Here is a 115,343-nt window from a genome sequence, read left to right on the forward strand (position 1 = left end):
AACAGTTCTTGGGAATATACAGGTAGTAAGTTTGCAAAATATATAAATGAAATGGGAATAAACTAGGACTCGGCCAGTTATGATTCCTTATTTTTCAGGGTTAGAATACCATAAGTGTACTATACGAATTTAGTAGTGACCAATGTTTATTCGCTCAAGAAAATAAACTAGGTATTAAATATAGGAAATGAATACATATAAAATTTCAGTTACAGGTTGTATAGTCCTCTATAAAAACGACGAGAAAGTTCTTTTAGATGCCGTCAATAGCTTTTTGAACTCGTCAATCGATGTAAAGTTATATATCATAGACAATTCACCTACAAACGATTTAGCTGTACTTTTTAGCAGCAGAGAAATAGACTACATACATAATCCTACCAATCCTGGTTTTGGAGCTTCACATAACATTGCGATTAAAAAAGCCATGGCCGATGGGTCTGATTATCATTTGGTACTAAATCCCGATGTATCTTTTGATGGGAATCTTTTAGCGGTAATTAGGGATTATATGAATCAAAATTTGGACGTAGGGAATTTAATGCCAAAGGTTTTATATCCAGATGGTTCATTACAGTATCTCTGCAAATTATTGCCAACTCCGTATGATTGGATCGGTAGAAGATTTAATCCGAGTAGATTTTTGGTAGATAAGAGAAATGAAATCTTTGAACTTAGATTTACAGGTTATAACAAGATTATGGATGTTCCATATTTGTCGGGATGTTTTATGTTTTTAAGACTTTCTTGTCTTAAGGAGATTGGTCTGTTTGATGATAGGATTTTTATGTATGGAGAGGAAACAGATCTATGCAGACGGCTTATTGCTAAACAGTACAGAACTGTGTTTTATCCGGATGTTTCAATCGTACACCATTTCGAAAAGGGCTCTCACAAATCATGGAGTTTAACTTGGATCGGAATTCAATCAGCTATTTATTATTTTAACAAATGGGGTTGGTTCTTTGATAAAGAACGTAAGAAAATAAACCAACAGGTATTACGAAGATTAGGCCATTGAGATGAAGATATTATTAACTGGAGCTTCAGGTTTTTTAGGCTCAATTATGTGCCCATATTTTAGATTGGAAGGGTATTCAGTTACTACGCTTGGTAGAGCAAAGGAGGACCTAAAATACGATTTTTCATCAGGTGATTCTATAGTATTGTCTGATTCTTACGATCTGGTTATCCATTGTGCAGGTAAAGCCCATAGTGTTCCAGTGACACAGATTGAGAAAATGGCCTTTTTTGATATTAATGTTAAGGGAACTCAATATTTACTGGATGGTTTAGAAACGGCTCCAACATTACCAAAGTCTTTTGTATTCATCAGCACAATTGCTGTATATGGCAAGGAAACCGGATCGTTAATTGATGAAGAAAGCCCGTTATTGGCAAAAGATCCATATGGTCTGAGTAAAATACAAGCAGAAAAAATTGTGCAGGAATGGTGTGAAAAACACAGTGTGATTTGTTCTATTTTAAGGTTGCCATTAATTGCAGGACCAAATCCACCCGGAAATCTTAAAGCGATGATTAATGGGGTATTGAAAGGGTTTTATTTTGATATTGCAGGTGGAAAAGCTACAAAAAGTATGGTGCTTGCTGAAGATGTCGCCAAAATTATTCCTAAAGCGGCTAGTATCGGGGGCACCTATAATCTTACTGATATGCTTCATCCCTGCTTTGCTGATCTATCACATTCAATTTCATTGCAATTAGGCAAGGGAAAAGTTAGGAATTTGCCCTTGTGGATTGCTACCTTAATGGCTAAAGTTGGGGACTTACTTGGTAAAAGTGCACCCATTAATTCTGATAAACTTAGTAAAATAACTTCTGACCTTACTTTTGACGATTCGAGAGCACGGAAAGTGTTGGCATGGAAACCCAGGTCAGTGTTGGAGCATTTTAAAATAAAATAACTTATGAGTTTGATCACCCCAATTCTAATCCTTATTATCTTATTTTTTATAGAAAATCTCTATTTCAAAATCGCAGACCGTTACAACATCATCGATAAACCTAACCACAGAAGTTCTCATACAAAAATTACAATTAGAGGAGGGGGTATAATTTTCGCAATCGCCATGCTCCTTTATCCTTTTTTTTTCGGACTGGAATATGTTTATTTCCTCACAGGCGTGCTTATTATTAGTTTCATCAGCTTTTTAGATGACCTAAAGCCCATTAGCAATAAAATTCGCATTTCCTTCCATTTTATTGCGGTAGCTCTTATGTTCTATCAGCTGGAGGTTTTCCAATTCCCCTTCTACATAATTATACCCGCTCTGATAGTCACAATCGGCACCATCAATGCTATTAACTTTATGGATGGCATAAATGGTATTACAGGTGCTTATGCACTTATAACTCTGGTTAGTCTTTGGTACATCAATGAATATAAGGTTGTTTTTACCAGCACCAATCTCATCATCACAGCAGCATTAGCTGTATTTGTCTTCAACTTCTTTAATTTTCGTACAAAAGCTAAATGTTTTGCCGGTGATGTGGGCAGTGTCAGCATAGCTTTTATACTCCTCTTTTTTATTGGTTCGTTAATCATTAGAACAAGCAATATTGTCTATATATTGTTGCTGCTTCTATATGGCATGGATAGCATGACAACCATTATTTTTCGTCTCCTGCGTAAAGAAGATATCTTTGAAGCACACCGAAGTCACTATTATCAATATCTCGCCAATGAAAAAAAAATCCCACATATCTATGTTGCAATAAGCTACGCTGTAGTTCAATGGGTAATTAATATCGTTGCTGTCCTTTTGCTTAAAGATTCATTTATGCTTATTAGTTGCTTTGTTGCATCATGTTTATTAGCCTTCATCGCTTTGAGATTTTGGACAGAGGGATCTGCTAGGTTGCTAAAATAGTTTCTTTATTTTTGACGTCAGTATAGCGATTATTTTAATGATCTGTTTTTGATACATTTAGTATGTTGCTTTGACTCTTTTAAGCCGTTTATATAAATAGCATGAAATTTGCATACATTTGTTAAATATCATAATTTGAAAAATTGTTTACACAGGTTAATATAGTTCCCCGCTGGATCATTTTCTGCTTAGATTTGATCATTTGCATGCTTTCCCTATCAGTAGCATATATGATCAAATATAATTTTGATCTTAATAATCTGGACTATGTGGAATTTAGCAGAAATATTTTAGTGCTCACACTGATTAATAGTTTTGTATTTTTCAATGTAAAAACTTATTCTGGTATAATTAGGTATACTAGTGCTCAGGACAGCATACGAATTCTGTTTTCAGTTTTAATAAGTAATGGGCTGTTTTTCTTCGTGAATATGATTATTGTTGCTTTTACCCAGCATCAATACATAGCTAGCAGTACTTTAGTTGTTAATGGTCTTGCAAGCTTTCTGTTACTCATTACCTACCGGGTTTTGGTGAAATTCTTCTTTTTGTATATTAAAAATTTGAAACTGGACAAGGTTCGAGTCATGATTTATGGTGCTGGAGAAGCGGGTGTTGCGACAAAGCGTACTTTTGACCATGATGCAAAAGTTAATAAAAATATTATCGCGTTCGTGGATGATGATGAACGTAAGGTAGGTAAAACTATTGATGGGGTAAGAATTTTAGACGCTAGGAATTTGGTAAATCTAATAATAGAACATGAGCTAGATGAAATTATTTTTGCCTCCTATACTATACCAATTGAACGAAAGAATCAGATTGTCGATGTTTGTTTAGAGAATGGAATAAAGGTGTTAAATATTCCCCCAGCTGATGTATGGATTAATGGGCAGTTAAATACGGCGCAAATTCAAAATATCAATATTGAGGATCTTTTAAATAGGAAATCAATTAATATTGATATTGATGGGATCGGAAAGCAATTGAAAAATAAAAGAATCTTAATTACTGGAGCCGCAGGATCTATTGGTAGCGAGATCGTTCGACAGTTATTAAAGTTTGAAGTAGGTCTAATTATTTTAAATGATCAATCCGAGACGGCCCTCCACGAGTTGTATCTGGAATTAACAGAAAACCACAAGAATCAAAATTTCTTATCTTATATTGGTGATGTTCGCGATGAGAAGCGCATGGAGAACTTATTTGAATCTTATAAGCCTCACTATGTATATCATGCTGCGGCCTACAAGCATGTCCCTATGATGGAAGATAATCCTTGTGAGGCGATTAAGACAAACGTATTTGGCACAAAAACTATCGCGGATAAAGCTGTTAAGCATGGAGTCAGTAAGTTTGTGATGATTTCTACTGACAAAGCTGTTAATCCAACCAACGTAATGGGTGCCTCTAAGCGGATCGCTGAAATATATGTACAGTCGTTGAATAATTCTTTGAGTGCAGATAACCACATTTTTCAAAATGGACTGAGTTATATCAACGAAATGAATATCAAACCTATTACAAGGTTTATTACAACGCGTTTCGGTAATGTATTGGGCTCTAACGGATCAGTAATTCCTAGATTCAAACAACAGATCGAAAAAGGAGGGCCTTTAACTGTTACACATCCAAATATCACCAGGTATTTCATGACCATCCCAGAAGCTTGTCGCTTAGTGTTGGAAGCAGGTTGTATGGGCAAAGGTGGCGAAATCTATGTCTTCGATATGGGTAAATCAGTTAAAATCATTGATCTTGCCCATAAGATGATTCGTCTCGCCGGTCTAATTCCTAATCAAGATATTAAAATTGAATATTCGGGGCTTCGTCCTGGTGAAAAGCTTTTTGAAGAATTGCTTAATGACAACGAAAACACAATGCCTACGCACCATGAAAAAATCATGATTGGCAAAGTAAGAGAATATGTATTTTCAGAAGTGGAAACTGCAATTTATTCCTTAATCGCTTCGGCAAAAAATAGTGAAGACCGCCAGGTCGTTACAAAAATGAAGTCTTTAGTGCAAGAATACAAAAGTCAGAATTCTAAATTTGAAGAACTGGATGTTGTAGACTCCAAGCTTTAAAATAATAGCCATTAAATGAGAAAATTATTTTTAGCTGCCTGCTTGTTACAATTGATGACTTTCGCTGCAACTGCACAGCACGCCACACCTAACCAAAATATTCCTTATTCCTACCCTTTTTATCAGAAACTAAATAAAAAGGTGTACGACAGAGGCTGCAAATTGCATAGCTCAATAAAAGGTTTTTATGCGGATGACAGTATCTTAAACTCAAGATATTCTCAGTTAATGAAGTTGGGCACTGATAGTTTTAATAGAAGGAGCTGGCTGAGAAGAAAGGTAACTGAGGAACACTTGTTGAATTTTACAGCGCCCGATTACACAGTTTATGCAGACTTCCTGCCAGATTTTCAAATTGGTCGAGAATTCGACGAATCGAAAACTACCTGGAAAAACACCAGGGGTTTCCAAATAGGAGGCACGATAGGTAAGAAGTTCTCTTTTTACACTAATGCCTTTGAGAATCAAGGTGTATTCGCCAATTATCTAACTAGGTATATTGATTCCAATAAAGTCATTCCTAGCGAAGCTGCGGAAGATCTTAAAATCTCTGGTAAAACCAAGGACTATGCTTATGCAACTGCTTTGTTGTCATTTACACCAAGCAAATACATTAATATCGCCTTAGGGTATGATAAGAATTTTATTGGTGATGGTTATCGGTCTATGCTCCTTTCAGATGTGGCCGCCAATTATTCATTCTTGCGTTTAAGAACGAGCTTAGGTAATGTACAATACCAAACTATATTTTCTTACATGCTTGATAACGGTGCAGAACGACTAACTTCAGATAGGCGATTGGGAGCTAGAGCGAAATGGAACGCCATGCACTATATTGACTGGAACGTTAACAATCGCTTATCAATCGGATTTTTTCAGGCCATTACCTGGGCAGATGCGGAGCCTGAAGGGAAAAGAGGGTTTGATTTTAATTATGTTCATCCCTTTGTATTCCTTAGGCCAATTGAAGGCCTTAATGCAGAATCACCTGATAAGATCCGGCTAGGATTAAACACGCACTACGAACTCTTGGAAAAGACCACGATTTATGGGCAATTCATGTTTGATGAATTTACTGCAAAAGAAGTTTTTGCCGGCAAAGGATACTGGGCTAATAAATGGGCTGCGCAATTAGGTTTCCGCGGTTCCGACTTAGCTAATGTAGAAAGCCTAAATTATCTGGTTGAATTTAATACGGCGCGACCATATACTTATGCGCATTATCAAAGAATCAGCAACTATTCAGGAATGAATCAGCCTTTGGCACATCCACTTGGAGCAAACTTTAGGGAACTACTTGGGATAATGAATTATAGTTATAAACGTTTTGATTTTCAGGCACAAGGAACTTACGCAAGATATGGATTAGATCCGGAGGGCTTGAACTATGGTAAGAATATTAACCTCTCCTATGATACGCATGTAAATTACTACGGCAATTACATAGGCCAGGGCATTAAAACTAACCTTTATTTCGCCGAACTGAAAACCTCTTACCTGCTGAACCCAAAGTACAACCTCAGGTTAGAAGTAGGCGGGGTCTACAGACGTGAGAGCAGTGAAGGTTTGACCAGCAAAAACACCCAGCTGATCACGTTCGGTCTTAGAAGTACGTTTAGAAATCTATACCAAGATTTTTAATAGCAGACCTGGTGTCGGGAGGCATCAGGTAATCCGAATCATCACCCCATCGGCAATCCAAAACAAAAAGAAACCACATTCCCGTTAATATCCACCTTCAACTCTCCTCCGTTTTCCTTAATATATTCCCTGCACAAATGCAGCCCCAACCCAACGCCTTTTTCTCCAGCAGTGCCATAACTGCCTGAGAGTAGGTTCGCACTTGAAATAGCCGCTAAATTGAACGCTGAATCGTCACCTACCGTATTGTTCACACAGACCTCTATAGCATTGCCAGATTGCTCCAGTGCCAATCCTAACGAACCTCCTTTAGGGGTAAACTTAATCGCGTTGTCAATCAGGTTTCGCAAGATCAGCTCCACCTGGTTCTCATCCGCATACACCATAAAGTCGCCCTTGAGGTGGTAATGTGCAAGAATGCGCTTTTTCAAAATCAAAGGCTCGTAGACCATCATGAGCGATTCTGTCTTAGCACTCAAGTCAAATAATGTTGGCTGAACGTTGATCTCTTCCATCTGGCTCTTCGCCCAGTACAATAGATTGATCAAGGTATTGTGTATGCTCTCAATATTTCTCCGGTTCTCATTCAGCAGCGTCTTCAACTCCTCGAAATCCAACAAATCCATGTCCTTTAAGGAAAAGATGCTGATCAAGCTGTTGAACGGACTCTTCAAATCATGGGCGATGATGGAAAACAGCTTATTCTTTACCGCATTGGAAGCCTCCAATTCGGCAATCGTACTCCTCAGTTTTACCGTCCTCCCATCTACCAATTTCTTCAACCGCTCTTTCTGGTGCTGGATCAACACAATGTTCTCCTCCCTAACCCTTTTTTCATTGTCAATTAAGGTACGGTAGCGGTCACCCAAAGCAAAGGACAGTAACAACAGCTCTAAGGTAGAACCGATAGGAACCAGTTCCATAGTTAAGTCCGTATAGGTAATAACATCTGCCAAACTCAACACCACGATCACAACGGTGATGGTAATGAATGTCCAGGCCAGTATAAAATACTTAGCGGGTTTATGGCCCTTCAAATAAGCCAGTACTCCCGTAATCCATAAGGTAGTTGAGGCAATCATCGCGGTTACCTGTGCCATGCTGGAGGCAATGCTTTTATAGCCCAATAAACTGGTTACAATCATCAGCAAGCTTGCCGCTAAAATCACATAAATGGGTACGACCAGTCGGGGCAACACTTCCCTTATATTTAAAAACTTCCAGGAAAATAAGATCGAAGCGATGATGGAATAACCCAGGAAACTATGTGGGAACCTATTCACCATCAGTCTGAAGTCATCTCCAAACACAAAGCCATAGCCCCGCATAAAGAACAATACGTAAACCGACAAACAAAGCACATAGATGCTGTAGTACAGGTAGGTATTGTCTTTTAAACTGATGAACAAAAACAGGTTAAACAGCAAAAGTGTCAATAATACCCCGATGTAAATCGTTTCAACACTGTAACGCATAGCTGACCCAGGCAGGAAATTATTGGTAGTGGCCAGTTTAACAGGTACAATCAGGATGTTATTAGTTTTTACCCTTAGCCAGATCGTTGCTGAAGGTGAATTCCCGTACTGATAGGGTAATGTAAAAGTATAGTTATTGGTGGTAATTATCCCTGGCTGCTCGGGCACTGCTGAGCCGGCCGCAGTATGGGTTTTCAGGCCATTGGCCAGTACGGTATAGCAGTCGATGTGTTCAATATTCGGAGAACTGATCACCAAAAAGTCTTGCGCAACACCCTTGCTCTGGTAATTAATTTTTAGCCAAAATGCAGACGTACTGTTGCCAAAGTTGAATATCTCTTGTTTCCCGAGGCTAAACTTCGCATTTTTTTCCAAGGCCATTACTTCATTCAGACCTAACTTTGCTGATTTGTCCTCAAAATAATGGATCTGCTTACCCAAATTTTTGTATTCCAAATGGTTGTCCATCATGATCACCTGGGAGTGAAGCCCCAAAGAAAACAAAAGGAACAAAGTAAGAAGCGATAATATTTGGCGCATATGTTACCAAATTTAGTAAAATTACTAGATTTACAGGATGTCGACAGCACAGAATAAGAAAATCGCGGTTATAGGCTTGGGTTATGTCGGACTGCCGCTTGCCATAGAATTTGCAAAAAAATACCAGGTGCTGGGATTCGATATTAACCAAACCCGGGTAAATGAACTGTTGGCAGATCAGGATACAACCAAGGAAGCTGATATCGATGCATTGCGGGAGGTTTTGGGAGCTAAAGAATCCAGTAGGGGGTTAATGTTGTCGGCCGACAAAGCCTTATTAAAAGACTATAATATTTACATTGTAACGGTTCCAACGCCGGTTGATGCCTTTAAAAATCCTGACCTCAATCCACTCCTTAAGGCTACAGAGATGTTGGCAAGAGTATTAAAGAAAGGCGACATCGTCATCTATGAATCCACTGTCTACCCAGGCTGTACCGAAGAGGATTGCGTGCCTGTCTTGGAAAAATACTCTTCACTAACTTATAATTCAGATTTCTACTGCGGCTATTCCCCAGAGCGGATCAACCCGGGAGATAAAATAAATACCCTCACTAAAATCAAAAAGGTAACTTCTGGTTCTACGCCAGAGGCCGCCATTGTCATCAATAACCTCTATGCGGAGATCATCTCTGCCGGTACGCATCTGGCGCCAAGCATTAAGGTGGCCGAAGCGTCTAAAGCGATAGAAAATGCCCAGCGGGATGTCAACATCTCCTTTGTGAACGAACTGGCCCTGATCTTTGATAAACTGGATATTGATACTGCTGATGTATTGGAAGCGGCCGCCACAAAATGGAATTTTCTAAAATATAAACCAGGCCTGGTAGGTGGGCACTGCATTGGGGTAGATCCATATTACCTGGCATATAAATCAAATGCATTGGGTTACGTACCCCAGGTGATCTTGTCTGGCCGCAAGGTGAATGAAGACATGGGCATCTTCATCGCCAACAAAGTGGTTAAACTGATCCTGGCCAAAGGCGATAAATTGAAAGGAGAAAAGGTACTTATCCTCGGCTTTGCCTTTAAAGAGAATTGTCCGGATATCCGGAATACAAGGGTCATTGACATCTATAAAGAGTTGAGCCAATTCGGGCTCCTTCCCGATGTGTACGATCCATGGGCTAACGCAGATCAGGTAATGGAAGAATACGGAATTACACTTCTGAAGGACCTGGATAAAAGGGAATACAAAGCCGTTATTGTGGCTGTGGCACACAATGAATTTCTAGAAATAGATTATCAAACCTACAAAAAACAAGGTGCAGTGATTTTCGACATCAAGTCATTCATTCCTAGGGAATTTGTAGACGCGCGACTCTAAACCAATAATTTCAAGCAAACTTTAATCTCGGCCTGCAATTTTTCATTGAGTAGGTCCAGCTGTTCATCGTTAGCATTGTCCAGATGCGCCAGCTCATTGGCAATACCGCTCAATAATTTCAGTCCGGAAGTCATGGCCGTTCCATATAGCTTATGGCCAACGGCATTGAGCTCCTTTAAATCTTTTGCCATAAAAAGGCTTGGGATAGATTCAGCTGCGTCCATCAGTTCGGCTCTGGTCAATTGGATTACCTCGGTCATCAGCCGCTCATCATTGCCGATGTTGGCCGTGATCTGCGCTTTGTCGAAATGCAGGTGAGCCGCTTGCTTCACGTCATAAAAATGCAGCCATTTCTCAAAGGCAAGCGCTAAAGTACTTTCTACAATTGGCTTCAAAATAAAGTCGTCCATTCCGGCTTCCAGGCATTTCTCTTTCTCACTTTTCACATTCCCTGCAGTCAGTGCCAATATGGGCACCTGCCTTCCTGCGTCAGTCTCCCTGATCTGCCGGGTTGCTTCGTACCCGTTCATTTCGGGCATTTGCACATCCATTAAAATCAAGTCGGGCTTATTGGTTTCACAATAGGCCAATGCTTCCACACCGTTCGCTGCTTCGTAAATGGTGGCGTTTGGCGCTATGCGTCTGATGATGGTTTTTGCCAGCAACATATTTATGGCATTGTCTTCAGCAATCAGGATATTCACCTTGGCTGCAGTTGTGCTCAACTCAGCCGGTTTAACATCTATATGGTGCTGTTCTTCTTTGTATAATCTGGAAAGTACGTTGTAGATGTCCTCGGTTTTTATGGGTTTCACCATCCGGTGGATGATGTTGAGTTCTTTACAGGCGCTTTGTAGTAGCTCATCGTCAGAAGAACTGTGCAATAAAATGATCTGCTGTTCTTTATCGCCAATCTCAAAATTGGCCCTGATCTTTTTAATGGTTTCCAGGCCATCCATATAGGGCATATGGTAATCCATGATGATGGCATCGTATTCTTCGCCTTTCGCCAGGTACTGTAGTGCTTCGAAACCATTCTTCGCTTCGTCACTGTTAATTTGCTTCAATAAAAGCATCTGTTTCAAGATCATCCTGTTGTTCTCATTGTCGTCCACAATGAGTACGTTCTTGATGTGGTCAATGTCTTTCCATTCTATGGCATCACCTTCTTCCGCAGGCAGGGCAATGTCGAAGTAGAATGTGCTGCCTTTTCCTGCTACACTCGTCAACTCCAGCTTACTGCCCATTAAACCCAAAAGCTTATTCGATATGGTCAAGCCCAGCCCTGTTCCCCCATATTTTTTGGTGGTTGTGCCATCCTCTTGAGAAAAAGCTTCAAATATTTTTTCCTGCTTATCGGCCTTAATCCCGATGCCGGTGTCCCGCACACTAAACCTAAAGATTCTTAGTTCTTCCTGCTCCCCAATGATCTCAATTTTAAGCTCTATTTCCCCTTTCTCCGTAAATTTAGAGGCATTGCTTAGTAAATTGATCAGAATTTGCTTTAACCGAACAGGATCTGTCCAAATAAATCGGGGCAAATCATATGGAATGTTCAGCAGCATCTCCAATCCCTTAGTCTGAATTTGGTAAGTGATGATGTCAGTTGCCTGGGCACTCATTTCATACAAATCACACTTTTCTATAGCAAGTTCCAATTTGCCAGCCTCTATTTTAGAGAAGTCCAGGATGTCGTTGATGATGCCAAGCAGGGCGTTGGCCGACTGGTTTACAATCGACAGGTATTGTTTTTGCGTTTCATTGAGTTTGGTCTTGAGCAGGAGGTCGGTAAACCCGATCACGCCGTTTAGCGGGGTCCGGATCTCATGACTCATATTAGCCAGGAATTCCGACTTAGCGATACTCGCCTCTTCGGCCCTCACTTTGGCAATCTTCAGTTCCTCCCGTTGATTATTTAACGAGGTGATGTCCAACCCAATTCCAAGGTAACCGCTAATTTTATTGGCCTTATTTCTGATCGGGGTGATCGCTACCGAAACTTTACGGAGTTGTCCATCCTTGCGTACATAACTCCATTCGCCTTGTTCAGAACCGTGCCTCACCGCATTTTTGATAAAAATATTCAGCCCGGATACTTCTGTGCCATATTTTGCAGTCAGTTCTTTGCCTTTTTCCATTACTTCCTCCGGCATGTGGATCTGGTAAGGGGTCGCCTTACCAATCATCTCTTCTGCAGTATAACCCAAAAGCTTTTCTGCCCCAGTGTTAAATACAGTGATGATGCCATTCTCATCGGTCGCAATAATACTCACTTCGGATGCCGCGTGCAGCACATCATCTAAAAACTGCTTGGTATGTTCCAGATCCCGCTCCAGTTTATGCCTTTCTGTAATGTCAATCGCATTTCCAATGACATAAGATGGGCCATCAGGTACAATTTCCAGCACATTTTTAAACATCCAGATACGCACAGAACCATCTTTATGATTGGTGAGCATTTGTCCCTCTGCACTTCCTGTTTCCGCTATTTGTTTGAGGTACGCATCAACATAAGGATGTCTTTGCGGAGGCGTGATGTCATACAAACTCCCACTTAAAATTTCTTTAGTGGAATAACCCAATATGGCTGCCCCGGCATAATTTACAGACAAGAAATTGCCTTTCAGGTCGTGCGTACACATCAAGCCCTGAGAGTTTTCAAAAAATGCCCTCAATCTTTTCTCGCTGATCACCAATTGCACTTCCCGAAGGCGCTCTTCGGTCATGTCCCTGCCTATTCCAAATACATTATGTGTATGAGGTTCTTGTGTGGCCACCCACTGCAGGGTTTTATAATCGCCGGCTTTCGTCCTCAATCTGTGTTCTAGTACAATGGTATTTGCGCCCCGGCCTAATTTTAAAATCTCCGTGCGCGAGCGTTTCAGATCTTCCGGATGGACCAGATCATAGAGCGACCGCGTCTTCAAGTCTTTTTTGTCCCAGCCCAGCAGCTGCTCAAACATCGGGTTTACTCTTTTGAAAAAGCCGTCTGTGCCTACAATGCAGATGAGGTCGTTGGAGATTTTGAATAGTTTTTCAAAATTATCCAGTTCCTTTTTCTTCCGATGCTCCACTATTAAAGCAATCGCTTCTTCAGCCAACAGCTCTAATGCCCTCTTTTGCTTATCATTCAGGTGTCCGGGTTGCCTGTCTATAATACACAGCGTACCCAAAGCATATCCGTTAGGATCAATCAGCGGGTAGCCCGCATAGAACCTGATGTTCGGATCACCGGTTACCAAATCGTTATCTACAAACCTGTCATCCTTCTTAGCGTCCGGAACTTCAAAATAATTGTCGCCCATAATGGCATATTGGCAAAACGACAATTCTCTCGGTGTTTCTGCTACATCCAGGCCTACTTGAGATTTAAACCATTGACGTTTTTCATCGATAAGCGATATCAGGGATATAGGTACTTCACAAATAATGGAAGCGAGCTCTGTAATGCGGTCAAATTTGTATTCGTATCCGGAATCTAATATCTCGTAGTCCTGTAGAAACTTTAACCGCTCTTGCTCATTGTCCGGCACTGGAAACTTATTCATTGGCTTATATTTGGGATGGCTCAATAATAAGAAATTTACGAAAAATTTGCCAGCTGACCATATTTTCGGGTTAAATAAATAAGAGGATGCCTGATCAACATCCTCTTATCTTTAATTCCTCAATTGTTTAAACCACTAATCCCTGTAGCCGATGCATACGGTCACATGACCGAAGGCACCCCATTTGCCGTCGTTTGCGGACTTTGATTTCAAGTTAGTACTCACCATAATCTCTTTTAATTTTGGTGGGTCGTCATCTTTGGACTCGTTTGCCGGTTTTTCTACATAAATCGGCAATTGGTTGGCCAGGGCAAAACTACAGGACGCTGCAGTAAGCTTCAACGTTTGTGCGTTCATATTATTCAGGTAGTCAAGCTGGCTAGGTTTAAGCTCAAACCGATCCGAAAGCCATTCCCGGAAATTGGTTTTCAAAGTTTCTGATTCTGCTTTCAGTTCAAACTTCGGCAATTGATAGAGTTCCTGTAATAAGGCATCAACTCCCGATTGTGTAAAGGCATACGTCGCAGTAGCCGTTGTCATGGTAGAATTTTGATTCATAAGATCATTAGTAAATTTTAAAATAATGCATTGCTGCACGGTTAACTGTCGGCAAACCTAAGGGCTGTAAAAGCTCATTTGTGCATGATCTATGACCCCAATCACCGAAGGGGATCAACTACCGGTTAAACGAGTTTGTCCTGCCTTAAAGGGGAAAAATAAAATTGAGCTTGTATATTTTCCCTAAAGCCACAGAGTTTCGCGGCATGATCACAACAACAATTTTTTCATCGCAATACCAGGATTTTGCTTTACTGGCTTCGTTCGTTTATGTCTATTTTAACCTCAACCACGTCAGAAGATTCTACCGGCGCGCTCAAAGAATCATCGTTGCCAATAAGCGCCGGTCTGCAATCACTTCCACCTCACCTGAAGCGCTCTTCGAGATCGCATTGATTACTTATCAAAACGCCTATACCATCGCCTACAATATGGAAAATCAGATTGTCCCTTGGCCTCATGCCTCCATGAAGGCATCCAATTCCGCCCTTCCTTCCGATGCCTATTTTGTGATCAGAAGGGAATTGATCGTCCGTGGCGACCTCATTGAAAGGGTCACTAAAGAAGGGAAAGTATTTTCCGTACAGCTCAAAGCACCATTCAGTTGCAGTTATGTCATCGCCAAAAAACGTATGGCCGCTTTTCGGAACTTTGGGGCCGTTAACAACATGCCTTGGTGGAACAGGCAAAGAAACCGGTTTCGGTAAGGGGCAACAATTCGGACCTAAATCAGAACAATTTAACAACAAGCGCTGTTCCCTAACAGATCAGTACGAAACAAATGATGATGTTCTCAACTAACTTTAAGGCTTAATATGGGTGGATTGGAAATATATCCAGGTAGCCCTTATCCTCTTGGCCCTACATGGGACGGCAAAGGCGTAAATTTTTCCATATACGCCGGACATGCAACTGCGGTGGAGCTTTGCCTGTTTGAAGAAAATTGCGGGGAAAATTATGTAACGGTCAACTTGTTCGAACGCAGCAGTGGAATTTGGCATGTGTATATTCTTGGTATACTCCCCGGGCAATGTTACGGATATCGTGTTTATGGTCCTTTTGATCCCTTAAACGGCCACCGCTACAATCCCAACAAATTGCTGATCGATCCTTATGCTAAAGCCATATCCGGGGCTGTTAACTGGCACGAGTCCCTTTATGGCTACGAAGTGGGAGAAAACGATTTAACTTTCAGCACTTTAGATAGTGCAGCATTTATTCCTAAAGGGGTCGTGGTGGATTCGGCGTACGACTGGGAGGACGTCCCCGCTCCGGCTACAAGTTATCACGAATCCATTATCTACGAAGCGCATGTGAAGGGCTTAACGCAACTGCATCCCGAAATTCCAGACGAGATTCGCGGTACCTATTCTGCCATTGCCCATCCTGTAATTATACAACACTTAAAGTCGCTTGGCATCACCGCTATTGAACTCATGCCGATCCACCAGTTTATTAACGACAATGTTTTAGTAGAAAAAGGGCTCAGCAATTATTGGGGATACAATACCATCGGTTTTTTTAGTCCGGACACCAAATATTCTTCCCGCGGAACACTCGGGGGACAAGTAACGGAATTTAAAGATATGGTCAAAGCGCTCCATAAGGCGGGAATTGAGGTGATCCTTGATGTCGTTTATAACCACACGGCCGAGGGAAACCACCTTGGTCCCACGCTCTCTTTCAAGGGGATCGACAATGCGGAATACTACCGATTAACGGAGGATAAGCGCTATTATATGGACTATACCGGAACCGGGAACACATTGAACGCGCATTTTCCGAGTGTACTCCGACTAATGATGGACAGCCTAAGGTATTGGGTCCAGGAAATGCATGTGGATGGTTTTCGTTTTGACCTTGCCTCAACATTGGCAAGGGGATTAGATGAAGTCAACATGCTTGGTGCCTTTTTTAGTGTCATCCACCAGGATCCGGTCATCTCCCAGGTAAAACTGATCGCAGAACCCTGGGACATCGGCGAAGGGGGATATCAGGTGGGTAATTTTCCTCCTGGCTGGGCAGAGTGGAACGGAAAATACCGGGATTGTATCCGGGATTATTGGAGGGGAGAGCACAGCATGCTCGGTGAATTTGCATCCAGGTTTACAGGTAGTCCCGATCTTTACCGGGATGACAACCGTCGGCCAACCGCCAGCATCAATTTCATCACCGCGCATGATGGCTTTACTTTGCATGATCTTGTATCCTATAACCAAAAACACAATGAGGAAAATGGAGAAGACAATAAAGACGGGGAAGACCACAACCGATCCAGTAACTATGGGGTTGAAGGGGAGACTGACGATGCAGCCGTTAACTTGATTAGAAATAAACAAAAAAGAAACATGCTGGCCACACTCATGCTCTCGCAGGGCGTACCGATGCTGCTGGCTGGCGACGAAATGGGCCGCACACAAAGAGGCAATAACAATGCCTATTGTCAGGACAATGAGCTCAGTTGGATCAACTGGCCTCAAGCTGATCTGGAACTGCTCAGCTATACGCAAAAGCTCATCAGCTTTAGAAGAGCACACCCCGCATTTTGCCGCAGAAGGTGGTTCCAGGGTCGGCCTATAAAGGGTTCCGGGATTGAAGATATCATTTGGTTCCTGCCTGAAGGGTTTGAAATGCAGGACCACAATTGGGAGCAGGATTTCGCAAAATCGCTTGCCGTGTATTTAAATGGCAAAGGCCTTAAAAGCAGGGATGTTCACGGTAAGAAGATTTTCGATGATCATTTTTATGTGATCTTTAACGCGCATGATGAAGGGCTTGATTACAAACTCCCACCTGCGCAGTATGGGTCAGAATGGGAGGTTATCCTGGATACGAACTTTGATGTCATTCCAGAAACGCCAAAATATCAGCCTCAGCAGGAATTGCACGTCGCAGGCCGGTCTATTGTTGTACTGAGTTCAGCTATTAACTAATGCATTTACCAGAAAGAAATATTGGAGTCAACTTCGACAGGGTTGGCCAGGCGCATGTCCTGCTTTGGGCGCCACGCGCGTCTCAGGTAGCTATCTTGTTCGGTAGCCAGCAAATCCTGCTGCAGCCGCAGGAACATGGGTACTGGTACCTGGAAACTGATCTGCTAATAGATGGCGACAAGTACCATTTCCTGGTAGACAATGAAAAATTGCCAGATCCGGCCTCGCTTGCTCAACCCGAAGGAGTTCACGGCCCTTCGCAAGCACTAAACATGCATCTTTTTGATTGGGAGGATTCCGACTGGCGCAATCATCCGCTAAACGAATACATGATCTATGAGCTCCACACTGGTACTTTTTCTCCCGAGGGTGATTTTGATGGGATCATTAACCGATTGGAGCACCTGGTCAACCTGGGCATAACGGCAATAGAACTGATGCCGGTTGCATCCTTTCCAGGTACACGCAACTGGGGCTATGATGGCGTTTTTCCTTTTGCGGTGCAGAATTCCTATGGCGGGGCACTAGGTTTAAGAAACCTGGTCAATGCTTGTCATGCCAAAGGTATCGCCGTGATTTTGGATGTGGTCTACAACCATCTCGGCCCTGAAGGAAACCAACTGGAGAAATTCGGCCCTTATTTTACTGACCAATACCAAACGCCCTGGGGAAACGCTGTAAATTTCGATGATCGGGGTAGTGACGCCGTGCGGAATTTCTTTATAGATAATGCCCTGATGTGGTTCCGGGATTTTCATGTGGATGCTTTGCGATTAGACGCTGTTCATGCCATTAAGGATTTCAGTGCCGTTCATATTTTGCAGGAGATCAGCCGGAAAACAGACATCCTAATGGCGCAAACTGGCCGTGTTCATTACCTGATTGCAGAATCCGATCTCAACGACCCAAAATACATCACCGACCTGGAAAATGGTGGCTATGGTATGGATGCCCAGTGGGTGGATGAGTTTCACCACGCACTGCGCGTTACCGCCGGTCAGGAAAAATCCGGCTACTATTCAGATTTCTCCGGAATTGAACACCTGGCCAAGTCTTTCAAAGACGCCTACGTTTATACTGGCATGTTCTCTACGGAGCGCGACCGTACATTCGGGAAAGCCGCCACAGCTCATCCCGGTAAGCAATTCATTGTCTTTTCTCAAAACCATGACCAAATCGGTAACCGCATGCTCGGCGAGCGGACCAGCGAATTGGTCAGTTTCGAAATGTTAAAAGTAATGGCAGCGGCAGTCTGCGTTTCTCCCTTTTTGCCCATGTTCTTCCAGGGGGAGGAATGGGGTGAAACCAATCCTTTTCAATACTTTGTGAGCCACACAGATGCTGAACTGATCGAAATGGTTAGAAAAGGCCGTCGCGAAGAGTTCGCAGCAATGCATTCAGGGGGAGAAGCTCCTGATCCGCAGGCCTTGTCAACCTTTAACAATTCCATGCTCAACTGGGATTTGTTACAACAGCAAAAGCATGCAAGCCTGTTTCGTTTCTATCAGGATCTGATTGCCCTGCGTAAAAATCAGCTGGCATTGAAAATGTGCGACCGACAGGCCACGCATGTTCATTTACATAAGGCGCAGGAATGCCTGGTGATTGAGCGTGGATTAACCGGTAGTGCCAACCTCATCCTTTGTGTGCTGAATTTTTCTGGAAAGGCCCAGGTTTTGCCGCTTCCCACAAACTTAAAAGATAGGCGCTTGCTACTGGATTCAAACTCCAACAGCTATTCCGGTGTTATTTCAAATTCATTACTTTCATTTACAGAGCATAGTATTCACATTCAGCCCGAATCTTTTATTGCCTATTCCGCTACCTATGTTTAATCCGCAATCCACCTACCGCATACAGTTTCATGCCGACTACACCTTCAAACATTTAAAAGAAGAGGTCGACTATTTAAAGCACCTTGGCATTAGAACCTTGTACGCCTCGCCAATTTTTCAGGCTGCACCAGGCAGCATGCATGGTTATGATGGTACAGATCCAAATCAGGTCAACCCGGAATTGGGTACACTGGATGAATTAAAAAGTTTAAGTGCCGCACTCAAATCGGCCGGCATATCCTGGATTCAGGATATTGTGCCCAACCACATGGCCTTTCATCACCACAATAAATGGCTGATGGACGTGCTTAAGTATGGCGAAACTTCTGCTTATAGAAAGTACTTCGATATTATTTCTGAGGATTTGGGCAAAGAACCAATAATGGCTCCTTTCCTCGGGACGGACGTGGAGACCGCTATGGCGAACGAAGATCTTGTCTTAACAAAAATTAATGGGGAACATTTTTTAAAATATCACGAGAGCCTTTGGCCACTGCGGGAAGATACAGACCTGAACCTTCCCATTCAAGATATGGTTAGTCAGCAGTATTACCGACTGTGTAACTATCAGGAAAGTCATACGGCCATCAACTACCGCCGCTTTTTTACCGTCAATAGCCTGATTTGCCTAAATATCCAGAACGAGAATGTCTTTAATGAATACCATCGCCTGACCAGGGAATTGTTAGTGGATGGAACCATTCAGGGTATTCGTATAGATCATGTAGACGGACTTTATGATCCAACCGCCTATCTTTATCGCCTCCGGGAACTTTGCGGACCAGAAACCTATATTGTAGTGGAGAAGATTCTGGAACCGGGAGAGGTCCTCCCACAAAACTGGCCGGTACAGGGCACCACGGGTTATGACCATCTTGGATTGGTTAACCAACTTTTCACCAACCAAAAAGCAGAAAAGAAATTCAATAAGTTTTATAAAAATCTGGGTCATTTTCGTACGACAGTTCCACAGCAGGTTGAGCGCAAGAAAAGGGAATTCCTCCAAAAATACATGCAGGGCGAACTGGAAAATTTATACCAGTTGTTCTTGTCGTACAACAAACCCCAACCGCCGCTGCCAGACAATACCATTTTCCGTGAGCTCATTGCTGCATTTTTGATCGCTTGTCCGGTTTACCGATTCTACAATGCCCTCCAGCCGCTCGCGGCAGCTGATCGTGAAGCCATTGATGCCATCTTCGACAGGTTAAAAGAAGAGCCCCAGTTTGAACCGGTGCTTCCTTATTTTCGCAAGCGCCTTTTTGCCGGAGAAGGGCAATTTTTCCTCCGGCTGATGCAGTTCACAGGACCGCTCATGGCCAAAGGCGTGGAAGACACACTGATGTATACGTTTAACCGGTTCATCGGCAGCAACGAAGTGGGCGATTCGCCAGAGCGTTTTGGTATTTCAGCCAAAGATTTTCATGAAGAAATATTGGAAAGACAGCACCGCTGGCCGCTCAGCATGAACGCCTCTGCCACACACGATACCAAAAGAGGAGAGGACGCCAGGGCAAGATTAAATGTGCTGACAGATCTCAAGGGCATTTGGCTAAAGGAGGTTGCCGACTGGAAAATCCTGAATGCGGATGAAATTCAACATCAGCAGCCCAATCAGAATGATGAATATTTTATCTACCAAAGTTTAATTGCTGCCTGGCCAGATTTAGAGCAGGAACAGCAAGATTTTGCCGGAAGGTTTTTGGAATATACCGAGAAGGCGCTCAGAGAAGCGAAAGACCAGTCCAATTGGGATGAGCCTGATCAGCAATACGAGGCCGACTGCAAGCGGTTCATTTCCGTTTTATTAGATCAAAAACGTCCTTTTTGGTCGGCATTTCAACAGTTTAACGAAAAGGTTGCTGCGCTCGGTAAAATCAATTCATTAGCCGCGTTGATCATCAAACATGGAACGCCTGGCATTCCTGATACCTACCAGGGCAGCGAATTTTGGGACTTAAGCTTCGTAGATCCCGATAACAGGCGGCCGGTCGACTATGAGCTTCGAAATAAGTTCCTGAAAGAAATCGAAAAGGACGTCATAGAATTGCCGGAATTATGGCGTAATGCTGCTTCAGGGAAAATCAAATTATTTTTCTTAAATCAGTTGCTCCAATTACGAAACCGCCTGCCGGATGTGTTTGAAAAAGGTACATATCAGCCCCTGGAAGTCAGCGGAAAATATTCGGCAAATGTCTTTGCTTTCGCCAGGCGATACCAAAACGATTACCTCATCTTTGCAGTTCCCCTTAATTTTTCAGCGCTTAATGATGAAATCGTGCAGCCAGGTAAGGCAGATTGGGAAGATACCAGCATCGTACTCCCTGATTTTATAGCTGGTGAATGTCACGATTGTCTGAAAGACCTGCAGGTTAAAACAGGAAATTCTTTACGTTTGGGTCAAGTTTTTGATGAACTGCCTTTTGCTGTTTTACATTTCAAAAAACCAGCGCATAAGCGTTCTGCAGGGATACTGTTGCATGTGTCTTCTTTACCTTCTCCATATGGTATCGGCGATTTCGGTCCGTCCGCCAGTAGTTTTCTTTCTTTTTTAGCCGCGGCAGGTCAAAAATATTGGCAATTATTGCCCATGAATCCCCTGGCTGAAGAGCAGTCTTATTCGCCATACAGCGCCACATCTGTCATGGCTGGTAATGTTTTGCTCATTAGTCCCGATTTGCTATTGAAGGATGGTTTACTGGACCAGGCAGATCTGGACAGTCATGCCCGCAAAACCAGGAGAAAAGTCAGCTTTGAATTGGCAGAGCAACTTAAACAGGAGCTGTTGACCAAAGCCTGGCAAAATTTTCGACAAACCGATCAGCAAGATTTTGAGAAGTTTTGCGCAGCACAGGCAGGTTGGCTGGACGACGATGCGCTTTATCAGGTATTGAAAAAATTGCATTCAGGCAGGCCGTGGTTTGATTGGCCAAAGGCCTTCAAACAACGCTCCGCTAATGCGCTGACCGTCATTTCGGAAACCCGGCATGAAATGATCACTGAAATCAAATGGCAACAATACCAGTTCTTCAGGCAATGGGCAAAAATCAGGCAAGAAGCAGCTGTCCTGAATATTCAGCTGATTGGCGACATGCCCTTTTATGCTGCGCTTGATTCTGCGGATGTCTGGGCAAATCCCCAGCTTTTTCAAATAGATAACAATGGGAAAGTTCTTGGGGTCGCAGGTGTGCCGCCAGATTATTTTAATGCAGACGGACAAATGTGGGGGATGCCAGTTTACAACTGGTCGGCCATGGCCAAACAGAAATACCGCTGGTGGATCCAGCGTATAGAAAGAAACATCGCCTTATACGATCTGGTTCGTTTGGATCACTTTAGGGCATTTGTGGATTATTGGGAGATTCCTGCACAAAGCGAATCCGCAAAATCAGGAAGTTGGAAGTCCGGTCCATCAACCCAATTTTTTAACGCCATGGTCAGCCATTTTGGTCAGCTCCCTTTTATTGCGGAAGACCTCGGTGAGATTACCCCTGAAGTGTTTCAACTTCGCGACCAGTTTGCATTACCCGGGATGAAGGTATTGCAGTTTGCCTTCGGCGAAGACCTGCCTGAATCCATTCATGCTCCTCATAACTATAATACCGACAATTGCATCGTCTATACCGGTACGCACGACAATAATACCACACTCGGATGGTACCTGGAGGAAACGGATTTGGATACCAGGACGAGATTATCCCAATATATTCGCAAAAAAGTAAGTAAAAGCAATGTAAACGCAGAGCTGATCGCGATGGCCTATGCCTCGGTAGCCAAAATTGCGATTATCCCCATGCAGGATTTGCTGAACAAAGATGGCAGGGCCCGTATGAACACCCCCGCCTCTGTCAAGGGAAATTGGATGTGGCGATTAAAGCCGGGCGATCTAAACCAGGGAATACAAAAAAAGCTCCACCAACTGGCAGAGCTTTTCGGGAGGTAGATGTATCTTTAATTATTCTGCAGCAGCTTGCTCATTCACAAAGCTTTCTGCAATTTGAGTTAATGCAACATCAGTTGCTTTTTCGTTTTCAAGTGTTTGAGACAATAGATCTACTACATCAGTGTGGCCCATATTTTCAGCAAATACCCTTAAAGTTCCATAAGTTGCAATCTCGTAATGTTCTACTTTTTGAGCAGCTAAGATCAAACCGGCATCACGTACTAGAGTGCCTTGTTCCGTATCCTCAATAATGCTGTCTGCCTCTGCAAGTAACCCTTCCATGGCATCACATTTTTTAGCTGCTGCTTTTTCATCCAGCAATCCGAAAACTTGTTCTAAAGTTGCAATATGGGTTTTGGTCTCTTCCGTGTGTTTTTCAAAAGCTGCTTGCAATTCCGGACTGGTCGCCGCTTTTTTCATTTTAGGCAATGCCTTTGCCAGGTGTTTTTCTGCCCAATAAATGTCTTTTAGTTCATCTACAAAAAATTCATGGAATTCTGAATCTTCCATCTTGCCGGTTTTACCGGTCGGTTTAGCAGATAACTTTACGCTGCCTGCTGCGGCAGCTGTTTTCTTAGTCGTGGTTGCAGCTGTTTTTTTGCTGCCCGTTTTAGTTGCGGTTGCCATAATATATTATTTTTTGTGTTCGATATTTAGCTTAATAACGCACCCAAACTTTATTTGTTTAATTATAATAAAATAAGGTGTTTACTACTGATATGCTGCGATTTATACGTGAAGCGTTGCAAATAAATATAAAGATGAAAGCCCCGGCAATTAGCCAGGGCTTTCATCAAAAAAATATAATTAAAATGAGTTGGTGTATTAATTAGGACGCAATGGCTGCTTTGCCGAAGCTTTTACTGTACATCTTAAAATTGTCCCTAAGTGCTTGTCTGGCTACCTGGATCCTTGACTTCACTGTGCCCACTGGAAGATCCAGCTCTTTGGCAATTTCCGCGTAAGAAAGTCCCTCAAAATACTTAATGAAAGGAATGGAATACGCGGCGTCTAAATCGTTTATCGATGTCTTAAAGTAGTTTCCATGATTGCTGTTGAAAGCCATATGAGTTTATATTAGATTGCATTTTACAAATAACAATTCACGTACCAAGAAAAGTACTTACCTTTCGCTAATCTTAGCACTCACATGATAAAGATATTGTTGGTCGAAGACCATAAAATAGTTCGTAATGGCATCAAGCTTATCCTGGAAGCTGATCCTCAGCTGGAAGTCGTTCAAGAGGCAAAGGATGGTCAGCAGGCCCTGAAATTTCTTGATGAAGGCCTGGAGATTGATATTGTACTTGCCGACATCCAAATGCCTGAAATGGGGGGTATAGACCTGATTGGGGAAATAAAGCTAAGATTTCCGGAAATCAAGATCATTGTACTCTCGATGTTTGAAAATCAAAAGTATGTTTCTCAAGCATTCAGCAAGGGTGCATCTGCCTACTTGATCAAAAATGTGGATGCCGCTGAGTTGATTTTCTGCATAAAGCAAGTCCACGCGGGCCAGCAATACATTTGTGCGGAGATCTCTTTTAAACTCCTAGATCATTTTACACTTCATGGTGCCATCAACTTCGAACCGGGAAATGCTATAGTGCTTTCCTCACGGGAAATCGAGGTATTAAATTGTATTGCAGAAGGTTATACCAATATGGAGATTGCTGATAAGATCTTTCTTAGCAAGCGAACCATAGAAGGCCACCGTCAGTCTTTACTTGAAAAAACCAAATCAAAAAATACAGCTGCACTAATCCGCTATGCCGTAATGAATGGCCTTTTAAGTTAAACACCAGGAGAGTTAGATTTTTTTATGTCATTTCTTAAATTATGACTATGTTTAAATCGATCTTCCTTATATATGTGTTAAATTAAAATCGGCCCCTGATGTGCTCATGAGCGGCCATTAGCTATAAATTGGAACTGATGAAAATCAAACAACACCTTTTCTCCAACCAAACCTGGACTGCAGCAGATTCCCTGTTAAATGAAGTGCAATGCCAGCTCGTCCTGGTATTTGGTTCACCTGCGTTGATCGTTAAACCAGAAATTCAGGATTCATTGAAAGGATGGTATCCAAATGCCTGCATCGTCTGCGCATCAACTGCCGGAGAGATCATGGACGATGTCGTGTACGACAATACAGTCGTCGCAACTGCAATAGAACTGGAGAAAGGCCGCATCAGTTGCGTAAATACCACCATCAAGCAGCATGAGAACAGTTTCGAAGCTGGTAAATTTTTAATGAGCGCGCTTTCTAAAGAAGATTTGAATTGCGTTTTTATCATTTCTGATGGAACGTTTGTAAACGGTAGCGAATTGGTCAGCGGCTTTAACCAAAACAACGAAACTCAGGTGCCCATCACCGGTGGCCTTGCCGGCGATGCGGCCAGATTTGAAAAAACGTTTACGGGACTTAATGAGATTCCTTCGCAAGGAAATGTGATTGCCATTGGATTTTATGGCAAGGATTTGCAAATCGGTCACGGCTCCTTTGGCGGCTGGGATGAGTTTGGTCACGAGCGTATGATCACCAAATCTGATAAAAATGTGTTGTACGAGATCGACGGAAAAAATGCGCTTGACCTCTACAAGCAATATTTAGGGGATTACGTCAACGAACTGCCCGGCTCAGCGTTGTTATTTCCACTTTCTATCCGGATTAATGGTTCCGATAAAAATCTCGTACGTACCATACTTAGTGTAAATGAGGAAGAAAAATCCATGACCTTTGCAGGTAATCTTCCTGAAGGCAGCAAGGTGCGGCTGATGAAAGCCAACTTTGACAAGCTGATCGAGGCTTCATCAACAGCAGCTAAAAATTCCATCAAAAACCAGCAAACGCAATTGGCCATCTTAGTGAGCTGCGTAGGTAGAAAACTTATTTTGCAAGACCGGACAGATGAAGAAGTAGAAGCCGCTAAAGCGATCCTTGGTCCTGCTGCGGCAATTACAGGTTTCTATTCTTACGGTGAAATTTCTCCGTTCACAGAAGGAACGCAGTGCGAGCTGCACAACCAAACCATGACCATCACCACTTTAACTGAATTATAAATGATGGAATACCACAGTACGCTGAACCGTCAAATCAAAAAGCTCCTTCCTGAAAAATACCTGGCCGATCAAACGATCCTGAATTTCCTGGATCAGATCAACAACTCTTTCCAGTCTTTTGAGAAGGCAAAAAAGATTTCGGATCACGCCTTCACCATCAGCGAAAGGGAATACCAGGAAGTCAACAACCACCTGCACAAAGAAAATGAGATCAAGCATCAGTCGATCTCAGAACTAAAGAAAGCGATCAGTTCCCTGGCCCCGGATGCGATGCCAGACTTCGAACATTCTGAATATGACCTGATCCACATCATCCAGTTTTTGCAAGAGCAGATCGATAAGGCAAAAGAACTGGAAACCCAGCTCATCGTTTCTAAAGATATTGCAGAAAAGGCCGCGCTCACCAAGTCGCAATTTCTTTCCACCATGAGTCATGAAATTCGAACACCAATGAATGCGGTCATCGGTTTCACGCACCTGCTGCTGAAGATGGAGCCGAGGCCGGACCAGATGGAGTATCTCCGCCTGCTTAAATTTTCTGCGGAAAATTTACTGGTGCTGATCAATGACATCCTGGATTTCAGCAAAATCGAAGCCGGTAAAGTCGAATTTGAAGAAGCTGATTTTAGCATAAAGGAACTGGTTAGCAACATCAGGCTCGCGTTATTGCAAAAAGCCAATGAAAAGAACATTCAGCTGAAGTTGCTGATCGATCAGGATTTGCCGGATGTGGTTAAAGGAGATCCGGTCAGACTTGGGCAAATCTTGACCAACCTGATTGGTAATGCCGTAAAATTTACCAAAGAAGGAAAGGTAACCATCGTTGCATCTTTCAACAAGCGCACACTTACACATACCATTATAGATTTTGAAGTAACGGATACCGGTATCGGCATTCCGGAAGACAAGCTGCCTTATATTTTCGACAGCTTTACACAGGCTGCCTCTGATACCACGCGTAAATTCGGTGGAACTGGTCTAGGCTTAACCATCACGAAAAAGTTATTGGAACTCATGGGCAGTAAAATAAAAGTGAGGAGTGAATTCGGTAGGGGTTCAGAATTCTGTTTCAGTCTGGAAATGAAAAACAGCGATGTGCAGTTCATCAGCAAAAACAGTGTTCACGAGATAGAGACCAAAAGCTTAAAGGGTGTTAAATTACTGATTGCGGAAGACAATGCCATTAACGTGATCCTGGCCAAACAATACATGATGATTTGGGATGTGGAATGTGATGTGGCAGAAAATGGAGAGATTGCTTTAACACTTGTTCAAACGAATGATTACGATATGGTATTGATGGATCTGCAGATGCCGGAAAAGGATGGATACCAAACTACGATAGAAATCAGGAAACTGGCGGGTGAGAAATACCAGAAACTACCGATTATCGCTTTGACGGCTTCCGCCATGTTGGATATTAAAGATCAAGCTTTTGTGGTGGGGATGAATGATTACATCAGCAAACCTTTTAACCCGGATGAGTTGTACCGCAAAATAGCGCATTATGCCAATAAATAGCCGGTAAAACATTTCCCAATCTTCTGTGTTGTGTATCAACCAAATATAGATATACCCATTTCAGCAACAAGCTATGAAAAACACTTACGAGGAAAGCAAAATGAGCAATAACGAGATCAACGTATTGGAATACTACGAAGTTGAGTACTGGGCAAAGCATTTTAGGGTCCGTCCGGAATCAATAAGGCTGGCAGTTCAACGCGTAGGTAACCTGGTTACAGAAGTAAAGAAATTTTTAGGAAAATAGCATAGAAAAACCCCGGGCCTTCATCCAAAAGCCTCGGGGAAATAAAACTATGGCCTGTTTATTTTTTTATGAGCAGTCTCATAACAACGAGCAGCACCAGGACCATTCCTATACCTGCAATCCAAATGAGGGTATTACTTGGCAAGCTGTCTTTGATAATTACTTCTTTGTTAGCCGTTGCGGACTTTTCTATTTTTGCCGTTGTAAATCCCGATTGATTAACCTGCTCTTTTATGTTTTTGTGGCCCAATAAAGAACCGTCTGTTCTGTAAAAGTATTCATTGGTTTCTTTTGTGGCCTTCGTTAAATCCAGTTGACTGAGCCCGGCAGTGGCTGAAGTAGTTTGCAGTTCATGACTTTGTTCCCTGGTCGTTTTCTTCATCAAACTGCACCGGGTCATCAACATCAGCCAGCAAAGTAGCAGGATTGATTTTTTCATAACCGATAACCTCCTTTCCAGTCTGCATAGGCCTTTATCGATCTTTTATGCCTTAACCTGCGGTATACCCCGTCGCCTTCTCTACCCCCTGATCCATTGGTATTTCCTTCTATGGTTTTTACCCAATCGCCCTGAACCCCGGTTACCAGTCCACAATGCGCAATTCGCTTTAGCGCAGGAAAGTAAATCCCGAAAACATTACCGGGTGCAGCAGCTTTAACCAATCTGGAGTTGGGGAAAAGGTCTGGCGACCAGCCTGTTCTCGGCGCAGCATACCCCGCTTGTTTGAACACCCAGGAGAGGAAAGCTGCACAATAGGGCTGCCCTTGTTTTAAACCCACAGATGCCAAATATTCTTCAACCCTCTTCCCATCATTTCGACCTGTGGCTTCCCTCACCCAAAGTTCAGCTTCGGCAATAGGGATCAGTTTTTTATAAACAACCCTCCGGTTAAACGCCCTGCTCTTGGCGTCAAAATGTTTGCCCATGAGCATGCGGTTCATTTCCCTGGTCTCAGGGTACTCATAGATAGCGGAAGTAAAGATTGGCGACCTGGCAGACATCTCAGCATCAGCTAACAGATGGCGATCAGGCAGCCTACTCCCACCAATGCCAGCAAGGCATAGGATGCATAGAGCAATTTCAATTTTTGCCATGGTGGTAAGGTATTAAATTGTGAAACCATATTTCTCGGGGCTGGCAGTCCAATCAATCGCCACAAGTGTGAAAGCAGTAATGCGGAAATTCCAATTACAACCGGCACACACAGCAACGATAGGAGTATGAGCATCCAGATGGTTGGGTCGATGTACCCTGCAGTAGGATCTAAACCCAAATTGTAATGGGGTAACAACCAACATAAAAAGCAGATATTCATCATGTAAAGTATGATTTTGAATAGCACCCAGTACCTCGACTGGTGTAATCTATCAAGCAGTAATTTCATTTTTTTTGAATTTTTGTTTGTTAAAAAGAGGGGCCATCAAATGATGGACCCCCGGTTAATTAATCTCGCGGACTACAGTACCGCGATCAGGCCTAAGTACTTGCTTTCTGAAACCAGGTCTCTTGTAAAGACCGAGTTGAAGGCTACGTACACATGAACCGATTCTCCGCTCAAGTCTGCAGGCAGACTCAAGGTGTAGCTTCCCACAGAACGGGCCACTACATTTTGAACAGTCACAAACTCATTAGTTGACGGATGGAAAACCATAATCGACAGCTTGTCGTCCGACCTCCTGAATTTATTGTCTGTACCTGCGGGCGACCAGCTGAAATCCAGTTCTCCGGCTGCACCGGCAATCGCCTGCAATTCGGATGGCAGTCTCAATTTGCCCTGGCTGAACATCACTTTCGAATAGTCCAGCATAAAGTTCGGTGAGACGCCGGTGATGGCTTCCTTTAAGTGATAGGAAACGGCCACATTCATTGGCGTCTCTATTTCACTTAAACTTTTGTAGCCTACATCGATCAAGTCGCCGATCCAGCTGCAGAAACCGGTGACCAGTCCGAATTTAATGCGCTGGTCCAGCTGCTTTTGGGTTGGGGCCTTACCACTAATGCGTGGCAAGCCTTTGATGATGTCTAATCTGCGCCAGTAAGATCCGATTACTGAACCTGCTTTGTTTCGGAATCCGCCCAGGATTCCACCTCTAATAATTCCCATTTTTTCTAAGGATTAAAAATTTATAAATCTGTTAATTCGTAATTTTGATCTTCAACAAGTCGGCTTACCTTCCCGGGTGTAATCCATCAATGTCCCGTCAAACATTACGATACAAAGAGAAGGAATTTAAAAATCCTGTGGTAGTGCAGGGTAGTGCATGCACCATACGTGGATAACCGACAAAATCGACTCCGATATTAACACTGAGGCCGAAAATCCCGTGTAAAAAAATAAATGAAATAGCTCCACAGGAACCAATAAAGCCTATTTATAGTGCAGGCCTAATTCGTAATAGTTGTTCTACGCTTTTTGATCAGATTTGCTGTGTATTTTCTGTACCTCATATTAACTGCTGATGATGACTTAGCATCTTATTTTGGATGGTTACTAATTTACCCAGTTATAGGTGCCAATTTTGCAAACTGGATTCGTTTTTTAGTAGTGGGCATCCTGAATAAAAGTGTATAAAGTTATTTTGGCAGGCGACCATACGATTGTTATGGCCGGATTGGAATTAATCATTGACATTTAATGACGGTGATTAGCAAGTAAATAGCGATACACGCAAACAAAAGCCGGCCCCATTATCTAATGGCAGCCGGCTTTTAACTAAAAATAAAACTAATTTTATACACCTTATGCATATTGCATTTTATTCTTTTTACAAGCGCCGTGCCATACGAGAAATGCCTTTGATGAACCGTAGAAGTGATTTTGAATGATGACTTCAAAACGGTTGCCGTAAAGTTCGTAAATCGTTTGGTTTTATTTGATCCGTTTACTTTTGTTCACTTCTTTCGAAAGTACATCCACTTTTTGTGATAACTGGTCATAAAGGCTTTTTTGTTCATTAAGTTTGATTTTCTGGTTCTCCAACTGTTTATCTTTTTCTATCAAATACAAAGTCAGTTCTTCTATCTTTTTAAGTAACAACATATTAAACTCACCAAGTTTCAAGCCATCTTCCTCAACTTGTGCTGCTGAGGGGATTTCAGGTAAATGCTTGTTCTTGATGATGTATTTTTGTACATCAGCTAAGCTTCTTAAGGTGTATTTTTTTTCAAAAACGTAATCAGGAACAGGAATTGATGAATTTACCTGAACTTCCTTCGCATGAACAGATCCGTTGACTGTTAATAAGGCATCAGGAGTGTTTGTCCCAATCCCTACATTACCATTTGAATTTATTCTCATTTTGGCAGTACCACCTAAATTGAAAACAAAAGAGCCGGTCGCAGTGAATTGGAGCAATTCATTACTTCCGCCATTATTCGCGATAGTCGCTGCAGCGTTATTAAATTTTATAGCTGATCCCATACTTCCAGTGCCTTCAAATCTCATTGCACCATTGGCTGCTCCAAGTCCTGCGAAATTTACAGTTCCGTTACCTGCCGCTACATCTAATTTATGAGAAGGATTATTTATTCCAATGCCAACTTTGCCTGATGCGATACGAAGATCAGGCAAAGATGATGCAGCATTGTCAATACTACCGAAACTGATGATATTGCCCTGAATATTTAAGGGAGCGAAACTGCTGGTATTTCTATTGTAGGCTTGAAGGTATCCTCCACTACTAGTGTAAAACACTTCAGTGCCTACGCCACTACTGGCAATGTCAGCGCCAGTAAACCTTCCAGTGCCCAATACTTCTAATTTGTTTCCCGGATTCATTGTCCCGATGCCGATATTGCCAGTATTTGATATAAACATTCGGGAAGTGAGGGACGCAGTAGCCCCTAGGCCACCAGTATTATTGGCAGCAGTTTGCAGATCTATACCGCCATTCCCCTGTCCATTTAATAGAATTCCAGTTCCATAGCCACTGCCAGCATATTTATACCCTAAATTATAATAAAGGTTATGATAGATGGCGGGGCTTCCTGTAAGCGTGATGGCACCGTTAATATGGAGTTTATTAACAGGAGATACAGTACCGATACCTACGTTGTTTAAATTTGTATTGGCAATGTTAGTTGTATCTGTGGCAGTAGTTACCCATTGTGCAGTGGCGCAGATAGAAAACGAAAAGAATAAAATAAAGAGGCTAAATAGATTTTTGTTCATGTTGTTAAGGGCCAGTTATAAGTTATAAACATAGTTTTTTAAATAATATTTGATATTTGAATTAGCCTTTTGAGATTAAATAAATATAAGTATTGTTATTCTAATTTACGATTAGTAAATTACATACAATTTAAAGTCAAAGTATTAGCCTCTCATGAATACCAAAACTCCCATAGCTTATTCTAGCTTGAGCTTTCAGCCTGCGCCATTTTGTTGTGTATTTAAAAAATTTTCTAAAAATTGCAGAGTTGATATTGTTCAGGCAATTTTAGTCATTTTTTTGACCTGCTTGAATATGAAAGTCCATGCTCAAACCAATGCTTTCCCCGCTAGCGGAAATGTTGGTGTCGGGACAACCAATCCAGTGCACAGTCTTCAAATTGGAAACTTTAATGGAGGATCAATCCATCAATTGGTAATCCCCGGTGTTTACAACTTTGAACAAATCCGGTTGGGACAAATTGGTAACGGCAATAGTGCATTAGAATTTGTAAATCATATTAGTACCAACAACTCGTATGGAATAAGATTTTTAGTAGATACTGATCATGGTGCTAAGGGTTTACAACTCCAATATTCTGGATCATCATATTCTTATGGAGGGTAGACCTACCAGACAGGCTTTTATATGAATCCAGAAGGAGGAGTGGGAATAAATACAACTGCTGTTCCGTCAGGCTATAAGCTGGCTGTAGCGGGAAATATGGTCGCGGAATCTGTAAAAGTGAAGCTTCAGGGTGCATGGCCGGATTATGTTTTTGCTAAAGAATACGAACTCCCTTCGCTGCAAGCCACAGAGCAACATATTAAAGATAATGGTCATTTGCCGGGAATTCCATCCGCCGCGGAAGTAAAGGCGAATGGGTTGGATTTGGGAGAAATGAATGCGAAGCTGTTGCAAAAGATTGAGGAACTGACGCTGCATCTGATTGAGCAGACTAAAAGTATTAAAGATTTAGCTGAGCAAAATAGAAATCTTAAGGTGGAGGTTGAAAAGGTGAAAACTAAACTAAGCAATTCAACATCAGGTAAATAAAATTTATAGCAATGAATAAGAAATTAATGTTCTTTTTAATGGTTTTGATAGGGGCCACGGGATACTCGCAGACTCTACAAACAGTCTTGAGTAATGGTAATTCCAGCACACTTCCTATTAGAATTTCTGGACGAACTGATCTAGGAGAATTATATGATCCAGCACAGTATGGTGCTGTTCAAATTGTCAGATCGACAAGCCAGGGTAGTGGCTATCACCTATCTTTTGTCAGAAGTGGAAGCATGATTTATGGTATGGGGTTTCCTAATAACTCAGACAATTTTGCAATACAGCCTGGTGCTAGTAATTTGACCACAGCTGGAATTTTTATGAACATTAGTGGTTACGTTGGGATTGGAACAACTACTCTAACCAATCCGCTTTCGGTACCAATTACAAATAGTGGTCAGGGTATCAGTCTCGGAACTTATGCTTCTTTAAATGCGGGGCAATTTGCTTTTATTGGTTTGACTGGTGCAAACGGGACATTCAATAACGGTAATCTTTCTGCTGGAGATAACGGTTCCACCGGAATGGCAATTGTTCATACTTCAGGAGGTTTGGGTAATAGCGCCGAGATAGCTTTTGTAACACATAACAACGGATCAGATTCGAAAGAACATTTGCGAATTGACAGACTTGGAAATGTGGGAATTGGAACAATTACTCCTTCTGAAAAGCTTTCTGTAAATGGGAAGATCAGAGCACGGGAAGTTAAAGTGGAGACAGCCAATTGGCCTGACTATGTATTCGCTAAAGAATACGAACTCCCATCGCTGCAATCAACAGAACAGCAGATTAAAGAGAAAGGTCATTTGCCGGGAATTCCTTCCGCTGCGGAAGTAAAAGCTAATGGGGTTGATTTGGGAGAGATGAATGCGAAGTTGCTTCAAAAGATTGAGGAACTGACTTTGCATTTAATTGAACAAAGTAAGAGGACCAGGAAATTAGAGGAAATCATCTTAAAAAGTAAATTAAATTAAGCTACAAAAATTAGGATTTGTAATATCAGAAAATTTAAATCTAGTTAAGAAAAAATGCTGGATACTAGATATAAAGGCGTTTATTTGGTAGCTAATAAGTTAATTAACGCTATGTCTAGAAATACAATTTTTACATTATTTTTTTTATGTATCGCTGCCCAAACTGCGGCTGCACAAAATACTTATCCTTGGCCATCCACAGGGAATATTGGAATTAGAACATCTACGCCACTATCACCATTGTTTATTGTTGGTGATGCAAATGGCGCCGTGTTGAAGCTTACTAATAATGCTGATGTTGGATTGGAATTACGTAGCACAGGTAATAACGCCCAATATATTGATTTTGTAAACAATTCGACCGACAATGCCTTTATCGGATCCCCAGATTTTAGCGGCCGTATTCTATATAACTTGGGAGCCGTACCTAATGGGTTTCAGATTATTACTAACGGAGATGGGAATGCCAAAATGGTAATTACGAATTCGGGAAAGATAGGTATTGGTACATTAACTCCTCAAGCAATACTTTCATTAGGTGGTAGCATTGCCCACGATAAGTTGACCATTTATGAAAATGCTAATTACAAATGGGGTTTTGGAATACAATTACATCAATTTGAACAATATTTTGCAAGTGACAATATAGATAACCATTTTTCATGGGGCAGCATGAGTTATGACGGAAACAACACATTTAGTGAAATGATGCGCCTGGATGGATCGGGGAATGTAGCTATAGGGACAGTTGACCCTAAAGGTTATAAACTGGCTGTCGCAGGAAATGTGATTGCCAATTCTATTCGAGTAAAACCAACAGGTGCATGGCCTGACTTTGTTTTTGATAAGGTTTATAAAATGTTATCATTAGGTGAAACAGAGAACTACATAAAAAAATCCAATCACCTACCCGGTATCCCGTCTGCTGCTGAAGTTAAAGCCAATGGTGTTGACTTAGGGGAAATGAACTTGAAATTGCTTCAAAAAATCGAAGAAATTACTTTACACCTTATTGAACAGCAAAAAGCGATTGAGACTATGAGGAAAGAAATTTTATCTTTAAAGAAAGGAAAATAGGGTTTGTTATCTAAGTAAGGTAATTGTTCCTGATTGATTGATTTCCTTGTCGTTTATAGTTTTAACTCTAATCTGGAAAAAATAAACACCCACCGGTAGGTCCTTGTTTTGGTGCTGACCGTTCCAATTGCTTAGGATATTGGTGTTTTCAAATACCTTGATACCCCATCTGTTCAAAATAACAATATGATACGCCCTTAAATTGACCATACTGACTTGGAATTCATCGTTTACTCCATCTCCATTGGGTGTGAATACTGATGGGATAAAAATGTCTGCATTATCAAGCAAAACTAAGCGTCCCTTTGCTACAGTGACTGCACAATTGTTTGCAGAAACGGCCGTCAGCGATATATTGTAGGATCCCGCTGCAGTATAAATGTGTGTGGGATTTTTTAGATTGGAAAAGCCCTGATCTCCGAAATCCCAACTATAAGTATCGGCATTTATTGATTGATTAATAAAGGAGATAGTAGTTGGAATGGCATATTTTGTGTTTAGTGGTGGATTGGTATAAAACTCTGCTATTGGTTTTTTTGATATGGTAGGAATGTTAATTGTAGCGGCATCGCTTTCGCAATCGCCAAATTTGGTCGTCAATTTATAATCTCCGGAATTTTCAGGGCCCGTAATTTTTATTTCTGGATTTTGTTCGGTGGACGAAAAATTATTTGGTCCCGTCCATTTGTAAGTAATATTCGGATTAAAAAAAGTTGTCAGTTTTAATAGATCATCAACGCACAAGTTTAAATTTGATGCAGTAATAATTGGTAGTGCTGGTTTCTCAGTCACCTGGAAATTGTAGTAACTCGTAGTGGTACACCCCGCTGTGGTTTTTGCTTCTAATGTTACAGTTTTTTGTCCATATGATGCATATGTTATTTGGTAGGGACCAGTTGAATTGGCAGTAGCAGAATTGGCGCCCTCGCCGAAATTCCATTTGAAAGAATTAAAATCTCCTTGCTGCACAGCAAAAGAAAAGCTTTGCTGGGTGGTGCATTCGTTATTCTTGGTGGTTTGGATTTCAATTGGAGGGCCGCTAAAAGAGCCATTTCCCCCAAATGCCAATGTGAAGCCATTATTTGCACTTGAAAAATTATCGATCAAAAGTGCATAGGTATGACCTTTAATCATATCAACATATTTCAGAAATCCATCCTGTCCAATTGGACAACCTTTTTGTTCTGACAAATCTGTTGAATTCAAATCTAAACCTGTTTTAAAATAAGAAGGACTGCAACTTATTCCATTCCCTGCCGCACATCTTATTGCATTAGATGCATTTACATTTATGCAGTCGCCAGTTGGTCCAAGATCATACAAAACCCAATCAATATCGTCCGTGTCTGAGGTTGGTGTGATGGTGAATGTGAGCGTACCATCGTCTGCAGCAATCCACTTATACCATGCAGAATTTGACTCTCCATTTAAACAGGTCCCCGCAGATTCTTGATTGTTATTGCCTGCACCAGATAGACTTAATTCAGTGAATGTTTCCTTACTACAAACAAAAGAAGCGGTACTGCAGTCTTGACCTGGTTTTATTGCAGGTGTATAATTGTTAAGACAAAGTTTAAATGTACCTGTAGCATTGTTACTTGCACTGATTCGGATATAATATTCCATACCTATAATCAAACCGCCTTTGTATGCGGTAGTGGTATTGTTTGAGGTGGACATGGACCCAATGTTTTCAGTAAGAACAGTCCCATTAAAGGTATAGAAGGCCACTAGTGGTGTTTGAAGCGTATTGATGCTCATAGCACTAGTTTTTCCAGACACGGTTGCAGAAACGTCGGTTTTTAGTGCAGTGAATTTAAACCATACGTCTTTCCCATCAGAAGGCCATAGAGACGCTTTTTGAAATCCGCTGGCTGTTGCATCAATGTTACTGAATTCAGCATCAAGTGAACAATAACCATTTGAAGACGATAGACTGGTTGCGTTACGAACATCATCATTTATCGGAACGGCACCAAAAAGTTCTAGAAATATGGGATAAAGTAAATATAAGAAGAGGGAAAAGCGCATTCAGATATAGCAATTATATACTTTTTGTGAATATACTACACTTTATTCTTACCACAAATTACGACTCAACATTAAATACAAAAATAGTTTGCCATTTATTTGGATTCTGAATTTCTTAAGAGTAATTTCAATGCAATAATTAATTAAATATAAACGCTTTTCTCAAGTATTGATGTGGGTGAATTGTGCGCAAAAGGGAGTGGTGAAAACTGCGCATTATGAAAACTCTCGTTATTTTAATCTGTCTGCCAGCGTTGATTTTTTGTAAATCATCATTTGCGCAAGTTAAGCCGTCACTTAAGCCTATAAAAATTGATTCCATTAAGATCGATAGTGTCTTTAAAAGCAAACTTCGGGCGGAGTCATCTGCACTTAAAGCAAAATTTAAGGATAAAATTTCTTCGATTAAAGATTCTAGCGGAAAGTTTTTAAATATTGATAAATCATCCAGGGCTTATTTAGCTAACCTAAATAAGAAAAAAAATGATTTAAAAGATTCGTTGCGAAATAACAGATCGATCAAGCTGCAGAATCTCGCTGTCGACAATTCCTTTTTATTAAATAATGGATTGAATAATTTGACTGGTTCCAGTAAATTATATAATGTAAGCGTTTATGCGCAATTAAAAATCTCAAAATTCCCCCTTGCGCTGGATATTTCCAATAACTCGAATTTTTCTAGCGGTTTAAGTTCTATGAAAGATGCATTGTTTAAAGTCAATTTAGATAAATCCCAATTTCAGCAGGTTTATCAGAATGATCTGGACAAGTTTTCAAGGTTTAAAAATATGGAGCTCTCTGGGTTAGATATACCTGGGTACTTAAAAAAGAACATTATTCAAAAAATGAGCTCCAGCGCTTTATCCGATATATCGAAATTTCCTCAACTCAACGCTGCATTAAACGATAGCAAACAAATTACCGCATTGTTGGAGATGGACGAGCAACAACTTAAACGGAAGCTTGATCAACTAATGGAAGTTAAGGAGCAAACCGCTACTAATAAATTAGATAGTCTTTCTTCAGAGAAAATACAGCAATTGAAGTTAGAGGCTGATCAAAAAAAGCAAGAAATAACAAACGTAATACTCTCTTTAAAGCAGAAAATGCAAAGCAGCGGACTGGATCAGCGGAAACTTTTATTAATTCAAAAATTTATTTCAAATAAAGGTGATGTAAAAGACCTCCAGAGTATGCTTGAAAACGAGCTCATGACGCAAGAAGGTCAAAGCCCTGCCGGGCGACTTTACTCCCGTGTCAAGGAATTTCAGGTTGGTAGTTTTGGACAAAAAATTCCGGGGTTATTGAATAGGGAGGCCTTACTAAACGGAACGAATTTTTCATTAAATACAAGCAGGGGACCGGTTAATCTAGGTGTGGGTGTGAATAAGGAATCGGAAATGCCAAAAGATGTTGGATTTAACCGCTCACTGTTTTCAGTGCCTAAACTGGTAACCTATGCCAGCATACCAGCAAGCAATTTTGCTTTTGGAAGTGGGAAATTGTCCTGGGTTGGATCATTCGATAAGCAGTCAAATGGCGGATTAAATTTGCAAAATGCTGTACCCAGGAACGGAAGTGCATTTATTGTAAGTCAGAATGTAAATTTCAACGCCATCGGCAAGTTTACAGTGGAAATGTCAAAATCCTCCACACAGTATAAGAACGTTTCTGTCGCTGAGGCTGATAAGCTGGTTCTGAATAACGACCTCAAAATGGGCAATTATTTTAGGGATGATTTTTTGCAAACCGTGTCTCTTGGTATGAAACATAATGTAGACGTTAAAAAATTGGGGCTGACGGCGAATAGCTTTTTTAGTTATTCAGGTTTAGGTTATCAAAATCCAGGTCAGCAGGGTTATGGTAATATGGGATTGCGCATGGGTGGAAGCTTAAAGAAGTCGTTCATGAGAAATAGGTTAATTCTCAATGCCAGAACTGATCTGAAGAACACGCCACTGAGTGCCGTATCTCATGCACATTGGAAAAACTACAATGTACAGTTTGACAGTAGATACCGAATCTCCAGAAGCTATTCTGTGAATTTAAAATATGGTGAGAATGGAGTTGATAAAGTTGATGGGATGAGCGCTGCTGTCTTTTCCTCTCAAAAGCTTCAAGCTGACTTGAACGCCAATTATAAATTGGGTGATAATTATGGCTTTAGTCATTTATCAGTTGGTAAACAACTTATGCTTAATCCAGGCTTGATTACCAATACCAACTTTGCTACAGTAATCTACTCACAAACAATTGTGCTGAAGGCTTTCTCGCTATCAGGAAATGCATTTTATAACAAAGAGCTCAGCGGCGCGCAAGTTTTGGGAGACATGATGAATGCGGATTTTGGTTGCCAATATACCATATTCAGGAATGTTAATATTTCTTCCGCCGTCACTTATTTGGATAATGAGAATATTGCACGACAGGCCGGTATCCGTCAAACCATTCAGTTATCTGCATTTAAGAATTTTGACATTAGTGCCTTTCTTGATGTGAGAAAAAACCTGATTAATCCGTTATATCCTGATTTGTTCGCAACTGGGAGAGGTGAATTATCTATACGTTACTTTTTAAACAGATAAGATGTTATATAAGAATATCATTATAGCTATACTTACACTGATTTCAGTTTCTGCTTCCGCACAGCTCAGTGTACAATTTATACCAGAAGTATACGGGAGAAGCATTGACGGGTTGGTCAATGCCAGTATTATCAATACTTCGGGTAGCATGAGCGTGAGGTTATCGATAACGGTTACAGAAGATAAGTTGGGCAAGGTAGTGACCCTCCTTACCCGGGCTTTCAGCATTAATAAAGGGAATAACGTTATTCCTGCAAATGCGATCAAGTCCTCCACGATCCAACTCTCCAATAACGCTTCAGCACGTTTTCTTCAAAAAAATGGATATTTTCCGCAAGGTAATTATGAGTACAACTTTCAAGTGATCTCAGCAATTTCTACAGAGGAAATTCTGATTGATCAGATTTTTAATAGTGAAGTGCTTCCGCCCGCTCCGCTTGATTTAATTGAGCCTTATAACGAAGAAAAAATCTGTAATAAAAAGCCCGTCCTCACCTGGCAACCGTCAATACCAACGGCCGTAGGTACTATGTATGAGCTTTTGCTTGTTGAAATTAAAGATCGCCAGACTCCTGTGGAGGCATTAAATTATAACCTTCCGGTAGTAAAGCAAAAAGGAATTAATAACCCAATTCTTTTGTATCCACCCTCTGCAAAGGAGTTGATAACAGGAAAAAGTTATGCATGGCAGGTCACCGCTTATATAGATCAAACCATTATCAACAGGTCCGAGATATGGGAATTCACTGTTAATTGCGAGGAAGAGGAATCACCAGTGGAAGACGACAATGGTTACAGAGATATAGAAGATCTTTTCCGCGGCAATTTTTATGTTGCAAATGGATACGTGAAATTTACTTTGGTCAATTCTTACAACGAGCAACCATTAAATTATTCCATTAGTTGCGTAACCGATCCGGGAATCAGAATCAGACAGTTGCCAAAAGTAAAGCTTAAAAAAGGCAAGAATAGGGTTCAGCTTGATTTTTCAAGAAACTTGTCATTTAGGGATGGGTATTCTTATTTGCTTGATTTAAAACTTCCAAATGGTCCTTCAAAAAAACTACGCTTTATTTATAAGGACTTAAAATGAAAAAATTACTAGCGCTACTTATTCTATTTGTAGTCTTCGGGTGCAAGGACAAAGGCCTGAAAGGTAATGCTATCGATGCTGATATAAAGGTATGGGCGCTGAAGTTGAAAGCAGATAAAGAAGGACTCTCCTATAACATAAGAATCTATCCCGATCAAAAATTTACACAGGGAAACCTGAAGCTTTCCGAACAAATGATGTACCGTGCAGACAGCTGTTTTTACCTTTTAGATGGCCAGAACAAAATTTATCCGCTAAGCACTGAATACGTTGCCGCCGGCAGTTCCAAGTATTTTGAGTACCTGGTTAGTTTCGGTTACATTAAGAATGAAAAGGGTCAAAGCATGCCATTGATTTACCAGGACAAATACATGAATAAGAAGAACTATCAAATAGGGTTTAAATAATATGGGATATAATTTTATAAGAAGGCATGCAAAACCAGTAGCTTATCTATTGTTGTTCAATATTTCGCTAAGTTCAATCTTGCCGCTTTCTGCATACGCACTCACTTCAGGACCTGCACAGCCTGAGTCACAATCTTTCCAGCCTGCAGGGACATCTGATATGGTGGATCTGCTATCTGGAGATTTCAAATATAATATCCCACTTATCGATGTGGACGGGTATCCGCTCAATTTAAACTATCAGTCTGGCGTTGGAATGGATGACGAGGCAAGTTGGGTTGGCTTAGGATGGAATCTCAACGTTGGTTCCATTAATAGACAGGTGCGTGGTGTTCCTGATGATTTTTCCGGAGATTCTCTGACAACTACCCATTATACGAAACCTAAAATCACTGTCGGCGGAAAGGTGACTGCAAAGATTGAGACCAGGGGTAAAGCTAGATTAAATGGCTCATTTACGTTTGGGGTTTTTAGCGACAACTATACAGGTATCGGAGCCGAACTTGGAGTGAATGCCGGCATGTCCTATTCCTTTGCAAACAGTGGACTGTTAACAAGCAGCATGGGAATAGGCGTACTGTCCAATACATCAAGTGGTGTCGACATTTCTCCTAACGTCTCTTTGTCAATTACAGAACAAGCAAAATCAAAATCTACTGTTAACGCAGGACTTAGCTCTTCTTTAGGATACAATAGCCGCTCTGGTTTGAAGAGTCTCACTCTTGGTGCAAGCTTTTCCAGTTATAAAATCTCTACTCCTGCAATTTCCTATAATACAGAGCCAATTTATCCAAAAGTTCAGATTCCATACTTTTCTGATTACGAATCGTTTAGTCTTGATGTAGGCGCAGCAGTTTTTGGCGTGTTTGCCGGTGTTGGGGGAACAGGTTATAAAAGCACACGGAGGGTTGAAAACACGGAAAGTATTAATAAAGAATACGGATTCTTATATGCTGAGCGAGGAAAAGACAATCCTAAAGGTGTACAGGATTTTATAAGAGAAAAGGAAAATCCGATTATTAACGAGCTACCTAACCTTGCCATACCAGTTCATACCCCAGATATTTTTACCTACAATAGTCAGGGTGGGTCAGGACAATTTCGTCTTTACCGCGATGGTACAGGAGTATGTGCTGATAATGAGGTCAGCGATAAAAGCAATGTGAAAACGAGTGGTTTAGACATAGGTTTTGGAGCGTATGGACATGGCGGTGTGACGGAATTTAAGCAAACAACCACCAATACGACCAGAAAGTGGAAGTCGAATAACAATTACTTAAAGAAAGGCGAATTCCAAGATTCGTCTAAAGTTAATCCTCTTTATGAAAATGTATATTTCCGAAAAGTGGACGATAGAGGGATTAGTGAAAATGGGGTGGCCGGCACCAATATTCTAAGTGTGAACTTAAAAGGAAAGACAGCGGATTCTTCATTTGTGACCAATACCAATTATTTTACAAATTCAAATATCTTGATTACTGAGCCGATTATTAAGAAAAAGCGTCAAGAGCGGAGAACAAGCATATCCTTTCTTACAGCCAGTGAAGCAAAAGTTGCCGCTTTGGATAAAACCATAAAAACTTATGCATTCATTGATTCAGCTTCATTCAATACTTTTTTACAAAGTACACCCGTTCCGGATGTTAGCTCAAGGGTTGATGGAGTGAAGAAGTCCCATCATATTTCGGAAATCACTGTTGCTGGCGACAACAATAGCCGGATGGTTTATGGTATTCCTGTTTATAATAAAAAACAGGAAGAATATTCTTTCGCATTGGGCAGAATGAATGTGAGTGCAGATACCAGTATGGTAAATACTAATCTTGCTATTCTAAAAACTGGTGCTGGTGATATTGGATATAAAAAAGGAATCGACGAATACTATCATAAGGAGCTGCAGCCCGGTTATGCCTCCAGTTATTTGCTCACGGCGATGTTGTCGCCTGACTATGCCGATAAAACCGGTGATGGGGTGACCAATGATGATATGGGTACGGCGATAAAGTTTAATTATTCAAAGATCGATACCTATAAATGGCGTACGCCTTACTCGGGGCGTAAACCAGGACAGACCACACTTACACGCACGGCAGTATTAAACAGGGGGCTTCTTGCTGATCCTGATGATGATAAAGGAAGCATAGTATATGGCGAAAAGGAAATTTATTATCCGCATTCTATCGAATCAAAAACCCAGATTGCTTACTTCATTACCGCCGACCGTTTGGATGGTTTAGGGGTAGTAGATTTTAGGGGTGATCGGGATAACAATGCTAAGCAGAGGGTCTTAAAAGAAATAAGGCTATATTCTAAAGCAGATAAAACCAAACCTATTAAAATAGTAAAGTTTGCCTATTCTTACGAATTGTGCAAAATAACGCCCAATTCACGTGGTGGCTTGAATAACGCTGCGGACGATACGGGTGTAGTAAATGGCAAACTGACTTTAAAAAGGGTATGGTTTGAGTATGGTAACTCACCAAAAGGTAAAGAGCATCCTTATTTATTTACCTACAATAACAAAGGTGCTTCGGCAAATGATGTTAACTACACCAGTATGGCAACGGACAGGTGGGGAACTTTTAAGGCAGCTTCCGTTAATCCTGGAAGTCTTACAAATGAAGAATATCCATATAGCTCTCAAAATAAAACGATTGCAGATCAAAATGCTGCACTTTACCACTTAACCAAGATTGAGCTTCCTACAGGTGGTATAATTGATGTAACCTATGAAGCGGATAGTTATGCCTATGTTCAAAATAAAAGAGCTGCTGTGATGACTCCTGTCACAGCAATGATCGCTTCACCAGCTGCCAATCAGCTGGAAAATGCAATTGGTTTGCAAATAGCTCTCGACTCGGTCCCTTCATCGGGTTTTAATAATGCGCAGCAAACGGAGTGGTTTAAGAAAACTTATTTAAGTGGCTCCTCGTACATTTATACTAAGCTATACACCGAGATCGGCACAGATAATAGGTTGAGTTATGGACAAAACTGGGATTTTATTTCCACTTATTGCAGAGTAGATAGCGTAAAAATATCGGCAAATGTCGCCTCCATTTTTTTTGAGCGAATTTCGGAATCTAATGTTACTGAAAATCCCATTCGGTTTTCTGCCTGGCAGAAAATGAAAAATGAATACCCCAGGTATGCTTATCCTGGATTTTTAAACCGTGTGAATAGCAGTACCGGTGGCAGTACTGCAAAGGCTGCAGTGTCGGCAATTGTTGATGCGGCTAAGAATTTAAGCGAGCTAAAGGAAAATTTCTACGTAAAAGCCAAACGAAAGAAATTTGCAAATAATATAGATTTGACAAAGAGCTTTGTACGGATTAGTAAAATATCAGGATACAAAGTTGGTGGCGGCGTTCGGGTTAGGAAGATCCAAATTAGCGATAATTGGCAAAATTTCACGGGCGATGCTCAGGCGACACCGGGAATATACGGGCAGTCATATGACTATACCACTTTAGAGGGAACGCGTAAAATTAGCAGCGGTGTGGCCAGTTATGAACCACCTGTAGGAAATGATGAAAACCCTTTTAAGCAGCCTGTACCTTATGTGCAACGCATCAAAGGTGCAATCAATAATTATTTCGAACTGGAAGAACCATTTGGAGAATCCTTTTTCCCATCACCATCAGTTGTATACAGCAAAGTAACTGTTAGAGACCTTGAAGCAAATGGCGCCGAAGTATCTAATCCTGCTACCGGATCGGTAAGTAATGAGTTCTACACGGCAAAGGATTTTCCTGTGCGGGTACAAGTAATGCCAATCCAAAAATACAATCCAAAACTGGCAAGTAACTATTCATTAGTGAGCACCAACAGTATAGAGGAAATGGTTTTGTCGCAGGGTTATAGCATTGAAACTAACGACATGCATGGGAAACCCAAAGCTGTTCGTATTTTCAATCAGGCCGGATCTGAAATATCATCTACCGTATATCAGTACAGTGTAGAAAATCCTTCAGCCGCGGAATTGCGATTGAACAATACGGTAAATGTAGTGCAACGTGACGGTACAGTAGTCAATAATGTCACACTTGGCCGCGACATTGAGTTCTTTACTGATTTTAGGGAACAGGAATCTAAAAATACAGGGCAGGCCATTAATATCGGTTTTGATTTGATACCCATTTGGGGGTTCCCAATACCAATACCACATTGGCCGGTTAGCGGAAATAATGAATACAAGCTTTTCAGGTCGGCCTGTGCGGTTAAAGTCATACAAAACTATGGCATAGTCAGCAGCGTGATCAAAACTGAGAACGGATCTTCTATCACTACCGAAAACCTCGTTTACGATGGGGTTACCGGGGATGCTGTGGTGACAAAAACCCAGAATGAGTTTAACAAATTTTATTATACCACCAATATCCCTGCCTACTGGATCTATCCCTACATGGGGGGTGCGTACCAGAATGTTGGTTTAATTTTAAAAGATTTAACATTAAATGGCAGTTTTGAAATTAATTCTTCTTGGAATAGTATTGTAAATGAAGGGGATGAACTGATCAGTATAGCCAATGGCACACGGTACTGGGTGAAAGCTAAGAGTACTGCCAGAATTCTCATTAGCGTTAACGGGGAACTGGTGACTACACTTGCTGCAGGGCCTTACAAAATAGTTCGTTCGTCCTTTAAAAATTTGCTTGGTGCCAGTGCGGGCAGTGTGGTAAGTTTAAATAACCCAATTGTAAGCAACAAGCTTCAGGTAACAGCAAATACGGACATTGGCTCCGCGCTAAAGGTTATCAGTGCGGCTGCAACGCTATATGACGATGAATGGGGAGTAAGACCTGATTGCGATTTGCCTGGGCCAACAATGGTGGAGAATACTGCTTATTGTTTTAGCTTTTCAGGAGGGTCTCTAAATTCTTTGTACAGCAGCTTGGGCTCGAGAATTCAAGAATTCCCTACCTCAACTGTAGTGACCAGGATATCAAAATTTTTGGGTGGAGATGCTTGTGTTGACGGATTGTTGCGTACGGCTCCCAGCTTAAAACAAGATACTACATCTCTTAAAGCAAAATCAATTCAAGGTGGAATGACGACCGACGCTATCAATACAAGTGTATGCAGCAGGCCAGATGTTCCAAATGCAATTACCAGCTATAGTTGCTGGCCACTAAACAGGTCGGGTATCTGGCTTTCTATACCCATTGCATCTAATTTAGATGAGTGGATTGGATTTGAAAAATGCGTGGATTTTCCAGAGTCAAAATATTATTATTTTGGTTTTGGGGCGGACAATGGTATGAAAGTATACGTGGATAATTTATCAACAGCACAATGGGAACTCGCTAATAACTCCGCCGACAGTTACAGTTACTGGACCATTAAACCACTTTATTTAACTGCCGGCCGCCACACAATCCGTGTCGAATTCACCAACAAGTTTGTAGCCGGACAAGACAATACAAATAACGCGGGCGCTGCCGGATTAGAGATTTACAACAATACTTACCAGGAGCTGCTCAATCATTTGCCTTATACACAAGATAACGGGTTACTTTTTACTACGAAGGAGTTAAGAGGTGCTTCGGCATTGAGTTTCAGGTCTCTTACGGACCAACCCCCTACCTCTTACACTTATCATTATACCTACCCGGATGGCTCAAAGGTAGAAGATTGTAATATCCCTGGTAAACCTATCAATCCATATTTGCAAGGCTTTAAAGGGAACTGGAGACCTTCTGAAAGTAAAGTATATCAAGGAAGCCGGTCTTACGATGATATTTTTGGCGCAGGCAAGCGTGGTATAGGTGTTGATGATGCAGGCTATTTAAAAGCATTTACGCCATATTGGTATAATCCTGGGAGTTCCGCTCCATGGACGGTCAATACCGCCAATAACTTATGGGTGACTGCGAATACAGTCACATTATATGATAAATACGGGCAGGAGTTGGAGAACCGGGATGCCCTAAACAGGTATAGTGCCGCAAAATTCGAGTTCAATGGGGAATTGCCATCTGCAGTAGCATCTAATGCCATGAACCGGGAGATTTTTGAGAATAGTTTCGAGTTTAGCGGTCAGCCTGTAACCAGTCAGGACAACTGTAATGTTAGGGAGTTTGCACTGAACGGCGCAAGACTAAGCAGCTACGCAAGCACTAATTTTTCACATACCGGTAATTACAGTGCCATCCTCCCCTTGGCAGGAGTTAAACTGACTACCATCAGGCATACTTTTGAACATAAAAAAGGCAGCCCGTATTTAGGGAACTTAAGTGCCAAAAACTATTATTTACTGTCTACACCAGGTTTGGCCCCAAATGGATTTGAGCCTCAGCCAACCGGCAAGTATACTTTTAATGCATGGGTATATGACGGGCACGCGACCGATCGGGTACTTGATTTAAACCTGTTCGTAAAAGGTTCCGGGGGAATGATGGCCCTGGTGCCACTGAGCTGTAAAGCAGTAGTTGAGGGGTGGAAATTGGTAGAAGGTGTGATTGACTGTACTGCGGTTCCGGGAAGCGTATTTGAACTTATTCTGAACCCAAATAACGCTGCGGTATATGTTGATGACATCCGGATCCATCCTGTTGCTGCACATCTGAAAACCTATGCTTACGACAATAAAACGCTGAAACTTATGGCTGAACTTGACGAGAACTGTTTTGCCACGTTTTATGAATATGATGATCAGGGGTCACTAATCAGGGTTAAAAAGGAAACTGAAAGAGGAATTATCACCTTAAAAGAAAGCAGGAGTTCTTATCGTAAAAAACAATAATTATGAGAAAGCGAAATTCAATTAACTACATAAAGTTTTCAATATTCGTCATTGTTCTGGCGTCAATTAGTGCCCTGGCTTTTGGCAATTGGTATAGAACAAAGGCAATTGCTCCAACAAAAAAAGTGGAGGTGGTAACTGAAACAAAAACAGCAATTGTCTATGACACTAAAATACTAGCCAGATTACGTGCTGTATGCGAGCGTCTTGATGCCAGTGGGAAAAGCTTCTTTTTATCAGGGAAGATCAGTTCTGTTAATGGGGCAGATAGTACCGAGAACATCAATAATGCAAACTATTTGCTAAGTAAAAGTGGTCAGAACTTCTATTGTCTTTTTGGAAACACGGAAACAATAAATACCTCTGAAGTATATGTGTTTGCAGATCACGATTTAAAAAGAATATTGGTTTCCACTGCGAAACAGATTTTAAGTCCCGCAGGAATGCCAGACATTAAAATCTTGCTAAAAAATCTGGAAGGTGAAGGTTTTACACTAACAGATGAGGTTGTAGGCGAATCCGAACAGATATCTTTAAAGAACGACTATCACGTAACCTGCAAAGAGTATACGGTCAGCTTTGATGCGAAGGAACTTGAACCCAGACAGATCTTTACCCGCCTGAGTGATCCACAGCATCCCGAAAACAAAGGATATGATAAAACCATCACCATTGACATCAAAAAATCCGGACAATATTCTGACGACGGCAAGTACGACCCTGGCCGTTTTGTGAATAAACTGAATGCTAAATGGGTACTTAGTACAGGATATGAAAAATATGAATTAATAGTTTTGTAAGCATAGAGAAATGACGCCAGGCTCAAAAAATATTGTAAAAATAATCTGCTTATTCCTGTTGTGGAGTTTAAATTCCATGGCAGCGGAAGAGCCGTATGAGAATTTTATCAGAGGTACACTTAAAAAGAATGATTCTTTGTTTGTAAAAGATGAGAAATTCAGAAACCCCGAGTTTACCTGGTCTGATATTACCAATATTTCCGTAAAGAATGCCATTACCTTGAGTATTTTGAATGAGCAGGAGATACAAAAGAGCTTTAAGCTGAAGGTAATCCTGAAGGTGGAATATTTTAGTACCCCTACGCAGGACGTTCCGACCATAATAGATTCCGTAAACCTAAACGTGAATTACGAAAAGGGTGCCGGAAAAGAATACAAGGTGAGCGATGACTATCGCTTTACGGACGGATACTACGTGAAGGTATATGTTATTGATGCCGTAAGTAAGGAGCTTGGCAGCGAACTTCCTGATATCTTTCAATTGAGCAGCAACATTGTAATTGACCGGAAGTATAAGTTTGTGCCATTGATGCCCATTAGTTTAACCGGCACCTTTGTGACCGGGCAAGGGAAAAGTGGTGGAGGCGGCATGCAGCGCTTAAGCAGTGGCGGAACGATAAATAGCAACACACAACTACAGTTGACCTGGAACCCGTTGCCATCTGGTGAGGAATATGACCTGGAGTGGGTAACGCTTGACAAAACTCCTGATAACACAACTGCTTTGGATGCGTTGGTCAATAACACCTATAGCAGTGCTGATACCGAAGTAGCTAAGTTTTTTAAGAATAATGCAACCAGGGTTACGGTAACAGTTCCAAGTTACCTGATATCGCTAATGTACAATGCAGATATAATATTGGTACGGATACGACAAGTTTCTTACACTGTTGATGGGTTAAGGGTTGAGGGGGTATGGTCATATAAGCAGGACAGTCCCGTTAAATATACCGCCTGGGCGCTCAACTGGCACGAATCAAAAATGAACTGGCAATATTCGGCCAGTTTTGCCGAAGAGGGTAAAAAGAAGGAAGTTGTCACCTATTTCGATGGTTCGCTTAGGGGCAGGCAAACTGTTACGTTGAATAACGCGGAGAATGTGGCCGTTGTACAGGAGAATATTTACGACCAGTTTGGACGTGCGGCAGCAAGTATTTTACCCGCGCCGATAAAAGAGGGAGTGACTTTTCAGAACCTCCATTACTTTCAAAAATTTAACCAGAACTCCTTAGGACTTCAGTATAGCTTTTCTAATATCGGTGCTGCATTTTGCGAAACGCTGCCTCAAATTTTGAACGTGGCATCAGGTGCTTCGAGGTATTATTCTGCAAGCAGCGATTTCAAAAATGATGCAACAAGGCCATTTAACAAATATATCCCGGATGCTGGCGGGTACCCTTTGTCGGTAACCCAATACACCGCAGACAATACTGGAAGGATCAAGTTGCAAGGTGGCGTTGGTCCGGCTTTTCAGCCTGGAGTTGCCGATAGCCGCGTAACAAAATACTATTATGGCAAGCCAGAGCAGTGGGAACTCGATAGAGTTTTTGGTAATGATGCCGGTTTCGCAGATCATTACCTTAAAAACATGGTAGCCGATGCGAATAAGCAGATCAGTGTAAGTTACCTTAATGCAGCGGGTAAAACAGTTGCTACTGCCCTTGCAGGTGGCAATCCGGCTAATTTAGATGCGCTTGGATCTATGCCATCAGCACTTTCTGACACCGTTCAGTTGATCAGTCCGGCTAAGTTTGTATACAACAGTACAGCATTAACGTTAAAAGCCAGTACTACTCATCTGGCAGCAGTAACCGGCGCGGTTAAACTTAAATATAACATAGAACAATTGATTAGCAGGTATCCGGGCGGGGCTTTTCAGCCATGTAGTAACTGTTATTATGAATTGAAGATTAGGGTGGTTGATGATTGCCAAACTGAAATTTATACCAATTCCAGTGTGATCAGCATCGGCTCAAAAACAGCTGACCCTGCAAAGACCAGTGGTTATGAGGGATTTGTTGACCTTACATTTGCTAAAATAGGGGAATATCATATTAGCTTTGAGCTATCGCTGAACAGGGATGTCATCAAGTATTTTACCGACGAGTTCGTTGCGCAAGGACAAACTGCCGGAGCGGTAAAGAAGGAATCTGATTTTATCCTCAACGAACTGAACCTGAGTTTAGACAACTTTAAAAACTGCCTTGCCGATTGTAAAACGGCCGTAGAAAAGCTGGGAACACTTGCCGACTTTAAAAGCATGTTTAACACCAAGCTAAGAACAATGGGGGTTGATTCAGTGGCTTATCAAGGCTACATCAGTGGCTTACATGCTACGCTATTGAGTACAGCACAGGCATTGCAAAGCAGCTGCGGATCTTCATTAAGTGTTTGTGATCAATACATGATACCAATGCTGGAGGACGTCTCTCCTGGAGGACAATATGCGTTATTTACTGCTGCCGGTGCTCCGCTTGAAACAGAATTAAATGTGTTGTATGCCAAATTTCGTAATGCTTTTCCTATAAAGCCCGTTACAGATTCTGTTTACAAGGCACACTTGGTGACGTTTGAAAACGGCAGTCGGAATTCAGCAAATGATACCAGTTTTACATTAGCCGATCTGGTAAAATATTGGAGACCAGAATGGGCATCAATGTTTTTAGAATATCATCCTGAATATTGCAAATTACAGTTCTGTTGGGCCAACAGTGCGTCAAACAACTGGGATGAGAAGCTGAGACAAACAACTACAGCGGCAGGAGTGCCAGCGGTAACTACAGGCTCACTAACGTACAGTGATACCAACAGTGCATGGTTACTCGCAGCAGATCCTTTCTTTGCCACCGGAGGAGCAGGAAATAGCTACGCCAGCTCGATGTCGGCCGATCTACTTCAATACAGTTCCCGTATCCTAAAATTAAACGATTATGTTTCTTCAGCAACTGTAAAAGGACTATCGCAATACGTAGATTATCAGTTGTACTGTGCAGACTCTACAGCAACTACAAATCAGAATGGTTCAACTTCTTATTCCGTGAGGTGGAACAGCTGTGCTAAGGTTGCCGCGTGCAGGGTAATTGACAGAGAATGGCAATCGTATAGAGAAAGTTACCTTGAGTTGAAGCAAAAGTATTATGAATTGGCACGCGGTGCAACCACTTGTGGAAGTGCCTGTGAAGTAGGCGTAGCACTGAATATAACCAGTCCCGGAAGCGGATCTCCAGGCTGTTCATTTGGATTGGGGCTTGGGTCTACAGGATCTCAGATAGCCGCTAATAAATTCGTAAAATATGACTACGCTGCAAACTCAAAATATACCTATACGCTGGTTTCGGGGGTTGCAGATGTAAAACCTCCAAATCCAGATGCTTGTGTTTATGCAAACCCGACGTTTTACACCTGTTTAACCGTGACGCTCTCAGACGGCCAAACGAGAAGTTTTTTCAACATATGGTTATTTACCTGCGTTCAAAGAATAAGCACAAGTGGTTGCTATATTTCTGCGGACGTATATGTAAATTCTCATCCTACTAGTAATACTTACCGCGTAAATTATGCCTGTAACCCATATACAATAACTATCATTAGCGGTAGTCAATCAACAACACCAAGCTTTCCTTCTTGTAGTTCCTACAATTCTTCAACTGCTTATTACGACTGCTATTCCGTATACGAAGAAAACGGTGCTGTACATTTTTACAATAGTGTTTGGGTGCAAATCTGCTATGATTATTATGGCAGCAGTACCTGCAGGATGATGAATACTACGCAAGTAGCGGATTCGACAGCAGCCAGGAGCAGTACATCAGGTGAAATTTTAATGTTTGATGCCGGAAATGGAAGTAATTACAGTATTAAGGAGCAAAAACTTTCGAAATCCAATAATGCCCCAGCATCAAAAGAAAACTACGGTAATTACGAGTTTAAGGAATATTTTGTTATACAAACTGTGCCAAACACTTTCGTAACATTGAGAGATGTTTGGGTAGCAGCTTTAGAAGAGTCCGATACATTAAGTAACCAAATTGCCGCTAAGGGTGTTGAGCAGAACTTTACTACAGGATGTTCAACCCTTCTACCATTAAAAACTTCTAGATTTAGTACTGTAAATTATTCAGGAACCTTAACCACATCGGCTGGTCAGACCTATAACAACCTGGAACTGGATTTGTACAATTCCGTTAAATCGACATGCGACAGCAATGCAGTGGTTTGGATGGATAGGCTATCAGCAGGTTTAACTGCAATCGGTGCTTCCCAGGCACAGAAGGATTTATTGAAATCAAAGCTTATCCAGATCTGTGCAGCAGGTGGAGACATCAGCCACCCATTTGGGGCCAGTAGCTTCGCAGGCAATACCTATATTATGGTAAATGGCGCGCAGTGCCGGAATTTTGGTGATGTGATCAAGGCGGTAGCAACTATAAGTACATTTACAAACGAGTTGAACCCTTGGTTGATTGACGCACCATATCCGTATAGTCCTGCACATGTTTCAGCAGAAAGGACCCTGACCAATACCACCCAGTCGATTTGTACAAAATTGACTGCTTTACGCCCTGGCGGATACACTGATCTCCAGTTTTACAATTACCTGCAAACGCAATACGGAACAGCCATGAAAATGACTTATGCTGATTTCCAGGTATTGCTAAAAGGCTGTGTGAATTGTAAGTTCTTACTGGATAAAGACATTACTTTACCATTGTTCCTGGAGGAAAATACAACAACTTGCATTACTAAGACAGACTATAATAATGCGATTGCGGCAATGAACACTGCTTTTGGCAATTCCATCAATACGTCGTCATCCAATTACCAATCTATATTATCAAACTATCTGAATTTCAAATGGGGATTTTCTTTAAGCTACGACAGGTATAAAACTTTTGAGGCCAGCAGTGATACACAATTGTGTAATGAAGCGCCATATTCAGAGATCATTATACCTCCATATGGCTGTCAGAAAGAGGCCATTGAATTTGCAGTTGGAAATGGTAAAAAGCAGTATGAATCCTATATCGCTGAAGAACGGAGAAAGTTTGAGGTGGCGTATGTGGCCACTTGCGCTGCTGCGAAAGCAAACGTACGATTGCTAATGCCACAGCAACTTTATCATTACACGCTATACTATTACGATCAGGCGGGTAACCTCGTAAGAACAGTACCGCCAGAAGGTGTGAACATTTTCAGCAAGAGCGAAACACAGCTTGTAGATAAGGCGAGGAATTATACTGCTACCGACTGTACCTATAGTGGGCCCGGTACAGACGCAAACAAGCCTGTGGCGCTGCAAAGTCTTTCCAACACTTTAGCCTACGCAGGCAACGCCGCAGTGGAGCTTTGGTTGTACCAAAATAGCAACTCATCAAGACAGATGATTGTGAGTACACCAGATACGAAGTACATGTTCCAAACTTGTATAAATGGAAATTTGCTAAATGTTGATGTGTATACCCTACAGGCAGTTACCAGCGGAGTAAGCATTACCCTGTCCAATCACGTAACAGCAGATATCAGTAGTATTAACCCGATACTGCCGTGGACACATGTGGTTGTACAAGGAAATAACCTGGGATCTGGAGCACTGCAATTGTGGATTAACGGAAAACAGTATACGCCTGTGGCAGGAGCACCCTCTGCAGGTTGCAGCTGGACGATCAGCACCTCGCCATCTTTAGTAATGCCTGAGAACATTTCCACGTTAAAGCACATGAGGCTTTACACTGGAAGACTAATGACTGCACAAGAGATCAAAACCAATGCGGAAAGCGGATGCTTTGCACCAGTGGATTTGGCTGCAACCTGGTACCGGTTTAACGTTCCTGCTGCTGGCAGTGCAACTACCATCGCTGCAAACAGTACTTTAGAGACCCAGTATAAAGCGATTTACCCTGCGCACAATTTGGTGACTACCTATGCTTACAATAGTACAGGTCAGGTGATCAGACAGCAAAGCCCGGATGGAGGCACCAGCAGGTTCTGGTATGATTTGCTGGGTAGGCTGATCATTTCACAAAACGCAAAGCAAGCTCCAGGAAATAAGTACAGTTATACGAAATATGATGTAATAGGCAGGATTACCGAAGTAGGAGAAAAAACAGTTAGCAATGCTACGCTTACCTCGCCAGCTCAGCTGGAAACCCCAGGTTACCTGGACAATACTTTTTACACGGCTTTCCTTTCTTCCGGTACAGATGCCCAGTTGACGCAGACAGTTTACGATGCTGCACCGGCAGTAACAGGAGGCGTGCCTTCGGGATTAACACAGAACAACCTGCGCAAGCGTATAGCTGCAAGCATTTACAGGGAGAATGCTGCTGCAACGAACATCAATGCCAGCTATTACGACTATGATTTGAGCGGTAATGTGAAAACACTTTACCAGCAGGTATCTGGCTTAGGGGTTAAGAAGATCGGTTACGAATATGATCTGGCCAGCGGCAAAGTGAACTTTGTAGGCTACCAGCAAGGACAGAACGATGCCTTTTACTATGGGTACAAATACGATGCAGAGAACAGGCTGACCGAAAGCTGGTCGGCCGTACAGGCTACTGTTTCCAGTTACGGAATAGGGAGCAGTTTAGACAATACCACTAAGAAACTGGATGCGAGTTACAGCTATTACCTGCATGGGCCATTAGCCAGAATGGAACTGGGACAGGCCGGTGCCAAGGCACAAGGTATGGACTATGCCTATACTTTGCAGGGCTGGTTAAAAGGGGTAAACGGGAATGCGCTGTCTGCCAATGCAGAACAGGGAGCAGACGGAGCTAACAATGTCGGCAGGGATGCTATAGCTTACAGTTTGGGTTATTACCCGGGCGATTACAGCCCGATTGGTGGCGGCTCGGCTTATGGCATGAGCTGGCAAACTGGAGGCACGACAGGGGCGGCACTTTACAATGGCAACATCAGTACAGGTACAGTTGCCATAAAGGGCATTGCCTCAAACAATCCAACGGGTTACAGTTATGGTTACGACCAGCTGAACAGGCTGACCAGGATGCGCCAGCATGACTTAAGTAACGGTACTACGACCTGGAGCAGTACCAGCATCAATAACAAATACAGTGAGAACTACAGCTATGACGGGAACGGGAATATCCTGAGCCTGCAACGCAACGGCCCTACCGCAAACACGGTAATGGACCAGTTGGGTTATAGTTACAACAGGGACGGCAGCGGAAGATTGGTTAATAACAAACTTAGCCAGTTAACAGACGCAACACCTGGCACGCCAAATACGGGGGAACTGGATGGTCAAAGCAACTACGGCTATGATGGCATTGGTAACCTGATAGGTGATACTAAAGAAGGCATAACAGCTATTGAATGGAGTGTTTACGGGAAGATCAGAAGCATAACCAAAAGCAGCGGAAACATCAGTTACAGCTATGACCCCTCGGGCAACAGGGTAAGCAAGCTATCGGGTGGTATTACCACCTGGTATGTGAGGGATGCACAAGGGAATGCGCTGGGTGTTTACGACAATACAGGAAGTGTTACCAACTGGCGAGAGCAGCAGCTGTACGGCAGTTCGAGAATCGGGATGTGGCGGCCTGAGCTAAACATAGGTTCTGCTGCAGGAAGCAGCATCTGGAACACGGCCAATAAGCGGAACTATGAACTGAGCAACCATTTGGGCAATGTACTGGCCGTGATCACAGAGACCAGAACACTGACAGGCGGCTTACAGGAACCGACAATAGTTAGCGCGCAGGATTATTATCCGTTTGGGATGGTACAGCCGGGCAGGAGCGTAACCACTTCAGCCTACAGGTATGGTTTCAATGGCAAGGAGAATGACAATGAGGTAAAAGGCACAGCCAACCAGCAGGATTACGGGATGAGGATCTATGATCCGAGGGTTGCGAAGTTCTTGAGTGTGGATCCGATTAGTAGAAACTACCCAGAGCTTACTCCTTATCAATTTGCCAGTAATTCTCCCTTACAGGCTGTTGATTTAGATGGATTAGAAGCCGCACCGCCTGAAAAGGGAAAAAAGAACTTGCTTATTGTTGTTCAGGGATATGCAGGTCCTCCATTTACGAACGAAACCCAGACTAAGAACGCTGGGATAAGAAATTCAGCCTTAGGATCTGATAACGATCTAGGCACCTTAGGATCAACTCTAGCCAAAAAATTTGACGATTTACAAGTGGTTACATTTGCTTCGTCTAAAAATGATATAACGCCGAAAGATATTTCAGCCACAATAAAGGCATTTAAAAAGGCCAATCCGCATGGTCAGATAATCGCTGTTGGTCATAGTTTAGGTGGTGAAAATCTAGTGACTGCACTATCCGATATCCCATCAACAAAGATTAATTTGCTAATTACATTGGATCCAAGAGGAAGTGGGCTAACCCATTGGCAGACTAATACCGATGTTGGTAATAATGTCAGTAATGCAATAAATTATTATCAGGACGCCTTAGGAAACATATCTGGCTCAAAGTTGAATTTCGCCGATGGAGTAAAAGGAAGGAACATTCACGTCAAGGGAAGCAGTCACACTGATATTGATGGTGACTTAAAACAAGTTGTAGAAAAGCAAGTGTCGAATTTTTTAGATAGTACAAAGACGAAAAAGCCTTAAATTTAATTAAGTGTTTGAAAAATGGAAATGGAAAAAAAATACAACTACATAAAGGAGAAAATTAATTATTTTACAGGTTTCTTGCTTGTATTTAATTGTTTTTTATGGTTAACCAGTAGAATAATCTTTTTTGAGAATATATATCACAAAATAAATGAACATGTAATCCCAGATTTTGGGATGATTTTTCTATATCTATTGCCATTTATTAATTTTATAGTTTTATTATTTTTCATTTTATTTTCAATCTTTAAAAAGAAAGGTATCCGTGAATATACCGTGCAATGTATGTATCTATTGTTTTTGATAATTTATCTAATGTCAAATTATGTACACTTAGTTATTGATTATAGACATTGAAAATCTCCATAGTATATGATTAATTCAAAAATGTTGTCCGCGATATTTGTCGGTTGAGTAATACTAGTTCTGGAAAGTAAAACAATTAACAGTAAAAATGTGGTAAATGAATTAAACTTTGTGGCTTGTCAATAAATGCTAAAAAGTAATTCAGGTAGATGTCCTTTTTTAGAATTTCCATGATATCAATTTACACAATCAAAGATAATTAAATATGAGTTTAAAGGGTTATAACCCTTTAAACTCATATTTAATGCGTAGTATTTAGGGTTATAACCCTAAATGTGTCTTTACTTCTTAACCTTCTTTGGCAACAGCAACTCGTTTTGCTGCAACTCACTTAAAAGGGAATAGATGAAATTGGCATTATTGTTATCAGTTTCCAGGTCATCGAAAGACAAGAATGCACTTGCGCGCTCAAAGTCTTCATTGGATGTTTTAGATATGCTGATACGACTCCTAAGCAATTGTTCTGAACAAGCCCATAGCGCCAAATAGCATTTTTGATAGTGCTGCGGCAACATCCTGAGCATGGTCCGCCTGGTGCGTATTTTAGGCGCACCGCGCCAGGGGAAAAAGCGGTTAAAGGTTTTGTTAGCGAGATCAATTGCCTTTTCATCAGGGTTGGCGTCAACACCCTCCATTTTATTCCTCAGCTGAAGGTTATACCTGGCTACCGACAATAGCTCCAAAGACTGCATCATCACTTTAATATGAGGATCATCAAGTATTGACAATAGCCTCAGCTCCACCTCAAAAGAGCATATCTCTCCAAATTCATCTACGTCGCAAACGGAAGCTGGACTTACCATGCCTTTCAGATCTGAAAGTTCATCATCCAAGGCAATTAAGAAGCAGACTTTTATAAATTCCTGCTTCATAAATCCAATGATAAATACAACGGATTCTATGATTCTTTGTTCGTGCTTTTTCATCACTCCTCCTCCTGCTCGGTCAATTTGATCATCCTGTTTAAAATTTGCCGGATCACCCTTCTGCTTGCACGCGTGGGAGAACGAAACTTCACGTAGAAGCTATGACCGGAAAGAGCTCTTTTGCCCGTTTTACTGGTCGTGAACAGGTTGGCCAGCAAATCACAAAATTCCTTTTTTCCATCCGGTTTGAGCACATCAGTATCTACCAATAATCGAAAAAGATACGAAAGTGGATCTACTGCCAGCAGACTGTGGATTTTAATACGGGGTATTGGTTCGGGTGGTGCAGCCATCCTGGCTTCCAAAAAATTGCTGAGTAAAGAGCATACACATTTCCTGTTCACGTCGAAATGAAGCTTTTTCTTCCGGTAGGATGGATTTTTGAACCTTTTTTCATAACTTTTTATGATCCACTGAGCCTCAGTATTAGTCGATGCGTTTTTCAAGTTTTGCTCAACTATTTGTGAATAATATTTAAAAAAGCCATCGGTATTGAAATTCATGCTCAGCAATAGCTCGATCAGTTCTTCTGTTACATCTCCTTGCGTGATTTCTAAAAGAGTCGTCATTTCTTCCTGCAGATTGATCAAATAATTGATTTTTCCATAAGTACAGCGTTTTCTTTCGCTGACGTCTCTGATGGGGTGGAGGATCACCTGCTGCAATTCGGGATCAACTTTTCTGTCATAGAATGCGTTTGCCTGAATGCGATAGTTTTCCATTATTCCTGCCAAACTTTTGTTGAAACTGCAATTCGCCATGAAAATGTCTCTTGCTGCGAAGTCAGCATATTTTTCCTCAATCACTTGCAGCATGTCGTCCAACGCGCGCTTCGCTTCATTCAAAAGCAGTTCGTTATCCGGCGGCAGATTTTTTAGTTTATCAGCAGCGTTCAACAGGCTGATGCATTCCGACTGAATGCCCCGCACGCTGTCCCTCAGGTAACAACGGTCAAACGGGCAACGATAAAGGAACTCCAGCTGGTTCAGTAGTTCGTTGTTCACATCAGGAATGATGATTTTCCAGGTGGAGATTTGCTGGGGCGACAAGGTATGTTTCTGCGGATCCAGGTCGTGTTTGATCAGTGTTCTTAATAAGTGCGTTCTCATAATGGGTTTATTTGGCCTAAGTATTGGGTGTTTGAAATTTTTTTACGGTCAACAGAAAATGTGGCGAGGTAGACATCAAGCGGTTTACCCACGGAATCCGGATTGAGTTTAAACGTGTGGAATTCGGTAGCCCGGTTGGCGCCACCGATAAAGCCATCACAAAACTGCTCCTCGCGGTTGTAAAGGGCGACCAGCATCTGGTCGATGTACTGCGTTCCTTTTACCGCATTTTTATCCCAGGTGAAATGCAACTGATCGGAGCTGACAAAGCTGACTGCCGGATTCTTAACCATAGGCAGGTTTCCGGAACTGATGACCATTTCGTCGTAAGCAATTTGCAGATCTGGAAATGACCCACTAAAAACTTTGTTATAAATTGCAGAAAGCCCAGCTGCGATCTCCGTTTTGTGAACGGCGAGATTGGTAAAGCCAATGGTGAGGAAGGGATGAAAAGGGATCAACCAGTCGTTCACGAACTTGAACTTCTCCAGGGCAGCAAGCTGTGCCGCGCTGCGGGGTTTTTGGGTTGGATGTTCTTTCGCCTCTTTCAGGTATGGGACACCTTTCCATACGCCTCCGATAACAGGTCCGATTTTTCCGGATACAGGGCCAAGCAGGCCGGATTTTAATTTTGCCATGATTTTTTAGGTTTAAAAGTTAGAAAATTTGGAGTCTTGCATACGCCTGGCATAGCAAGAACACTGTTTTTTGATAATAATCGGCCTTTAAACCCTGTTTTCTTTGTGTATACACAGAGCCAACACAGAGCAAAGACAAAGCAAACAGCCAGAAAAGACAGATTTTTCTTAGGGCCATATCGAAGGTTCCTAAGCTCATCCCCGAAGAGATTTAATGGAATTTTACATGTTTTCATTTTTTTTTGATTTAGTGGTTAAGCCGTATTGGCTCAGCAAACCTAAGGTGCTAAATCGTTGATTGCAAGCCCGTAAGGCCTAATCATACACAAGTGTACACTTATACACGCAAGTTTACAGATACGCACACAAGTGTACACTTGTGTATTTTGAAAGAAAATGGCGTAAATTCTTCTGAGCCTATCCTCAAGATATTTTATTTCCTCTTGATTAATTTATTTAGTATTTATAGTTTTATGTTACTATGGTAAATTTTTCAATTAACACTCAATATTATGACAGCTCTCCAAAATTTAAGCTCTTCCAGATCTGTAAAATACGCTGACCTATTGGTCCGGATTCCGCTTTCAATAGTAGGCGGTTACTTCATCGCCTCACTGGGAAGATGGAAATCATTTAATGCCCTAATGGAAAGCAAAGCTTTCCTGGTGCTATGGCTCGTTAATGCTGTGGCTGCGTTGCTGATCATTACCTACATCCGTTGGGTTACGAAAAAGTTAGACAGGAAATTTGTTTGGGATACGGATGCGCTGAGCCGTCTCTTACTGCAGTTTTTGTTAGGCTGGGTCGTGTCATTTGCACTGGCATTTTTGCTTGGCTCTTTAATGTACCGGCCTGGGGATTCCATGTGGCAAACAGGTTGGATATCGCTATATGGCTTGTTGGATGGATTGATGCTGGCCGTTGTGAATTTTTATTATATTTTTTGGTTTTTTGCAGAGCGGGATGGATTTTTTAGGAAAAAAGAAATTTTCCGGGATCCAGCGGAGTTGTCCGATCCGATTCTTTTCGTAACGACGAAAGAAAGAAATAAGGTATATCAACGGGCAAGTGGTGTTGTAGAAGTAAATCGAAGTTTGGTATCTATTTTCAGGGAATTGCCTCCCAGTGAATACCTTCTCTTTCCAAAAAATGCAATTATCAGAATAGACAATATCCTGCGCGCAGAAGAAATCCCAACTGGTGGTGCGAACGCCATCATGAAATATCCGGAAGGACATAAAATTTACGTAAGTGAGCGGCAAAAATTTATGTTAAATGGCTTTTTTTAAACCTTAAAAGATTCGCAATGCCCTTAAAGAGCACTGCGATCAGAGATTATTACTTAACTGGTGTATAGATAACCTGCTGGATGGCAAATTTCTTTACAGGTACGGAATTGCTATCTACCAATTGGTTGAACTGGGCGTTCATCACCCATACGTCTTTGCCGTTCATTGTTGCTGTAGCAGGATAAGTAAACCTGTCGGTAACCAGGGTAGATGCTTTCACTTTTGCAGTTTGCCAGTTATCGCTGCTCGTCAGCTGAAAAATTTTATCAGTTCCTCCGTTGACCACAACATTCAGGGTATTGTTATCGGTTAACAGTAATCCGTCTGCACCCATAAAGTATTGGTCTGTCATTACCCTGGTTACTTTTTTTGGATCTTTTAGGTCAATTTTAAAAAGCTGTCCTTTGGAACTGTTGTCGACAATTAAATAGCCAGCCGGGTGATAGACAATTCCATTCAGTCCTACTCCTTCGGTCTTGAATTGCTCATCTTTCGCGAATAATGTGGCTTTGCCGCTGGCATCCACTTTATAAACGGCTCCGGCAAAGCTATCGGTGATGTAGGCATTGCCCTGTCCATCAAAGGTCAGGTCGTTGGCAAAATGTTTACCGGGCACCAATAGGGATAAATCAGTATCGGAAAGTCGCTTTCCTGACTTCAAATCCACACTGATCAGCCTGGCCATTTTCATGCGCGTTGCCGGATTGGTGTATTTACTGTAGTTGGCATCCGAAACACAAGCGAACAAACGTTTGCCATCGGGGTGGACTTTCATTCCGTAGGTCGACCTCAGGGTACTGTCGGCATGCAACACGCTATAAGCTCCCTGTGGAGTTACCTTTCCAATTTGTCCCAATCTGGCAGAGGACACGTAATAAACGTTCGCAGTTTTATCAAACGCTATGCCTTCCGGATAAGTTTCCAGGGCATCAAATTCTATTCTCGGCGATGGTTCAGGTTTTGCGGCTGCAATAGCGCTCACCGCTATTGAGGTGATGGCGATGTATTGTAGTAATTTCATGTTAATTCGTTTTTTTAACTGCGTAAATGTTCCCCCCGGCATCATCAGCAATGTAGATGGTGCCGTTTTTTGTAACGGTAATCCCGGTTGGTCGGCCAAAACGCGACTCACCCTGTAAAAAGTCCGTTAAGAAATCTTCTGCCTTCACTGCTTTTCCATTTTCGAAATGTATTCTTTGTACTTTAAATCCCACCGGTTTTTCGGCATTCCAGGAGCCATGCCAGGCCACCAGCCCGTCGCCGGCCCATTCTGCAGGTATATTTGCCGCGCCGCGGAAAAAAGTAAAGCCGATTGGCGCCATATGCGCGGTCAGTTCAAGCACAGAAGGTTCTGTATTTTTAACGACGGCTTCTTTGGTGTTGCCTGCAGGGTCTTCGCGACTCTTATCTACTTCCTGCTTGCCGTAGGCGTAAGGAAAGCCGTAGTCTGCACCTTTCTTGATCTGGTTCACTTCTTCAGGCGGCCATTCACTGCCTTTGGCATCACCGCCATTGTCAACGCCCCATAATTCTTTGGTTTGAGGATGCCAGTCGAAGCCAATCGTATTTCTCAGTCCGCTTGCATAAATGCTTCGGGACCAGTCTTTAGGGTCAACCTGCAGGATCACGGCTGTTTCTTTATCGCTTTCTTTGCAATCATTACATAGGGAACCTACACTGATATAAAGCATGCCATCCGGTCCGAAATCCATGGTGCGGTTGGGATGCTGTCCGCCATCAGGTAAATCTTTAATTAAAGTTTCTCCGGCCATGGCATCTAAAGTACCATCTGGCTTTACCGGGTACCGGCGTACTTCATGGCTGTTGCAGAGGTACATCCAATTGTCCTTCATGGTGATGCCATGTACGCCTTTAAAGTTTGAAAGCACGGTGACTAAATTTTCAAATTTACTGTCGCCATCTTTGTCCTGCAGCAGGAGTACATCACCGCCATCGCGTCTGGTTACGTACACGTTGCCTTGCGGACTGGTATACAACATGCGGGGCTTACCCAATCCTGATGCAGCTATGCTCACCTGCCATCCCGGAGGTGTTTTGAGCAGTTTTAACATTTCCGGTTTGAAGTCCATCACCTGAGCATACTTGGTTACAGAAAGGGATTTCGTGACTTCTTTAGGCGGAATTCCGCGTTGTGCCAATGCATGGTTAGCAGCTAGTGCCAGACTGAGCATCGTGGGATAAAGCAAATAATTTTTCATAGGTAGATGAGGTATTTGTCCGTTTAACAACCAATTTTTGATAAGGTTTTGCCTATTCTGTTGAACATAGGAAGTATTGTCTGAAACCAATTCTCATCAAGCGTGTTAGTGATATACCTATAAAATCTACTGACGAAAAATATTATTTATGAAAAACACCAATCAATATGCCTTAATTACCGGCGCAACAAGCGGTATAGGTTTAGAACTCGCAAAATTATTTGCGGCAGACGGGTATAACCTGGTTATCGTGTCCAGGGAACAGGACCATCTGGATGCCACTGCTGCCGAGCTGAAAAAGCATGGGGTGGCGGTCACTACTTTCGCTAAAAACTTATTTGATCTTGAAGAGGCCTTCGCGCTTTATGCCGATTTGCAGTCGCAAAATATCAGCATCGATGTGTTGGTCAACAATGCCGGGCAAGGCGTTTACGGAGAGTTTGAGGAAACGGATATCGACAGGGAACTCGACATTATCAATTTAAACATTTCTTCCCTGGTGGTGCTGACCAAATTGTTTTTGAAAGACATGACGGAAAGGAATTCGGGAAAAATCTTAAATACAGCTTCGATTGCGAGCAAGACCCCGGGGCCATGGCAGGCGGTATATCATGGAACAAAAGCATTTGTACTGTCCTTTACGGAAGCCATTCGTGAAGAGTTGAGGGATACAGAAATCACCGTAACTGCGCTTATGCCAGGCGTAACCGATACCGACTTCTTTAACAAGGCCGATATGCAGGACAGCAAGGCGGTGCAGGACAAGGATGCGATGGCAGATCCGGCGGATGTCGCGAAGGACGGCTACGAAGCGCTGATGGCGGGTAAGGATAAAGTGATCTCCGGACTTAAAAATAAGCTTCAGGTTGGAATGGGAAATCTGATGCCTGACAGTACCGTTGCCCATCAGGTTTATGAACAGCAAAAGCCGGTTGATCAATAAATAGCCTTATGGTATCGTCATGCGCAGGTACACTTCGCATGGCGATCGTTTAAAAACACAGTCCAAATGGCATCACCAATTGCAGCAACTTCATAAATGCTGCTGGTGATATACTGAATTTCTTCTTGAAGGCTACAGAGAAATGATTTACATGTTTGTACCCGAGCATCATGGCCACCTCTTTTAAGCTCAGGTTATGGTCTTTCGTTAACAGTGCCTTGGCTTCGGTCATCTTTAAATCCATGGTAAAATTATAGATCGTTTTATGGTACAGGTCCTTAAAACCTTCCTGTAATTTGGTTCTGTTCATGCCAGCAAGAATGGCCAGTTCCTCTATGGAATGGTTTGCTTTTAAATTCTGCCCTAATAAATCCTTTACCTTTTCGAAAGACTTCAGGTCTTGTTCAGCCCATTTTTTTGAAGAGCTGCGCGTAGGGCGTACTGCTAAGATTTCAATGAGCAACTCTGCAACTTTTGTGGTCAAATAGGCACGTTTCAGCTTGAGCTTAAATGAACAGTGAAGGATGTCGGTGATGATGTTTCGCATTTGGGGCGACAGTCGTTCGGAATTTGTTTTCGGCGATTTTTCTAGGTCATTTCCTGTTTGCTCCCCCAGCATTTGATGAATGACGACTTCCGGTACCTGGATATCAATCACGTATTTGTCCTCCTTACTATGCTCGGTTAAGGGTCGGTTATCCGGCCATTTCAGCAATCGTTTTTTAAAGTTGTTCTCTCCAAATCTAACGTTAACCAACGGATAATCAGTTGGTTCAAAAATACATTTCAATAAAATTTCTTCTGGTCGCCTGATCTCTGCTTTGAACATATTCCTGTTTAATCCGTATAAATTCCTGCACATCACGTATGCACAAACCATTACTTTTGCAGCAATATTAAGAATTAGTCTAAATAAGAGCAAGCGATACATGTATTTATTTTACAAAACATTTTCTTTAGTTTTTGCCACATTGTTGTTGGTGTTTTTGGGCACCGATGTTTATGCACAACCCAACACTGTCCTGAAGGGCACCATTACCAGCACCACTGGTATCCCGCTTTCAGGAGCGGGGGTAACTCTGCTGTCCCTCAACAAATCTGTGGTAACTGATGCAGCCGGGTCTTTCCAAATTTCCGGCATTCCTGCCGGAAGTTACAAGTTGCGGGTAACGTATATTGGCTACACCGCGACCACCATAACGGTTGTTTTTCCTTTGAAAGACGCTAAGCCATTGTCTATTTCTCTTCAGGAGAACCAGAACGATCTTTCGGGAGTTACCGTTGTTGGTCGCACCAAAGCCCAGGAAGTCAACAGGCAAGCTTATAACGTCACAGCAATTGATGCCACTAAATTATACAACACCACGATGGACATTTCCAGTGCACTGGATCGTGTTGCGGGTGTTCGGGTTAGGGAGTCTGGAGGAGTGGGTTCCAATTTTAATGTATCGCTAAATGGTTTTTCCGGAAGGCATATCCGTTACTTTATCGACGGGATCCCAATGGATAATTTCGGTTCATCCTTCCAGGTCAATAACATACCCATCAACATTGCCGAACGGGTGGAGGTGTACAAAGGCGTAGTGCCGATATGGCTGGGTTCTGATGCGCTTGGCGGGGCCATCAATATTGTCACCGGCAACAAGCACCGCAATTATGTGGATGCTTCCTATTCTTATGGCTCATTCAATACCCACCGCAGTGTGATCAATGGGGCAGTTACCGCTAAAAGTGGACTCACTTTTCAGCTCAGTGCCTTTCAGAACTACTCAGATAACGACTACAAAATAAATCTCCGTACCCTTTTACAGAACAATATGGAACCGGCGTTGCGGTCGGCTACCGTCAAAAGGTTCCACGACGTGTACCACAATGAAACCCTGATCGCGAATGTAGGTGTGGTCGGAAAATCATGGGCAGATCAATTGTTACTGGGGGTAACAACAGGTCAAAATTATAAGGAAATGCAGAATGCCGCTACGCCAATTGCCGTTTACGGACAATTGCACAGGCGCGGAAATATTTTAATGCCCTCCCTGAAATACAAAAAAGCGGAACTGCTTCCCGGATTGGACGTGGCTATTAATGCCAATTACAACCTGGGCTTTGAAACCACGATCGATACCGCAAAAGCAAAGTACGATTGGGACGGGATTCGCGACCCAAAAGTGACCATGGGTGAAACCGAAAACGGGCAGTACATCAAGTACCACAACAATAACGGACTGGCAACGGCAATGGTCAGTTACAAATTGAGCGAACACCAGGGAATTGCTGTCAATAACGTGTTCTCTACGTTCGACAGGAAGCAGGATAACCTGTTGTTCCCGGATCTCAATGCCCAGAATGTTCCGAAGAGAATGGACAAGAATGTGCTGGGTTTTGGGTATTCCTATGATGTGGCCAACAAGTGGAGTGTGAATGTTTTTGGTAAACACATCATGTTGAAAAGTGTAGTCAATAGCTTCAGCCAGAAAAATACCGACAATAAACTGGGCTATGGAACGGCGCTGGCGTATTATCTGCTTCCTAATTTGCAATTGAAGGGTTCTTATGAATTGACCAACCGGATGCCGGAAGCCAATGAGATTTTCGGTAACCTGGAAACCGAAGCGGGCAATCCTTTGCTTAAGCCGGAAAAGAGTAATAATTTCAACCTGGGTGTGATCTACGGGTTCAAGGTAAATGAGGTAAACCGTTTTTCGATCACTGCTAACGCAATCTACAGGCATTCCAAAGATTTTATTTTCAGTAGGTTAGTCGGCGGAACGGGACCCAGAAGAGAATTTTCCATATCCGATAACCGGGACGGAGTCCGGACTACTGGATTTGATGGTGAACTCAGGTATTCTTACAAGAGCTGGCTAAGTGCCGGGGCAACGGTGACGTACCAAATGCTGAGAAACCTGCAGAAGCGCGATTGGAACCCGAGCACCAATGATTACTATCCTACAGAAAGCCTGGTGTACCTGGACCAAATGCCGAACATTCCTTACTTTTTTGGAAATGCAGACGTTTCCGGGTCTTTCAGAAACGTATTTGAAAAGGGCAATAACCTAACCGTTGGCTATAACCTGCTTTTCGTCAACCGCTTCTGGCTGGACTGGCCAAGCTTTGGTACGGCGACATCCGAATACAAAAACTCCATTCCCACTCAGCTTAGCCACGATGTGAACTTCGTTTACAGCATGAAGAACGGGCGTTACAATGTCTCGCTGGAAGTACGCAACCTGGCTGATAAGCCGGTGTTCGACAATTTCGCTTTACAGAAAGCGGGCCGGGGCTATTATTTAAACTTCAGGTACTTTATCAACAGCACGAAATAATTCTAAATCAATCATATACAATAATAAAATAAGATGAAAACAACAGTTACAAAAATGCTTCTTGCACTTGCTTTTGCAGGAGTGATCAGTTCTTGCGATAAAAAAGCAGATAGAGAAGTTGTCCCTGAAAACCCGGGGAATTATATCATAGCCGTTACGCCTACTGCAATCGCTGGGAAAGCAGATTACCTGCTTACCGCAAGCAGTCTGGAAACTGGCGCTGCATCCATCATTGGTAATGGTGTTGAACAGGATGGTACCTACCGGTATTACGTAACCGCCAACAATAAATTCTTCAGTATGCTTTACGGTCAGGGTAGCCCCGGTGCAGTTACCGTTTACAATGTGAATGAAGGTAAATTGAAAAAACTAAATGACTTTGTTTCCGCTACCGTACATGCATTTGCCCCTGTAAATGATGATATTTTGATGGTTAGGGTACCAAGAAGGATCGCTGCAGCAGGTACTCCGACTGTATACGAATGGTACCGTGTCAATACCACTACCAATGCGGAAGTTGCCAAAGGTACTGCTGATGCCATTGCACCAAGTGGTAATGGTGAAATTGCGCACCTAAGTTGGATCAAGCAAGTTGGAAACAAGGTATTTGCACCATATTTCAGCATCTACAACAGCTTTTTCACCAAGTTTCCTGATCAGGCTGGAATTGCGGTATTTTCTTATCCGGAAATGCAATACGAAAAGACCATCAGGGATACGCGGACCAGTTTCATAGGACGTTATTTTACCGACGGTTTAGGTGTGGTGGAAAATGGTGACTGCTATGCATTTTCATCGTCGGTGGCAGCAGATGACGATCCGGCAACTGTAGCTGTGGATGTTAAAATGACTTCCACAAAACCTTCTGCCATCACACGCATTAAAGCTGGTACCACAGAATTCGACCAAAGTTATTTTATGAATTTTGAAGAAGCATCAAATGGTTATGTCATCACCAATTGGTTGTACATCGGTCAGAACAAATTCATTGCGAATATCGAACCTAAAGCCACTAAAGGACAATACGTTGTCGGCAAGCGACTGGCCATTGTTGATGTAGTTGCCAAAACCGTAAAATCAGTAACTGGATTTGCTGAGGTGAACACGATATCCAGTGTGACCACAACCAATTATAGTCCTAAAGACGGTAAAACAGGTTACATCGGTGTGAACCTGGTTGATGGCACTACCTATGTGTACAAAATTGATGCGACAACTGCCACAGCGACCAGAGGATTAAAAGTTGAGGGCGGTGTCATTACTGCAATTCAACATTTACAATAATCTTCAAACCGCATTAGAATATTCATTTAAGATAGAAGATGGGCACAATGATCACCCCTAATAAAAATTCAATTCCAAAAAAGAAGAGCAAGGATTCTCTTTTTAACAGGATCAATAAATGGCTGCACTTATGGCTCGGCCTGGCCTCTGGTATCATTGTGCTCATTGTTTGTATTACCGGCTGCATCTGGGTTTTCAACGAGGAAATAGAAGGACTTTTGGAGCCTGAAACCAAAGTGGCGAGACAGGATAAAGCTGTGCTCACACCATCTCAACTGAGCGCTGTTGCAGCAAAGGCAGCACCGGGTAAGGTGATTGCTTATGCGCAGTACATACAGGGCAGGGCAGTGACCATGAACCTGAAAAGCCCTAATGAACAGGGTCGCAGGGGTGGAGGTATCACGCTGAAAGTGAACCCCTATACGGGAGAAATCCTTAAAAAGGAAGTGCGTAAAAAGGGAGAGGTCGATTTTTTCAGGTTCATCCTAAACGGTCACCGTTTTTTGTGGTTGCCGTTCGCAATAGGCAGGCCTATTGTCAACTACGGTACCCTGGTATTCGTAGTCTTGCTGATCACCGGACTGATCTGGTGGTATCCTAAGAAATGGAACAAATCCACAACAGATAAAAGTTTCAAAATAAAATGGGGTGCCTCTTTCAAAAGGGTTAACCTGGATCTGCACAATGTGCTGGGTTTTTACTCGCTGCTGGTGTTGCTGGCCATTGCTCTAACTGGGATGGTGTACGGCATCAGCTGGTATAGCGAAGGCCTGTACTGGGCAACTACAGGTGGGAAAAGCCTGGAAGGACGTGGGGGCAGAAGAATGCAGTCAGATTCCCTTCAGGCTGGAAAATATACCCCTCAACAGGCGATGGATCTGGCCTGGAGCCAGGTCATTGCCAAACATCCCAAATCTCAGGGTTTCTATTATGCATTTCCTGACACGGCGAGGGCGAAATCTACCATTGGTATTACGGTATATCCTACCGCCGGCCAGTTTTATAACAGTCAGGGTTACACGTTCGACCAGCATACTGTAAAACTGCTTAAGAGTAAAGATATTTATTCCATCGCCTATCAGGATGCGGATTTCGGCGGCAAACTAAGAAAAATGAATTACGATATCCATGTGGGCAGTATCCTCGGATTTCCCGGCAAAGTGCTCGCTTTCTTAGCTTCTTTAATTGGTGCTTCCTTGCCAATTACCGGGTTCCTGATCTGGTACGGTCGGAAGTTCAAGAAAAAGAAAGGGAGTAAGGCAACAGCGCAGGATTCTAAAATCATTCCGCTGGTAAAGCCGGTTGCCAAACCAATTGTAAAAGCAAGACCGGTACCGACTAAGGTGGCCGGACAAATCTGAATGATCGGAAAAAATTAATATAAGTTCTGTGTTTTGTTTCGAAAAGGGGTCGACGGATGTTGGTCCCTTTTTGCTTAAATAATCTTGAAACATTTTGCTTTGCGAAGAGTTGTATGCTCATGGAAAATTTAGCAGCGGAAAAGAAATCGACTCCAGTCAAAAAATTGTATCACTATCAGGAGAGTGACATTGCTTTGCTTTTTAACAAGCTGGAGCAACATCACGGAAATTACCGCTTGCTGTACCAGCTGCCTACCGGTGGCGGCAAGACCGTCATATTTTCGGAGATAGCGAGCCGTTTCCTGGAAAAATACCATAAGAAGGTCATCGTACTTACACACCGTACAGAGCTGTGCAGGCAAACTTCATCTGCGCTGAGCATGTGTTCGTTACAAAATAAGGTCATCAATAGCGCGGTAAAAAAAATCAACAAAAAAGACGGTTTTGCCTGTTATGTCGCCATGGTTGAAACGCTGAAGAACCGGATTAATGACGGGCTCATCAACACCAACGATGTAGGCCTGGTGATTATCGATGAGGCACACCACAACTCTTTCCACAAATTGCTTGGAAAATTCAAGAATGCTGCGGTAATTGGGGTGACTGCCACTCCATTCAGTTCCGACATCAACCTGCCGATGAAACGCAACTATGATGAGCTTGTTGTGGGAGCGCCGATTGGTTCTTTAATCGAACAAGGTTTTTTAGCCAAGCCTACCGTTTGGCGGTACGATGTGGAGATGAATACACTTAAGACAGGCTTACACGGAGATTTTACAGTAAGTACCTCTGATGAATTGTACAGTTCTCCGGCAATGTTGGATTTGCTGGTGCATGCTTACGAAAGCCATTCCAAAAATAAAAAGACCCTGATTTTTAACAACGGGATATTCACTTCGAGAAAGGTACTGGAGGCTTTTACGGCATTAAACTACCCGATCAGGCACCTGGACAATAAAACGAGTGCTACCGAAAGGGCAGAAATTCTCGCCTGGTATAAAAAGACCAGGGGAGCCATCTTAACTTCCGTATCCATTTTAACTACAGGCTTTGACGAGCCTACGATCCAATCGGTCATATTAAACAGGGCAACTACATCGCTTACGCTCTATCACCAAATGATTGGCCGGGGCTCCCGAAAATTGGCGGCAAAGAAGACGTTTACCATTATTGATTTAGGTAACAATACAGACCGGTTTGGTGCATGGGATGCCGCTATCGACTGGCAGCATGTTTTTGAAAACCCGGAAATTTACCATGAAGGGCTGCATGCCAAAACCAGTTATGAGGCACACCAAATGCCTTCAGATATGCGGGCTAAGTTTGCGAATAGTCTGGAGATATCATTTGATGTGCAGGCGGCCCATGCTGCGGCGCTGGCCAATGGCGATAAGCCAAAGATCGTCGTGAGGGATTCTATCCGGCAGCATGCCCTGATGTGTGTTGACAACAGCAGTTCGCTTCCGGAGGCCATACTGTTGACAGCAGAACTGGATAAGGAAATCGACTGGAGGATTAAGCAATATGGAAAGTGCCTGGGGAAGGTGACTAAAAACTACCTCGACTGGCTCAAGGAAGATTATGTTTCCAAACTCAAAAAACTCATTCAGAAAATCATTGGCAGAAGGATATTGTTAAAAGCGGTAGGTTAGTTCGTCTGGGCGAGTTCGTGATTACTGGCAAAGTGCCCCCGCATCTACTGCGTTTTTCGTGGTAAGGTTATTTCCATTCCTGAGCATGGTTAGGGCAGGCATCGTAGCCGTCACGTTTTGATCCACAGAATTTCGATAGCTAAATTTATATGGAGCTAATACGTTTAAAGCAGCAATTGCTTTTTTAAAAGGGCAGAGGTCGTTGAGTGATTTATTGTCGACGATATAGGCAATCTGTACGCTCCCTGCATTTTGCAGGCCATCGAGGGAAGCCAGCTTTTCATTATTTCCAATGTAGATGCCGTTAACCCTGCTGATCGCACTTGAACTATAGAGTCCACTGCTGAGGATCGGGGCGGAACTAAAGACGCTGAGTTGCTCAAGGCCATGAAGGTCTGTCAATTGCGAATTGCCTTCAATAAGCAATGAACCCACTTTTTGCAGTGCGCCAAATCCCGCCATGTTGCTGATGTTGGTGCTCCTAACTGTCAATTTTCCGGTAATTGTCGTTAGACTTTTAAAATTGATATCCGAAAGTAATGGGTTGTTGAAAAGGTATGCTATTCCGCCCGGCACCAGAGAACCTATAGATGCCAGTGTCTTAAAGCTCAGCCGGGTCAGGTTTCTGTTTCCGCTAATGGAAAGATAACTGCCGAGGGTTGGTAACTTATCCATCGTAATCGACGTTGCAGCGACTCCGCTAATCGCTATTTGGTTTGCGGTGCTGATGTCATTTAGAAAGGATAAGTCGGCCAATAGCGGGCAGGCGGAAATACTGATGGTTCCCACGCTGGGCGACAAATTGATGTCAACACGAGTCAATTGGCTCAAACTGCTCAATGCCAGGGATCCAGCATAAGGTTGCATGCCACTGAAACTCAGAGAGGTAAAAGCACTATTGGAAATGGCGATGCTCCCCGCGGCTGTTATTGTTTTTAGAAAAGGAGCTTCAGACAGACCGATCCCACCCAAATAAATAGCGCCTGATACGGACTTGATGATAGCGAGCCCGGTGAGGGAGTTGATGTCTGTAAAAGGGCTGTTGTTCAAAATTGAACCACCAATATTCAGATTGCCGGTGATTTGAATTTGCTTACCCTTATTGAGTTCAAGAAAAGTATTGATCTCCGATTGGTTTTTCAAGGTCACGTCGCCACTTATATATGCGGAATTGAGTTCAGGAGAGAGGTAACTAAAGACCGGGCCCTGGGCGCCTTCGGTCATTTTTATCACATTGATGTTTCCGGTTGTGGTTACCGGTACTAACACCTTTATAGCGGTAGGGGTAACGGACTGGACGGTCGCCTTCACCCCGTTAAAAAATACCATCAGGTCTGCCACAGTGGTACCGAAGTTGGCACCGTTGATGGTAACCACTGTGTTGGGCAGACCAGAAGTTGGAGCGATCGTCGTAATGGTTAACCTGGAATCTCCCTGATTAATGGCGGGATTGTCAGCCTGAGCGGGTTCAGGTGCGGTTGGTTTATCTTTTTTGCAGGACGCAAAAGCTAATAAAATCAGGAAAATTCCAGGGATTAATTTTTTCACGGTAATGGTTTGATTGCAGCAAAATTAGTTCAAAACACGATGCTCATCAATCCCCCAGATTGCGGTATTTTTTCGGTTTTTTTGGGACTGTAGCCGGATATCCCTTATCTTGACTTCATGACATTCGACCAGGCGGTTACCTATTTCATGCCAAAGGAGATGCGGGATAACAACACCCATCCCAAATACCACGAATTCCGGGTGGTGGTCAGTTCGGCATTGATTGCTGTTCCGCTGTTGATCTTGTTCCCGGTTTTCCTGCACTGGATGCACCGGCCGATATTGGGTTACCTGATCAACAATGGTCTCCTCGTCTCCATGCTTTTCTCCAGTAAATATTTTGGTCATTACCGGATTCCGATGACCATCACGGCCCTGGTTACCTACTTTATTATTTACGACTGGATCCAGGATTCCGGCTTAATTTACTCGTCCAATATTACCATTTTGCACATGTACCTGCTGGGCGCCATCTGGGCGGACAAGAAATTCGGCGGATGGGCTATCCTTACCAATCTGGGCATGTTTGTGTTTATTTACGAGCAGACCATCCATGCCGGACTTGCAACACCGGTACAATCCAATTTAGGTCCCCCGGAATATGCTTTGGGTATGAATTGCCTGATCACGATTTTCTTTGGTGGCTTCCTCGCCTGGCAGCAGTACGACCAGGAACGCGACCGGGCAAAGATCAGGGCATTGCAGGACTCCAAAATCACCTTGCTAGATGAGGCGGTGAAACAACGTACTGACCAATTGAACACCATGCGCGAGAATATTGCTACTGATTTTCATGATGAGACGGGCAATATGTTATCCGCAATAACCCGACAGGCAGCATTGCTGAAACAACAGCTATCGGCCGATAACGCTGCTCAGCCAATCGTAGACAGCATTATCTATAACAGCAATGCCCTGTATGCCAGCAGTAAAGACTTTTTATGGCACCTCAACCACAATAGCGACGAGCCTAAAGAATTGTTTGATTATCTGACAGGCTACGGACAACGTTACTATAACCAGTTTGATATTGCCTTTTCTTCACATGCCGCAGAATGCCAGTCGCAACAGCTTGATCCAATGGCTGCACTTAATGTGCTGTTCATTTTTAAAGAGGCGATGACCAATGTGGTCAAGCATTCAGGCGCAACAGAAGTGGAACTATCGATGGTTTGTCCGCATGACCATATCCAATACATCTTAAGCGATAACGGGACCTGGAAAGCTGCGGATCAGCATGCGGAACATTACGGATTGTCCAATATGGAAAGAAGATGTGTCAAAAATAATTTTGGGTTTGCAATCTTAAAGGATACTTCCGGTACCCGGATTGAGGTTACTGTGCCTGTCAGTCCGCTAAACATCAGTTAATGGAAAAACAAATCACCATCGTTGAAGACAACGTAAAGATTAGGGAAGGTTTCGCTGCGCTCATTTCCAATTCAACCGGTTACCATGTAGCGGGTCATTACGGCAATTGCGAAGATGCGTTAAAGAACCTGGAAAGGGATGCGCCAGACCTGGTGCTCATGGACATTGAGCTGCCAGGTATAGATGGCATCGAGGGGACGCTCAGGATTAAAAAAAAGAGGCCAGCTTGTATTGTGTTGATCATTACTGTTGTGGAAGACAGTGATAAAGTATTTCGGTCCCTTTGTGCCGGTGCGGGCGGTTACATCGTTAAAAACTCGGCCGCTGATCAGATCATCCAGAACATTGCGGAAGCATTTGCCGGGGGCGCACCCATGAGTTTGCAAATTGCAAAAATGGTTGTGCAATCTTTTATCCGTCCACAAGATTCCCCTTTGTCAGAACGCGAAACCGCGGTGCTCAGAGGGATCTCGGAAGGAAAAAGCTATACAAAAATTGCGTTGGACCTGTTTATCAGTAAAGAAACCGTTCGCAGCCATATCAAAAATATTTATCAGAAGCTGGCGGTTAACAGCAAAGCGGAAGCCTTAAAAATGGCAGGGAATAACAAGTGGATTGGATAGTTTGTTGATGGCATTCGAATTAATATCCTACTTGCTTTAATCGTTTAAATTTTTTAATATTGATATAAATCAAGCATTTTAAACGTTTAAATGAAAAAAGTAGGTCTTAAAGAAATTGCGGAAAAAGTAGAAGTTTCTGTTGCGTTGGTTTCTTATGTTTTGAACGGACAGGCGGTGGCCCGCCAAGTAAATAAGGAAACTGCAGAAAAGATTATCGCTGTTGCCAAGGAGCTCAATTATGTGCCCAATCAAATTGCCAGAAGTTTAAAAAGCCAGAAGACAAATACGATCGGGCTGATTGTGGCCGACATCAAATATCGTTTTACAACTGGTATCACTAGTGCCATAGCAGCGGCAGCCGGGAAAAATAATTATACCGTAATCTACGGGAGTTCTGACGAAAGCCTGGAGAAGTTTTCAGAACTGCTTCAGGTTTTTATAAACAGAAGGGTTGACGGATTGATCATTGTCCCTGTGGAAGGGGCAGCGGCGCAGATTGACATGCTGTCAAATTCGGATATCCCTTTTGTGTTGGTCGACCGCCACTTTCCTCACATACCCACCAATAATATTTTGCTTGATAACTTTGATGCGGCATACCGCGCCACAGATTATTTAGTGAAATCCTGGCATAAGAATATCGCATTTTTCAACTTAAAAACCGATCTCTTTCATTTGCAGGAAAGAAGTAGGGGTTGTGCCGAAGCACTGAAAGATCACCGTATTGATAGCCATCATAGTATACTTTACGAAGTGGCCACTGCTGGAGCTGTTCAAAAGTCCATCTCTGCCGCACTGGACAAAAGTTCCAACATCGACGCCCTTTTTTTTGCCACTGACACGCTTGCGCTGGAGGGACTAAAATACCTCAATATGCAAAAGATCAAAGTGCCAGATGATATATCGGTATTCAGTTTCGACGAATCTGAGGCGTTCGACCTTTTTTATTGCCCCATTACCCATTCAAAGCAACCACTGGAAGAAATGGGCAAGCTTGCGGTCAGTACCTTACTTCAAAGCATCGACAGTCCGGATGTGAATAGAACCAAAACCCTAAAAGCAGAATTGGTCAAGGGAAAATCCTGTAACGAAAATTAATCACAAAAATTCAGCATATCCACTAACCTAACAAAATATGAAACCTAAAATCATTTTACTACTCAGCTTGTTCATTTTTACCAGCAGCCTGTGCCATGCGCAACTTGGGGTGAAGTACGACCCGAAAATACAGTCGACCGGGAATTTGCAGTACTGGCGACCAAAGGGCGACCTCTTTGTGGGTGATTGCATGCCCTATTATAAGGATGGGAAATTCTCATTATACTGGTTGCTGGATTCGGCCCATCATGCCAGTTTGAAAGGCTTGGGCGGTCACCAGTGGGCACTCAGTACCACAACCGATCTGAAGAACTGGAAACAGGAAAAAGTAGTATTGGGGATCGACGAAGAATGGGAAAAGTCGATCTGCACAGGCTCTATCGCTTTTTATAAGGGTAAATATTATGCTTTTTATGCCACCAGGCTGATCAATAAGGAAGGCAATATCAATGAGCAGCTCAGCTATGCCATTAGTAACGATGGGATCAATTTCGATAAGCAAAAACCCAATCCATTTTATACTTCGGCACCAGGTTACAGCAAACGTGATTTTAGGGATCCAAAGGTTTTTGTAGATGAGCAGACCGGAGAGTTTCATTTATTGGTATCCAGTTGGAAAGAAAATTCACCTTTGGCACATGCAGGCGGGGCATTGGTCCACCTCACTTCTACTGATCTGAAAAACTGGGCAGTGAGCGAACCTATTTTGACTGGCCAGGGTTCTGTGCCGGAGTGTCCTGATTATTTCTTTTGGAAGGGCTGGTATTATTTGCTCTACAGCGATAATGGAGATACCTATTATGTGAAATCCAGACAACCGTACGGACCATGGGAAGAACCTAAGCACCAGGCATTGATTGAAAACTGGTCGAACGTGGTAAAAACAGCATCATTTAAAAACGACAGGCGTATTGCGGCTTCCTGGATTCCATCAAGGCATGAAAATAACGACAACCATGGGGAGATCTTTGGAGGCAATTTGTTGTTTCGCGAGCTCATACAGGCGCCGGATGGTTCGTTAGATACGCAATTTCCAGAGGAGATGATTCCCGCTGCGGGCGCTGACCTCAACTTAAAAATTATTGCAGAACAGTATGCTGTGGCCGGGCTGGGTGAAGTCGCCATAACCGCTCCGAATGGAGTTGGATCTGCGAGGATGGAAAATGTACCTGCACAATGCCGGATTACCATGGAGATAGCACAAGGAACATCGCTGGAAGAATACGGATTGTATTTAAGGGCAGATGACCGGGCAGAGCGGGGCTACCGACTCAATTTTTCGCCCATTAACGGGACTGTCAACCTGGCGGGAGATGAGATCAAGGCAGTCGCTGGATTGGATAAAACCATTAAGATCGATCTGATACTTAAAGACGATATCATAGACCTGTGCATCAATAACAAGCGCTGCATTGTAAACCGAAAACCGGAGCAGAAGGGTGGGGGTTTGTATTTCTATGCCAAACATGGAAGCATCAAATTCAAATCGGTAAAAGTAATGCCGCTGCTACCCTAGTGGTACAGCATCAACCTTTTCCAGTGCCTTTTATCCTTTTTAATAGAATAAGGCCGGCAACACCTGCAATGACCGAGGCGATCAGTATACCGTACTTTGCCTGATCAATGTGTTCCGGGTTTTTAAACGCCAGTCCACTGATGAAAAGCGACATGGTAAAGCCAATACCACCAAGGAGTGCCACGCCGGTGATGTGTCTCCAATTGGCGCCTTCAGGCAATATGCTCAGGCCGGTTTTAACCATTAACCAGGTGAAGAACAGAATGCCTGCAAATTTGCCAAGAACTAAGCCTAAGGTTACCCCTATAGAAACCGGGTTGATGACTGAAGTGAGGAAATCAGCGCCGATGACGATGCCGGAATTGGCCAGGGCAAATAAGGGCATGATGCCAAAAGCGACCCAGGGATGTAGGGCATGCTCAATCTTTTGAAGTGGGGTCTCGGCGGCCAGGCTGAGGTTTTTTACATGCTGTATGGTTTGATGTTGTTGTGGAGTAGTTAAGGTACTGTTGCTCGGAATCTCTTTTTCAAACTGGTAGGTCAGTTTTTTAAGATTGTCGGAATACACCTCTTCGTTGATCCTGGTTACCGCAGGAATGGTGAAGGCAACCAGTACACCTGCAATGGTGGCGTGTACGCCCGATAGTAAGAACCCGATCCACACACAGATGCCTATCACCAGGTAAAAAATGCTGCTCCGTATCCCCAGTTTGTTCCCTGCAATCAAGACAAGCAGGAAAATGCCGGCAATGCCCAGCGCCGTAAAATCAACACCTGAGGTGTAGAAAAATGCAATCACCAATACCGCGCCGAGATCATCGGCCACCGCAAGGGCAGAAAGAAAAACCTTAATAGAAGATGGGATGTGTTTACCCGCCATGGAAAGTACCGCAAGCGCGAAGGCAATATCTGTGGCCATAGGAATGCCCCAGCCATGATCGGCAGGCGTGCCCCGATTGATGAGGAAATAGATCATTGCTGGCACAAGCATCCCGCCGAGTGCGGCGCTCATGGGCAAAAGCGCTTTCTGAAGAGAGGAAAGTTCACCATCCATAAACTCCCTTTTCAGCTCCAGACCAATCACAAAAAAGAAGATGGCCATTAAACCATCGTTGATCCAGATGTGTAGCGGCTGACTTAACTTATGGGTATCGAAGCCGACAGAAAAGTTAATTTCCCAAAAGTGATGGTAGCTTTCATGCCAGGCAGAATTGGCCCAGATGATGGCAATAATCACACTGATGAGCAGGACGATCCCACTGGTGTATTCCAGGTGTATAAACCTGTTTACCGGTGCAATTATCTTTTCAATGGGAGATTGATTATTCATTTGATCATATCGCTACAAGGGGTAAAAATAAGTTAATTAGCCGGATATCCGGGATGAACAGCGGATTCTTTTCACCCGTGTGTGATCTTCTTGTTGCGCATCAAGCAGTACAATTGCGGTCGGTGCCTCAAGGTTTTTTTCAAATTATAGCCTTAAATCAAATGTAAATTTTTGTAAATACGTGCTTTCAGGCGGGTGAAGCCTTCAAATTATCCTTAGCTTTAGGATATGAATATCACTGTTCTAAAGGTAATTGCGCCAATGGCGTTCTGTGTGCTCATCACCATGCTTGGCGGTATGCTTGCGAGTAATGCCAGTTTAGACGATCAGTCCGATGCCACAATGGAAATGATTGTGATGCGAGAGGTAGGGCATAAGTTGCTGCTACAGTCTGGCGACAGTACTTCACGTGTGTTGCCGGTTAAGCTGCTGGCGAATAACCAATATCAAATTACCTTTGAAAAGAAGCTTGGATTTTTGCCCGATTCGTTGATGAAAATCGTAAAAGAAAGTCTGGCTACAGCGGGATTGAGTAAGGACTATATTGTTAATGTACAAAGATATGGAAGTTCGCAAATGGTTTACGGATATGCTGTGTTGGCGCAAGAACAAAAAAGTATTTTGGCTTGCAGGGGGCGTATGCAGCCCAAAGATTTCTATTCGATCAATATCCAGTTTAAAGACAACGCCATCATCAGCTCCAGGCAACAAAGAACTATTTATATGGGCATGCCCATATTGGCGGTTTTAGGTTACGGATTGTATACTTTTAACATGATGCGCAGAAAGAAACGTATTTTATCAGCAGGAGAGATCTTGCTTGGAAATAGTTTGTTTAATGTTGCAGATCAATACTTGGTCGTAAACCAGGAAAAGAAAGACCTCACTGAAAAGGAAACCAGGTTATTGGAAATATTTTTCCAATCGCCCAACCAGGTCATTGACCGCAGTCGTTTGCAAAAGGAAATCTGGGAAGATGAGGGTGTAATAGTTGGTCGCAGCCTGGACGTATTTATATCCAAGCTCCGCAAAAAGCTGGAAGCAGATACCGGTTTGCAATTGGTTAATATTCATGGAAAAGGATATCGGCTGGAAGTGCGGGATTCAGCATAACTGGTTTTTTCTCCGATTGCTTTGAAAAACCAATTATGTCATTTTAAGTAGTGAATTTGTATATTTGCATAAAATATCAACTATGTATACTGCGCTTAAAGGTGTTTACGAAAATGGGGTGCTTACTTTGCTCGAGCCAGCACCGGCTGTAAAAAGATCAGAAGTTTTAGTTACTTTTTTAAGTGAAGCTAAGGTAACGACTGAAGCTTTCAGACAACCTGGTGGGCTATTGCGTTTAGGGAAATTAAAAGGGAAAAAATTGTCTATCCCAGATGATTTCAATGACCCAATTGACGATCTGAAAGATTACATGTAATGAGGTTGCTTAGTTGATAAAAGCTTAACCAGATTTTAAAATCATTAAGCTGAATCATCCCTACTGATGGCTCCAGAATTGGGAGCAAAGCCTAAAACAATTTGTATTCCTGGTGGTTGTGTTGTTGTTTAACAGAACAACCATGAATAAACCAAATACCAACAAACATTCTTTCTTTTACCGAAATGGCCTTAGCCTAGTTTTTTTAGCCCTATTTACTGTTACACTTGCGGCACAGGCATTGACTGGCTGGAAGGAGCATAACAAAGAATTGAAACAGGACGGCGCCACGGAGATCGGCTTGGGCAAATACCTCAAGAGCGGACACTTCATTTCAGCGACATTCGAGAATTTTGAAAGTGAGTTCCTGCAGATGTCTTTATATGTATTGCTAACAGTGTGCTTGCGACAAGTTGGTTCCGCAGAATCCAAGAAGCTGGATGAAAAAGAAGAAGTAGACCGGGAGCCAAAGCCTTCCCCAGATGCGCCATGGGCGGTCAAAAAAGGAGGTTGGATTTTAAAGATCTATAGCAATTCCCTGGCTATTGCATTCGGACTTTTGTTTTTTGCAAGCTGGGGACTGCACTTGTATGGAAGCTGGCAAAATAATAACGTAGAACAGGCGGCTAAACATTTGCCGAAGGAAAGCGTGATGCAGTACCTTGGCGAACCAGAATTTTGGTTTGAAACCTTTCAAAACTGGCAGAGCGAGTTCCTTTCTGTGCTGGCTATCGTCTTCCTTACCGTGTATTTAAGACAAAAAGGATCACCAGAATCAAAACCTGTTGATGCCCCGCATCTGGAAACAGGCAAATAAGTACAACAACTGGTTGGAAAATGAACCCAATTCAGGATCAACGGTTTACTTAAATCTCCTATTTTCAATTAAACAGTAAGAAAATTGAATTCAGTTTTAAGATAAACAATATTGTGGCATACAAATTGAGTTTTTTGTAGCGATATATTAGCCGTAGGTGTGTTAATGTAGTTTTCGCCAATTTCAATGCTAAACTATCTGCTCATCCAATACCGATCTATTCTTAAGAACGAGCCAGAGATACTCAATAGGGCCAGAATTAAGATGTTATTGCAACTGATGCTGGCATTTATATGCCTGTCAATCATCTTGCAAATTGTTTATACTTTAGAAGGCGGCGGCCTTTTGCTGGTCAGGATGAGTATACTATTGGTGTTGTTTATCCTGGGTGTGGTGCTGCTGTTGATGGGAAAATCCTGGAGGGCAATTGCGCATTATTTCATCGTTTGCATTTGCCTGATGATCTGGACCAATGTATGGCTTTTTAGTCAGGGCGTTAATATTGTGACGGTCCAATATTCATTTCTAATTATTTCTGCCGGTTATTATCTGCTGGGCTTTCGCTGGGGCTTGTTCTATTCCGTAGTCAGCATGCTGCCGATCGTTATTTCTGTGGTGTTTGCCCGCTATGATGGCTCTTCCTATCACATATGGGACCAAAATATCAACTCTACTGCCTTCAGTATTGTGTTGATTTTCAATTTTACGCTACTCATTTTTATCCATTATTTCTTTTTCAAAGCGTTCAGAAAGACGAATGAGAAGGAAATGGAGTTTAAAGCAGAGTTACAGTTGGCCTTGAGAGCCGCAGAAGATGTAGCTACTGCAAAAACCAATTTTCTCTCCACCATGTCGCACGAGTTACGTACTCCGCTAAACGCGGTGATTGGTATGGTTAACCTATTGCGGATGGGGGGAACAGAGGAAGAGCGAAAGGACAACCTAAATGTACTAACTTTTTCTGCAGAAAACCTGATGTCTATCATTAATGACATCCTTGATTTCAATAAGATTGAAGCGGGAATGGTCACTTTGGTGAATCATGATTTTAGGTTAGACACCCTCCTAAAAAATGTGTTTGGTGCTTTCAAGGCAAAGGCTGATTTAAAAGGCCTTCAATTCAATACAGCTATTGATCCGCAACTAGAAGGATTGTACGTAAACGGTGATGAGACCAGACTTACCCAAATCCTTTTTAATCTTGTGGGTAACTCCGTAAAATTTACAAAGCAGGGCGGAGTATTGTTGCAGGCTATTGTAGTAGACCGGCAAGATCATACTATCCAAATCCGTTTCAAAATAGAAGACAGCGGTATTGGCATTTCAAAGGAGCAGCAAGTTAACATATTTGATCCCTTTATACAGTCAGCCTCCAAAAGTAACCGGCAATACCATGGAACCGGGCTGGGCTTAGCTATTGCGAAAAGGCTGGTTGAATTACATGGAGGTAACTTGAAGTTAACCAGTGAAGAAGAGGAAGGTACTACGTTTGTATTTGAATTGAACTATGGAATAATCCGAAACCAGCATCCGGTAGTTGAGGCAGCGGTTAGTCAGCCTGAAATCAGCAAAGTCAGGGTTTTGGTTGCAGAAGACAATGAGATCAATGTGATGGTGGTTAAACGCTTACTCAATAAATGGGATATAGAACCAGATATCGCAGTTAACGGTCAGGAGGCAGTAGATGCCGTAGTTGCCAAAGATTATGATATCGTTCTAATGGATATCAATATGCCGATAATGGATGGTTTCGAAGCAGCTAAATGTATCAGGGAACTGGATGATGCGAGGAAGTCTAAAATCAGCATTGTTGCACTCACCGCATCCATAGGCGTGGCGATAGAAGAACACGAAGGATATCAATACCTGGACGGTTGTATCATCAAGCCATTTAAGCCGGAAGAACTCAAAGAAAAGCTACACGAAATCGCGAGGAACATCAGTTGATTCCTTTGGAAAAGTGTGTTCATTCACATTTATTCCTTTGGAAAAGTGTTGTCAAACACATTTATTCCTTTGAATAAATGTAATCTGCTGTTTTCAAAACAAAATTGATACTTATAGGTTATTAGATAAAACTATCAAAACTTAATTATTTAGCTATGGGAAATTTACTTTATTTAATCGCAGTAGTACTCGTTATCATTTGGGCAATCAGCTTTTTAGGAGGTTACTACACAGGAGGCATCATTCACGCACTATTGGTAATTGCAGTTATTGCAGTTGTACTGAGACTGATCAGAAGTGCGGCATAAAGAAATTTGCGGTTTCCAATATAAGCTGGAAACCGCATCATCTTTATTATTTGAATACCGAAAAGGTTTTATAAGTAATGGTGTATACATCCTCACCATAGGTTACCTTACTTGGATAATTGTCGGCATTGTATTCAATAGCTACATTCACCTCAGCTGAGCCCGGCACCGTTACTTTAATCAGGTTGTTTGCTACAGAGAAATAACCCCATGGATAGTTGGTATCCCTGTCCAGTAAATACAATTTCTTTACATTCTTAAAGATTCCATTCTTCGTGTCGAAAGTCAACACCGATGCCGTGATGTTGCGTGAGCTGTAGGTTGATAAATTTCCAGTTGAACCATAAGTTAGCGACATGGTATAAGCTTCATCCCATAATGGCACTGCCTTGGCAATTGTAGTCAGCCTGTTCTGGCTATCATAAGTATAATCGTACTTACCAATGTTTGACCCGTTCACGGTATCCGTTACATAATTAAAAATATTCTGGCGGGTCACCTCTCCCGCAGTATTGGTTACATAATCATAACGACCGTTGGTTTTGTAAATGGAGACCTGAGGACTGTTCTTATATCCTTTAATGGCAGAGGTGGGCACCTTGCTCGCGTTATAAGTAATGGATAAACGGTTGTAATTGGTTCCATTAACCGTTTCAAAAGTTAAGGGCAAGGTGGTGTTGGACAGGTAAGTGATGTTTGCAGTGGTTGTCCTGAACCCCTTAACAGGAACAGTATCATTAGGCGTTGAAGAAAAAACCACCTCTTTACTAACAATAGCAACCGGCAATATCACATTGATCCGGTCAGCATCTACAGTTTCTGTGCTGCTCAATACCACGCCAACGGTAAATACCGATTGTGTACCATCAGCTGCAACAGTAGTTAAAGTTACGCCGTTAATTTTAATCACACTACCTTCGCGGGTTACCTTTAGGTTTTTACCGCTTAAACTCACCAGGGTTTTACCATCAACCAGGTCTTCCGGTTTGAGCACTCCTTTTACAATATGGTCTTTCAATACAGCTTCAGACAGCTTAACCGAGTTGGAATCCGCTGCGCTGATGCTATTAGGACCTTTTATTCCGGCAGTATTGCCTTTAGTAGCCAGATAAGATAATTTTCTTGGGAGGGAGGAGTTGTAGGAACTTACGGCAGTGTTGGTAGGGGCAAATACGGTTAAACCTAGACTAACATCTGCTGCAGATAAGGTTACACCTTTTAGCACTTCCGTGAAAATGCTAGCCGTAGGTACAGTTGCCAGTTTGGTCGTTACGCTTTCTACGACAACTTTTGGGTCAGGCACTTTTTCTTCAACAATAGGATCTGTCTTGTCTTTTTTACAAGCGGAAAATAAGATGATCATACCTAGTAGGATCAGGGGAAGGGTAGAGTTTCTCTTCATTTCGTTAACTTTTTTTTGGTAAAGTTATCGCCCGGTGCTCCCTGGGGAAATACCTATATGTAGGTATATTGCAGATAATTAGCCCTTATTTATTCCTAACGTATACCTTTGCACTACAGCTATTGCATTTAAAACGTTTTACGTCAATCCAAAAGAAAAGGTATTTCACAATCTTGCTTCTTGGGATACGGGTGTCTAAGATTCCTGTGGTGCATCTTGGGCACTTTTCATAGGTTATTGTTTTTTCTAGCCAGCTGGTGTCTAAATTGGTTGCCATTTTGAGGGTAATTAATGATAATAGTGTATACAGTTCTTTGGTTTAAAGAGAAGCGTTTCCGTTCATTATGATTAATTAATTTGGCTATGTAAAAATGCGGTATTTTAATTACAAATTCCAAAATATTAGTGTTAATTAATTATTAAGGGCGATTATTTTATTTTTTATAGCGAATACGGCTAGTCCTGTTCTTAATTTGGCTTCAAATTTCTGAGATGGCGTCTCACGGTAGTTGTCAATGGTATGCGGACTTGGTTCATTTGATAGGCAATTTGCCTGTAGGTTAAGTCGGTGCAGACAATGCCAAAACCTTACCTCATTAGTAATCAGTTCAGGCTGCTCTGGTTTAGCCTATTCAACACCCTGGATGTTGCGCAGCAATTTGCCGGTAACCAGTTCATTGATAAAAAAGAAGTGCTCCTGTATAGAAAGAATGGCGTGTGCCAAATGTGCTGCTTTAGATTGTAATTTAATCAAGCCGAGCTTAAACAAAGTATGGTCGTCAACAATCGTAATATTTATAATAGCTTTCTCCATGCTTAAGGAATTGTAATTAAAATTTGTGTGCCTTCTCTGAGTCTGAAGGAAATTAATGCACTACCATTTATCATGGCTGCCCTTTTCTTAAAGGTATTTATGTCCCACGCCTTTTTGATCAAACATTAAATTGTTTAAAATAAAACCGACGCCATTATCCGCTATAGATAAGGAGAAGCTATTGCCGTCGGACTTTAAGGTGACTACGATTTGAGAGGCGTGTGCATGCTGTATAATATTGTTGCTGCATTCCTGGAAAATGCCGAAGAGATTGTTCTGGCGGATGACGTTTTATTATCTTACTCACTAGAAAGCGGGGGCCAATAATAGTTCCTCATGCTCTTCATTTTTCAATTTAAAGTCATAGAAGTATAGGCTCGAGACTACGAAAACGCCAGGCATTACCGCTGTGTTATTGGATACAAAGGTACTGTAGCCGTTGCTGAACAATTCTATAATACACAGCTAAGAAAAGCAACAGCCAAATGACCAATCATTTCAGTTTAAGTCCGTAAGTTTAAATAACCTATAGAATATAACTAACTGTGGTGCATTCTGCCAAAATAATGCATTTTATATATAGAGGTTGGGCAGATGCCTATCTTTTCTGATGTACACGCCGCTAAGCTCGACAGCGCACACCAGAATAGACAAGCAATGGCAAATGAAATTAGTTCTGCAATTGTATTGGGGTTGAGGAGTTCCATGTGTTGATGATTAAATTTGAACAATTGTAAAATGGTATGCAATGAAGTTTATGCCTTTTATTACCCTTTATTCAAATTATAAAAAGGGTGGAAATCACCTTTCCCATTTCGAGCAGACTCCGTCATTGCGAGAAAAAATCGAAGCAATCCCTCTTAACTTAGTGTATAAATTACACATTATTAAAGTTTCATGTAATCATTTGATGATTATTAGATTAAATATTTAAATAAATGGGCTTTCATATTAGGTTATAAGCTATGTTTTTATATTTTTGTGACAAAGATTGATCCCCTTTTGTTAAACCCCCAGGTAAATAGGAACATTGTAATTTTAAAACCCTCTGACAAATAATGTTTTCAATTTTTAAGAAAAAATCACATGTTACAGATATCGAATGGCTCGGTATTGATATGCATTCCCATCTTTTACCTGGATTAGATGATGGATCGCCGGATGTTGAACAGTCCGTTAAGCTAATTAAAAGTTTACATGAGCTGGGGTACAGTAAATTTCTCTGTACGCCACATATTTTTACAGAACTATATCCTAACAATCCAGATACTATTTTACCGGCATTACAAGCTACAGAAGCAGCACTAAAAAAAGCTAGTATTAATGTTACTGTTAGTGCCGCGGCGGAATATATGGTAGACGACACTTTTAAAGTTATAGATGGCTTAATGACCCATCCTGGTAATTACGTATTAATTGAAATGTCGTATTTAAATGAGACGCCGAATATAGAGCAGGTCGTGTTTGATCTACAGATTAAGGGTTATAAGGTAATTCTGGCTCACCCTGAGCGCTATCTTTTTTATCATTCAGAAAAAGGCAGGTTTGAGCGCTTTAAAGATATGGGTGTTTGTTTTCAGTTGAACCTGCTTTCGGTGACCGGATATTATGGGAAGGAAGTGAAAAAGATATCGGAATACCTTTTGGAAAAGAGGTTTTATGATCTAGCATCTTCAGATTTACATCACGATAAGCATTTGCATGCGTTAACAACTGTGGTACGGGACGGTTCATTATATAATAAAATCGGAGCATACCCTTTTAAAAATAAAGAGCTATTTTTGTGAATAAAATGGGTAAATTTGCGCTATATCTATAATTATGAATAAATTATCTTTCAAAGTCAAAGTTTGTGTTTTTCTGTTTACTATTTCGATCTTTACACTGTCTTCATGTAAAACTGCACAAAACGCCACTTATTTTTCAAACTTGGATTCAATAAAAGTCAATCAGCTTTTGTCTGCGGAATTCAAAGAACCAACTATTCAAAACGATGATATCTTGAACATTAGTGTTCAAACCATGGGACAAAACGCGTTTGCATCTTCGGGAAGCTCAGCTTCTGGTGAGACAGGATCTGCAACGCAAGTTACCACTTCGCCAAATGGTTTTTTGGTTGGTAAATCTGGAACTATTGAAATGCCAATGTTAGGGGTAATAAGGTTAGCAGGATTAACAACAGGTCAGGCAATTGAGGCAATTAGGCAGGTTGCAGCGAAGTATTATAAAGATCCGACTGTACAAGTCAGATTCGCAAATTTTAAAGTGACGGTATTAGGAGAAGTCAATAAACCTTCATCCTATACGGTTCCTTACGAGAAAGTTACTGTATTGGATGCTATTTCATTGGCTGGAGATTTAACTATATATGGCAAGAGAAATAATATATTGCTCTTGCGTGAAAATGGAGATAAAAAAGATATTGTTCGATTAAATTTAAATTCTTCAACCTTGTTGAGTTCCCAATATTTTTATTTAAAACAGAATGACGTGTTGTACATAGAGCCAACTAAAGCAAAAGTTGACGCAAATAACGCTCCTCGTACACAACTAATTACAATAGGACTCGCCGTTGCAACATTATTAGTCACAATTTCAAGCCGTTTATAAGCCTTACTACATGAGCAATACTATTACCCAAAATGATGATGTTTTTGGAGAGAAAAAGTTAGTTGATCTAAGATTACTAATTGCACGAATGGGACGAAACTGGTATTGGTTCGTTCTGTCGTCAGCAATTTTTCTTTTCATATCATATGTATATTTAAGGTATACTCCTCCAATTTATAAAACCACCGCTAAAGTAATGATTACAGGCGATGAAAAAGGAAATTCTGGGGAAAATGCTTTAGCCAAAGCCCTTGGAGGACAGCTTGGAACGTCAAACAATGTTGAAGGTGAGGCTGAAATACTAAAGACTCGCCACCTAATGGATAAAGTTGTTAGAGATTTGAAACTCTATATTTCTTATTATCATGAAGGTCAGATACGTTCTGTAAATCTATATAAAACTACACCGTTTGTGTTGAAGTTACTAAGTTCACCTGATAGCATTAAAGGCGCCTCGATTGAAGTTAGATCTAAAGGGGCCTTAATTTCTATAACACAGGGTAAATCCAGTAAAACTGTTAATTACTATCAGCAGTTTAATATACCTGGTTTAGGGTTGGTGGAAATAGAGAAAGGCTTGGGGAATATGGATCAAACGTCTACATATCTTGTAAATGTATCTAGTATTTCACGAACCGTGAATACGTATATGAAAAAGCTTGTTGTTACGATTCCCAATAAACAGGTCGAAATCTTATCATTGGATTTTACTGATGAAGTAATATCAACTTCTGAAGATGTTTTAAACAAATTAATCCAAACATACATATCAAGTAATCTGCAAGACAAAAACAAGATTGCTGATAGTACTATAAAATTTATTGAGGAGCGATTAATTTACGTTGGAAGAGAATTAGGTGATATTGAAGGTAACGTTCAATCATTTAAACAGAGTAATAAGATAGCGGACATGTCTGCGCAATCTAGTCAACTCATTGAATCAACTGGGCAAACTGTTGAAGAGCTAAGTAAAATTGAAACGCAACTGAGTGTTGTTAAACTTGTGGAAGATTACATACGAAATTCTGGGAGTGACCAGCGCATAAGTCCCAGCGGTAATCTAATAGAAGATCCGGCGTTCGCTTCGATAGTTGAAAGATATAATTCGATTGTTTTGGCGAAAGAGAAAAGTAGTCTTACCCAAACGGATGATAATCCTTATGTTAAAAATTTAAATGAACAGCTTAAAGGTGCTAGAGCCGATATGACGACAAGTCTTGGAAATCTTAAAAAGTCCTTAACTGTATCTAAAAATAAAATTTTATCCAGGTCAAGTACCATTGCTAGTCAGGTAAATAATGTACCAGCTGTTGAGCGAACGTACTTGGATCTTGCCCGTCAGCAGCAGATTAAGCAAGAATTGTATGTTTTTTTAATGCAAAAAAGGGAGGAAACTGCTATTTCTAAAACTTCTAATATTTCAAATTGTAAAGTCATAGAGCCTCCGGTCTCTGGGGGAGCAATTAGTCCAGTGACGTCTAATGTATATGGGTACGGAATTGCTGTAGGTTTATTAATTCCATTTTTAATAATCTTTGCTAAGAGCCGATTAAATACTCGATTAATCTCTAAGGATCAAATATTAAATTTAACCCAAGCCTCTATTATCGGTGAGATTGGTAATAGCCCATCGAATGATAGTTCTTTAGTTGTAACCGCTGGCTCAAGATCTTCTATCTCTGAGCAATTTAGAGCGTTAAGAACAAATTTGGCCTTCTTTCTTAAAGGAGATGAAAAAACGATTTTACTTACATCTAGTATGTCTGGTGAGGGAAAATCTTTTATATCAATAAATCTTGCTTCTGTACTTGCAATATCTGGAAAGCGGGTTATTGTTATGGAAATGGACCTGAGAAAGCCAAATTTGTCAAACAAACTGAATTTAAACAATGATTACGGTTTTACTAATTTTATTGTTTCTAAAGACTTAACTCCAGAGCAAATCATCAAACCGTCGGGGACTTTAGATAAATTATTTCTAATTAGTTCTGGAAATATTCCACCAAATCCTGCAGAAATTATCTTAAATGAGCGGACAGATATTTTGATGAAATATTTGTATGAAAAATTTGACTATGTTATTATAGATGCTCCCCCTGTTGGTTTGGTCACTGATGCACAATTATTAAGCAGGTATGCCGATCTCACACTTTATGTAGTTCGTCAAGGCTATACTTATAAAGAACAACTGAATATTGCACAAGAGATATATGCAGGCAAGAAAATGAAGCAAATTACTATTCTTGTCAACGATGTAAAAAATGATGCAAGTTATGGTTATGGTTATGGTTATGGCTATGGTTATGGCTATGGATATGGTTACGGAACTTATGGGAATGAGTCTAAGCCTACGGGTTTTTTCAGAAAATTTTTTAAATCGTAATTGATGAAAATTTCGGTGCAGAAACTAAGGGAGCACTCAAATTATTCGAAGTTCATTGAGTTGGGTAGGTTGATTACAGTCACTGGTGGTGCGCAATTATTTGTCCAAGCTTCTGTACTGATTTGTGGTATTTTAATAATTCGTTTAATGCCTACCGAAGAATATGCTCTTTATACAATTACAAATGCAATGCTCGGTACTTTAAGCGTCTTGTCTGATGGTGGGATTTCCGCTGGCGTGATGTCAAGTGGTGGAAAAGTTTGGAAGGACAAAGAGAAACTTGGAGTTGTATTGGTAACGGGATTAGCTTTGAGAAGAAAATTTGCAATCGTAAGCCTGCTTATTGCAATTCCCATCTTATCATATCTGCTCTTACAGCATGGAGCCGGTATTCTGACAGTTATTTTAATTGTTATTGCCTTGATTCCTGCTTTTTTTGCCGCATTATCAGATTCTTTGCTGGAAATAATTCCTAAATTACATCAAGATATTGTTCCTCTTCAGAAAAATCAGATTTTTGTTAGCTTAAGTAGAACTTTCTTAAGTGCCTTATTGTTATTTTTTTTTCCATTCGCTTATCTTGCCTTAGTTATTAATGGTATAACCAGAATTTATGGAAACTTCAAATTGAGGAAAATAGCAAGCGGGTTTTCAGATTTCAGTCAAAAACACAGTCCGGAGGTTGAGAAGGATATTCTCAAAATTGTAAAGAGAATTCTGCCCACATCAATTTATTTTTGTTTTTCAGGTCAAATTACTGTTTGGCTGATTTCGATTTTTGGAAGTACAAATTCGATTGCTGAAGTTGGTGCACTTACTCGTTTGACAATGATTTTGAGTGTTTTTTCAGCAATGTCAGGGTCATTATTAGTTCCAAGGTTTTCACGATTGGTGGATAACCGGAGACAATTATTCCTTTTTTTTATTAGCGTACAGGGACTAGTTTTGGGTGCCTGTGTTTTCTTGTTACTTTTTACTTGGCTCTTTTCATCTCAATTACTCTATATTATCGGTAATCGTTATACTCATTTAAGTTCGGAACTTATTCTTTGTATGATTGGTGCTTGTTTCACATTTTTAGGTGGCGTATCCTTTACATTATTTAGTAGTCGCGGATGGATGATTAATCCCATTTTATCTATAGCGATAGATGTTCTGGTTATAATTGTCGGAGTTATGCTTTTTAATATTTCTACGCTCAGTGGTGTTTTAGCATTTAACATTATGACAGCTGCATTTCTGTATATTTCTAACACTACATATGCGATTTATAAGATAAATAAGATAAAATAAATATGATCCTGTTTTTGAAAAGAGTGATGCACATTTCTATTTCCTTTGTCAAATATTGGAAATTTATAAATGGATTTGGAGTCATTATTAAACATTGTCATCTGCACACAAAGTACGCAATCTTTAATGAAAGCGTGATGATTAATAATTCAATCCTTTATGACGATATCCTTGTTGATAAAAATTCCAAGATAAAAGCTACAACACTACGAGGAAATAATAGGATTGGTGCTAATGTGGTATTGAACAATTCAGAACTTGGGTCTTTTAGCTATGTTGGCGAGAATAGCCGAGTGAATAACACTAGAATTGGAAAGTATTGCTCGATTGGACCTGATTTTAAAGTTGGGCTTGGTATTCATCCCATTGCTTTTCTTAGTACTAGTCCTATATTTTATAGCCCTTTAAACTGCTTTGGTTTTAGTATAACAAATGAACTTCATTTTACTGAGTATAAGAATACTACTATTGGAAATGATGTTTGGATAGGAGCAGGAGTTTTTCTTTCCGAAGGTATCACGATCAGTGATGGTGCGGTTATAGGTGCCGGATCGGTAGTTACAAAAGACGTTCCTCCTTATGCGATTGTTGGCGGCGTGCCGGCTAAATTAATTAAATTCCGATTTGACTCTGAAGTTGTCGCCAAATTACAAGAAATTAGATGGTGGGAACAAGATTTTGGTTTTCTCTCAAAAAATAGCCATTTTTTTCAACGTGACAATAATATTAAAAATTTGGTTGATTTGCACGAGATTCTCATAAATTCTAATACTAAACCACTAGCGGATTTAATTTAATATGACTACTACCAAACCCCAAGTCACAGTGTTAATTGCAACATTCAATTATAAATTATTTATTGGGTATGCAATTGAAAGTATCATCAATCAATCTTATCCGAAAGAATCAATTCAAATTGTTATTGTAGATGATGGTTCCAAAGATGGAACGGAAGATGTCGTCAGTGGCTACTTTGATAAAATTGAAATCAAATATTTTTATCAAGAGAATAAGGGTAAGGCTTTTGCAACCAGATTTGGTGTTGAACAGTCAACTGGTAAATATCTATTTATTTTGGATGCGGATGATTATTATCTAAGTGATTGTATTGAAACTGTTGTAAATGAATTTGAAAAGAACATTGATGTTGTACAAGTAAGCCATGCAGCTTCTCGTCTAGATGAAGAAACAGGTACATCTGTTCCACAGTTATATGATCACTCTTATTTAAATATTCCTTTTGATGGAATTGAGATTTTGAAAGCCAATATATTTAAAGGGGCAAGTATTGGTTTAGGGTCAACTTTTGCTTGTAGAATGAATATATTAAAAGAGATAGATATTCGTGGCGAAGTTGATATGTATATTGACTTTTACATGTTTCTTAAAGTCGCTCCGAAAGGGAAAGTTATTCAGCTTAATCGCATTCTTTCTGTTTTTAGAAGGCACCCTCGTTCATATTCAGAAGGAAATCAGAAATTTGAAAAAAAAGCACAAAGAACACTAAGATATTATGAATCAGCTCGTGCTTTATATCTTGACATCAAGGATTCAAACTTAGACTTGTCGGTAAAAAAGTCTTTAGAACTTTTTTACTTTCAACACAGATTAAGTGCTCAAAGATTTAGCAAAAAAATAAGCAAGTCATCATGTATACTAAATATTCTCAGGTTAGTATTGCAAGTCAATACATTTCACGAGCAAAGGCTTAGATTTCTGAAAAACAATATTCGTCCAATTTTAAGGTATCAAAATCTTTAATTTCCATGAAAAAAATAACTTATATACCTAGTTTTGGTGGATTAAAATGGGCTAAAGCGAAAATAGGTAATATTAAAGGATGATTAATATGGTCGAGGAAGAAATTAAATTGTCAATTGCATTGGTGACGAGAAATCGCCCTGATAGCTTAAGGAAGACATTAGAAAGTTTAGCACAGCAAGACTATAAACCTTACGAAATCATTATTTCAGATGATTCTTCAGAAATTTTATCGAAGGAGAAAAACATAAGACTTTGTGTTGAATTTGGTTGCAAATATTTAGATGGACCACATAATGGCTTGTATGCAAATAGAAATTTCGTCGCTAAACAATGTACGGGTACACATATCAGAACTATGGACGATGATCATTTATTTCCAAAAGGTCATCTTAAAGCTTGTATAGATTCGATCATTCAATTTCCGTCCACCATTTTGACCATAGGAGAATACATTTCTGATCATGACGAAGATCGCGTCAAACCATACCCTATTCCGGGACAATTGCATCCCAGAGGTTATTCATATTATCCTTTCGAAGGTTCGACAGAAGCGTATTATGGCATTTCTTGTGGGGCAACAATATACCCTTATAAATTGATTGATGATGGAATATATAATGCTGAATTTTATAAATTTGGAACTCTATATCTCGAATATGGCGCGAGATTGCGTTATTTGGGATATGATATTCAAATCCTGAAGGATACTTACATTATCCACAATGATGCGACAACTACCGCGAACAGCCTAAATCCTGCAACAATAGTGGAAGCAAATATTTTCTCCATTTTATGTTTGTCATTAATTTATAGACCTACAGTTAAAAATAGATTTTTAACTCTTTCACAGATACTAAAATTTGTGGTAACTAGGAAAGTTAATATCAACGGAATAGGCAACGCATATAATAATTATTTAAAAATGAAAAATTCACTTAAATAGGTTATTTCATGCTATTTACAAATAGATTTATTCAGAAGGCTTTTTTCGCAGCAAAATTTAGGGGTGTTAAACAAGTAAGTTCAATTTTAAGAGGATTTATGTTCCGATTTTTAGGAATGGATATAGGAGAAGGAACTCGTGTCCCAAAAGTTTTCGTAACCTGGCCTAACCGAATCACAATTGGGAATTATTGCATCTTAGAACATAATATTTATTTCAAAATAGATAGTATTTGGAATAGTTCGAAAGCTCTTTTAATTGGTGATAATGTTTTTATAGGTTCAAATTGTCAATTTAACGTTACCTCGAAAATCACTATCGGTAATAATACCCTGATAGCCTCAGATTGTTGTTTTATTGACCATAATCATGGAGTGGTTGTTGGTTTTCCTATAAAAGATCAAATTGGTGTTGAAGAAGAAATAATTATAGGTGAAGATGTTTGGTTAGGGAGAGCGGTGACTATTTTAAAAGGTGTTAAGATTGGAAGTGGGGCCATAGTTGCCGCAGGTGCAGTTGTAACTAAATCAATTCCTGAGATGGAGATATGGGGGGGAGTTCCGGCCAGGAAAATTAATGAGAGGAAAATTGTAAATTGATATGAAGATAATTTTCATTTGTGGATCTCTGGAACCTGGGAAAGACGGTGTAGGAGACTATGTCAGACAATTGGCTTACGAATTGGTTAAACTTGGACATTTGGTGTCAATTATTGCATTAAATGATAGACACATAAAGGAAAGGGATAGGACTTATTACCTCTTTGAATTCGGTAAAATTGAAGTCTTTCGATTTCCAGAAGTAAACTTAAATAATGAAGATATAAATCTGATTAAACATTTTATTGAAGAAATTCAACCAGATGTTTTAAATCTACAATACGTTTCTTTTTCATTTCATCCGAAAGGTTTACCCTTTCGACTGGCAAAAGTTCTCACAAAATTGGCTGGAGGCTGTAAATGGAATATTATGTTCCATGAGCTCTGGATAGGAATGTCAACGGAGAGTACATACAAGGAAAGGCTACTAGGTTTCTTCCAAAAATTAGTAATTAAAAATTTAATCAAAGTTTTACAACCTTCATCTATATTCACTCAGACGACACTATATATGGAATTGCTGAGCCAAATGGGCACTAGTGCTGAGTATCTGCCGCTATTCTCAAATATTCCGGTCAAATCGCATGATGATATTAAATCAAAATTTAATTGCGATAAGAGTTTGAATAGAGATTTGGAAATTGTGACATTCGGAGGTTTGCATCACGGAGCTCCCATTGAAAAGTTGGCCAAGGAAGCGGCCGAATACCAAAAATTGACATTAACAAAGGTCAAACTGCTACTTCTTGGTAGAAATGGTCAGGAACAGACTCGATGGGCCTCTATTTGGAGAGCTAACGGTCTTGATGCTGAATGTTTTGGAGAGAAGTCTCCTGATGAAATTTCGGAAATCTTATCATCTGTGAGATATGGCTTTTTTACTACGCCTTTTCAATTGCTAGAAAAGAGTGGTTCTGTGGCTGCGATGCGTGAACATCGTATAAATCTATTATGTGTAGCAAGAAATTGGAAAGCGCGAGGACATGAAAGTATTAAGAATAATCCTTTCGGGATAGTAGAGTATCAACCTGGTTGTCTAAATGATTTTCTCAAATCACACGGCGATTTTACTTATGTGCCTACCCTTACTAATGTTGCTATTCAATATGTAAAACACCTTGAAAAATATGGCTAGTATCTTTTATTTATGGAGAAACCGGATTAAATTCCCAGTTTCCTCCAAAAAATTTTATATAACCTGGGCGAAAAGATTTCTCCTTCTTCCATCGTTGTTTGAAAGGTCGTTTCGGAAGCATCGATTGATAAATAAAGGAGCATCGATCCATTTTTTAGCTGAAATAGGTGAGGTACAGGTTGATGGGCATAAATCAAATCTTGAAATTGGTTGTGAATCGTTTTTAGGCCGTGTCAAGATTGCTTTACATGATAAGGTAATGATTGGTCAGAGAGTGTGCATTAATGATGGAGTCGAGATTTTGACAGCTTCGCATGATATATTTGATCCAGAGTGGAAGCATACTCGTGGAGCAGTTATAATAGAAGATTATGCATGGATTGGTACAGGTGCTATGATTTTACCAGGAGTAACTGTTGGTAGAGGGGCTGTTGTTGGAGCACGTGCAGTTGTTAGCAGATCTGTGGAAGCATATGCAGTTGTTGTAGGAGTTCCAGCTCGTGCAACAACAAAAACTAGATATAAGGATTTAAACTATAATCCATGTGAGTTTTTAGCTTCTAATAGAGCTTGGCTTGTAGGTTAACTAAGAAATAGCTAGATCATAGCTTAATTTAATAAATATGCAAAAAAAAATAATACTATCACACCCAACGGGGAATTCATTTGTTCGATCGGCTGCGGTGGAACTATTAAATGCAGGGCTATTAGATTCATTTTATACAACTGTTGCAACTTTCCCAAACAACATCTACGATAAAATAGGAAATTTAAAAGGATTGGGAGATTTTAAAAGGAGAGCTTATGATGTCTGTTTACGGCCGTATACGCATACCTTACCTTGGTTTGAGTTGGGTAGAATGTGTTCAACTAAGCTTAATCTATCTAAGCTTATTGAGCAGGAATCTGGATATTTTTCTGTGGATTCTGTCTATCGAACACTTGACAATTACGTTAAATCTAATTTAAATGAAGCTTTAGGAAAAGGTGTCAATGCTGTTTATGCCTATGAAGATGGCGCACTTTCGACTTTTGAAAGAGCTAGTGATCTAGGGTTACTCTGTCTCTATGATTTGCCAATCGGTTATTGGCGGTCTGCACGAAAGCTTTTACAGATAGAACTTGAAAAATGGCCTGAATATGCTGCTACCATCACTAGCTTTAAGGACTCAAGTGAAAAGTTGATAAAAAAGGATAGTGAATTGAGGCTTGCACATCAGATATTTGTTGCAAGTAGTTTTACAGCTAAAACTTTAGCCGATTTTGAAGGACCACTTGCCCCTATACACGTTATACCATATGGTTTTCCGCCCGCAGTAGCTAGTAGGAATTATACTAGTGTTAAAAATCGGCCTCTAAAATTATTGTTTGTAGGGGGATTATCACAACGTAAAGGCATAGCGAATCTTTTTGCGGCCGTGGAGAATTTGGGTTCTGCAGTCTCTTTAACGATAGTTGGTAACAAAATGAATAATGACTGTGTTGCCTTAGATTTGTCGCTGAAAAAGCATAGGTGGATTAATAGCTTACCTCACAATGAAATTTTAGCAATGATGCGTGATCATGATGTCCTCGTTTTTCCGTCTCTATTTGAAGGGTTTGGAATGGTAATTACCGAAGCAATGTCACAAGGCACTCCCGTGATTACAACGGATAGAACCGCTGGACCCGATCTTATTTCACATGGAATAAATGGATGGATTATTGAAGCAGGGTCTACTTTAGCTTTGCAAAATCAAATAGCTGAGATATTGAAAAATCCAGACATTATAGAAAAAGTTGGTTTACAAGCAATTGAGGCGGCAAAGTCTCGACCTTGGTCGGTGTATGGACAAGAACTGGCTGATGCTGTAAAAATTTGTTTATCATGAAAACAGAAAGTTCTTTGCCTCTACTTAAACGAGGAGTTTGGTTATATTTTTTTCTCCTGATTTTTGAGGGAGCACTGAGGAAGTGGTTTTTACCAAGTTTAGCGACTCCTTTATTAATAATACGCGATCCTATTGCGTTATGGGTGATATTTACAGTATGGCAATCTGGGGCACTACCAAAATCTCCTTATCTATGGGGTATGATGATTATTGGAGTTCTGGGTCTGATAACAGCAATGATTTTTGGACATGGGAGTTTGTCGGTAGCACTATATGGTGCGCGAATTATCTTAATTCATTTTCCTTTTATCTTTGCCATGGGGCGTGTATTTGATAGGCAAGATGTTATTGACTTGGGAAAAGTGATCTTATGGATATCTATACCAATGGGCTTACTAATCGCATTACAGTTTTACAGCCCACAATCTGCATGGGTAAATCGTGGATTAGGAGGTGATGTCGCCGGAGCAGGATTTCAAGGGGCCCTCGGGTATTTTAGGCCTCCGGGTACTTTTTCATTTACTAATGGTACGACACTATTTTTTAGCGTGGTCGCTGTATACGTTATTTATTTTTGGCTAAGTTCTGATTCTGTCAATAAAATAGTCCTATTATTTGCTTCTGCTTCAGTTATTGCTTCGATACCTCTATCGATAAGTAGAAGTCTTTTTTTTGGAATTGGTGTTTCAGTTATTTTCGCAATTATAGCCGCATTGAAAAGCGGGAAATATGTCGGCCAAATCATAACTACCTTCTTCGCTTTGTTTATTGGCTTGATTGTGTTAAGTCAATTATCTTTTTTCCAAACTGCTACTGAAGCTTTTACTGAACGATTCACTAATGCAAATGAATCAGAAGGTGGTATTGAAGGAGTATTAGGAGATAGGTATCTGGGAGGACTTGTTTCGGCTCTCGTTAATTCTTCTGAACAATCCTTTTTTGGCCAGGGTATAGGAATGGGTACAAATGCTGGTAGTAAATTATTAACTGGAGATAATACTGTGTTTTTAATTTCAGAAGAGGAATGGGGTAGAGTTATCGGTGAAATGGGACCAATTCTAGGTTTAGGGATAATTTTTATAAGACTAGGACTATGCCTCAAGCTTTTTGTTAAGGGTTATAAAATGCTAGATCAGGGAGAGATTCTTCCGTGGATGCTACTTAGTTTTGGACTTCTTACCATACCCCAAGGGCAATGGGCGCAACCAACATCGCTTGGCTTTGGAGCGTTAATAGGTGGATTAATCATCGCTTCTATGAATAAGCCTAAGATTATTTTATTGAATGATAATATAAATGTTTCTAAATTATGAAAATTGTTTTTTTTGCGCACCCGCATTTTTTAGGATCAAGAAGCATGTCCAGATTTATTAACATGTTAGCTGACGGAATGAGCGAACGTGGGCATCATGTTCAAGTTTGGCGCCCGCAACCCTTTTTTTCAAAAATTCCTTTGATAAAACTTAAGAAATGGCTAGGATATTTAGATCAATATTTTGTTTTTCCAATAATATCAAAAATTAGAATTTTGTTAATCAAGGGGAATCCACTATATGTATTTGCAGATAACGCATTAGGGCCATATGTCCCTTTAGTTAAAAATAAACCTCACGTTATTCATTGCCATGATTTTTTGGCTCAACTATCTGCATTAGGAGAAATAGCAGAAAATCCAACATCTTCTACAGGAAAAGCTTATCAAAAATTTATTCGAAGGGGTTATATTAAAGGACGTAATTTTATATCAATATCAAATAAGACCAAACAAGACCTAGAGCGATTATTAATTGAGAAGCCATTACGTTCAGAAGTTGTCTATAATGGGATTTCTGATGATTTTAATCCTATTCCAATTAATATTGCAAGAAATTTAGTAAGCGAAAAGTTAGGAGTTGATCTATCAGACGGTTACATTTTGCATATTGGAGGTAATCAATGGTATAAAAATAGAATAGGAGTATTAGCGATATATGACGCATGGAGAAATCAATATAATAGTGCTCTACCGCTTATTTTTGTTGGAGAAAAGCCCTCTAATATTTTAATCAATCGCAGATCTGAATCTCCATTTAAAAATGAAATTTATTTTTTTTCTGGGATTGATGATGAGATTGTTAAATATGCTTACGCCGGAGCCTCTATATTTGTCTTTCCATCTCTAGCCGAGGGTTTTGGTTGGCCAATTGCAGAAGCAATGGCATCAGGTGTAATAGTTTTGACTACGAATGAAAATCCTATGCTAGAAGTAGCCGGAAACGCTGCATTATTGATTAACAAGATGCCATTTGATCTTGCAAAGCGATCTGAGTGGGCACTTAAGTCTGCTGAAGTTTTACAGGAGGGTTTAACTTTAGAAGGTGAGAAAAAAGCCATATATTTAGATCGAGGATTTCAGAATGTTTCTAGATTTAACTTAGAGAACGCTTTAAGTAAAATTCAAATGATATATTTAAGTATTAATTAGGGATTGTACTATATTTAAAATTTATGTCTTCTCTGAAATTAAAATAAATGCATAGTCCTCCCTCGGAATTTATGAAGATATTACAAATTGTTCCTTCCTATAAGCCTGCTTACATCTATGGTGGACCTATTGAATCTGTAGCGAAACTTTGCGAAGGTTTGATACTTCATGGTCAGCAAGTTGACGTTTTTACCACGACTGCAAATGGCGAAACAGAATTAGAAATTGAAGCTGGGGTTCCAATTGATGTAGATGGAGTGACAGTCAGATATTTTAAGAGGGTATCAAAAGACCCAACTCATGCTTCTCCTGCTCTTTGGAAATTTCTTTATTCTAACGTTAATTCATATGATATAATACATATACAATCGTGGTGGAGTATTTTAGTACTGGTTTCCGCATTTATATGCTTAATTAAAGGAAAAAAGGTGGTTGTATCTCCCAGGGGAATGTTAAGTATATATATATTTAATTCAGGTCAAAGCAAAATTAAGAAAATTATACATAAAGCATTTGGTAGAAATCTATTAGCTCAAACCAATTTACATGCAACTGCCAAATCTGAATTTGAGGAATGCAGACATGTAATAAAAGATTGGAAAGGATTTATTCTGCCAAATATCATCTCGCTGCCTAAATTGGAGATAATTAAAAAACCTAATGAAGTTTTTACTTTGGTATTCATGTCAAGAATTCATCCAAAAAAGGGTATCGAATTGTTGTTAAATGCTGTTGCATGTTTGCCCTTTGAATTTAGATTGCAGATAGCGGGATCTGGCGAAGATTCATATATTAAAGAGCTTAAGCAACTCGCAGCAGATTTAGATATATCACATCAATTGGAATGGCTGGGCTGGGTAGATCGAGATCAAAAATTCAAATTATTGATGAATGCAGATCTTTTTGCCTTGGTTTCATATAATGAGAATTTTGCTAATGTTGTAATTGAGTCACTTCATGTAGGTACGCCAGTACTTCTCTCTTATGGAGTTGCATTATCTGAATTTGTACAGCAAAGAGATTTAGGATGGGTTACCAGTCTCGAAATTGAAGCTGTAGCAGCAAAAATTTTAGACATAGAAAGCGATAAGCTTAAAAGAACTCGTATTAATAGCACAAGTAATCTAATAGTAGGTGATATTTTCGCCCCAGAAAAGTTAATACCAAAGTATATCCACGAATATGAGAATATAATTAATGACAAATAAAGTTTTAATTTTCCATTTAAATATTCTGTTAGAATTTCGGAAATTGAAGTATTTTTGAACTAAATCTCTTTTATGATCGAATCCACAATGTTACAAGCTCTTATTCTAACGAAAAACGAGGAGCCCAATCTAAATCGTGTTCTTGAGAGATTGAAATGGCTCAATAAAGTACTAATTATAGACAGCTTTAGCACTGACGATACTCTTGCAATAGCTGCTTCATACTCTAATGTTGTAGTCGTGCAACGAGCTTTTGACTCATTTGCAAGCCAATGCAATTATGGATTATCGTTGATAGACAGCCAATGGGTACTTAGTTTAGATGCTGACTATGTTCTTACAGATGAATTTATAGAAGAAACAAAGCAAATCATTAAGTCCAATGACAAAGTTGCTTATGCCGTAAAATTTAAGTTTTTAGTTTTTGGAAAGCCTTTATTAAGAGACAATACAACACCCAGAACCGTATTATTCGTTAAAAAATTTGGATCATATTTCAATGATGGTCATGCTCACAGGTTAAACGTCGATGGGGCTATTGGGAAATATAAATCTCATATCTTACATGACGATCGCAAATCATTAAGCCGGTGGTTAAGTAATCAAGATGGATATGCTATAAAGGAATGTGACAAAATTTTAGATAGTGAGTTAGAAAATTTAAATATTTCTTCCAGAATTAGAAAAACTAAGATTATCGCTCCCTTTCTCGTATTTTTTTACTCCCTGTTTATTAAGGGGCTAATTTTTAATGGTTGGCGTGGTTGGCATTACACTTTACAGCGAACATTAGTAGAAATTTTATTTGCTATAAGGTTAATAGAAGAAGAAAATTTAAAGAAAGATATTGAGAGTTGATTATGAATGACGAACGATTTCTATCTAAAGTAAACCTTGGCCGTTTCGATTCTTTCATTGGTCTTGACCGTGGTGCAGGAAAATTAAAGGAGATTTTATGGTATTTCATTAAAATGATATTTTTCTTAACAGCTTTTCCTTACCCAAGTAGTATTAAGAGAATTTTGCTTAAAATATTTGGCGCGACAATTGGGCATGGTGTAGTGATAAAGCCTAGGGTCAATATTCATATGCCTTGGAAATTGATCATTGGCAATGACGTATGGATAGGCGAGGAAGCTTTTATCTTAAATTTCGAGACGATCGTTATAGGAAATGATGTATGTGTTTCTCAAAGGGCATTTCTTTGCGGCGGAAATCATGATTATAGAGACCCTACTATGCCTTATCGTAATGGGCCGATCATCCTGGAAGATGGTTGTTGGGTAGGTGCCAGTTGTTTTGTTGGTCCAGATGTAAAGATAGGTATAGATACTGTGGTTTCTGCGGGGTCGATAGTAACAAAGAGTTTAGCTGGAAATGGAATCTATAAGGGAAATCCTGCTGAATATATTAAGCCCAGATGGAAGTAAAGAATCGCATAATGGTCATTGGGATTAACTGTTTGCCTGAGCTTACCGGCATTGGTAAGTATACAGGTGAGATGGTTACCTGGCTTGCAGAAAATGAGCATCAAACTACGATGGTCACTAGCTTTCCTTACTATCCAAACTGGAAGGTACAAAAGCCCTATTATAATCGATTTTATAAAAAGGAAACATTGGAAAAAGGAAGACTAGAAATTTATCGTTGCCCTATGTATATTCCTTCGGTCCCTTCAGGACTAAAAAGACTTATTCATGAGGCCACATTTTTCTTATCTTCCTTTTTAATTATTCTTAGGTTATTGTTCAAGCCAAAATATGACTTGATTCTATCTATCGCGCCGCCATTTCACTTAGGCTTTCTCGCGCTGTTTTATCGTTTTTTTAAAGGTGGTAAAATTGTCTATCATATTCAGGATCTCCAAGTAGATGCCGCGAAAGAACTAAAGATGCTTCCTGACGGTATTTTTTCCATCTTATTTGTCATGGAACGTTTTATTATGAAACATGTAAATTACGTAAGTACCATTTCTGAAGGGATGTTGGCTAAGGTTAGAAGGAAAATAGAAAAAGAGCCTTTGTTTTTTCCTAATTGGGTAGATACTGAAGGTTTTTATCCTTTGATAGCCAGGGAAAAGTTAAAGATAAATTGGGGTTATCAGCTAAATGATACGGTGATACTATATTCTGGCAGTATCGGGGAGAAGCAGGGATTAGATAGTTTGATCAGGATAGCGGCAAACCTGCGTATGAATGCTAGTTTACAATTTATTATTTGTGGAACTGGACCGTACAAAGAAGAATTAATGAGGCTTGCCGAAGAACAAACATTAACCAACCTTAAGTTTCTTCCCCTTCAGGAATACCATGTATTTAATGAATTTCTTAACATGGCAGATATACATTTAGTATTGCAAAAAGCAAACGCTAGCGATTTAGTAATGCCTTCGAAACTTACTACAATTTTATCTGTCGGGGGACTGGCTCTTGTTACCGCTAATATTGGGACAACGCTTCGGGATATAATTGATAACTATGAGATGGGTGTTGCAATAGATCCAGAGGATGAAGACCTATTAGCCAACAAAATAATTAGTATTTCTAAATGCAACAGCGATTCCCTTCGTCAAAATGCCAGGAAATATGCAGTAAAGTATTTAAATAAGGATAACATTCTCGCACGGATGATATCTGATATAAATTAATTAAGATGAGAAGATTTTTTATTTTGATACTCTTGACTATAACAAGTTTACAAGTTAAATCGCAATTATTAGATTCACTTCGGTTTGTAATAGGCACCACTGCTACAGCAGCAACTAAATCGTATCTACCACTATGGTTAGTGTCTAATAAATTTGGAGTCATCTCAGATCAGAAATTTGATTTTTCAACACATATAAATGCAACAAGTGCCTATCATACCGGAGAGGAGTACAATCCAATTTACGACAAAGAAGATCATGGATTTTATTTTCAATATGGCATAGATTTGTTTAATAATGCTCATTTGCGAAAAACCATTGTAGATGAGGCTTTTATTAGTGTAAAGCATAAAAAAATGATGGTTAGGGCGGGGAGATTCAGGCAGATTATAGGGGAGATAGATCCAGATCTTTCATCTGGTTCATTGGGTATGAGTGGTAATTCATTGCCAATCCCTGAAATAACGGCTTCAGTAGCTTATGGGGATGTTCCATTTACTAATGGGTTTGCTCAATTCAAAGCTCAGATTAGTCATGGTTGGATGGGTAATCATCAATATATGAAACAAGCTTTTTTGCATGAAAAGAACTTGTATATAAAATTGGGTAGAGGACGTTTTAAATTATATGGAGGCGTTCAACATTACGCTGTTTGGGGAGGAAGGCGAGAGGATCTTAAACTTGATAGGTCTATAATGGGCTTTCTAAACGTCTTATTAGTTCGCGAGGCTAATGATGGTAGTGTCCAAGGAAGCATTTCTCCAAATAGAGCGGGCGATCATCGCGGAGTTATTGAGGCAGGCGTGGAATGGGAAAATGATAATTCTAAATTTCTCTTAAATAATCAAACTCCCTTCGATATGGGGCAGGGTATTGACTACAGGAACATAGATCGATTATTCAGTTTTAATGTGATTAATAAAAATGAGGGCGATATCTTTAAGAAATTTGTTGCAGAGTTTCTTTACACTAAGCAAATGAATAATTTTTACTATTTAAGTGCAAGAGAAAGTTATTATAATAATGGAGTTTATAAGACGGGTTGGGAATATAATGACCGGATTATAGGCACTCCCCTTTTCATTAATAGAGTTAGGGGCTCCAAATATTTTGATAATATTGAACCTTTTGATTGGGATGCTAAAGGAGACAGTATTCCTGGATTATCAAATATTATCAGTAACCGGGTGATTGGTGGGCACATTGGTGCGATAGTAAATGTTCGAGACAATCTATCTGCGAAATCGATGATAACATATACAAGAAATTACGGTGATTATGCCTCAAGAGATTTTACTCCCTCAAAGAATCAATTTTATACACTTCAGGAATTTATATGGGATATTAATTCTTCGCAACAGTTTTTTTTAAGCGCAGGTGTAGCATTTGATTTCGGCCAACTGACAAGGAACTTTGGAGGGGTTTTTGGAATTCAGTGGCATCTAAATAACAGGTAAACTAGCCGTATCATACAGGTCTATGTATTCTAAAGTTAGTTTTTTAGGATCGAAGTCTTTTCGGATTCTTAAAGGCGAAGAATTGGTTATGTTAGCAAGTTTATTTGAATCTTGATGTATCTCCTCAAGATTCGCTGTAATGCTAGTAATATCTAAGTCACACGCCCATCCTTGTCCTGATTTGATTAAATAATTACTAAGCCCTACTTGCTTACTAACTAGAACGGGGGTGCCTACAGATAGAGCCTCAATCACTACTATCGCGAAGTTTTCATTATGAGAAGTTAATGCAAAAAGATCGATCTCTGATAAAAACTTAAATTTTTCTGTTCCGTTCTTCCATCCGACCCACTTAATTTTTTGTTCAATGCCATGCTCACGTATTAATTCTTTAAGCTCAGAGATATAATTTAGATCACCGTCTCCACCAATTAAAAATCTGTAATCGAAAGACACTTTGCTAAGGGATTTTATCAAAAAATCCAAACCCTTTTTCCGATCTATTCTAGATAAGAAACCTATTGTAAAAATTTCATTTTTTCGTTCGCGATTCAATTCTTCGCTCGGCAATTTCACTAAATTTGGAATTATTTTTCCGCCCCAATTTGGAATCAATTCTTGGCATTCATCTAATTCAGATTGAGCGGTTACATGTAGAATAGTTCGCCTAAGAAGCTTTGTTCCAATAAACTTGTTTAGAAACCTCTTTTTAGTTGGATTGTTGGTTTCGATAATATAACTGCTAAGCATCCCATGTGGTGAAAAAATAGGCTTTATTCTCTTCAAAAGACATATAAATACTGCGCCAATTATTAATGGATTCCACCAAGAATGTATGTGAACTACATCAAAATCCTTAGCTTTTGTATATAAATTTTTCCACAGGCTAGGTGATATATGTGTGTGATCACCGGTCACCCTATTGAAATAAGTTACTTTAACGCCATCGATTAAAACTTCGACTCCAGTTTTTACATCAAGATTAAATTTTCCATTTGCATTTGTAGTAAAAACTGAAACGTCATTTCCTTGTAATACGAGTTGCTCAGCCAACATGAAGATAACTACTATTGTACCTCCATAGATATATGCTGGTTTATAGGATGGGACAACGAATAATATTTTCATTAAAGATAAAAAAAAATGTTTTTAACTAGTATCCCGGGGTGGCATAAATATAGTCTATTTGTAGATAAAACGATGTGTAACTACAATAGTTTTTTAATTTAATAAGTTCAACAATTTTAACTCTATGCATCTTTTTTTAGCGATATTGCGAGTGTTTATTAAATAGTCAACATTTCACTTTAAATTTCTTTTGTATTGAAATCAAATCAACATATTGTAGGTCTAGACGGATTACGCGGGCTAGCAGTAATTATGGTTATGCTTTATCATTTCAGTCATGTTACATCTGTAACTAATACCCTAAGCGATGAAATTTTCACAAAGATTCTTAGAATGGGATGGATAGGTGTGGATATTTTTTTCGTGTTATCGGGATTCTTAATAACTAGAATTCTATTGTGGTCCAAAAATTTAGATTTACAAAATTATTTAAAGCTCTTTTATATTAAACGAAGCCTTCGAATATTCCCATTATATTATTTATATATAATTTTTATTTTTTTTATCTTCTATCCAATGATTTCAAATCATTTAGGAGTTATTGAGCAGAATAAAATCAGATCTGCACAGGAATCCATTCCTTGGTTCTTTCTTTACGTTTCCAATATTAAGCAAGTCTTAAACGGATCTTTTTTTGGAGCGGGGTTAGGTCACTTGTGGTCGCTATCTATTGAAGAGCAATTTTATATTATATGGCCGTTCGTCATTTTTTTTGTTGATGTAAAACATCTTTCCAAGGTGTTCTTAGGAATAATTACTATTTCACTTTTACTTAGAATTATCATGTATCTGCTTTCAGTGCCTGGTGAAATAATATATGTATTTACCTTCACAAGGATTGATGGCCTAGTATTTGGTGCGTATGTTGCTCTACTAAGTATTGGCTCTACAAAGGTCTTGTTCGATGAGAAATACTTATCATATAGCTTTTATGCTCTTTTTATAGTTTGTCTTATATTGTTATATAATTTGGGGCCAAGAGTAGAAATGCACCCAATTCTTTTTACGGTTTTCTTAACATTGTTGGGTATCTGTTTTGCAATTCTTATATGGGTATTACAATCTAGCAAAGACTCAATATCAAAAAGTTTTTTCAGCAGTAGGATACTTGTTTTTTTTGGAAAGTATAGCTATGGATTATATATATTTCATCCACTTTTAAGGCAGTTAGTTATGAAAGTAATTGGTGAACCAAAAGTTATTTTTGGTTCACAAATTATATGGGAAATTGGTGTCTTAATCGTATGTACGGCAATTTCTCTAATTGTGGCTCTTTTGAGCTGGAATCTTTTTGAGAAATGGTTCTTGAAGAGTAAAGACTTTTTCTTAAAATTGGCTATTCGTAATAGATAAGGATACTTTTGATTTAATTCCTATTCCTATATAAAGGTTTCACCAAATTCGGTGCTCATTTTTTGAACGATTCCTTTAATCGACTGCTCTTCAGCTTTAGGATATATCAATAGTGCATTCCCTTCATCAACAACAATAAAGTTATCTAAGCCTCTTATAACGGCTAGCTTTTCATTGCTGATGTGAATGATGCTATTTTTTGTATCAGTAACGTTGATCTGTCTTGCAGCAATAACATTGTTGTTGTCATCTTTAGGCGCAGCTTCATACAGTGAAGCCCATGTTCCTAAATCAGACCAACCGAAGTCTGCAGGGATGGTGTAGACATTGTTAGCCTGCTCCATAATGGCATAGTCAATTGAAATATTAGGAGAGGTTGGGTAATGCTCATCAATAAAAGCTTGCTCGGCATGTGTATTGTATACAATATCCCCTTTTGAAAATAAGTTATGGATATCTTCTGCGTGCTCTTTCAAGGCATTGATGATAGAACCTACCTTCCAAATGAAAATTCCAGCGTTCCATACGTAATTGCCTTCTGCCAAGAATTCCTTCGCTTTCTCTAAAGTTGGCTTCTCTTTAAATTGAGCAACTTTATGCACGCCTCCTTCTTCTTCACTTGCATATTTAATATAGCCGTAACCCGTATCCGGACGGGTAGGGGCAATACCTAAAGTTACCAATACTTCATATTTTTCTGTATAAGCCAGGGCTTGTTCTACTTTGCTGATGAAAACTTCTTCGTAGAGAATAAAATGATCTGATGGTGCCACAACGATATTGGCATCGGGATTTAATCCTTTTAGTTTAAAAGAAGCGTAAGCAATGCAAGGTGCAGTATTGTTTCTGCTGGGCTCACAGATCAGCTGTGCGGTAGTTATTCCATCCAGCTGATGTAAGATGATGTCTTCGTATTGACTGTTGGTTACAATGAAGATATTCTCTACAGGGCACAGCTTTAAGAATCTTTTGTACGTGAGTTGGAGTAAAGATTCGCCTATTCCTAATATATCCAGGAATTGTTTCGGGAAATTGTTGCGGCTTTTTGGCCAGAAACGGCTGCCTACGCCGCCAGCCATTATTAAAACGTAGTTATTTTTGTTCATAGTTTTCTAAATTAGATTGCCACGTCGTTCCTCCTCGCAATGACAAAGTGGTTATGCAATGACAGAGGTAGTTAATGAGTTACTTCGGGCTGCGCCCTCGCAATGACGCGGGTGACACGGCGGTTGCAATTAGGTTAGTTCCAGTTTAGGTCTTTAACTTGATTGTATACTTTTGAAATTCCTTCCTCTAAAGAAACTTTAGCTTTCCAGCCTTGGGCATTCAATTTACTTACGTCCATTAGCTTTCTTGGTGTGCCGTCTGGTTTGCTTGTATCAGTGATAATTTCACCTTCAAAACCAATAATTTTTGCTACCAGTTTTGCCAATTCCAGAATAGATACATCCTCACCAACCCCTACATTTACTAAGCCTGACTCATTGTAAGTTTGCATCAAATAAAAACAAGCATCAGCTAAATCATCAACATATAAGAACTCCCTTTTAGGCGTTCCTGTTCCCCAGATGGTCACAGTTTGTTCTCCGTTATTTTTAGCAGTGATCACCTTACGGATTAGAGCTGGTAAGACGTGAGAATTATTCAGATCGTAATTGTCATTTGGGCCATAAAGATTTGTTGGCATTACAGAAATGTAATTACATCCGTATTGTGAACGGTAAGCATCACACAATTTAATACCCGCTATTTTAGCAATCGCATAAGGCTCATTGGTTGGCTCTAACTCGCCGGTCAACAGGTAATCTTCTTTTAAAGGTTGTGGTGCCAGTTTTGGATAGATACAAGATGAGCCCAGGAACATTAATTTCTCCACCTTATTCTCATAAGCTGAATGGATTACATTGTTCTGGATCATTAGGTTTTCAAAAAGGAAATCTGCGCGGTAAATGTTGTTTGCTAAGATACCTCCTACTTTTGCAGCAGCCAGGAAAACATAGTCAGGTTTTTCCGTAGCAAAGAACGCTGATACCGCTTGCTGGTTGCGTAAGTCCAGCTCTTTGGAAGACCTGGTGATAATGTTGTTAAAACCTTCGGCTTTTAATTTTCTTACAATAGCAGAACCAACCATTCCATTGTGTCCTGCTACATATATTTTTGCTGTTTGCTCCATTTAATTATTCGAATTGGTTTTTAACTGAGTAACCTGCTTCTTTCAACATTCTTTCTTTTTCGAAGTGCTGAACATCTGAAGTCATCATGTCATTAACCAATCCGGCTAAATCATATTTCGGAGCCCACTTCAATTTTTCTTTACATTTTGTCGGATCTCCGATCAACAAATCTACTTCTGTTGGGCGGAAATATTTTTTGTCAACAGCTACCACTTCTTTACCAACTTCTACCTGATATTTCTCATTGCTGCAAGATACCACATATCCTTTTTCATCTGCGCCTTCACCTTTAAACTCTAAGGCAATTCCTACCTCCCCAAAAGCTAACTTAATGAAATCGCGTACGGTAGTCGTAACTCCTGTTGCAATTACAAAATCTTCTGGTTTCTCTTGCTGTAAGATTAGCCACATTGCTTCTACATAATCTTTAGCATGCCCCCAATCGCGACGTGCATCTAAGTTTCCAAGATATAGCTTATCTTGCATACCCAAAGCAATTTTCGCAGTTGCACGGGTAATTTTGCGGGTTACAAAGGTTTCTCCTCTAAGCGGACTTTCGTGGTTAAACAAGATTCCGTTACAAGCGTAAATGCCATATGCTTCACGGTAGTTAACCGTAATCCAATACGCATACATTTTTGCTACTGCATATGGTGAACGTGGGTAGAATGGTGTAGTTTCTGATTGCGGAACAGCTTGTACCAATCCATATAACTCTGAAGTTGATGCCTGGTAAACTTTAGTTTTTTCTACCAAACCCAGAATACGGATGGCTTCTAAAATTCTTAACGTACCAATACCATCTGCGTTTGCAGTGTACTCGGGAGTTTCAAAACTTACTTGTACATGGCTCATTGCACCTAAATTGTAAATCTCATCTGGTTGTACTTGTTGAATGATGCGAATTAAGTTGGTAGAATCACTCAAATCACCATAGTGCAAAACGAATTTTACATTGCTCTCATGCGGGTCTTGATAAAGGTGGTCAATACGGTCTGTGTTGAACAATGAACTACGGCGTTTTATCCCGTGTACTTCATAACCTTTTTTTAACAATAGATCAGCTAAATATGCGCCGTCCTGACCTGTAATACCTGTTATCAGAGCTTTTTTCATTGATATTTGATTTTTATTTTGAATTTTATAAACTATATCGCACTTTGTTGACAGCAAATATATTCATTTGTAGTTAAATAACTATATTTGTGTACATTTTACACTAAGCAAAATAAGATTAACTTAATTGCGCTAAAAAATTAACAACCACATAACTATATTTGCTAAAATTATAAAACTCAAACAATAAAAAAGTATGAAGAACATCACTAACATTTGCTGTATTGGAGCAGGGTATGTAGGGGGGCCAACAATGGCTGTTGTAGCTAAACAATGCCCGCATATTAAAGTTACTATTGTTGATTTAAATGAAGCCCGTATTGCTGCCTGGAATGATGAAGATGTGAATAATATACCTGTTTATGAACCCGGTTTGAGTGAAGTAGTTGCTGAAGCAAGGGGAAGAAATTTGTTTTTTTCTACTGATGTAGATAAGGCTATTGCTGAGGCTGAAATGATATTTATCTCAGTGAATACACCGACCAAAACTTATGGTGCGGGTAAAGGTATGGGAGCAGATTTAAAATGGATTGAGCTTTGCGCAAGACAAATTGCCCGTGTTTCTACAAGTGACAAGATCATTGTAGAGAAATCTACATTGCCGGTTCGTACTGCTGAAGCTGTAAGAGATATTTTGCATAACTCAGGTAGCGGGGTGAAGTTTGAGGTTTTGTCTAACCCTGAATTTTTAGCGGAGGGTACTGCAGTTGAGGATTTATTAGCGCCTGACCGTGTGTTAATTGGCGGTGATTCTACAGAGGCGGGTAAGGAAGCCGTACAAGCATTAGTTGATGTATATAATAACTGGATTCCTAGAGAGCGCATCTTGACCACTAACGTATGGTCGTCTGAGCTTTCCAAACTGGTAGCGAATGCTTACTTAGCGCAAAGGATTTCTTCCATTAACGCAATTTCCGAATTGTGTGAAAAGACTGAAGCGGATGTGAATGAAGTTTCGAGAGCGATTGGTACCGATAGTCGTATCGGTTCTAAGTTTTTAAAAGCCTCTGTTGGTTTTGGTGGATCATGTTTCCAAAAAGATATTTTGAATCTGGTTTATATTTCGCGCTCATTCGGTTTGCAAGAAGTTGCTGATTATTGGGAGCAAGTGATCATCATGAATGATCACCAAAAGAAACGTTTTGCCCTCAACATCGTACGCAGTTTGTATAATACAGTTTCTGGTAAGAAAATTACTTTCTTAGGCTGGGCGTTTAAAAAAGACACCAACGATACGCGTGAATCTGCAGCCATCTATGTGGCTGATGAGTTATTAAATGAGCAGGCAAAAATCCGTGTATATGATCCAAAGGTCAAAGAAGGTCAGATCTTAGCTGATTTGGATTATTTGGAGACACGTAAACCTGAAGCGAATAAGGAATATGTTAAAGTTTTTGAAGATCCTTATCGCGCCTGTGAGAATTCTCATGCCATCGCCATTTTGACGGAATGGGATGAATTTAAAGAATACGACTGGCAACGCATCTACGACAGCATGCTGAAGCCTGCTAAAATATTTGACGGTCGTAATATTCTTGATGTAGAGAAATTAACCGCTATTGGTTTTAAAGTTCAATCTATTGGAAGATAATATAATGGAACCACGTAAAAAAAGAGTATTAATTACCGGCGCTGCCGGATTTTTAGGATCGCATTTGTGCGACAGGTTTATTAAGGAAGGTTATCATGTAATTGGTATGGATAACCTGATTACGGGCGACCTTCAAAATATTGAGCATTTGTTCAAACTAGAGGATTTCGAATTTTACCATCACGATGTTTCTTCTTTTGTGCATGTTCCTGGTGAGCTGGATTACATCCTGCATTTTGCTTCGCCAGCCAGTCCTATTGATTATTTAAAAATCCCAATCCAAACTTTAAAGGTTGGATCTTTGGGAACGCATAATTTATTAGGTTTAGCTAAGGCTAAAGGTGCCCGCATGCTGATCGCTTCTACTTCTGAAGTTTATGGTGACCCTAGTGTGAATCCGCAACCTGAAGAGTATTGGGGTAATGTGAACCCAGTTGGTCCTCGTGGGGTTTACGACGAAGCTAAACGTTTCCAGGAAGCCATTACCATGGCCTACCATACTTTCCATGGTGTAGAAACCCGCATTGTTCGGATTTTTAATACCTATGGACCAAGAATGCGACTGAATGATGGTCGTGTATTACCTGCTTTCATCGGCCAAGCTTTACGTGGTGAAGACTTAACCGTTTTTGGTGATGGTTCTCAAACCCGTGCTTTTTGCTATGTTGATGATTTGATTGAAGGTATTTATCGCTTGTTGTTAAGCGATTATGCCCAGCCTGTGAACATCGGTAATCCTGATGAAATCACGATTAAGCAATTTGGTGAAGAGATCATCAAATTAACGGGTACCAATCAGAAACTGGTATTGAAAGATCTTCCTGTAGATGATCCTAAACAAAGAAGACCGGATATAACTAAAGCCAAAGCCCTGTTAGGCTGGGAGCCTAAAGTAAGCCGCGCTGAAGGTTTAAAGATCACCTATGACTATTTTAAATCACTACCGGAGTCGGTTCTTTTTGCAAAAGACCATAAAGACTTTGAAAATTATAATAAATAACGTGCGGTTAGGATGAAGAAAATTCTAATTACAGGTGGTGCTGGTTTTATCGGTTCGCATGTGGTGCGAAGGTTTGTTACAAACTATCCGGAGTACAAGATTGTAAACCTGGATAAGCTGACCTACGCGGGGAATCTTGCAAATC

At 40.8% G+C, this 115,343-nt stretch carries 88 protein-coding genes (2 of these 88 cut by a window edge); 62 read left to right on the forward strand and 26 right to left on the reverse strand.

Features of this window, described 5'->3' with window-relative positions:
- The 6 genes from ACXZ1K_RS05105 to ACXZ1K_RS05130 all read left to right on the forward strand — a co-directional run.
- Window positions 1-66, forward strand: the final stretch of a protein-coding gene (locus ACXZ1K_RS05105; protein ID WP_458972303.1) for a glycosyltransferase family 4 protein. It extends 1,056 nt beyond the left edge of the window; the window shows 66 of its 1,122 coding nt (coding positions 1,057-1,122); its start codon lies off the left edge, out of view; the stop codon is at window positions 64-66.
- A 121-nt stretch (window positions 67-187) separates the two neighbouring features.
- On the forward strand, window positions 188-1,021 hold the full coding sequence (locus tag ACXZ1K_RS05110; RefSeq protein WP_458972304.1) for a glycosyltransferase family 2 protein: 834 nt from the start codon (window positions 188-190) through the stop codon (window positions 1,019-1,021).
- 1 nt (window position 1,022) lies between these two features.
- A complete protein-coding gene (locus ACXZ1K_RS05115) occupies window positions 1,023-1,925 on the forward strand; it encodes an NAD-dependent epimerase/dehydratase family protein (protein ID WP_458972305.1) in 903 nt (300 codons plus the stop codon).
- Window positions 1,926-1,928: 3 nt separating this feature from the next.
- Window positions 1,929-2,891 (forward strand): MraY family glycosyltransferase, encoded by a 963-nt coding sequence (locus ACXZ1K_RS05120; protein WP_458972306.1) that lies wholly within the window; start codon window positions 1,929-1,931, stop codon window positions 2,889-2,891.
- A gap of 230 nt (window positions 2,892-3,121) precedes the next feature.
- On the forward strand, window positions 3,122-4,978 hold the full coding sequence (locus tag ACXZ1K_RS05125; protein WP_458972307.1) for a polysaccharide biosynthesis protein: 1,857 nt from the start codon (window positions 3,122-3,124) through the stop codon (window positions 4,976-4,978).
- 15 nt (window positions 4,979-4,993) lie between these two features.
- On the forward strand, window positions 4,994-6,619 hold the full coding sequence (locus ACXZ1K_RS05130) for a gliding motility protein RemB (protein ID WP_458972308.1): 1,626 nt from the start codon (window positions 4,994-4,996) through the stop codon (window positions 6,617-6,619).
- A 41-nt stretch (window positions 6,620-6,660) separates the two neighbouring features.
- On the opposite strand, the gene ACXZ1K_RS05135 is transcribed toward ACXZ1K_RS05130, so the two are convergent.
- A complete protein-coding gene (locus tag ACXZ1K_RS05135; protein WP_458972309.1) occupies window positions 6,661-8,634 on the reverse strand; it encodes a sensor histidine kinase in 1,974 nt (657 codons plus the stop codon).
- Between the two features lie 37 nt (window positions 8,635-8,671).
- Between ACXZ1K_RS05135 and ACXZ1K_RS05140 the strand changes: the two genes are divergently transcribed.
- Window positions 8,672-9,961 carry a nucleotide sugar dehydrogenase gene (locus tag ACXZ1K_RS05140; RefSeq protein ID WP_458972310.1) on the forward strand — a complete coding sequence of 430 codons (1,290 nt, stop codon included), beginning with the start codon at window positions 8,672-8,674 and terminating at the stop codon, window positions 9,959-9,961.
- On the opposite strand, the gene ACXZ1K_RS05145 is transcribed toward ACXZ1K_RS05140, so the two are convergent.
- The gene (locus tag ACXZ1K_RS05145; RefSeq protein WP_458972311.1) at window positions 9,958-13,509 is read right to left on the reverse strand and encodes a PAS domain S-box protein; all 3,552 of its coding nucleotides are present in this window, start codon (window positions 13,507-13,509) and stop codon (window positions 9,958-9,960) included. The two genes, ACXZ1K_RS05140 and ACXZ1K_RS05145, sit on opposite strands and share 4 nt — an antisense overlap.
- A 135-nt stretch (window positions 13,510-13,644) precedes the next feature.
- Window positions 13,645-14,067: a hypothetical protein gene (locus tag ACXZ1K_RS05150; RefSeq protein ID WP_458972312.1), complete on the reverse strand. Its 423-nt coding sequence runs from the start codon at window positions 14,065-14,067 to the stop codon at window positions 13,645-13,647.
- 206 nt (window positions 14,068-14,273) lie between these two features.
- On the opposite strand from ACXZ1K_RS05150, the gene ACXZ1K_RS05155 reads away from it, so the two are divergent.
- From ACXZ1K_RS05155 to treY, 4 genes are all read left to right on the forward strand, one after another.
- Window positions 14,274-14,774 carry a hypothetical protein gene (locus tag ACXZ1K_RS05155; RefSeq protein WP_458972313.1) on the forward strand — a complete coding sequence of 167 codons (501 nt, stop codon included), beginning with the start codon at window positions 14,274-14,276 and terminating at the stop codon, window positions 14,772-14,774.
- A gap of 117 nt (window positions 14,775-14,891) precedes the next feature.
- Complete coding sequence (glgX, locus tag ACXZ1K_RS05160) at window positions 14,892-17,000, forward strand: glycogen debranching protein GlgX (RefSeq protein WP_458972314.1); 2,109 nt, start codon at window positions 14,892-14,894, stop codon at window positions 16,998-17,000.
- The gene (treZ, locus tag ACXZ1K_RS05165; protein WP_458972315.1) at window positions 17,000-18,835 is read left to right on the forward strand and encodes a malto-oligosyltrehalose trehalohydrolase; all 1,836 of its coding nucleotides are present in this window, start codon (window positions 17,000-17,002) and stop codon (window positions 18,833-18,835) included. The genes glgX and treZ overlap by 1 nt, the downstream gene beginning before the upstream one ends.
- Complete coding sequence (treY, locus tag ACXZ1K_RS05170; RefSeq protein ID WP_458972316.1) at window positions 18,828-22,778, forward strand: malto-oligosyltrehalose synthase; 3,951 nt, start codon at window positions 18,828-18,830, stop codon at window positions 22,776-22,778. Before treZ ends, treY begins: the two co-directional genes overlap by 8 nt.
- Window positions 22,779-22,790: 12 nt before the next feature.
- Here treY and ACXZ1K_RS05175 read toward each other — a convergent pair whose 3' ends face one another.
- Window positions 22,791-23,405, reverse strand: a complete 615-nt coding sequence (locus ACXZ1K_RS05175; protein ID WP_458972317.1) for a YciE/YciF ferroxidase family protein — start codon at window positions 23,403-23,405, stop codon at window positions 22,791-22,793.
- A gap of 202 nt (window positions 23,406-23,607) precedes the next feature.
- Window positions 23,608-23,844, reverse strand: coding sequence for an RNA polymerase sigma factor (locus ACXZ1K_RS05180; protein ID WP_458972318.1), 237 nt, complete (start codon window positions 23,842-23,844; stop codon window positions 23,608-23,610).
- Between the two features lie 84 nt (window positions 23,845-23,928).
- Here ACXZ1K_RS05180 and ACXZ1K_RS05185 point away from each other — a divergent pair, with 84 nt between their 5' ends.
- The 4 genes from ACXZ1K_RS05185 (at window position 23,929) to ACXZ1K_RS05200 (ending at window position 27,609) form a co-directional block, all read left to right on the forward strand.
- Window positions 23,929-24,576 (forward strand): response regulator, encoded by a 648-nt coding sequence (locus ACXZ1K_RS05185; RefSeq protein ID WP_458972319.1) that lies wholly within the window; start codon window positions 23,929-23,931, stop codon window positions 24,574-24,576.
- Window positions 24,577-24,713: 137 nt separating this feature from the next.
- Window positions 24,714-25,841, forward strand: a complete 1,128-nt coding sequence (locus tag ACXZ1K_RS05190) for an FIST signal transduction protein (protein WP_458972320.1) — start codon at window positions 24,714-24,716, stop codon at window positions 25,839-25,841.
- The gene (locus tag ACXZ1K_RS05195) at window positions 25,842-27,362 is read left to right on the forward strand and encodes an ATP-binding protein (RefSeq protein ID WP_458972321.1); all 1,521 of its coding nucleotides are present in this window, start codon (window positions 25,842-25,844) and stop codon (window positions 27,360-27,362) included.
- 73 nt (window positions 27,363-27,435) lie between these two features.
- Window positions 27,436-27,609: a DUF3606 domain-containing protein gene (locus ACXZ1K_RS05200; RefSeq protein WP_458972322.1), complete on the forward strand. Its 174-nt coding sequence runs from the start codon at window positions 27,436-27,438 to the stop codon at window positions 27,607-27,609.
- Between the two features lie 58 nt (window positions 27,610-27,667).
- Here the strand turns inward: ACXZ1K_RS05200 and ACXZ1K_RS05205 are convergent, their stop codons facing one another.
- The 5 genes from ACXZ1K_RS05205 to ACXZ1K_RS05225 form a co-directional block, all read right to left on the reverse strand.
- Window positions 27,668-28,048, reverse strand: a complete 381-nt coding sequence (locus ACXZ1K_RS05205; protein WP_458972323.1) for a hypothetical protein — start codon at window positions 28,046-28,048, stop codon at window positions 27,668-27,670.
- Complete coding sequence (locus ACXZ1K_RS05210; protein ID WP_458972324.1) at window positions 28,045-28,704, reverse strand: C40 family peptidase; 660 nt, start codon at window positions 28,702-28,704, stop codon at window positions 28,045-28,047. Before ACXZ1K_RS05210 ends, ACXZ1K_RS05205 begins: the two co-directional genes overlap by 4 nt.
- Window positions 28,623-28,994, reverse strand: a complete 372-nt coding sequence (locus tag ACXZ1K_RS05215; protein ID WP_458972325.1) for a hypothetical protein — start codon at window positions 28,992-28,994, stop codon at window positions 28,623-28,625. The genes ACXZ1K_RS05210 and ACXZ1K_RS05215 overlap by 82 nt, the downstream gene beginning before the upstream one ends.
- A 72-nt stretch (window positions 28,995-29,066) precedes the next feature.
- The gene (locus ACXZ1K_RS05220; RefSeq protein ID WP_458972326.1) at window positions 29,067-29,714 is read right to left on the reverse strand and encodes a DUF6266 family protein; all 648 of its coding nucleotides are present in this window, start codon (window positions 29,712-29,714) and stop codon (window positions 29,067-29,069) included.
- A gap of 765 nt (window positions 29,715-30,479) precedes the next feature.
- Complete coding sequence (locus ACXZ1K_RS05225) at window positions 30,480-31,781, reverse strand: hypothetical protein (RefSeq protein ID WP_458972327.1); 1,302 nt, start codon at window positions 31,779-31,781, stop codon at window positions 30,480-30,482.
- 295 nt (window positions 31,782-32,076) lie between these two features.
- On the opposite strand from ACXZ1K_RS05225, the gene ACXZ1K_RS05230 reads away from it, so the two are divergent.
- From ACXZ1K_RS05230 to ACXZ1K_RS05245, 4 genes are read left to right on the forward strand one after another with little or no spacing between them, the layout of a single operon-like run.
- On the forward strand, window positions 32,077-32,388 hold the full coding sequence (locus ACXZ1K_RS05230; RefSeq protein WP_458972328.1) for a hypothetical protein: 312 nt from the start codon (window positions 32,077-32,079) through the stop codon (window positions 32,386-32,388).
- Between the two features lie 21 nt (window positions 32,389-32,409).
- Entirely contained in the window at window positions 32,410-32,817 is a 408-nt protein-coding gene (locus ACXZ1K_RS05235; protein ID WP_458972329.1) for a hypothetical protein, read from the forward strand.
- A gap of 11 nt (window positions 32,818-32,828) precedes the next feature.
- Window positions 32,829-33,800: a hypothetical protein gene (locus ACXZ1K_RS05240; protein ID WP_458972330.1), complete on the forward strand. Its 972-nt coding sequence runs from the start codon at window positions 32,829-32,831 to the stop codon at window positions 33,798-33,800.
- A gap of 54 nt (window positions 33,801-33,854) precedes the next feature.
- Window positions 33,855-34,877: a hypothetical protein gene (locus ACXZ1K_RS05245; protein WP_458972331.1), complete on the forward strand. Its 1,023-nt coding sequence runs from the start codon at window positions 33,855-33,857 to the stop codon at window positions 34,875-34,877.
- Window positions 34,878-34,883: 6 nt separating this feature from the next.
- On the opposite strand, the gene ACXZ1K_RS05250 is transcribed toward ACXZ1K_RS05245, so the two are convergent.
- The gene (locus tag ACXZ1K_RS05250; protein ID WP_458972332.1) at window positions 34,884-36,908 is read right to left on the reverse strand and encodes a T9SS type B sorting domain-containing protein; all 2,025 of its coding nucleotides are present in this window, start codon (window positions 36,906-36,908) and stop codon (window positions 34,884-34,886) included.
- 218 nt (window positions 36,909-37,126) lie between these two features.
- Between ACXZ1K_RS05250 and ACXZ1K_RS05255 the strand changes: the two genes are divergently transcribed.
- From ACXZ1K_RS05255 to ACXZ1K_RS05280, 6 genes are all read left to right on the forward strand, one after another.
- Complete coding sequence (locus ACXZ1K_RS05255) at window positions 37,127-39,493, forward strand: hypothetical protein (RefSeq protein ID WP_458972333.1); 2,367 nt, start codon at window positions 37,127-37,129, stop codon at window positions 39,491-39,493.
- A gap of 1 nt (window position 39,494) precedes the next feature.
- Entirely contained in the window at window positions 39,495-40,586 is a 1,092-nt protein-coding gene (locus ACXZ1K_RS05260) for a DUF928 domain-containing protein (RefSeq protein ID WP_458972334.1), read from the forward strand.
- The gene (locus ACXZ1K_RS05265) at window positions 40,583-40,993 is read left to right on the forward strand and encodes a hypothetical protein (RefSeq protein ID WP_458972335.1); all 411 of its coding nucleotides are present in this window, start codon (window positions 40,583-40,585) and stop codon (window positions 40,991-40,993) included. Before ACXZ1K_RS05260 ends, ACXZ1K_RS05265 begins: the two co-directional genes overlap by 4 nt.
- 1 nt (window position 40,994) lies before the next feature.
- Window positions 40,995-47,738: a PA14 domain-containing protein gene (locus tag ACXZ1K_RS05270; RefSeq protein ID WP_458972336.1), complete on the forward strand. Its 6,744-nt coding sequence runs from the start codon at window positions 40,995-40,997 to the stop codon at window positions 47,736-47,738.
- 2 nt (window positions 47,739-47,740) lie between these two features.
- Complete coding sequence (locus tag ACXZ1K_RS05275) at window positions 47,741-48,538, forward strand: hypothetical protein (RefSeq protein ID WP_458972337.1); 798 nt, start codon at window positions 47,741-47,743, stop codon at window positions 48,536-48,538.
- A 76-nt stretch (window positions 48,539-48,614) separates the two neighbouring features.
- On the forward strand, window positions 48,615-57,143 hold the full coding sequence (locus ACXZ1K_RS05280; RefSeq protein ID WP_458972338.1) for an RHS repeat domain-containing protein: 8,529 nt from the start codon (window positions 48,615-48,617) through the stop codon (window positions 57,141-57,143).
- Window positions 57,144-57,793: 650 nt separating this feature from the next.
- On the opposite strand, the gene ACXZ1K_RS05285 is transcribed toward ACXZ1K_RS05280, so the two are convergent.
- The 3 genes from ACXZ1K_RS05285 to ACXZ1K_RS05295 are packed head-to-tail and all read right to left on the reverse strand — an operon-like array spanning window position 57,794 to window position 60,185.
- Window positions 57,794-58,384: a hypothetical protein gene (locus tag ACXZ1K_RS05285; RefSeq protein WP_458972339.1), complete on the reverse strand. Its 591-nt coding sequence runs from the start codon at window positions 58,382-58,384 to the stop codon at window positions 57,794-57,796.
- A gap of 53 nt (window positions 58,385-58,437) precedes the next feature.
- On the reverse strand, window positions 58,438-59,547 hold the full coding sequence (locus ACXZ1K_RS05290) for a hypothetical protein (RefSeq protein ID WP_458972340.1): 1,110 nt from the start codon (window positions 59,545-59,547) through the stop codon (window positions 58,438-58,440).
- Complete coding sequence (locus tag ACXZ1K_RS05295) at window positions 59,544-60,185, reverse strand: DUF6266 family protein (protein ID WP_458972341.1); 642 nt, start codon at window positions 60,183-60,185, stop codon at window positions 59,544-59,546. Before ACXZ1K_RS05295 ends, ACXZ1K_RS05290 begins: the two co-directional genes overlap by 4 nt.
- Window positions 60,186-60,697: 512 nt before the next feature.
- Between ACXZ1K_RS05295 and ACXZ1K_RS05300 the strand changes: the two genes are divergently transcribed.
- Window positions 60,698-61,474 carry a LytTR family transcriptional regulator DNA-binding domain-containing protein gene (locus tag ACXZ1K_RS05300; protein WP_458972342.1) on the forward strand — a complete coding sequence of 259 codons (777 nt, stop codon included), beginning with the start codon at window positions 60,698-60,700 and terminating at the stop codon, window positions 61,472-61,474.
- A gap of 49 nt (window positions 61,475-61,523) precedes the next feature.
- Here ACXZ1K_RS05300 and ACXZ1K_RS05305 read toward each other — a convergent pair whose 3' ends face one another.
- On the reverse strand, window positions 61,524-62,495 hold the full coding sequence (locus ACXZ1K_RS05305) for a gluconolaconase (protein WP_458972343.1): 972 nt from the start codon (window positions 62,493-62,495) through the stop codon (window positions 61,524-61,526).
- A gap of 1 nt (window position 62,496) precedes the next feature.
- A complete protein-coding gene (locus ACXZ1K_RS05310; RefSeq protein ID WP_458972344.1) occupies window positions 62,497-63,693 on the reverse strand; it encodes a PQQ-dependent sugar dehydrogenase in 1,197 nt (398 codons plus the stop codon).
- A gap of 148 nt (window positions 63,694-63,841) precedes the next feature.
- On the opposite strand from ACXZ1K_RS05310, the gene ACXZ1K_RS05315 reads away from it, so the two are divergent.
- Window positions 63,842-64,636, forward strand: coding sequence for an SDR family NAD(P)-dependent oxidoreductase (locus ACXZ1K_RS05315; RefSeq protein WP_458972345.1), 795 nt, complete (start codon window positions 63,842-63,844; stop codon window positions 64,634-64,636).
- 49 nt (window positions 64,637-64,685) lie between these two features.
- Here the strand turns inward: ACXZ1K_RS05315 and ACXZ1K_RS05320 are convergent, their stop codons facing one another.
- Window positions 64,686-65,567: a helix-turn-helix domain-containing protein gene (locus tag ACXZ1K_RS05320; protein WP_458972346.1), complete on the reverse strand. Its 882-nt coding sequence runs from the start codon at window positions 65,565-65,567 to the stop codon at window positions 64,686-64,688.
- On the opposite strand from ACXZ1K_RS05320, the gene ACXZ1K_RS05325 reads away from it, so the two are divergent.
- From ACXZ1K_RS05325 to ACXZ1K_RS05340, 4 genes are all read left to right on the forward strand, one after another.
- The gene (locus ACXZ1K_RS05325; RefSeq protein ID WP_458972347.1) at window positions 65,566-67,962 is read left to right on the forward strand and encodes a TonB-dependent receptor; all 2,397 of its coding nucleotides are present in this window, start codon (window positions 65,566-65,568) and stop codon (window positions 67,960-67,962) included. The two genes, ACXZ1K_RS05320 and ACXZ1K_RS05325, sit on opposite strands and share 2 nt — an antisense overlap.
- A gap of 33 nt (window positions 67,963-67,995) precedes the next feature.
- Window positions 67,996-69,246 carry a DUF4374 domain-containing protein gene (locus ACXZ1K_RS05330; RefSeq protein ID WP_458972348.1) on the forward strand — a complete coding sequence of 417 codons (1,251 nt, stop codon included), beginning with the start codon at window positions 67,996-67,998 and terminating at the stop codon, window positions 69,244-69,246.
- A gap of 47 nt (window positions 69,247-69,293) precedes the next feature.
- Entirely contained in the window at window positions 69,294-70,607 is a 1,314-nt protein-coding gene (locus tag ACXZ1K_RS05335; protein WP_458972349.1) for a PepSY-associated TM helix domain-containing protein, read from the forward strand.
- A 119-nt stretch (window positions 70,608-70,726) separates the two neighbouring features.
- On the forward strand, window positions 70,727-72,259 hold the full coding sequence (locus tag ACXZ1K_RS05340; protein ID WP_458972350.1) for a DEAD/DEAH box helicase: 1,533 nt from the start codon (window positions 70,727-70,729) through the stop codon (window positions 72,257-72,259).
- Between the two features lie 21 nt (window positions 72,260-72,280).
- On the opposite strand, the gene ACXZ1K_RS05345 is transcribed toward ACXZ1K_RS05340, so the two are convergent.
- Entirely contained in the window at window positions 72,281-73,807 is a 1,527-nt protein-coding gene (locus tag ACXZ1K_RS05345; protein ID WP_458972351.1) for an IPT/TIG domain-containing protein, read from the reverse strand.
- A gap of 117 nt (window positions 73,808-73,924) precedes the next feature.
- On the opposite strand from ACXZ1K_RS05345, the gene ACXZ1K_RS05350 reads away from it, so the two are divergent.
- The 4 genes from ACXZ1K_RS05350 (at window position 73,925) to ACXZ1K_RS05365 (ending at window position 78,415) form a co-directional block, all read left to right on the forward strand.
- Window positions 73,925-75,178: a sensor histidine kinase gene (locus tag ACXZ1K_RS05350; protein ID WP_458972352.1), complete on the forward strand. Its 1,254-nt coding sequence runs from the start codon at window positions 73,925-73,927 to the stop codon at window positions 75,176-75,178.
- Window positions 75,178-75,801: a response regulator transcription factor gene (locus ACXZ1K_RS05355; protein ID WP_458972353.1), complete on the forward strand. Its 624-nt coding sequence runs from the start codon at window positions 75,178-75,180 to the stop codon at window positions 75,799-75,801. The genes ACXZ1K_RS05350 and ACXZ1K_RS05355 overlap by 1 nt, the downstream gene beginning before the upstream one ends.
- A gap of 90 nt (window positions 75,802-75,891) precedes the next feature.
- A complete protein-coding gene (locus tag ACXZ1K_RS05360; RefSeq protein ID WP_458972354.1) occupies window positions 75,892-76,899 on the forward strand; it encodes a LacI family DNA-binding transcriptional regulator in 1,008 nt (335 codons plus the stop codon).
- A 37-nt stretch (window positions 76,900-76,936) separates the two neighbouring features.
- Window positions 76,937-78,415 carry a family 43 glycosylhydrolase gene (locus ACXZ1K_RS05365; protein WP_458972355.1) on the forward strand — a complete coding sequence of 493 codons (1,479 nt, stop codon included), beginning with the start codon at window positions 76,937-76,939 and terminating at the stop codon, window positions 78,413-78,415.
- Window positions 78,416-78,425: 10 nt separating this feature from the next.
- Here the strand turns inward: ACXZ1K_RS05365 and nhaA are convergent, their stop codons facing one another.
- Window positions 78,426-79,745 (reverse strand): Na+/H+ antiporter NhaA, encoded by a 1,320-nt coding sequence (gene nhaA, locus ACXZ1K_RS05370; RefSeq protein ID WP_458972356.1) that lies wholly within the window; start codon window positions 79,743-79,745, stop codon window positions 78,426-78,428.
- 228 nt (window positions 79,746-79,973) lie between these two features.
- Between nhaA and ACXZ1K_RS05375 the strand changes: the two genes are divergently transcribed.
- The 5 genes from ACXZ1K_RS05375 (at window position 79,974) to ACXZ1K_RS05395 (ending at window position 84,246) form a co-directional block, all read left to right on the forward strand.
- The gene (locus tag ACXZ1K_RS05375; protein ID WP_458972357.1) at window positions 79,974-80,858 is read left to right on the forward strand and encodes a winged helix-turn-helix domain-containing protein; all 885 of its coding nucleotides are present in this window, start codon (window positions 79,974-79,976) and stop codon (window positions 80,856-80,858) included.
- An 82-nt stretch (window positions 80,859-80,940) separates the two neighbouring features.
- Complete coding sequence (locus ACXZ1K_RS05380; RefSeq protein WP_458972358.1) at window positions 80,941-81,174, forward strand: hypothetical protein; 234 nt, start codon at window positions 80,941-80,943, stop codon at window positions 81,172-81,174.
- A gap of 142 nt (window positions 81,175-81,316) precedes the next feature.
- Complete coding sequence (locus tag ACXZ1K_RS05385; protein ID WP_458972359.1) at window positions 81,317-81,991, forward strand: DUF6766 family protein; 675 nt, start codon at window positions 81,317-81,319, stop codon at window positions 81,989-81,991.
- A 186-nt stretch (window positions 81,992-82,177) separates the two neighbouring features.
- On the forward strand, window positions 82,178-83,938 hold the full coding sequence (locus ACXZ1K_RS05390; RefSeq protein WP_458972360.1) for an ATP-binding protein: 1,761 nt from the start codon (window positions 82,178-82,180) through the stop codon (window positions 83,936-83,938).
- A 155-nt stretch (window positions 83,939-84,093) separates the two neighbouring features.
- The gene (locus ACXZ1K_RS05395; RefSeq protein WP_458972361.1) at window positions 84,094-84,246 is read left to right on the forward strand and encodes a lmo0937 family membrane protein; all 153 of its coding nucleotides are present in this window, start codon (window positions 84,094-84,096) and stop codon (window positions 84,244-84,246) included.
- A gap of 46 nt (window positions 84,247-84,292) precedes the next feature.
- Here the strand turns inward: ACXZ1K_RS05395 and ACXZ1K_RS05400 are convergent, their stop codons facing one another.
- The 3 genes from ACXZ1K_RS05400 to ACXZ1K_RS05410 form a co-directional block, all read right to left on the reverse strand.
- Window positions 84,293-85,648 carry a fasciclin domain-containing protein gene (locus ACXZ1K_RS05400; protein ID WP_458972362.1) on the reverse strand — a complete coding sequence of 452 codons (1,356 nt, stop codon included), beginning with the start codon at window positions 85,646-85,648 and terminating at the stop codon, window positions 84,293-84,295.
- A 628-nt stretch (window positions 85,649-86,276) separates the two neighbouring features.
- Window positions 86,277-86,462, reverse strand: a complete 186-nt coding sequence (locus tag ACXZ1K_RS05405; RefSeq protein WP_458972363.1) for a hypothetical protein — start codon at window positions 86,460-86,462, stop codon at window positions 86,277-86,279.
- Window positions 86,463-86,549: 87 nt separating this feature from the next.
- Window positions 86,550-86,747: an ATP-binding protein gene (locus ACXZ1K_RS05410; RefSeq protein ID WP_458973236.1), complete on the reverse strand. Its 198-nt coding sequence runs from the start codon at window positions 86,745-86,747 to the stop codon at window positions 86,550-86,552.
- Between the two features lie 773 nt (window positions 86,748-87,520).
- Between ACXZ1K_RS05410 and ACXZ1K_RS05415 the strand changes: the two genes are divergently transcribed.
- From ACXZ1K_RS05415 to ACXZ1K_RS05500, 18 genes are all read left to right on the forward strand, one after another.
- Complete coding sequence (locus tag ACXZ1K_RS05415; protein ID WP_458972364.1) at window positions 87,521-88,249, forward strand: tyrosine-protein phosphatase; 729 nt, start codon at window positions 87,521-87,523, stop codon at window positions 88,247-88,249.
- A 34-nt stretch (window positions 88,250-88,283) separates the two neighbouring features.
- Window positions 88,284-89,072, forward strand: coding sequence for a polysaccharide biosynthesis/export family protein (locus tag ACXZ1K_RS05420; protein WP_458972365.1), 789 nt, complete (start codon window positions 88,284-88,286; stop codon window positions 89,070-89,072).
- Window positions 89,073-89,082: 10 nt separating this feature from the next.
- The gene (locus tag ACXZ1K_RS05425; protein WP_458972366.1) at window positions 89,083-91,455 is read left to right on the forward strand and encodes a GumC family protein; all 2,373 of its coding nucleotides are present in this window, start codon (window positions 89,083-89,085) and stop codon (window positions 91,453-91,455) included.
- A 3-nt stretch (window positions 91,456-91,458) separates the two neighbouring features.
- Complete coding sequence (locus ACXZ1K_RS05430; protein WP_458972367.1) at window positions 91,459-92,748, forward strand: MATE family efflux transporter; 1,290 nt, start codon at window positions 91,459-91,461, stop codon at window positions 92,746-92,748.
- Between the two features lie 137 nt (window positions 92,749-92,885).
- A complete protein-coding gene (locus ACXZ1K_RS05435; protein WP_458972368.1) occupies window positions 92,886-93,545 on the forward strand; it encodes a xenobiotic acyltransferase family protein in 660 nt (219 codons plus the stop codon).
- Window position 93,546: 1 nt separating this feature from the next.
- Window positions 93,547-94,509 carry a glycosyltransferase family A protein gene (locus ACXZ1K_RS05440; protein ID WP_458972369.1) on the forward strand — a complete coding sequence of 321 codons (963 nt, stop codon included), beginning with the start codon at window positions 93,547-93,549 and terminating at the stop codon, window positions 94,507-94,509.
- 88 nt (window positions 94,510-94,597) lie between these two features.
- A complete protein-coding gene (locus ACXZ1K_RS05445; protein WP_458972370.1) occupies window positions 94,598-95,455 on the forward strand; it encodes a glycosyltransferase family 2 protein in 858 nt (285 codons plus the stop codon).
- A gap of 8 nt (window positions 95,456-95,463) precedes the next feature.
- Complete coding sequence (locus ACXZ1K_RS05450) at window positions 95,464-96,054, forward strand: acyltransferase (RefSeq protein ID WP_458972371.1); 591 nt, start codon at window positions 95,464-95,466, stop codon at window positions 96,052-96,054.
- 1 nt (window position 96,055) lies between these two features.
- Window positions 96,056-97,189, forward strand: a complete 1,134-nt coding sequence (locus ACXZ1K_RS05455) for a glycosyltransferase (RefSeq protein ID WP_458972372.1) — start codon at window positions 96,056-96,058, stop codon at window positions 97,187-97,189.
- The gene (locus ACXZ1K_RS05460; protein ID WP_458972373.1) at window positions 97,182-97,775 is read left to right on the forward strand and encodes an acyltransferase; all 594 of its coding nucleotides are present in this window, start codon (window positions 97,182-97,184) and stop codon (window positions 97,773-97,775) included. The genes ACXZ1K_RS05455 and ACXZ1K_RS05460 overlap by 8 nt, the downstream gene beginning before the upstream one ends.
- Window positions 97,776-97,812: 37 nt before the next feature.
- On the forward strand, window positions 97,813-99,060 hold the full coding sequence (locus ACXZ1K_RS05465) for a glycosyltransferase family 4 protein (protein ID WP_458972374.1): 1,248 nt from the start codon (window positions 97,813-97,815) through the stop codon (window positions 99,058-99,060).
- Window positions 99,057-100,373: a hypothetical protein gene (locus ACXZ1K_RS05470; protein ID WP_458972375.1), complete on the forward strand. Its 1,317-nt coding sequence runs from the start codon at window positions 99,057-99,059 to the stop codon at window positions 100,371-100,373. The genes ACXZ1K_RS05465 and ACXZ1K_RS05470 overlap by 4 nt, the downstream gene beginning before the upstream one ends.
- Window positions 100,370-101,524: a glycosyltransferase gene (locus ACXZ1K_RS05475; protein ID WP_458972376.1), complete on the forward strand. Its 1,155-nt coding sequence runs from the start codon at window positions 100,370-100,372 to the stop codon at window positions 101,522-101,524. Before ACXZ1K_RS05470 ends, ACXZ1K_RS05475 begins: the two co-directional genes overlap by 4 nt.
- Before the next feature lie 71 nt (window positions 101,525-101,595).
- On the forward strand, window positions 101,596-102,732 hold the full coding sequence (locus tag ACXZ1K_RS05480) for an XrtY-associated glycosyltransferase XYAG1 (RefSeq protein WP_458972377.1): 1,137 nt from the start codon (window positions 101,596-101,598) through the stop codon (window positions 102,730-102,732).
- Between the two features lie 72 nt (window positions 102,733-102,804).
- Window positions 102,805-103,590 carry a glycosyltransferase family 2 protein gene (locus ACXZ1K_RS05485; RefSeq protein WP_458972378.1) on the forward strand — a complete coding sequence of 262 codons (786 nt, stop codon included), beginning with the start codon at window positions 102,805-102,807 and terminating at the stop codon, window positions 103,588-103,590.
- Window positions 103,591-103,592: 2 nt separating this feature from the next.
- Window positions 103,593-104,162 carry a WcaF family extracellular polysaccharide biosynthesis acetyltransferase gene (locus ACXZ1K_RS05490; protein ID WP_458972379.1) on the forward strand — a complete coding sequence of 190 codons (570 nt, stop codon included), beginning with the start codon at window positions 103,593-103,595 and terminating at the stop codon, window positions 104,160-104,162.
- Entirely contained in the window at window positions 104,153-105,379 is a 1,227-nt protein-coding gene (locus ACXZ1K_RS05495; RefSeq protein ID WP_458972380.1) for a WcaI family glycosyltransferase, read from the forward strand. The genes ACXZ1K_RS05490 and ACXZ1K_RS05495 overlap by 10 nt, the downstream gene beginning before the upstream one ends.
- Before the next feature lie 5 nt (window positions 105,380-105,384).
- A complete protein-coding gene (locus ACXZ1K_RS05500; protein ID WP_458972381.1) occupies window positions 105,385-106,836 on the forward strand; it encodes a capsule assembly Wzi family protein in 1,452 nt (483 codons plus the stop codon).
- Here ACXZ1K_RS05500 and ACXZ1K_RS05505 read toward each other — a convergent pair.
- Complete coding sequence (locus ACXZ1K_RS05505; RefSeq protein ID WP_458972382.1) at window positions 106,822-107,964, reverse strand: XrtY-associated glycosyltransferase XYAG1; 1,143 nt, start codon at window positions 107,962-107,964, stop codon at window positions 106,822-106,824. The genes ACXZ1K_RS05500 and ACXZ1K_RS05505 overlap by 15 nt on opposite strands.
- A gap of 195 nt (window positions 107,965-108,159) precedes the next feature.
- Here ACXZ1K_RS05505 and ACXZ1K_RS05510 point away from each other — a divergent pair, with 195 nt between their 5' ends.
- On the forward strand, window positions 108,160-109,317 hold the full coding sequence (locus tag ACXZ1K_RS05510) for an acyltransferase family protein (protein WP_458972383.1): 1,158 nt from the start codon (window positions 108,160-108,162) through the stop codon (window positions 109,315-109,317).
- Between the two features lie 26 nt (window positions 109,318-109,343).
- Here the strand turns inward: ACXZ1K_RS05510 and ACXZ1K_RS05515 are convergent, their stop codons facing one another.
- The 3 genes from ACXZ1K_RS05515 to gmd all read right to left on the reverse strand — a co-directional run bounded on the left by ACXZ1K_RS05515 (window position 109,344) and on the right by gmd (window position 112,607).
- Entirely contained in the window at window positions 109,344-110,423 is a 1,080-nt protein-coding gene (locus ACXZ1K_RS05515) for a mannose-1-phosphate guanylyltransferase (RefSeq protein ID WP_458972384.1), read from the reverse strand.
- A 134-nt stretch (window positions 110,424-110,557) separates the two neighbouring features.
- Window positions 110,558-111,490 (reverse strand): GDP-L-fucose synthase, encoded by a 933-nt coding sequence (fcl, locus tag ACXZ1K_RS05520; protein WP_458972385.1) that lies wholly within the window; start codon window positions 111,488-111,490, stop codon window positions 110,558-110,560.
- 4 nt (window positions 111,491-111,494) lie between these two features.
- Entirely contained in the window at window positions 111,495-112,607 is a 1,113-nt protein-coding gene (gene gmd, locus ACXZ1K_RS05525) for a GDP-mannose 4,6-dehydratase (RefSeq protein ID WP_458972386.1), read from the reverse strand.
- 196 nt (window positions 112,608-112,803) lie between these two features.
- Between gmd and ACXZ1K_RS05530 the strand changes: the two genes are divergently transcribed.
- The 3 genes in view from ACXZ1K_RS05530 to rfbB are tightly spaced (at most 12 nt apart) and all read left to right on the forward strand, a layout consistent with a single transcriptional unit that may run on beyond the window.
- Window positions 112,804-114,198 carry a UDP-glucose 6-dehydrogenase gene (locus ACXZ1K_RS05530; RefSeq protein WP_458972387.1) on the forward strand — a complete coding sequence of 465 codons (1,395 nt, stop codon included), beginning with the start codon at window positions 112,804-112,806 and terminating at the stop codon, window positions 114,196-114,198.
- 4 nt (window positions 114,199-114,202) lie between these two features.
- Window positions 114,203-115,198, forward strand: a complete 996-nt coding sequence (locus tag ACXZ1K_RS05535; protein ID WP_458972388.1) for a UDP-glucuronic acid decarboxylase family protein — start codon at window positions 114,203-114,205, stop codon at window positions 115,196-115,198.
- A 12-nt stretch (window positions 115,199-115,210) separates the two neighbouring features.
- On the forward strand, window positions 115,211-115,343 hold the 5' portion of the coding sequence (gene rfbB, locus ACXZ1K_RS05540; protein ID WP_458972389.1) for a dTDP-glucose 4,6-dehydratase. Its footprint extends 920 nt past the window's final position; only the first 133 of its 1,053 coding nucleotides appear in the window; its start codon is at window positions 115,211-115,213; its stop codon lies off the right edge, out of view.

This window comes from Pedobacter jaeyakensis (assembly GCF_054461315.1).

Coding starts and splice junctions, on each gene's coding strand:
- ACXZ1K_RS05110 (WP_458972304.1), top strand. CDS start 188: ATGAATACATATAAAATTTCAGTTACAGGTTGTATAGTCCTCTATAAA.
- ACXZ1K_RS05115 (WP_458972305.1), top strand. CDS start 1,023: ATGAAGATATTATTAACTGGAGCTTCAGGTTTTTTAGGCTCAATTATG.
- ACXZ1K_RS05120 (WP_458972306.1), top strand. CDS start 1,929: ATGAGTTTGATCACCCCAATTCTAATCCTTATTATCTTATTTTTTATA.
- ACXZ1K_RS05125 (WP_458972307.1), top strand. CDS start 3,122: ATGATCAAATATAATTTTGATCTTAATAATCTGGACTATGTGGAATTT.
- ACXZ1K_RS05130 (WP_458972308.1), top strand. CDS start 4,994: ATGAGAAAATTATTTTTAGCTGCCTGCTTGTTACAATTGATGACTTTC.
- ACXZ1K_RS05135 (WP_458972309.1), bottom strand. CDS start 8,634: ATGCGCCAAATATTATCGCTTCTTACTTTGTTCCTTTTGTTTTCTTTG.
- ACXZ1K_RS05140 (WP_458972310.1), top strand. CDS start 8,672: ATGTCGACAGCACAGAATAAGAAAATCGCGGTTATAGGCTTGGGTTAT.
- ACXZ1K_RS05145 (WP_458972311.1), bottom strand. CDS start 13,509: ATGAATAAGTTTCCAGTGCCGGACAATGAGCAAGAGCGGTTAAAGTTT.
- ACXZ1K_RS05150 (WP_458972312.1), bottom strand. CDS start 14,067: ATGAATCAAAATTCTACCATGACAACGGCTACTGCGACGTATGCCTTT.
- ACXZ1K_RS05155 (WP_458972313.1), top strand. CDS start 14,274: ATGATCACAACAACAATTTTTTCATCGCAATACCAGGATTTTGCTTTA.
- treZ (WP_458972315.1), top strand. CDS start 17,000: ATGCATTTACCAGAAAGAAATATTGGAGTCAACTTCGACAGGGTTGGC.
- treY (WP_458972316.1), top strand. CDS start 18,828: ATGTTTAATCCGCAATCCACCTACCGCATACAGTTTCATGCCGACTAC.
- ACXZ1K_RS05175 (WP_458972317.1), bottom strand. CDS start 23,405: ATGGCAACCGCAACTAAAACGGGCAGCAAAAAAACAGCTGCAACCACG.
- ACXZ1K_RS05180 (WP_458972318.1), bottom strand. CDS start 23,844: ATGGCTTTCAACAGCAATCATGGAAACTACTTTAAGACATCGATAAAC.
- ACXZ1K_RS05185 (WP_458972319.1), top strand. CDS start 23,929: ATGATAAAGATATTGTTGGTCGAAGACCATAAAATAGTTCGTAATGGC.
- ACXZ1K_RS05190 (WP_458972320.1), top strand. CDS start 24,714: ATGAAAATCAAACAACACCTTTTCTCCAACCAAACCTGGACTGCAGCA.
- ACXZ1K_RS05195 (WP_458972321.1), top strand. CDS start 25,842: ATGATGGAATACCACAGTACGCTGAACCGTCAAATCAAAAAGCTCCTT.
- ACXZ1K_RS05200 (WP_458972322.1), top strand. CDS start 27,436: ATGAAAAACACTTACGAGGAAAGCAAAATGAGCAATAACGAGATCAAC.
- ACXZ1K_RS05205 (WP_458972323.1), bottom strand. CDS start 28,048: ATGAAAAAATCAATCCTGCTACTTTGCTGGCTGATGTTGATGACCCGG.
- ACXZ1K_RS05210 (WP_458972324.1), bottom strand. CDS start 28,704: ATGGCAAAAATTGAAATTGCTCTATGCATCCTATGCCTTGCTGGCATT.
- ACXZ1K_RS05215 (WP_458972325.1), bottom strand. CDS start 28,994: ATGAAATTACTGCTTGATAGATTACACCAGTCGAGGTACTGGGTGCTA.
- ACXZ1K_RS05220 (WP_458972326.1), bottom strand. CDS start 29,714: ATGGGAATTATTAGAGGTGGAATCCTGGGCGGATTCCGAAACAAAGCA.
- ACXZ1K_RS05225 (WP_458972327.1), bottom strand. CDS start 31,781: ATGAACAAAAATCTATTTAGCCTCTTTATTTTATTCTTTTCGTTTTCT.
- ACXZ1K_RS05230 (WP_458972328.1), top strand. CDS start 32,077: ATGAAAGTCCATGCTCAAACCAATGCTTTCCCCGCTAGCGGAAATGTT.
- ACXZ1K_RS05235 (WP_458972329.1), top strand. CDS start 32,410: ATGAATCCAGAAGGAGGAGTGGGAATAAATACAACTGCTGTTCCGTCA.
- ACXZ1K_RS05240 (WP_458972330.1), top strand. CDS start 32,829: ATGAATAAGAAATTAATGTTCTTTTTAATGGTTTTGATAGGGGCCACG.
- ACXZ1K_RS05245 (WP_458972331.1), top strand. CDS start 33,855: ATGCTGGATACTAGATATAAAGGCGTTTATTTGGTAGCTAATAAGTTA.
- ACXZ1K_RS05250 (WP_458972332.1), bottom strand. CDS start 36,908: ATGCGCTTTTCCCTCTTCTTATATTTACTTTATCCCATATTTCTAGAA.
- ACXZ1K_RS05255 (WP_458972333.1), top strand. CDS start 37,127: ATGAAAACTCTCGTTATTTTAATCTGTCTGCCAGCGTTGATTTTTTGT.
- ACXZ1K_RS05260 (WP_458972334.1), top strand. CDS start 39,495: ATGTTATATAAGAATATCATTATAGCTATACTTACACTGATTTCAGTT.
- ACXZ1K_RS05265 (WP_458972335.1), top strand. CDS start 40,583: ATGAAAAAATTACTAGCGCTACTTATTCTATTTGTAGTCTTCGGGTGC.
- ACXZ1K_RS05270 (WP_458972336.1), top strand. CDS start 40,995: ATGGGATATAATTTTATAAGAAGGCATGCAAAACCAGTAGCTTATCTA.
- ACXZ1K_RS05275 (WP_458972337.1), top strand. CDS start 47,741: ATGAGAAAGCGAAATTCAATTAACTACATAAAGTTTTCAATATTCGTC.
- ACXZ1K_RS05280 (WP_458972338.1), top strand. CDS start 48,615: ATGGCAGCGGAAGAGCCGTATGAGAATTTTATCAGAGGTACACTTAAA.
- ACXZ1K_RS05285 (WP_458972339.1), bottom strand. CDS start 58,384: ATGAAGCAGGAATTTATAAAAGTCTGCTTCTTAATTGCCTTGGATGAT.
- ACXZ1K_RS05290 (WP_458972340.1), bottom strand. CDS start 59,547: ATGAGAACGCACTTATTAAGAACACTGATCAAACACGACCTGGATCCG.
- ACXZ1K_RS05295 (WP_458972341.1), bottom strand. CDS start 60,185: ATGGCAAAATTAAAATCCGGCCTGCTTGGCCCTGTATCCGGAAAAATC.
- ACXZ1K_RS05300 (WP_458972342.1), top strand. CDS start 60,698: ATGACAGCTCTCCAAAATTTAAGCTCTTCCAGATCTGTAAAATACGCT.
- ACXZ1K_RS05305 (WP_458972343.1), bottom strand. CDS start 62,495: ATGAAATTACTACAATACATCGCCATCACCTCAATAGCGGTGAGCGCT.
- ACXZ1K_RS05310 (WP_458972344.1), bottom strand. CDS start 63,693: ATGAAAAATTATTTGCTTTATCCCACGATGCTCAGTCTGGCACTAGCT.
- ACXZ1K_RS05315 (WP_458972345.1), top strand. CDS start 63,842: ATGAAAAACACCAATCAATATGCCTTAATTACCGGCGCAACAAGCGGT.
- ACXZ1K_RS05325 (WP_458972347.1), top strand. CDS start 65,566: ATGTATTTATTTTACAAAACATTTTCTTTAGTTTTTGCCACATTGTTG.
- ACXZ1K_RS05320 (WP_458972346.1), bottom strand. CDS start 65,567: ATGTATCGCTTGCTCTTATTTAGACTAATTCTTAATATTGCTGCAAAA.
- ACXZ1K_RS05330 (WP_458972348.1), top strand. CDS start 67,996: ATGAAAACAACAGTTACAAAAATGCTTCTTGCACTTGCTTTTGCAGGA.
- ACXZ1K_RS05335 (WP_458972349.1), top strand. CDS start 69,294: ATGATCACCCCTAATAAAAATTCAATTCCAAAAAAGAAGAGCAAGGAT.
- ACXZ1K_RS05340 (WP_458972350.1), top strand. CDS start 70,727: ATGGAAAATTTAGCAGCGGAAAAGAAATCGACTCCAGTCAAAAAATTG.
- ACXZ1K_RS05350 (WP_458972352.1), top strand. CDS start 73,925: ATGACATTCGACCAGGCGGTTACCTATTTCATGCCAAAGGAGATGCGG.
- ACXZ1K_RS05355 (WP_458972353.1), top strand. CDS start 75,178: ATGGAAAAACAAATCACCATCGTTGAAGACAACGTAAAGATTAGGGAA.
- ACXZ1K_RS05360 (WP_458972354.1), top strand. CDS start 75,892: ATGAAAAAAGTAGGTCTTAAAGAAATTGCGGAAAAAGTAGAAGTTTCT.
- ACXZ1K_RS05365 (WP_458972355.1), top strand. CDS start 76,937: ATGAAACCTAAAATCATTTTACTACTCAGCTTGTTCATTTTTACCAGC.
- nhaA (WP_458972356.1), bottom strand. CDS start 79,745: ATGAATAATCAATCTCCCATTGAAAAGATAATTGCACCGGTAAACAGG.
- ACXZ1K_RS05375 (WP_458972357.1), top strand. CDS start 79,974: ATGAATATCACTGTTCTAAAGGTAATTGCGCCAATGGCGTTCTGTGTG.
- ACXZ1K_RS05380 (WP_458972358.1), top strand. CDS start 80,941: ATGTATACTGCGCTTAAAGGTGTTTACGAAAATGGGGTGCTTACTTTG.
- ACXZ1K_RS05385 (WP_458972359.1), top strand. CDS start 81,317: ATGAATAAACCAAATACCAACAAACATTCTTTCTTTTACCGAAATGGC.
- ACXZ1K_RS05390 (WP_458972360.1), top strand. CDS start 82,178: ATGCTAAACTATCTGCTCATCCAATACCGATCTATTCTTAAGAACGAG.
- ACXZ1K_RS05395 (WP_458972361.1), top strand. CDS start 84,094: ATGGGAAATTTACTTTATTTAATCGCAGTAGTACTCGTTATCATTTGG.
- ACXZ1K_RS05400 (WP_458972362.1), bottom strand. CDS start 85,648: ATGAAGAGAAACTCTACCCTTCCCCTGATCCTACTAGGTATGATCATC.
- ACXZ1K_RS05405 (WP_458972363.1), bottom strand. CDS start 86,462: ATGGAGAAAGCTATTATAAATATTACGATTGTTGACGACCATACTTTG.
- ACXZ1K_RS05415 (WP_458972364.1), top strand. CDS start 87,521: ATGTTTTCAATTTTTAAGAAAAAATCACATGTTACAGATATCGAATGG.
- ACXZ1K_RS05420 (WP_458972365.1), top strand. CDS start 88,284: ATGAATAAATTATCTTTCAAAGTCAAAGTTTGTGTTTTTCTGTTTACT.
- ACXZ1K_RS05425 (WP_458972366.1), top strand. CDS start 89,083: ATGAGCAATACTATTACCCAAAATGATGATGTTTTTGGAGAGAAAAAG.
- ACXZ1K_RS05430 (WP_458972367.1), top strand. CDS start 91,459: ATGAAAATTTCGGTGCAGAAACTAAGGGAGCACTCAAATTATTCGAAG.
- ACXZ1K_RS05435 (WP_458972368.1), top strand. CDS start 92,886: ATGATTAATAATTCAATCCTTTATGACGATATCCTTGTTGATAAAAAT.
- ACXZ1K_RS05440 (WP_458972369.1), top strand. CDS start 93,547: ATGACTACTACCAAACCCCAAGTCACAGTGTTAATTGCAACATTCAAT.
- ACXZ1K_RS05445 (WP_458972370.1), top strand. CDS start 94,598: ATGGTCGAGGAAGAAATTAAATTGTCAATTGCATTGGTGACGAGAAAT.
- ACXZ1K_RS05450 (WP_458972371.1), top strand. CDS start 95,464: ATGCTATTTACAAATAGATTTATTCAGAAGGCTTTTTTCGCAGCAAAA.
- ACXZ1K_RS05455 (WP_458972372.1), top strand. CDS start 96,056: ATGAAGATAATTTTCATTTGTGGATCTCTGGAACCTGGGAAAGACGGT.
- ACXZ1K_RS05460 (WP_458972373.1), top strand. CDS start 97,182: ATGGCTAGTATCTTTTATTTATGGAGAAACCGGATTAAATTCCCAGTT.
- ACXZ1K_RS05465 (WP_458972374.1), top strand. CDS start 97,813: ATGCAAAAAAAAATAATACTATCACACCCAACGGGGAATTCATTTGTT.
- ACXZ1K_RS05470 (WP_458972375.1), top strand. CDS start 99,057: ATGAAAACAGAAAGTTCTTTGCCTCTACTTAAACGAGGAGTTTGGTTA.
- ACXZ1K_RS05475 (WP_458972376.1), top strand. CDS start 100,370: ATGAAAATTGTTTTTTTTGCGCACCCGCATTTTTTAGGATCAAGAAGC.
- ACXZ1K_RS05480 (WP_458972377.1), top strand. CDS start 101,596: ATGAAGATATTACAAATTGTTCCTTCCTATAAGCCTGCTTACATCTAT.
- ACXZ1K_RS05485 (WP_458972378.1), top strand. CDS start 102,805: ATGATCGAATCCACAATGTTACAAGCTCTTATTCTAACGAAAAACGAG.
- ACXZ1K_RS05490 (WP_458972379.1), top strand. CDS start 103,593: ATGAATGACGAACGATTTCTATCTAAAGTAAACCTTGGCCGTTTCGAT.
- ACXZ1K_RS05495 (WP_458972380.1), top strand. CDS start 104,153: ATGGAAGTAAAGAATCGCATAATGGTCATTGGGATTAACTGTTTGCCT.
- ACXZ1K_RS05500 (WP_458972381.1), top strand. CDS start 105,385: ATGAGAAGATTTTTTATTTTGATACTCTTGACTATAACAAGTTTACAA.
- ACXZ1K_RS05505 (WP_458972382.1), bottom strand. CDS start 107,964: ATGAAAATATTATTCGTTGTCCCATCCTATAAACCAGCATATATCTAT.
- ACXZ1K_RS05515 (WP_458972384.1), bottom strand. CDS start 110,423: ATGAACAAAAATAACTACGTTTTAATAATGGCTGGCGGCGTAGGCAGC.
- fcl (WP_458972385.1), bottom strand. CDS start 111,490: ATGGAGCAAACAGCAAAAATATATGTAGCAGGACACAATGGAATGGTT.
- gmd (WP_458972386.1), bottom strand. CDS start 112,607: ATGAAAAAAGCTCTGATAACAGGTATTACAGGTCAGGACGGCGCATAT.
- ACXZ1K_RS05530 (WP_458972387.1), top strand. CDS start 112,804: ATGAAGAACATCACTAACATTTGCTGTATTGGAGCAGGGTATGTAGGG.
- ACXZ1K_RS05535 (WP_458972388.1), top strand. CDS start 114,203: ATGGAACCACGTAAAAAAAGAGTATTAATTACCGGCGCTGCCGGATTT.